84 protein-coding genes, 1 other RNA gene and 2 pseudogenes are annotated in these 101,339 nt (G+C 71.3%); 46 read left to right on the plus strand and 41 right to left on the minus strand.

Translation table 11 applies throughout. The features are described 5' to 3' along the window. Nucleotides 1-68 precede the first annotated feature (68 nt). A pseudogene (locus I6A60_RS10645) lies at nt 69-1,022 on the minus strand (tetratricopeptide repeat protein); the annotation flags it as partial. Nucleotides 1,023-1,178: 156 nt separating this feature from the next. Between I6A60_RS10645 and I6A60_RS10650 the strand changes: the two are divergent. From I6A60_RS10650 to I6A60_RS10670, 5 genes are all read left to right on the plus strand, one after another. Then, a complete protein-coding gene (locus I6A60_RS10650) occupies nt 1,179-1,364 on the plus strand; it encodes an FxLD family lanthipeptide (protein ID WP_203021457.1) in 186 nt (61 codons plus the stop codon). 131 nt (nt 1,365-1,495) lie between these two features. After that, a complete protein-coding gene (locus I6A60_RS10655; RefSeq protein WP_203042250.1) occupies nt 1,496-3,496 on the plus strand; it encodes a lantibiotic dehydratase family protein in 2,001 nt (666 codons plus the stop codon). Beyond that, nucleotides 3,493-4,515: a lanthionine synthetase C family protein gene (locus tag I6A60_RS10660; RefSeq protein WP_203021459.1), complete on the plus strand. Its 1,023-nt coding sequence runs from the start codon at nt 3,493-3,495 to the stop codon at nt 4,513-4,515. Before I6A60_RS10655 ends, I6A60_RS10660 begins: the two co-directional genes overlap by 4 nt. A 69-nt stretch (nt 4,516-4,584) precedes the next feature. Then, on the plus strand, nt 4,585-6,621 hold the full coding sequence (gene fxlM, locus I6A60_RS10665) for a methyltransferase, FxLD system (protein WP_203021460.1): 2,037 nt from the start codon (nt 4,585-4,587) through the stop codon (nt 6,619-6,621). 15 nt (nt 6,622-6,636) lie between these two features. Beyond that, nucleotides 6,637-7,725, plus strand: a complete 1,089-nt coding sequence (locus I6A60_RS10670; RefSeq protein WP_203021461.1) for a hypothetical protein — start codon at nt 6,637-6,639, stop codon at nt 7,723-7,725. Between the two features lie 163 nt (nt 7,726-7,888). On the opposite strand, the gene manA is transcribed toward I6A60_RS10670, so the two are convergent. Both manA and I6A60_RS10680 read right to left on the minus strand, forming a co-directional pair. Further along, nucleotides 7,889-9,235: a mannose-6-phosphate isomerase, class I gene (gene manA / locus I6A60_RS10675; RefSeq protein ID WP_203021462.1), complete on the minus strand. Its 1,347-nt coding sequence runs from the start codon at nt 9,233-9,235 to the stop codon at nt 7,889-7,891. Between the two features lie 73 nt (nt 9,236-9,308). Next, entirely contained in the window at nt 9,309-9,701 is a 393-nt protein-coding gene (locus I6A60_RS10680; protein WP_041259744.1) for a metallopeptidase family protein, read from the minus strand. A 472-nt stretch (nt 9,702-10,173) separates the two neighbouring features. Here I6A60_RS10680 and I6A60_RS10685 point away from each other — a divergent pair, with 472 nt between their 5' ends. The 4 genes from I6A60_RS10685 (at nt 10,174) to I6A60_RS10700 (ending at nt 13,647) form a co-directional block, all read left to right on the plus strand. Further along, entirely contained in the window at nt 10,174-10,593 is a 420-nt protein-coding gene (locus I6A60_RS10685; RefSeq protein ID WP_203021463.1) for a DUF3499 domain-containing protein, read from the plus strand. Between the two features lie 225 nt (nt 10,594-10,818). Further along, the gene (locus I6A60_RS10690; RefSeq protein WP_203021464.1) at nt 10,819-12,177 is read left to right on the plus strand and encodes a phosphomannomutase/phosphoglucomutase; all 1,359 of its coding nucleotides are present in this window, start codon (nt 10,819-10,821) and stop codon (nt 12,175-12,177) included. 8 nt (nt 12,178-12,185) lie between these two features. Continuing rightward, the gene (locus I6A60_RS10695) at nt 12,186-12,389 is read left to right on the plus strand and encodes a Trm112 family protein (protein WP_203021465.1); all 204 of its coding nucleotides are present in this window, start codon (nt 12,186-12,188) and stop codon (nt 12,387-12,389) included. Nucleotides 12,390-12,495: 106 nt separating this feature from the next. Further along, the gene (locus I6A60_RS10700) at nt 12,496-13,647 is read left to right on the plus strand and encodes an SIS domain-containing protein (RefSeq protein WP_203021482.1); all 1,152 of its coding nucleotides are present in this window, start codon (nt 12,496-12,498) and stop codon (nt 13,645-13,647) included. A 155-nt stretch (nt 13,648-13,802) separates the two neighbouring features. Here the strand turns inward: I6A60_RS10700 and I6A60_RS10705 are convergent, their stop codons facing one another. Both I6A60_RS10705 and I6A60_RS10710 read right to left on the minus strand, forming a co-directional pair. Next, nucleotides 13,803-16,145 carry a transglycosylase domain-containing protein gene (locus I6A60_RS10705; protein WP_203021466.1) on the minus strand — a complete coding sequence of 781 codons (2,343 nt, stop codon included), beginning with the start codon at nt 16,143-16,145 and terminating at the stop codon, nt 13,803-13,805. Between the two features lie 453 nt (nt 16,146-16,598). After that, a complete protein-coding gene (locus tag I6A60_RS10710) occupies nt 16,599-17,129 on the minus strand; it encodes a MerR family transcriptional regulator (protein WP_307873628.1) in 531 nt (176 codons plus the stop codon). A gap of 168 nt (nt 17,130-17,297) precedes the next feature. Here I6A60_RS10710 and ahcY point away from each other — a divergent pair, with 168 nt between their 5' ends. Then, a complete protein-coding gene (gene ahcY, locus I6A60_RS10715; RefSeq protein WP_203021467.1) occupies nt 17,298-18,599 on the plus strand; it encodes an adenosylhomocysteinase in 1,302 nt (433 codons plus the stop codon). A gap of 110 nt (nt 18,600-18,709) precedes the next feature. On the opposite strand, the gene I6A60_RS10720 is transcribed toward ahcY, so the two are convergent. The 3 genes from I6A60_RS10720 to I6A60_RS10730 all read right to left on the minus strand — a co-directional run bounded on the left by I6A60_RS10720 (nt 18,710) and on the right by I6A60_RS10730 (nt 23,286). After that, on the minus strand, nt 18,710-19,621 hold the full coding sequence (locus I6A60_RS10720) for an RDD family protein (RefSeq protein ID WP_203021468.1): 912 nt from the start codon (nt 19,619-19,621) through the stop codon (nt 18,710-18,712). Next, complete coding sequence (locus I6A60_RS10725) at nt 19,618-20,640, minus strand: stage II sporulation protein M (RefSeq protein WP_203021469.1); 1,023 nt, start codon at nt 20,638-20,640, stop codon at nt 19,618-19,620. Before I6A60_RS10725 ends, I6A60_RS10720 begins: the two co-directional genes overlap by 4 nt. A 147-nt stretch (nt 20,641-20,787) precedes the next feature. Continuing rightward, entirely contained in the window at nt 20,788-23,286 is a 2,499-nt protein-coding gene (locus I6A60_RS10730) for an alpha-amylase family glycosyl hydrolase (RefSeq protein WP_203021470.1), read from the minus strand. 96 nt (nt 23,287-23,382) lie between these two features. Between I6A60_RS10730 and I6A60_RS10735 the strand changes: the two genes are divergently transcribed. Beyond that, entirely contained in the window at nt 23,383-23,838 is a 456-nt protein-coding gene (locus tag I6A60_RS10735; RefSeq protein ID WP_203021471.1) for an SRPBCC family protein, read from the plus strand. Nucleotides 23,839-23,860: 22 nt separating this feature from the next. On the opposite strand, the gene I6A60_RS10740 is transcribed toward I6A60_RS10735, so the two are convergent. Genes I6A60_RS10740 through I6A60_RS10760 form a run of 5 tightly spaced genes read right to left on the minus strand, consistent with a single transcriptional unit; the run spans nt 23,861 to nt 29,608 of the window. After that, the gene (locus I6A60_RS10740) at nt 23,861-25,189 is read right to left on the minus strand and encodes a DUF58 domain-containing protein (RefSeq protein ID WP_203021472.1); all 1,329 of its coding nucleotides are present in this window, start codon (nt 25,187-25,189) and stop codon (nt 23,861-23,863) included. Between the two features lie 6 nt (nt 25,190-25,195). Then, on the minus strand, nt 25,196-26,434 hold the full coding sequence (locus tag I6A60_RS10745; protein ID WP_203042251.1) for a MoxR family ATPase: 1,239 nt from the start codon (nt 26,432-26,434) through the stop codon (nt 25,196-25,198). Then, nucleotides 26,431-27,816, minus strand: a complete 1,386-nt coding sequence (locus I6A60_RS10750; protein ID WP_203021474.1) for a DUF4350 domain-containing protein — start codon at nt 27,814-27,816, stop codon at nt 26,431-26,433. The genes I6A60_RS10745 and I6A60_RS10750 overlap by 4 nt, the downstream gene beginning before the upstream one ends. Continuing rightward, nucleotides 27,813-28,475 carry a DUF4129 domain-containing protein gene (locus I6A60_RS10755; RefSeq protein ID WP_203021475.1) on the minus strand — a complete coding sequence of 221 codons (663 nt, stop codon included), beginning with the start codon at nt 28,473-28,475 and terminating at the stop codon, nt 27,813-27,815. Before I6A60_RS10755 ends, I6A60_RS10750 begins: the two co-directional genes overlap by 4 nt. Then, complete coding sequence (locus tag I6A60_RS10760; RefSeq protein ID WP_203021476.1) at nt 28,475-29,608, minus strand: hypothetical protein; 1,134 nt, start codon at nt 29,606-29,608, stop codon at nt 28,475-28,477. Before I6A60_RS10760 ends, I6A60_RS10755 begins: the two co-directional genes overlap by 1 nt. Nucleotides 29,609-29,896: 288 nt before the next feature. Here I6A60_RS10760 and I6A60_RS10765 point away from each other — a divergent pair, with 288 nt between their 5' ends. The 3 genes from I6A60_RS10765 (at nt 29,897) to I6A60_RS10775 (ending at nt 33,198) form a co-directional block, all read left to right on the plus strand. Further along, nucleotides 29,897-30,727: a ComF family protein gene (locus tag I6A60_RS10765; RefSeq protein WP_203042252.1), complete on the plus strand. Its 831-nt coding sequence runs from the start codon at nt 29,897-29,899 to the stop codon at nt 30,725-30,727. Between the two features lie 399 nt (nt 30,728-31,126). After that, nucleotides 31,127-31,978: a ribosome hibernation-promoting factor, HPF/YfiA family gene (gene hpf / locus I6A60_RS10770; protein ID WP_203021478.1), complete on the plus strand. Its 852-nt coding sequence runs from the start codon at nt 31,127-31,129 to the stop codon at nt 31,976-31,978. A gap of 506 nt (nt 31,979-32,484) precedes the next feature. After that, nucleotides 32,485-33,198 (plus strand): response regulator transcription factor, encoded by a 714-nt coding sequence (locus I6A60_RS10775; protein WP_203021479.1) that lies wholly within the window; start codon nt 32,485-32,487, stop codon nt 33,196-33,198. 41 nt (nt 33,199-33,239) lie between these two features. Here the strand turns inward: I6A60_RS10775 and I6A60_RS10780 are convergent, their stop codons facing one another. Beyond that, a complete protein-coding gene (locus I6A60_RS10780) occupies nt 33,240-33,806 on the minus strand; it encodes a GNAT family N-acetyltransferase (RefSeq protein ID WP_203021480.1) in 567 nt (188 codons plus the stop codon). 225 nt (nt 33,807-34,031) lie between these two features. Here I6A60_RS10780 and secA point away from each other — a divergent pair, with 225 nt between their 5' ends. Further along, nucleotides 34,032-36,971, plus strand: coding sequence for a preprotein translocase subunit SecA (secA, locus tag I6A60_RS10785; protein WP_203021481.1), 2,940 nt, complete (start codon nt 34,032-34,034; stop codon nt 36,969-36,971). 83 nt (nt 36,972-37,054) lie between these two features. Here the strand turns inward: secA and I6A60_RS10790 are convergent, their stop codons facing one another. Together I6A60_RS10790 and I6A60_RS10795 are read right to left on the minus strand one after the other, a co-directional pair. Continuing rightward, complete coding sequence (locus tag I6A60_RS10790; RefSeq protein ID WP_203023821.1) at nt 37,055-37,855, minus strand: Rv3235 family protein; 801 nt, start codon at nt 37,853-37,855, stop codon at nt 37,055-37,057. 28 nt (nt 37,856-37,883) lie between these two features. Beyond that, nucleotides 37,884-39,593 carry a LysM peptidoglycan-binding domain-containing protein gene (locus I6A60_RS10795; RefSeq protein WP_203023820.1) on the minus strand — a complete coding sequence of 570 codons (1,710 nt, stop codon included), beginning with the start codon at nt 39,591-39,593 and terminating at the stop codon, nt 37,884-37,886. Nucleotides 39,594-40,131: 538 nt separating this feature from the next. Between I6A60_RS10795 and I6A60_RS10800 the strand changes: the two genes are divergently transcribed. Further along, a complete protein-coding gene (locus tag I6A60_RS10800) occupies nt 40,132-40,701 on the plus strand; it encodes a hypothetical protein (protein WP_203023819.1) in 570 nt (189 codons plus the stop codon). A gap of 177 nt (nt 40,702-40,878) precedes the next feature. Here I6A60_RS10800 and I6A60_RS10805 read toward each other — a convergent pair whose 3' ends face one another. Next, complete coding sequence (locus tag I6A60_RS10805; protein ID WP_203023818.1) at nt 40,879-41,115, minus strand: helix-turn-helix domain-containing protein; 237 nt, start codon at nt 41,113-41,115, stop codon at nt 40,879-40,881. Nucleotides 41,116-41,780: 665 nt separating this feature from the next. On the opposite strand from I6A60_RS10805, the gene I6A60_RS10810 reads away from it, so the two are divergent. Both I6A60_RS10810 and I6A60_RS10815 read left to right on the plus strand, forming a co-directional pair. Then, nucleotides 41,781-42,626 (plus strand): SAF domain-containing protein, encoded by an 846-nt coding sequence (locus tag I6A60_RS10810; protein WP_203023817.1) that lies wholly within the window; start codon nt 41,781-41,783, stop codon nt 42,624-42,626. After that, on the plus strand, nt 42,623-43,972 hold the full coding sequence (locus I6A60_RS10815; RefSeq protein ID WP_203023816.1) for a chromosome partitioning protein: 1,350 nt from the start codon (nt 42,623-42,625) through the stop codon (nt 43,970-43,972). Before I6A60_RS10810 ends, I6A60_RS10815 begins: the two co-directional genes overlap by 4 nt. Before the next feature lie 73 nt (nt 43,973-44,045). Here the strand turns inward: I6A60_RS10815 and I6A60_RS10820 are convergent, their stop codons facing one another. Further along, entirely contained in the window at nt 44,046-45,257 is a 1,212-nt protein-coding gene (locus I6A60_RS10820) for a patatin-like phospholipase family protein (RefSeq protein ID WP_203042253.1), read from the minus strand. Nucleotides 45,258-45,429: 172 nt separating this feature from the next. After that, nucleotides 45,430-45,933, minus strand: a complete 504-nt coding sequence (locus I6A60_RS10825; protein ID WP_041259740.1) for a transcriptional regulator — start codon at nt 45,931-45,933, stop codon at nt 45,430-45,432. Between the two features lie 413 nt (nt 45,934-46,346). On the opposite strand from I6A60_RS10825, the gene I6A60_RS10830 reads away from it, so the two are divergent. Together I6A60_RS10830 and I6A60_RS10835 are read left to right on the plus strand one after the other, a co-directional pair. Next, nucleotides 46,347-46,829, plus strand: a complete 483-nt coding sequence (locus I6A60_RS10830; RefSeq protein WP_203017028.1) for a hypothetical protein — start codon at nt 46,347-46,349, stop codon at nt 46,827-46,829. A 456-nt stretch (nt 46,830-47,285) separates the two neighbouring features. After that, a complete protein-coding gene (locus tag I6A60_RS10835; protein WP_203042254.1) occupies nt 47,286-48,947 on the plus strand; it encodes a hypothetical protein in 1,662 nt (553 codons plus the stop codon). Between the two features lie 236 nt (nt 48,948-49,183). Here the strand turns inward: I6A60_RS10835 and I6A60_RS10840 are convergent, their stop codons facing one another. Then, nucleotides 49,184-51,169: a PAS domain-containing protein gene (locus I6A60_RS10840; RefSeq protein WP_203022510.1), complete on the minus strand. Its 1,986-nt coding sequence runs from the start codon at nt 51,167-51,169 to the stop codon at nt 49,184-49,186. An 823-nt stretch (nt 51,170-51,992) separates the two neighbouring features. Between I6A60_RS10840 and I6A60_RS10845 the strand changes: the two genes are divergently transcribed. The 6 genes from I6A60_RS10845 (at nt 51,993) to I6A60_RS10870 (ending at nt 57,237) form a co-directional block, all read left to right on the plus strand. Further along, a complete protein-coding gene (locus I6A60_RS10845) occupies nt 51,993-53,231 on the plus strand; it encodes a CpaF family protein (protein ID WP_203022516.1) in 1,239 nt (412 codons plus the stop codon). Between the two features lie 31 nt (nt 53,232-53,262). Continuing rightward, a complete protein-coding gene (locus I6A60_RS10850) occupies nt 53,263-54,120 on the plus strand; it encodes a type II secretion system F family protein (RefSeq protein ID WP_203022509.1) in 858 nt (285 codons plus the stop codon). 7 nt (nt 54,121-54,127) lie between these two features. Continuing rightward, a complete protein-coding gene (locus I6A60_RS10855; RefSeq protein ID WP_203022508.1) occupies nt 54,128-55,099 on the plus strand; it encodes a type II secretion system F family protein in 972 nt (323 codons plus the stop codon). A gap of 188 nt (nt 55,100-55,287) precedes the next feature. Then, entirely contained in the window at nt 55,288-55,554 is a 267-nt protein-coding gene (locus I6A60_RS10860; protein WP_203022507.1) for a hypothetical protein, read from the plus strand. Between the two features lie 382 nt (nt 55,555-55,936). Beyond that, nucleotides 55,937-56,365, plus strand: coding sequence for a TadE/TadG family type IV pilus assembly protein (locus tag I6A60_RS10865; protein WP_374113353.1), 429 nt, complete (start codon nt 55,937-55,939; stop codon nt 56,363-56,365). 428 nt (nt 56,366-56,793) lie between these two features. Then, complete coding sequence (locus I6A60_RS10870) at nt 56,794-57,237, plus strand: hypothetical protein (RefSeq protein WP_203022506.1); 444 nt, start codon at nt 56,794-56,796, stop codon at nt 57,235-57,237. Between the two features lie 386 nt (nt 57,238-57,623). Here the strand turns inward: I6A60_RS10870 and I6A60_RS10875 are convergent, their stop codons facing one another. Both I6A60_RS10875 and I6A60_RS10880 read right to left on the minus strand, forming a co-directional pair. After that, a complete protein-coding gene (locus tag I6A60_RS10875) occupies nt 57,624-58,730 on the minus strand; it encodes a hypothetical protein (RefSeq protein WP_203022505.1) in 1,107 nt (368 codons plus the stop codon). 130 nt (nt 58,731-58,860) lie between these two features. After that, entirely contained in the window at nt 58,861-59,670 is an 810-nt protein-coding gene (locus I6A60_RS10880; RefSeq protein ID WP_203022504.1) for a hypothetical protein, read from the minus strand. A gap of 415 nt (nt 59,671-60,085) precedes the next feature. On the opposite strand from I6A60_RS10880, the gene I6A60_RS10885 reads away from it, so the two are divergent. Beyond that, nucleotides 60,086-60,634: a pilus assembly protein TadG-related protein gene (locus tag I6A60_RS10885; protein WP_203022514.1), complete on the plus strand. Its 549-nt coding sequence runs from the start codon at nt 60,086-60,088 to the stop codon at nt 60,632-60,634. A gap of 60 nt (nt 60,635-60,694) precedes the next feature. On the opposite strand, the gene I6A60_RS10890 is transcribed toward I6A60_RS10885, so the two are convergent. Beyond that, entirely contained in the window at nt 60,695-61,690 is a 996-nt protein-coding gene (locus I6A60_RS10890) for a hypothetical protein (RefSeq protein ID WP_203022503.1), read from the minus strand. 610 nt (nt 61,691-62,300) lie between these two features. Between I6A60_RS10890 and prfB the strand changes: the two genes are divergently transcribed. Together prfB and cobA are read left to right on the plus strand one after the other, a co-directional pair. Continuing rightward, on the plus strand, nt 62,301-63,404 hold the full coding sequence (gene prfB, locus I6A60_RS10895) for a peptide chain release factor 2 (protein ID WP_203022502.1): 1,104 nt from the start codon (nt 62,301-62,303) through the stop codon (nt 63,402-63,404). A 265-nt stretch (nt 63,405-63,669) separates the two neighbouring features. Continuing rightward, on the plus strand, nt 63,670-64,452 hold the full coding sequence (gene cobA, locus I6A60_RS10900) for a uroporphyrinogen-III C-methyltransferase (protein ID WP_203022501.1): 783 nt from the start codon (nt 63,670-63,672) through the stop codon (nt 64,450-64,452). Nucleotides 64,453-64,507: 55 nt separating this feature from the next. On the opposite strand, the gene I6A60_RS10905 is transcribed toward cobA, so the two are convergent. Together I6A60_RS10905 and I6A60_RS10910 are read right to left on the minus strand one after the other, a co-directional pair. Continuing rightward, a complete protein-coding gene (locus I6A60_RS10905) occupies nt 64,508-64,768 on the minus strand; it encodes a hypothetical protein (protein WP_203022500.1) in 261 nt (86 codons plus the stop codon). A 105-nt stretch (nt 64,769-64,873) separates the two neighbouring features. Further along, nucleotides 64,874-65,083, minus strand: a complete 210-nt coding sequence (locus tag I6A60_RS10910; protein ID WP_307873629.1) for a hypothetical protein — start codon at nt 65,081-65,083, stop codon at nt 64,874-64,876. A 215-nt stretch (nt 65,084-65,298) separates the two neighbouring features. Between I6A60_RS10910 and ftsE the strand changes: the two genes are divergently transcribed. From ftsE to smpB, 3 genes are all read left to right on the plus strand, one after another. Beyond that, a complete protein-coding gene (gene ftsE / locus I6A60_RS10915) occupies nt 65,299-66,033 on the plus strand; it encodes a cell division ATP-binding protein FtsE (protein ID WP_203022499.1) in 735 nt (244 codons plus the stop codon). Then, nucleotides 66,033-66,905, plus strand: a complete 873-nt coding sequence (gene ftsX / locus I6A60_RS10920; RefSeq protein WP_203022498.1) for a permease-like cell division protein FtsX — start codon at nt 66,033-66,035, stop codon at nt 66,903-66,905. The genes ftsE and ftsX overlap by 1 nt, the downstream gene beginning before the upstream one ends. Before the next feature lie 191 nt (nt 66,906-67,096). Continuing rightward, a complete protein-coding gene (smpB, locus tag I6A60_RS10925) occupies nt 67,097-67,576 on the plus strand; it encodes an SsrA-binding protein SmpB (protein ID WP_203022497.1) in 480 nt (159 codons plus the stop codon). 56 nt (nt 67,577-67,632) lie between these two features. Here the strand turns inward: smpB and I6A60_RS43445 are convergent, their stop codons facing one another. Further along, the gene (locus I6A60_RS43445) at nt 67,633-67,956 is read right to left on the minus strand and encodes a hypothetical protein (RefSeq protein ID WP_307873630.1); all 324 of its coding nucleotides are present in this window, start codon (nt 67,954-67,956) and stop codon (nt 67,633-67,635) included. Between the two features lie 9 nt (nt 67,957-67,965). Here I6A60_RS43445 and I6A60_RS10930 point away from each other — a divergent pair, with 9 nt between their 5' ends. From I6A60_RS10930 to I6A60_RS10945, 4 genes are all read left to right on the plus strand, one after another. Further along, the gene (locus tag I6A60_RS10930; RefSeq protein WP_307873631.1) at nt 67,966-68,967 is read left to right on the plus strand and encodes a class I SAM-dependent methyltransferase; all 1,002 of its coding nucleotides are present in this window, start codon (nt 67,966-67,968) and stop codon (nt 68,965-68,967) included. Between the two features lie 1,345 nt (nt 68,968-70,312). Beyond that, nucleotides 70,313-70,780 carry a VOC family protein gene (locus I6A60_RS10935; RefSeq protein WP_203022511.1) on the plus strand — a complete coding sequence of 156 codons (468 nt, stop codon included), beginning with the start codon at nt 70,313-70,315 and terminating at the stop codon, nt 70,778-70,780. A gap of 138 nt (nt 70,781-70,918) precedes the next feature. Continuing rightward, nucleotides 70,919-71,291, plus strand: a transfer-messenger RNA (tmRNA) gene (gene ssrA / locus I6A60_RS10940). A gap of 674 nt (nt 71,292-71,965) precedes the next feature. Then, a complete protein-coding gene (locus tag I6A60_RS10945) occupies nt 71,966-72,577 on the plus strand; it encodes a hypothetical protein (protein ID WP_203022496.1) in 612 nt (203 codons plus the stop codon). A 321-nt stretch (nt 72,578-72,898) separates the two neighbouring features. Here the strand turns inward: I6A60_RS10945 and I6A60_RS10950 are convergent, their stop codons facing one another. The 10 genes from I6A60_RS10950 to I6A60_RS10995 form a co-directional block, all read right to left on the minus strand. Then, nucleotides 72,899-73,768 (minus strand): TetR/AcrR family transcriptional regulator, encoded by an 870-nt coding sequence (locus I6A60_RS10950; RefSeq protein WP_203022495.1) that lies wholly within the window; start codon nt 73,766-73,768, stop codon nt 72,899-72,901. Nucleotides 73,769-74,209: 441 nt separating this feature from the next. Continuing rightward, entirely contained in the window at nt 74,210-75,109 is a 900-nt protein-coding gene (locus tag I6A60_RS10955) for an SDR family NAD(P)-dependent oxidoreductase (RefSeq protein ID WP_203022494.1), read from the minus strand. A 168-nt stretch (nt 75,110-75,277) separates the two neighbouring features. Further along, nucleotides 75,278-76,528 (minus strand): ABC transporter substrate-binding protein, encoded by a 1,251-nt coding sequence (locus I6A60_RS10960; protein ID WP_203022493.1) that lies wholly within the window; start codon nt 76,526-76,528, stop codon nt 75,278-75,280. 125 nt (nt 76,529-76,653) lie between these two features. Continuing rightward, complete coding sequence (locus I6A60_RS10965; protein ID WP_203022492.1) at nt 76,654-77,760, minus strand: epimerase; 1,107 nt, start codon at nt 77,758-77,760, stop codon at nt 76,654-76,656. Nucleotides 77,761-77,853: 93 nt separating this feature from the next. Beyond that, nucleotides 77,854-79,038 carry a cytochrome P450 gene (locus tag I6A60_RS10970; protein WP_203022491.1) on the minus strand — a complete coding sequence of 395 codons (1,185 nt, stop codon included), beginning with the start codon at nt 79,036-79,038 and terminating at the stop codon, nt 77,854-77,856. A 73-nt stretch (nt 79,039-79,111) separates the two neighbouring features. Then, complete coding sequence (locus I6A60_RS10975; RefSeq protein ID WP_203022490.1) at nt 79,112-80,380, minus strand: amidohydrolase family protein; 1,269 nt, start codon at nt 80,378-80,380, stop codon at nt 79,112-79,114. Between the two features lie 70 nt (nt 80,381-80,450). Next, nucleotides 80,451-81,668, minus strand: a complete 1,218-nt coding sequence (locus I6A60_RS10980) for a CaiB/BaiF CoA-transferase family protein (RefSeq protein ID WP_203022489.1) — start codon at nt 81,666-81,668, stop codon at nt 80,451-80,453. A gap of 115 nt (nt 81,669-81,783) precedes the next feature. Next, the gene (locus I6A60_RS10985) at nt 81,784-82,680 is read right to left on the minus strand and encodes an LLM class F420-dependent oxidoreductase (protein WP_203022488.1); all 897 of its coding nucleotides are present in this window, start codon (nt 82,678-82,680) and stop codon (nt 81,784-81,786) included. Nucleotides 82,681-82,765: 85 nt separating this feature from the next. Beyond that, the gene (locus I6A60_RS10990) at nt 82,766-83,959 is read right to left on the minus strand and encodes a cytochrome P450 (protein ID WP_374113354.1); all 1,194 of its coding nucleotides are present in this window, start codon (nt 83,957-83,959) and stop codon (nt 82,766-82,768) included. Nucleotides 83,960-83,982: 23 nt separating this feature from the next. Next, nucleotides 83,983-85,158, minus strand: coding sequence for an amidohydrolase family protein (locus tag I6A60_RS10995; protein WP_203022486.1), 1,176 nt, complete (start codon nt 85,156-85,158; stop codon nt 83,983-83,985). Nucleotides 85,159-85,285: 127 nt separating this feature from the next. Between I6A60_RS10995 and I6A60_RS11000 the strand changes: the two genes are divergently transcribed. The 4 genes from I6A60_RS11000 to I6A60_RS11015 all read left to right on the plus strand — a co-directional run bounded on the left by I6A60_RS11000 (nt 85,286) and on the right by I6A60_RS11015 (nt 89,630). Beyond that, nucleotides 85,286-85,975: a GntR family transcriptional regulator gene (locus tag I6A60_RS11000; RefSeq protein WP_203022485.1), complete on the plus strand. Its 690-nt coding sequence runs from the start codon at nt 85,286-85,288 to the stop codon at nt 85,973-85,975. 346 nt (nt 85,976-86,321) lie between these two features. Continuing rightward, nucleotides 86,322-87,554, plus strand: coding sequence for a cytochrome P450 (locus tag I6A60_RS11005; protein ID WP_203022484.1), 1,233 nt, complete (start codon nt 86,322-86,324; stop codon nt 87,552-87,554). Nucleotides 87,555-87,594: 40 nt separating this feature from the next. Beyond that, on the plus strand, nt 87,595-89,058 hold the full coding sequence (locus tag I6A60_RS11010; protein ID WP_203022483.1) for an aldehyde dehydrogenase: 1,464 nt from the start codon (nt 87,595-87,597) through the stop codon (nt 89,056-89,058). Nucleotides 89,059-89,135: 77 nt separating this feature from the next. Further along, nucleotides 89,136-89,630 carry a MaoC family dehydratase N-terminal domain-containing protein gene (locus tag I6A60_RS11015; protein ID WP_203022482.1) on the plus strand — a complete coding sequence of 165 codons (495 nt, stop codon included), beginning with the start codon at nt 89,136-89,138 and terminating at the stop codon, nt 89,628-89,630. Between the two features lie 94 nt (nt 89,631-89,724). Here the strand turns inward: I6A60_RS11015 and I6A60_RS11020 are convergent, their stop codons facing one another. Next, nucleotides 89,725-90,621 (minus strand): NAD(P)H-binding protein, encoded by an 897-nt coding sequence (locus I6A60_RS11020; protein ID WP_203022481.1) that lies wholly within the window; start codon nt 90,619-90,621, stop codon nt 89,725-89,727. A 312-nt stretch (nt 90,622-90,933) separates the two neighbouring features. On the opposite strand from I6A60_RS11020, the gene lysA reads away from it, so the two are divergent. The 5 genes and pseudogenes from lysA (at nt 90,934) to I6A60_RS11040 (ending at nt 95,532) form a co-directional block, all read left to right on the plus strand. Next, complete coding sequence (gene lysA / locus I6A60_RS11025; RefSeq protein WP_203022480.1) at nt 90,934-92,268, plus strand: diaminopimelate decarboxylase; 1,335 nt, start codon at nt 90,934-90,936, stop codon at nt 92,266-92,268. Nucleotides 92,269-92,348: 80 nt separating this feature from the next. Further along, on the plus strand, nt 92,349-93,332 hold the full coding sequence (locus I6A60_RS11030; RefSeq protein WP_203042255.1) for a magnesium transporter CorA family protein: 984 nt from the start codon (nt 92,349-92,351) through the stop codon (nt 93,330-93,332). Nucleotides 93,333-93,448: 116 nt separating this feature from the next. Then, nucleotides 93,449-93,700, plus strand: a pseudogene (locus I6A60_RS43975) (MBL fold metallo-hydrolase); the annotation flags it as partial. Nucleotides 93,701-93,819: 119 nt separating this feature from the next. Continuing rightward, nucleotides 93,820-94,227 (plus strand): MBL fold metallo-hydrolase, encoded by a 408-nt coding sequence (locus I6A60_RS42770; protein WP_203023688.1) that lies wholly within the window; start codon nt 93,820-93,822, stop codon nt 94,225-94,227. Nucleotides 94,228-94,488: 261 nt separating this feature from the next. After that, on the plus strand, nt 94,489-95,532 hold the full coding sequence (locus I6A60_RS11040; RefSeq protein WP_203023687.1) for a hypothetical protein: 1,044 nt from the start codon (nt 94,489-94,491) through the stop codon (nt 95,530-95,532). A gap of 247 nt (nt 95,533-95,779) precedes the next feature. On the opposite strand, the gene I6A60_RS41495 is transcribed toward I6A60_RS11040, so the two are convergent. The 3 genes from I6A60_RS41495 to I6A60_RS11055 form a co-directional block, all read right to left on the minus strand. Beyond that, nucleotides 95,780-96,526, minus strand: coding sequence for a PKD domain-containing protein (locus I6A60_RS41495; protein WP_203023686.1), 747 nt, complete (start codon nt 96,524-96,526; stop codon nt 95,780-95,782). A gap of 151 nt (nt 96,527-96,677) precedes the next feature. Continuing rightward, nucleotides 96,678-97,742, minus strand: a complete 1,065-nt coding sequence (locus I6A60_RS11050; protein ID WP_238435197.1) for an NAD(P)-dependent alcohol dehydrogenase — start codon at nt 97,740-97,742, stop codon at nt 96,678-96,680. Between the two features lie 155 nt (nt 97,743-97,897). Further along, nucleotides 97,898-98,698 carry an SDR family NAD(P)-dependent oxidoreductase gene (locus I6A60_RS11055; protein ID WP_203023684.1) on the minus strand — a complete coding sequence of 267 codons (801 nt, stop codon included), beginning with the start codon at nt 98,696-98,698 and terminating at the stop codon, nt 97,898-97,900. A gap of 143 nt (nt 98,699-98,841) precedes the next feature. Between I6A60_RS11055 and I6A60_RS43450 the strand changes: the two genes are divergently transcribed. After that, complete coding sequence (locus I6A60_RS43450; protein ID WP_203023683.1) at nt 98,842-99,750, plus strand: AraC family transcriptional regulator; 909 nt, start codon at nt 98,842-98,844, stop codon at nt 99,748-99,750. On the opposite strand, the gene I6A60_RS11065 is transcribed toward I6A60_RS43450, so the two are convergent. Further along, nucleotides 99,737-101,248 (minus strand): DUF2252 domain-containing protein, encoded by a 1,512-nt coding sequence (locus I6A60_RS11065; RefSeq protein ID WP_203023682.1) that lies wholly within the window; start codon nt 101,246-101,248, stop codon nt 99,737-99,739. The genes I6A60_RS43450 and I6A60_RS11065 overlap by 14 nt on opposite strands. Nucleotides 101,249-101,339: the final 91 nt, after the last annotated feature.

The following is a 101,339-nucleotide window of genomic DNA, read 5'->3' on the forward strand; positions in this document are numbered from 1 at the left end:
CCTTCACCTGGACCAAGACCGCCGACCAGATCCTCACGAAAGCCAACCGTCAACACACTTCAGAGACACGCCACTAGAAGCGCCCGCGCGGCGGAGGGCTTGTCGCCGAGGGCGGCGTGGGCTCGGGCGTGGGTGATGTGCAGAAGCGCTTCGGTGGCACCGTCGGCGTGGCCTTGAGCGCGCCTGAGCGCGGCTTGGATGAGGTCGCGGCTGTGCTGGTGTTGGTCCAGGCTGAGGGCTTGGTGGGCAACGGCGCGCATCATCCAGGCGGCGTGCGCGTTCGGGTCGGCTTCGACGGCGAGCTGGAACCCGAGCATGTAGTACTGCTGGGCTGCCCCTTCCTCGCCGAGGTCATGGTGTTTCCAGCCCAGCAGCCACGCCAGTTCGGCCACGGCAGCGTAGGTGTCGCACCGGACGGTGCCGCTGGCGAAGCGTCCGATCAACAGCGGAGCGGCGGTGTCGGCGAAGTAGGTCGCGGCGGTGGACAGGCCGTGCCCACCGCCGAGGACTTCGTCGGCCGCAGCGAATGCCCCTGTGATGTGCCGAATCACCATGATCTCTGCGGCGCCGACCCGTGTATCTCCGGTCCGCGCCCGCAGTAGCCGCGAGACCGGTTCGGCGTCGTAGTTCAGCGGCATCGCCACGTCGGAGGCGGTGTACACGGCGGCGGCCAGGTAGCTGCGGTGCTCGACATCGGCGCGGCCAAGGAGGGTGGCTGTCTCGATGGGCTGTGCTCCGGCCAACCGCGGCTCGCTGCTTTCCGCGAGGCCGAGCTCCGTGAGGGTCACCGGGCGTCCCGTCCGGCGCGACAGAGCCTCGGCCAGGTAGAGGGCCGTGCGCTCGACGGGGGCGACGCCCGCGACCCAGTGGGCGACAGCCGATTTGTTGGTCCGCAGCGCTTCACCGTTCTCGGCCGCGACGCGGACTACGGCGCGCGCCACTCCGTCGTAGCCCAAACCGGACCCGGCGATGGCCTCCCTGAGTCGATGATTCGGGGCGCGCTGGTCAGGTGCCCTTGGCATCCGATTCCCACCTGGATAAACCGACTAAACGCTCTGGGGCACCTACGACCATAGCCGCCTGTGGTCGCGTCGTCGTTCACTGATGCCGGCTCAGAACGCCGCGCCCATTCTGCGGTGCGTCAAACGTCTAGTGGTTTCAGCGAGGGAGTAGTGCATATGAGCACTCCGACGATCGACCAGCCCTCCACGGCGAGCCTAGCCGAGGATCTCTCGGCCGGCTTCGACCCGTTCGACCTCGACATCACCTTCATCGAGGACACCCCCGCCGCCGACACGATCTTGATGTGCAGCACGAACGACACATGCGGGAGTTCCTGCCCGAGTGCCTGCACGACGTCCTAGATCTTCCTGCCGCGGCTGCTAGTTCCTCGAGGGCCGCTGCCAAGCCCCTCCCGTTTGTGGATCGGAATGAGATGACTCGGTCGCGACGCAGGCAGTACCGGCGCTTCGGTCCGCCGATGCTGAGGGCCACGGTGAATCTCACCGCCCCTGAACTCCCTACTTGGCCTGGGTCGGGTGCCTCGGTGGATCAGTGGCGGTGCTGGCTCGGCCCGGTCTGGGCAGACGAGACGTTTCAGCGGACGGTCGCCTCTGCCAGCCCGGACTTGGCCCGCCAGGTTGCGTCGATCCTCTGCGGGCGGCAGGTGGAAGCTCGTCGGGCGCGCCGGGCGGCGCTGGCCGTCGCCCGGTATGCCATCCGCTACGCCTGCCGTTCCACGCCGTTCGGGCTGTTCGCTGGCGTCGCGCTCGCCGACTTTGGAGAGCGGACCGCGGTGCGGGTCGGGCAGGCCCACGAGATCATCGATCGGGCCGATTCGGCGGCGGTGGAGGCGCTGGTCAGGGCAGGGGAGGCGGACGCGGCCGTGATGGCCGGCCGGGAGGTGTGCGTCAACACCCTGACCCGGGTGGCGGACAGCCGGGTGCATATACCGGCCGAGGGGACCGCGGAGTTCTCGATGGCGCTGACCGCGGCGGTGGCGCTGGTTCTCGACGCCGCCAGCGCACCCATCTCCTACACCACGTTGCTGGGGAAGCTCGCCGCCGAATTCCCGGAGAGCATCGAGCCGGGCAGGGTCGGGCTGGTGGCCGAGTTGCTGCGCACCGGTCTGCTGCGGTCGGGCCTGCGGGCCCCGGCAACCGTCGTCGATCCATCCGACGTCCTTCCTGCCGCAACGATGCCGGGTGGTGAGGTTCCGGGAACCGTGGTCCGGAGGGCATCGGACGTGCGGCTGGACGCGCAGGTGCGGCTGCCCGAATCGGTGGCGGTCGAAATGGAGACCGCCGCGACGGCGCTGGCCCGGCTGGCGACGTGCCCACGGGGGACCGGGCCGTGGCACCGCTACTTGGAAATGTTCGCCGACCGGTTCGGCGAGGGCATCGAAGTCGCCTTGCTGCGGTTGACCGACTCGGCGACGGGGCTGGGGATGCCGGACGGGTTCGGCGCGGCGTCGGAGCCGCCGCGCCCGATGTCGCGCCGCGACCGGCTCCTGCTGGACCTGGCCGGGGGCGCCGCGCTGGAAGGCCACCGGGAGGTGGTGCTGTCCGAGGCGATGATCGAAGAGTTGGAGGTGGCCGCAGGCGACCCGCCGACCACCCTGGCTCCGCATTTCGAGGTGTGCGCGCAGGTCGAGGCGGCGTCAATCCAAGCATTGGACCGGGGTGATTTCCGGCTGCGTCTGCACACCGTCTCACGGGCGGCCGGGACGATGACAGGCCGGTTCTGGCACCTGTTGCCCGGAGCCACCGAACTCACCGGCCTGCCCACCGTGGCGGTGGGGGCGAGACTGGCGCAGCTGTCGTTCCACTCCTCCCGGCTCGGGGCCGACCTGCTTACCCGTGCACCGCAGGTGCTGCCGGAGGTGGTGAGCGTGGGCGAGTTCCGGGGGAGCGGCGAGCAGGTGCTGCGGCCGGCTGATCTCGCCGTCGGAATGGAAAACGGTCATCTGTATCTCGTGGTGGCCGCGACGGGCGTCCGGCTGGAGCTCTTGACCCCGACGGCGATCAACTTCGTGTGGAACAACTTCACGCCACCGCTGGTCCGGTTCCTGGCCGAACTCAGCCGTGCCGCGACTCCGCAGGTGACGTGGTTCGACTGGGGAGCCGCGTGGACGTTGCCGTTCACCCCGGCGCTGCGCTATCGGCGCAGCCTCCTGGTCGCCGCCCGCTGGCAGCTGCGCGCCCGAACCATGTCGGGCACGAATGCCCTCCTCGGCCGACAAGCGCCGGTACGTGCGTGGGCGGAGCAGTTGCACGCCTGGCGTGGCCGCGCAGGGGTACCCGAGCGGGTCCTTCTCGCGCTGGACGACCAGCACCTTCGCCTTGACCTCACCCGGGACCTAGACCTCGACCTGCTCCGCACCCATCTGGCCGCGAATCCGGTCGCCGTGCTCTATGAAGCGCCGCCGCCGGATGCCGACGGCTGGATCGGCGGGAGGGCGCACAGCATCGTCCAGGCGGTGGCGGCCCACCCATGAGCGCGACCTTGACGAAGCAACTCAGGACCCAGGCATTGGCCGAACAGGGGCTGGGCGTGGCGCTGCTGCATCTCGAACGCGGTGACCGCGCGGCCACGCGCTCTTTGCTGACCGACGCGGTCGCCGGTGGCGTGAGCACCGGCGCGAACGCGAGCCTGTTCCACGGCGCCCCGGCGTTGGAATTCGTGCTCGGCCGTACGGGCAATGCCGGGCAGGCGGTCACCGCCGCCGTTGATCGGGTCGTGGCGGCTCGTCTGGCCGCTGCCGCCCGGCGGCGGAAGGAGGGGCAGCTGCCGGTGCTGGCAGAGTTCGATCTCGTCCAGGGCCTGGCCGGTCTGGGAGCAGTGTTGCTGTCACGCCCCCACGCGTCCCAGCTCCGAGAAGTGCTGGCCCATCTGATCGGCCTGGCCTCCCCGGCCGCGGCTGATCCGTCGGTGCCGGGATGGTGGTGCGCGGACGGGCTGGGGCATGAGGAGATTCCCGGCGGGCACGGCAACAACGGGATGGCCCACGGCGTCGCCGGGATTCTGTCGCTGTGTGCGCTGGCCGCTTGCCACGGTGTCGACGTGCCCGGCCAGCAGCCGGCGATCGAGACGTTCTCCGACTGGTTGGAACTCCACGGCGGCTACTGGACGACCCGCGACCAGCTCACCACCACGAAACCGACGATGCCGAGGGGAAGGCCGTCGTGGTGCTACGGAGATCTCGGGATCGCCCGTGCCAGGCAGCTGGGCGCGATCGCCCTTGGCGATCGGGCACGCGCCCGATCGGCCGAGAACGCCGCGGTGGCCGCTCTGGACGATCCGGTCCGCATCGCTTTGATCACTGACGCGTCCCTGTGCCATGGCTGGGCGGGGCTGCTGGCCCTCACCCGCGCCATCGCCGCTGACAGCCCGGACCCCGGCCGGCTCTCCGGCCGCGTGAACCAGCTCGCCGATCGTGTCGCTGCCGGGATCAACGACCTCGCCAAACCGGGGTTCCTGGAAGGCCGTGCTGGTGCGCGAACGAGATTCAGGTGATCAGCAGGGCGCGGGTCCAGCCGATGACGTCGGTCCCTTCCTCAGATCTGAGCGGAGCGACCAGACACGATGGACTGGAACGACGAGAACCTCCCGACCTCCGAGACTCCGGAGTGGTGGCACGCCACGATCTCCTTCCCCGGCAGAACCGGAGTGCACGCGAAGGCCGCGACCGCGCTAACGGAGAGGCTGACAGGGCAGCGTTGGCACTTCCTGCGTAAGGAGGGAAAGCTCCGGCTGCGCACCGCACATCCCGCTAACGAGATCCTTGACGACCTCGTCGTCGACCAGCTTGCGTCGCTCTGGATTGGCGGCGTGTACGAGCCCGAGACCGCGGCATTCGGCGGTCCGGCCGGCGTGGTGCTGGCGCACGACGTCTTCTGCGCCGACAGCCCGCTCGCCCTGACGGAGACCGGCGACCCGCGAGCGCGGGAACGGTGCGTCCTGCTGTTGTCCACGATGTACCGAGCCGCCGGCCTAGACCCTTTCGAGATCGGGGACGTGTGGGCGCGCCTGGCGGCGCTCCGCCCCCAGATCGACCCACCCGACCCGGCTGGCCGCACCGTGGCGGTCGCCGGGATGCGGCGGCTGATGCACGCCGACGCCGCACAGCGGGATACCACCGAACCCGGCTGGGCTGAGCGCGTCGCCGCGTTTCACACTGCCGGGCGCGACCTGGCGCGGCTTGCCGCCGACGGCCGCCTGACGCGGGGGCTGCGCGCCGTCCTCACCCACCACGCGATCTTCGCCCTCAATCGCGCCGGGATCTCGCCGCACCAGCAGGCGGTACTCGCCTGGCTCGGCCACCACGCATCCTTCGACATCGACACGACCACCGCCGTTACCGCGCCCGCTGCCCCAAACCTCAACCGCGTGGAGTCCGCCATCATCACGACGACCGATCCCACCGAGCGCCGCGAAGCCCTGATGACCGCGCTCACCGCTTCCGGCCATCTACGCACTCCCGAGATCATCGCGGCTTTCCGCGCCGTCGAGCGGCACACCTTCATCCCTGACGCCAATATCGAGAACGCCTACATCGACGACGCTGTGCCGATCAAGCGCGACGAGCACGACGAGATGGTCTCCTGTATCTCCGCGCCGTCCATCGTGGCCACCCAGCTGGAGCAGCTGGGTGCGCGGCCCGGCGACAAGGTCCTGGAGGCCGGGGCCGCTACCGGCTACAACGCCGCGCTCCTCGGCCGCCTGGTCACGCCGGGCGGGCATGTATGGACCGTGGACGTCGATGACGATCTTGTCGGCCATGCCGCCGCTTGCGTCGCGGCGTCAGGCGCGGACAACGTGTCGGTGCTGATGGCCGACGGGGCGACGGGACTCCCCGCGCACGGCCCCTACGACCGAATCCAGTTCACCGTGGGTGCTGGCGACGTCCCCTTGGGCGTGTTGGAGCAGCTGGCCCCGGGCGGACGATTGGTCATCCCAATGCGGATCCGCGGCAGCATCTCTCGCAGCTTCGCCTTCGAGCGCGCCGACGACGACACCTGGAAGATCGTCTCGTGCGAGATGGCGTCGTTTGTGCCGCTGCGCAAAGGCATGTGCGACGACGTCCACACCCTCATCCGCCACGAGGGAGAAGGCGACGTCAGGCTGGACACCTTCAGCGAGCAGCAGGTCGACCGGGAGGCGATGCGCACGATCCTCGACCAGCCGTCCCACAGGGTCTACACCGGCGTTAAATTCCGGCAGGGATCAGCCTGGCAGTGGGTCTACCTGTGGCTGGCATGTGTCCTACCCAACGGCCTGTCTCGAATGCCCGGTCGACGGCCTGGCTTCACCCCGCACTTCGGCTGGGGTTCCATGGCCGCCCTCGACAGCGACAGTCTGGCCTACCTAACCGTTCGCGAAGGAGACGACGGCATAGGCCGGTACTGGGAGATCGGCGTCATCGGTCACGGCAGCGGCGCCGCCGCCCTCGCCGAACAGGTCTCGACCGCGATCGCCGAGTGGGATCGCGACTACGGCAACGACGCGCCCGAGCCCGGCTACCGGATGGCCACTGCGGCGCACCGCGACCTGCTCAAGGCGACCGACCCGCGATTCATCATCGACAAGCGCCTCAGTCGTCTCGTCGTCGACTGGCAGTAGAAGACGGTGAGCGCGATGAACCCCACGATCGCCGACCGTATCCCGCTGGTCTGCCGGTCCAAACCGCCCGGGACTTCGCTGGAGATCCGCATCGCCGAACTCACCGCGCTGACCGTCGAACTCCCAGGCGCGGACCACCACGACCAGGTGGCCCGCGCCTGCGGGGTCCTCAACTTCGCCGCCCTCATCGCCTCCGACGCCGGCCTGCCCGACCTTGCCGCCGACCTGTGCTGGAAGCAGCACTGCGTCTTTGCCGACGCCGAACACCTGGAACCGGACATCGCCGTGATGGGGCTGATGCCGATCGTGAACATTGCGCGGCTGCTGATCCGCGAGGGCGACGGCAACGCCGGCTACGACATCCTCCACCGGCTGTACCGCGCCGCCCAAACCCGCGGCGCCACCAGCATCCGCGACCGCGACGTCGATCTCGCCCCGTGGATCCTCACCACCGGCCACCACCAGAAGATCTGCACCGAACTGTGGATCACCCTGCTCATCGACGGCGCCAGAGCCCTGGCCCGACAGGGCCGCTGGACCGAAGCAAGCCAAGCTATGGCCGCCCACCGAGGCATCGGCAACCGGCTCCTGGACGGCCGCCAAATCAAAATCATGGCCCTGCAGGAGGAAGGCCGCACCGACGAGGCCATCGCGACGATCGACTGCACCACACCGACCGAACCTTGGGAGAAGACTGTTGCCGCACTTCTACGCCAAGCCATTCAACCGGGCTCGCCGGCCCGGAAGGGACTGGACCGTACGGTGGAGGAGACGCTCGCGCTGATGAGACAACCTGACCCGATGACCGCCCTGTTCCGGGTCCGCCTAGGGCTGACCGCCTTCGACCTGACCGCCGCCACAGGCCACGCCGCGGACCTGCGCGCAGCGCTTATCGACGTGGCCACCTCCGATGCCTATGCCGCTCGTGACGTTCTTGGCCACGCCCATCTACGCGGCCAGATGACCAGCGAAGAGGAAGACAAGCTCGCCGGACAGCTGGCCGCTGCATTCCTCGGCGCGCGGACCCTCCCCACCAGCCACATGGACGCAGTCGACGCAGCCGTCGACACGGCAGAACACCAGCTACGCTCGCTCCTCCGCTAGGACTCACCGGATCGCGCAGCGCAGTAGAAGCCACCTCGGTGCCAAGCAGGTGCGGCTCCAGTCGGCTGGAGATGGAGACGTTGAAGTCGTACGCCGCGCTCACCCTCCCCATGGTGAGGAGCGCATTGGCCAACCAGAGGTGCTCCAGCTGCCGTGAGCGGTGCTAGGCGCGGACGCCTGGGCGGGCGGCGAACACCCGGCCGGCGCCTCGCAGCGTGACCGTGGCCGGGCCGGTGAGCATCGCGGACTGGCCCCGCGTGAGCCGCAGTGACGAGCCGCCGGTAGCCGCGCCTGCCGCCACGTCCTCGCCCTTGCCGGGGTCGCCCTCGGGGGCGTCGGCGGGGCCGCCGGTCGCGCCCACCTCGACGTCGACGGTGCCGTCGACGGCCAGCAGGACGGCCGGGCGGTTCAGGGTGACCTCGCCACCGGCGCAGATCGCCTCGGCGAGCACGAAGTCGTCGACCGGGACCGGCCAGTAGCGGACCAGCCCACCCGTGCCCGCCCGCAGCGTGCTCGCCCGGAGCACCGGAGCGTCCGACGGGGCCGGGTCGACCAGCCGGAGCAGCTCGTCGACGTCGATGTGCTTGGGAGTCAGGCCGCCGCGCAGGACGTTGTCGGACGTCGCCATGATCTCGATGCCGACGCCGTGCACGTAGGCGTGCAGCAGCCGGGCGGGCTGGAACAGCGCCTCGCCGGGGCTGAGCGTGACGTCGTTGAGCAGCAGCGCGGCGGCGATGCCGACGTCGCCGGGATGGGCCGCGGCGAGCCGGCCGACCAGGTCGGCGGCCCGAGCGAGGTCGGCGGCGCCGGCCGAGGTGGCACCGGACGAGGCCTCGGCCCGTTGCGAGACCGTCGCCGCCGCGCGGGTGAGCTCGCCGGCCAGCGCCCGGCCGCGCTCGCGCGGCAGTGTCAGCAGGGTGCGCAGGACCGTGGCGGCGCCGCCGTTCGGGTCCGTCACCAGCGGGCGGAAGGCCGCCGAGAGGTCGGCGACGCCGAACGCCTCGATGATCGCGAGCGTGCGGGCCGGCGCCCGGACGCCGGCCAGCGCCCGGAACGGGGTGAGCGCGACGATCAGCTCGGGCTTGTGGTTCGGGTCGCGGTAGCGGCGCTCGGGCGCGTTGCGCGGCACGCCGGCCCGCTCCTCGGAGTCGAAGCCGGCCCTGGCCTGCGCCCGGTCGGGGTGTACCTGCAGCGACAGCGCCTTCTCGGCCGCCAGCACCTTCAGCAGGAAGGGCAGCTGGCCGACCAGCTCGGCGGCCGGGCGGCGCCGGCCGGCGTCGTCGCAGTCGGACGGGGCGACCGGGTGGGTGCCCAGCCACAGCTCGGCGGCGGGCTCACCGCTCGGCGCCTCGCCCAGCAGGTCGTAGATCGCGTCGGGCGAGCCCCAGGCGTAGTGCTGGACCTGGCCGTACAGCGGCAGCACCCGTGGGCTCGCCGCCTCGGCTGGCGGGGGCACCGCCCCGGCGGGCCGGGGCATGGGGGCACCGGCGATCTGGGTGTCTGCGCTCATCGCGTCGCGCTCATCGTGTCGCTCTCCAGCTGGCCGGGGCTTCGCCGAACGACCACAGAGTACGGGCCGGCCGTTACTCTTCCTCGCCCCAGCCGTGGCCCTCGGGGTCTATGACGGCCGGATCGACGCCGAGCATGTCGGCGACCTCGTGAATGATCGCGTCGAGGACGAGCTCGGCGAGGTCCTCGGTGTCGACCGCGCGGGCCTCCAGCGGGCGCCGGTAGACGACGATGCGCCGGGGCGTCGCGGACCGGCCCCGGCCGGTGGCGGGCTGGTAGAGGGCCAGCGGGACGACGTCGTCGGAGACGCCCACCGGTGGCACGTCCTCCACCGCGAACTCGACGCCGGCCAGCTGGTCCGACCAGCGCAGGTCGAGATGCTCCACGGCGTCGAGGACGAGATCGTCGAAGCGCTCGCCGCGGGTCGAGTACGCGGGGACGTCCGGTGGGAACAGGGTGCCGCGCATCCCGCGGCCGCGCCGGTCCCGGCGGCGGCGGGCTGGGATCGGCCGCCGCGTGGCGACCGGTAGCCGGACGGTCGCCGGGCGCTCGGGCGCGGTGGACTGAGCTGAGGCAGGCGCTGACACCGAAGGCGCGGCCGCCGCCGGCTCGGAGCCAGCCGCCGGTCCGGAGTCAGCCGCGGAGTCGGAGCCAGCCGCAGAGTCTGAGCCAGCGGTTTCGTCCACCACCGAGCTAGCGTAGCCGGCCGCGGCACGGCTCGGCGCCGACCCGCGTGGCGTGATCCAGGCCGGTCGGGCGGGACGACCCGGCGAGCGGAGCGGGCGGCCGCCGCGCGGGGTGTGCGAGAGGGCTGAAATGCGCGCAATTGGAAGCGCAGAGTGATTGGATGAGGCAGTTTACGTCACGAGCGTGGCTTGTCCGGCGCGACACGGCGGCCGGTGGTGGCCGCCGCCCGTTCCGGGGTCTACCGTCCGGAACGTGAAGCCCCGGCGCTGCTCCCGCTCGGCCTGTTCCGCGGTCGCGGTCGCCACGCTCACCTATGCCTACGCGGAGTCCACCGCGGTGCTCGGGCCGCTGTCGCCGTACGTCGAGCCTCACTCGTACGACCTGTGCGGGCCGCACGCCGACCGGCTGACCGTCCCGCGCGGCTGGGCGGTCGTGCGCCTCGACCCGGAGCCTCCGCGCAACCCGGCCACCGACGACCTCGAGGCACTGGCCGACGTCGTCCGGGAGGTCGCGCGCCCCGCGCCGCTGCCCGGTGACGCGCCCGGCTACGGGCCGGCCCAGGGCTACGGTCCGGTCCCGGGTCACGGCCCGGTCGTCGGCGCCGGCCAGGAACCCCCGCGCGACGACCCCGGCGGCCGCCGGGGCCACCTGCGCGCGGTTCCCACGTCCTGAACCCGGGCGAGCGAGCTTCGGCTCCCCGACGGGCCCTCGGAGATCCTCCCGCCCGCGGTGGTGGATAGGGTCACTCCGACGCCGAGACCGCGCGACACGCACTGACCACGTCGCCAGGCGGGCGTCGACCGGATCCGCGTCCGTGGGACTGTTGTTCCGCGTGACTGTGGAGACGAGCCGGGCGGTGACAGCCGCCGCCGAGACGGGTGCGGAAGGTGGAGGGCAATGGGGCTTGACCTCGCCCGGATCTTCAAGGCGTATGACGTGCGCGGGGTCGTGCCGTCCGAGTTCGACGCGGACATCGCCCGCGCCACCGGCGCGGCGTTCGTCCGGCTGTTGGACGCCAAGGAGATCGTGATCGCGCACGACATGCGCGAGTCGTCCGGTCCGCTGTCCGCGGCGTTCGCCGAGGGCGCGACGAGCCAGGGCGCCGACGTCGTGCTCGCCGGGCTCGGGTCGACGGACCTGCTGTACTTCGCCGCCGGCTCGCTGAACCTGCCGGGCGCGATGTTCACCGCGTCGCACAACCCGGCCAAGTACAACGGCATCAAGATGTGCCGCGCCGGCGCCGCGCCCATCGGGCAGGAGACCGGGCTCGCCGAGATCCGCGACATGGTCGCGACCGGGGTTCCCGAGTTCACCGGCACGCCGGGCTCGGTCCGCGAGATCGACCTGCGCGACGCCTATGTCGCCCACCTGCGCGGACTGGTCGATCTGTCCGGCATCCGGCCGCTGAAGGTCGCGGTGGACGCGGGCAACGGCATGGGCGGCTACACCGTGCCGGCGGCCTTCGCCGACCTGCCGCTCGACGTCGTCCCGCTCTACTTCGAGCTGGACGGCAGCTTCCCGAACCACGAGGCGAACCCGATCGAGCCGGAGAACCTGCGCGACCTGCAGAAGGCCGTCCGGGACAGCGGCGCCGACATCGGCCTCGCCTTCGACGGTGACGCCGACCGCTGCTTCGTCGTCGACGAGCGCGGAGAGCTGGTCACCCCGTCCACCATCACCGCGCTGGTCGCGGAACGGGAGCTCGCCCGTGAGCCGGGCGGAACCATCATCCACAACGTGATCGTCAGCAAGGCGGTCCCGGAGCTGGTCCGCAAGCTCGGGGCGGTCCCGGTACGCACCCGCGTCGGGCACTCGTTCATCAAGGGCGAGATGGCCCGGACGGGCGCCATCTTCGGCGGCGAGCACTCGGGCCACTTCTACTTCCGGGACTTCTGGCGGGCCGACTCGGGGATGCTCGCGGCCCTGCACGTCCTGGCCGCGCTCGGCGGCCAGGCCGGCCCGCTCTCGGCACTGCTCGACGGCTACGCTCCGTACGCCGTGTCCGGGGAGATCAACTCGGAGGTCGCCGACGCGGCCGCGTCGATGAAGGCCATCGAGGCCGAGTACGCGCACAAGGCCACCGATATCGACCACCTGGACGGCCTGACCATCTCGCTCGCGGACGGCTCGTGGTTCAACCTGCGGCCGTCCAACACCGAACCGCTGCTGCGCCTCAACGTCGAGGCGGGGGATGATGACACCATGAGCCGGCTGAGGGACGAGGTCCTGGCCAGCATCCGTGGTGGAAGGGACTGAAGCGCACAATGAGCCTCGATCCGCTGCTTTTGGAGATCCTCGCCTGCCCCTGTCCGCAGCACGCTCCGCTGCGTCAGGACACGGTGGCCGGCGCCCCGGTCCTCGTCTGCACCGCCTGCAATCTGGCGTTCCCGGTGCGCGACGACATCCCGGTGATGCTGCTCGACGAAGCGAGCCCGTTCCCGGAGGCCGCCGCCCCGGCGACGTCCTGAGCGATGGGCCGGGGCCGGGCTGGCGGCCCCACGCAGGAGCCGGGCCGATCGTGCCTTCCAGCCGGTTCACCGGTTCGGGCGGGTGTGAGGGCGGTTGACTAGCACGGTGTACGTCGACGAGAGCGTCCTGGACGACCCGGCGCGACTGGCCGTGGCCGATCCCGGGGAACTGCTGCGGGAGCTCGCGACCGGCGGTCGGCAGATCCGGGAGACCTGGCGTCTCGCCGAGGAGGCCGGAGCGGCTCAGCTCGGCGCCGACGGGCGGCCCCGGGCCGTGCTGGTCGTCGGCACCGGGGCGGCAGCGGGCGCGGCCGACGTACTCGTCGCCGCGGCCGGAGCGGTCAGCCCCGTCCCGGTCATCGGCCATCACGATCATGGGCTGCCCGGCTGGGTCGGCGTGGCCGACGTCGTCCTGGCCGTCTCCGGCTCCGGACGTTCGCCGCTGACCCTGACCGCGGTCGAGGACGCGGCTCGCCGCGGCTGCCGCATCCTCGCCGTCGGCCCGGCCGACACCCCGTTGCACTATCTGGCCGACCGGGCCAGGGCGCCCTTCGTCAAGATCGACGGCACCCGGCCGGAGCGGGCCAGCCTGTGGGCGCTGGCCACCCCGCTGCTGGCCGTGGGTACCGCCCTCGGGGTCTGCCGGGACGCCGCCGCCGGCGTCGAGGCGGCCGCGGCCCGGCTGGAGGAGATCGCCGGGCGCAGCCGGCCGTCCAGCGAGTCGTTCGTCAACCCGGCGAAGCTGCTCGCCCTGGAGCTGGCCGGCACCCTTCCGATCATCTGGGGCACCTCGCAGGCGACCTCGGCCGCGGCCAGCCGGGCGGCCACCCAGCTCGCCGTCACGGCGAAGTACCCGGTGCTGCACGGTGGCCTTCCGCACCCGGGGATCTACCAGATCGCCGCCTTCGACGGCGTCTTCGGCGCCCGCGCCGCGGCGGCCGACGCCGGGAACGACGAGCTCGACGAGTTCTTCCGCGACCGGGTCGACGACGAGATGACCACCCGGCTGCGGCTGATCCTGCTGCGCGACCCGGGGCACGAGCATCCGGATGTGACCCGCCGCGCCGAGGCGGTCGTCCGCGTCGCCGCCGAACGCGGCGTCGGCGTCACCGAGCTCTCCGCGACGGGCAGCCACCCGGTGGAGCGGATGGCGTCCCTGGTCGGTCTGCTGGACTACGCGTCGGTCTATCTGGCGATGCTGATCGGCATCGACCCGAGCCTCGAACCGGCCATCCACGACCTCGACCGCGTCCGCTGAGGCGGTGGACGCCTCGCGTCCGCCGCGCGCACCGTCACCCCCGTGCGGTGATCGCCGTTTTGGCCCTCTGGTGGTCGTGAATACTTTCTGATCACGACCAGCGCAGGGCCAAAACGGCGATCAACAGCCGCCAAGTGAGGCCGGACCGGCCGCAGCTAGTGGCCGTTGCCGTTTCCGTCGCCATTTCCGTTGCCCTGGCCCGGGAGGCGTGGGCCCGTGGTGTCGCCTCCCTGGCCGGGAACCACCGGGGTCACGGTGACGGTGCCTGGCTGGCCTGACGGGCCGACGATCGGCTGGCCGGTCAGCGGATCGATCAGCACGCCAGGGGATGGCGGCGGCGCCGCCGCGCCGTCGGTCTGGAAGCCGCCCTTCGTGCCCTGAGCGACCGCCGGGTCAGCCTTGGGCAACGCCTCCACGGGTGTGCCCTGTAGCGCCGGCTTCAGTGTCCGACTGAAGATCAGGGCAGGGAGGCCGCCACCGAAGACCTCAGGCCAGACCTTCCCGTCCGCCTTGAGGCCGGCGAGGTTGTACTTCGAGCCGCGAGGGTCGCCGAGCGCGACCGCGGCGGCCATCTGCGGGGTGAAGCCGACGAACCAGGCGCTGGAGTAGTTGTCGTTGGTCCCGGTCTTGCCAGCGGCGGGGCGCCCGATGTTCGCGTTCGGGGAGCCGGTGCCGTTGGTGATGACCCCGGCCAGCACGCTCGCGACCGTGTCCGCGATGCCCTCGGAGATGGCCTGCTTGCACTCGGGCTTCGGAGCGATGTCGACGTTCTCCTTGGAGGAGTCGGTCGCCGAGGTCACGAACCGCGGTGTGCAGTACTTCCCGCCGGAGGCGAAGACCGCGTAGGCGCTGGCCATGTCGAGTGGCGCGATCTGCGTGTTCTGGCTGAGCGTCAGACCACCGAAGGTCGGGCCGAGCTCCAGCCTCCCGTTGGCGTCCGTCGGTGCGTCGCTCTGCGGGATCCCGAGGCGTCGCGCCATGGCCCAGACGTTCGTCACGCCGACCTTGGCCTCGAGCTGGATGTAGTACGTGTTGACCGACTGCCAGGTGCCGTTCCGCATGTCGAAGGTGCCGGATTCCGAGTCCGCGGAGTTGGAGTAGCCATCCGGGCACTTCTTGTCGTCGGTCGTGATGGGGAAGATGCTCTTGATCTCAGGCCACGTGTCGGCGTTCAGGCAGCTCGGCGAGTAGAAACCCGTCGACAGGCCGTAGCCCTGTTCGAGCGCCGTGGCCATGGTGAACGCCTTGAAGGCCGAGCCAGGCTCGAACCCGCCGGTACTGGGCGCGAGGGACGGAAGGTTGATCTTGGTCTGGTTCTGGCTGGTGTCGGCACCGAAGTTCCGGTTCTCGGCCATCGCCAGGATGTTTCCGGTCCCGGGCTGGACGACCGCTATGGGTGCTACGGCCCGGCTGTCCCGCCCGATCGTCGTGTCGACGGCGTTCTGCGCCGCTTCCTGCGCCTTCATGTCGAGGGTCGTGTGGATCTGCAGGCCACCCTCGTACAGCCGCCGCTGCCGCTCTTCCTTGGTGGAACCGAGCGACGGGTCGCTGGACAGCTCGGTCCGGACGTAGTCGCAGAAGAAGGGCGCGATGGAATTGCTGCAGGAGTCGAGCGTGGTGCCTTCCGTGGTGTTCAGCGTGATCGGCAGCTGCTTGGCCCCGGCCGCCTGGGTCGCCGAGATGTACTTCGACGTCACCATGTGGTCGAGGACCTCGTTGCGCCGCGTGGTGGCCGCCGCCTTGTTGGTGGTCGGGTCGTAGCGCGACGGGCTCTGCACCAGGCCGGCGAGCAGCGCGGCCTGGCCGAGGGTCAGGTCCTTGACGTTGACGTTGAAGTAGTGCTCCGCCGCGGTGCCGACACCGTAGGCGCCGTCACCGAAGTAGGCGATGTTGAGGTAGCGGGTGAGGATCTCGTCCTTCGGGAGGATCTTCTCGAGGGCCGACGCGTAGCGCAGCTCCTGGATCTTGCGCCCGACCGACGGGTCCGTCGCGGCCTTCCGCTCGGCCGGGGTCGTCGCGTTCTGCAGCAGCACGTTCTTCACGTACTGCTGGGTCAGGGTCGAACCGCCCTGCTGGACGTCGCCGGCCTGGCTGTTGCGCAGGGCGGCGCGCAGCACGCCCTTCGGGTCGAAGCCGCCGTGCTCGTAGAACCGGGCGTCCTCGATCGCGACGATCGCCTGGCGCATCACCGTGGGGATCTGGTTCCCCTCCACGACGACCCGGTTCTCGGCGCCGTGCAGCGTGGCGACGACGGTGCCGTTGGCGGCCAGGATCTGCGAGTTCTGCGGCAGTGGCGGGGTCGCCAGTACCGAGGGCAGGTCCAGGTAGTGGTCGGCGGAGGCCTTGGCGAACAGGCCCAGCCCGGAGACGAATGGCAGGGCGAGCAGCGCCACCACCAGCGCGATGGCCAGCGAGATGATCGCGGCCCGGCCGCCGAACGCGCGCACGGGGCTGGTCGGGGGCGGCGTGGAAGCCGGCGCCAGTGGGAGGTCGAGCACCGAGCGTCCGCCACCCTCGTCTCTACCGTGCTGTGCTTGCGCGTTGTCACGGTCCTTGACCGCGGCGCTCCCGCCGCGGCCGAGGCGGCCGGCCTGGCCGCCCGCGTGCCTACCGGCGGGGATCGGGCCGTCGGCGCGACGTGCCGACCGACCGGATCCCGCCACCGGTGTCTGCGTGTCCCGTCCGGCAGCCGTGGCCGTCACCCCCAGCGCGAGAGTCCGTGACGTCGGCCCGGCCAGTCGGGACGGGGACGTGTCCGGTGGACCTGTCAAGCATGCGTGAGCTGCCGGAAGGTCGCCCGGCGGCGTCCGGCAGGTGCGCCCGGACTATGAGCCTGCGCCCACTATGAGCCACCGCCCACCATGAGCCGCCGCCCCGGTTCTGCCCGCGCGCTCGGTCGTCGCGGGCATGGACAACCGTACCGGATGCGCCTATGGCTGGACGGGACGGTGTCAGGGCAGGTCGAGGAGGCGTCGGGCCTTCTGCGCCTCGAAGTCCAGGGCGGCGACCGGTGGGTGCGGGGCGATCCGGCGGGTCAGCTCGCCAAGCCGGCGCACGTCGGCTGCGACGGCCGGTTCGGCGAGCACCCGCACCGCGAAGGCCAGATCGCTCGGACTGATCTGGTAGCGGCGCTCCAGCTCGTCCGCGTACGCGGCCGCGACCAGCTCGCGCTCGCCGTACTCCCGATGCCCGCCAGCCGAGCGGGCCGGCGCCACGAGCCCGAGCGACTCCCGGTAGCGCAGCATTCGCGGCGTCGTCTCCAGGACGGCGGCGGCCCGCGCGATCGGCAGCCGCTGCTCCGGGCGCAGCCGGACCTTCGCCCGCAGCCGCTCCAGCACCTCGCGCACGAACCGTTCCTCCCGCACCTGGGCCTCGGCATACGCGCGCCGCGCGGTCGGCAGCCAGGCGGCCGCCCGGCCGGGGACGTCGTGGCCGGTGGCCTGGTTGCCGGCGGTCGCGGGGCCCGGCCTGCGAGCGATCACGGGGCGAAGCGTAGCCCGGGGTGCCTTGGTTGGCACTTAATCTTACATCTCCCTGTCAGCTTTGTTGACACTCCGCGTTCGTCGGCCGATGGTCGAGACGGTGAGCCTGACCATTTCTCGGGCCGCTTCGCGGGCCGTTGTCCCCGCGCTCGCAGGGAGGATCTGAACGTGACCATCGCCGCGTCAGCCCCGGTGCCCCAGAGCGCCCTGCCAGAGCACGACGTCGCCGACCTGTCGCTGGCCGAGCAGGGCGTGGCCCGGATCGAGTGGGCCGACCGGGCGATGCCGGTGCTGCGCCAGGTGCGGGCCCGGTTCGCCAGGGAGCGGCCGTTCGCCGGCAGCCGGATGGCCGCGTGCATGCACGTCACCACCGAGACGGCGAACCTGATGCGCGCACTGGTGGCCGGCGGCGCCGAGGTGGTGCTCTGCGCGTCGAACCCGCTGTCAACCCAGGACGACACGGCCGCCGCGCTGGTCGCGGAGTACGGGGTCTCGACGTTCGCCCGCAACGGCATCGACCGGGACGGGTACTACGCCCATATCGACGCGGCGCTCGACACGGCGCCGCACTACGTCTTCGACGACGGCTGCGACCTGGTGAACACGCTCCACACGGCCCGCACCGACGTGCTGGACGGCGTGCTCGCCGGCTGCGAGGAGACCACCACCGGGGTGATCCGGCTGCGGCGGATGGCCGCCGAGGACGCGCTGCGCTTCCCGGTCGTCGCCGTGAACGACACCGACACCAAGCACATGTTCGACAACCGGTACGGCACCGGTCAGTCGACCCTTGACGCGATCTTCCGGGCGACGAACACGCTGCTCGCGGGCAAGACCGTCGTCGTCGCCGGCTACGGCTACTGCGGCCGCGGGGTCGCGTCGCGGTCCAAGGGGATGGGGGCCAACGTCGTCGTCACCGAGATCGACCCGACGAAGGCGCTGGACGCGGCGATGGACGGGTTCCGGGTGCTGCCGATGGCGAAGGCCGCCGCCGTGGGGGACGTCTTCATCACCGTGACCGGCAACCGGGACGTGATCCGGCCGGAGCACGTCGAACTGATGCGGGACGGCGCGATCCTCGCGAACTCCGGGCACTTCGACGTGGAGATCGACGTCCTGGGCCTGGCCGCGCTCGCGGTCGAGGGCCCCCGGCGGGTGCGCCCGAGCACCGACGAGTACGTCCTGGCCGACGGTCGGCGGGTGCTGCTGCTCGCCGAGGGCCGGCTGGTCAACCTCGGCGCGGCGGAGGGACACCCGGCGGCGGTGATGGACATGTCGTTCGCCGACCAGGCGCTGACCGCGGAGTGGCTGGTGCACACGGCCCGGTCGCTGGAGCCGGGCGTCCACGACGTGCCCGCGGAGATCGACAAGCAGGTGGCGAGCCTCAAGATCGAGACGATGGGCCTGGAGATCGACACGCTCACCTCGACCCAGCAGAACTACCTGAACTCCTGGCGCCACGGCTCCTGACCTCGATACCTGACATCGCCCTGTTAGGTATCCGCCGGATCGCCCACGTCATCCCGGCTCTTTCTGACATCATGTTGTCAGACTGTGCCCCTGAAGCGCGCGAACGCCGGTCAGCGGGCGGAGCCGGGCGGCATGGTCGGGATCGGGATCGATCCGCCAGGACCGTAGCCGGGAATCGGCGGGGGTGGGCCGGGCCGCTGCGCCAGCAGGTGCGCCGGGTAGTACTTCAGCGGGATACCCGGGATCTCGCCCGGTCCGTAACGCGCCCGGGAGATCGCGCGCAGCCGCTGGTAGGAGCGCCGGGTCCGTTCGGCCAGCACGGCCGACAGGTAGGCCCAGCCTGGCGTTCCTGGCGGAGGCGCCGGGGTGACGACGGCCCGGACCTGGGCGACCAGGTCCGCGCCGATCCGTTCCCTGGCCTCCGGGGACAGCTCGTGCACCCGGCCGAGGAACCCGCGCACGGTGCCGGTCAGATCGTCGTCGAGCCCCGTGAGGTCGAGCCGGGTCACCCAGCCGGCGAGCGGCCCCGCCACCATCGGCACCGCGCCGAGCAGCGCCGGCACCGACTCGTGCACCACGACGGTCCCCGCGAACAGGTCGCCCAGCCGCTTGGCCCGGCTGGAGAACAGCATCGCCAGCACGGCCGGCAGCCCGACGAAGACGCCAGGACGTTCGACGACGGCGCCGATGAGCCCGCGGGTGAACGCGTGACGGAACCGGATGGGACCGCCGTCGTCGCGGACCACCCGCAGCTTCATCACCATCTTCCCGATGGTGCGGCCGCGTAGGAAGGTCTCGCAGACCACCGGATAGCCGAGCATCGTCGTCACGTAGACGAGCAGCACGGTCGCCGCGGTCAGCGCGTCGTCCTGCGGGTTGATCGCGATGAGCGCGGTGACCAGCGTCCCGTACAGCACGAAGATCTGGATGACCAGGTCGAGCAGGCCGGCGACCATCCGGGAGCCCAGCCGGGCCGGCCGCAGGTCGATCGCGACGGCTTCGCCGGTGACGACCCGGCTCACCCGGTCACCGCCTCGGTGACGGGGACCAGATCGCCGGCCAGCTCGGCGTCGAGATCGCCGGTGTCGCCGGTCGCCGCGGCGCGTGAGCCGTAGACCCAGACGTAGCCGACGAACAGCGACCAGGCGATGGCGCCGATCCCGATCCGGACCGCGGTCGGCAGGCCCGACGGGGTGACGAAGGCCTCGATCACGCCGGAGACAGCCAGCGCGACGGCGAGCCCGAGTGCTATCGACAACGCGGCCCGGCCCTCGGCGGCCAGCGACTCGACTCGTCGTCGGCCGCCTGGCGAGATGATCGACCAGCCGAGCTTCAGCCCGACGGCGCCGGCGGCGAAGACGACCGTCAGCTCCAGCAGGCCGTGCGGCAGGATCAGCGAGAAGAACTCGCCGCCGTGACCACAGCTGGACATGTAGCCGCCGTCTACTCCGATGTTGATCGCGTTGTTCAGCAGGACGAACAGGGTGGGCAGGCCCAGCGCCACGCCGGACGCGATCGCCTCGGCCGAGACCCAGGCGTTGTTCGTCCAGACCTGGCCGGCGAACGAGCTAGCCGGGTTCTCGCTGTAGTACGCCTTGAAGTCGTGCTGGCAGAGCGCGGCCACGTCGCTCGGCGGGATCAGGTTCTCCCTGGCGTTCGTGTCGTGTGTGATCCACAGCGCGCAGGCCAGCGCGAGCAGCAGGGATCCGACCGTCGTCCCGATCACCCACCACCGGCGGACGTAGACCGCCGAAGGGAAGGTGGCGACGAAGTACCGGCCGACGGTCCGCCAGCTGGACTCGGTGCCGCCGGTCACGGCGGCCCGAGCCCGGATCACGAGTGACGACAGGTCGTCGACCATGGCCTGGTCGTGGGCTCGGCCACGGACCACCGAAAGCTGGGTGGCGACGCGCTGGTAGAGCTCGACCAGCTCGTCGAGCTCCGAGCGCGACATCTTGCGCGGCCGGTTCGCCTTGTCGACGAGGTGGCTGAGCCGGAACCACTCCGGTCGATGGACGGCTACATACGCGTCCAGATCCATGGCACCGCCCGTGTCTCCAGGGCCATCTGTTCTCCGGACAATCGGTGGCCGTGGCGAAAATACTGTCAGACCGCCCAACCCGGCGGGAGAGGCCGTCGGCCAGGCGACCGACGGGCGGGGCCGCGAGGGTCCGGCCGGTGACCGGTCTCAATCGGGTGCGATCCCCGCCAATCGGGTGAAGACGAGCGTAGTGACGGCGGGAAGCTGCAGGTTCAGGGTGCCGTCGCCGTCCGGGGTGACGACGAAGTTCCCGGTGGATGGGGCGTCCGCGCGCCCGTTGTAGGTCGGATCGTCCGTGCTGAGCCGCAGGCGCCACGGCGCGCCGCTCAGCGCCGGATGCCGCAACAGGTAGCTCGGGAACGGCAGGTTGTTCAGGCTGCAGACGACGAGCATGTCCTCGACGGTGGCCCGGGCCGGGCCACCGCCAGCCTGCGTGCCGCCAGTCTGGTCGTCGCCGGCTGGGTCGGACCAGCGCCGGAACGCGATCACCCGGCCGCTGTCGTTGGTGTGCAGGACCTCCAGGTTGCGGCTCTTCGCGGCGGCAGAGGCGAGGCGCAGGCCGACCAGGTCGCGGTGCGCGGCGAACAGCCCGGCGCCAGGCCCGGCCCGCAGCCCGTAGAGGTCCTCCTTGTTCTCGGTGAAGTGGTTGTACGTGTAGGCCTGCTGCGCGCCGACCTCGTCGCCCATCAGGAACATCGGGGTCCCGGCCGCGAGCAGGCTGAGCGCGGTGACGCAGCGCAGGCGCGCCTCCGCAAACCAGCGGGTCTCGCCGACCAAGGGCGCGTTGTTCACCGCGATCAGGATGTTGCGCTCGGAATGCTCGGCGTTGCCGGCCTCGTCGTGGCTTTCCGGATAGACCACGGTCCGGTTCGCCGAGCCGGCGAGTGCGCCGGCGAACAGCCCCATCGCGAGCGGTCCTTCGAGGTCCCTGCCCGCGGTGTCGAGCAGCCGGGCGTACTCGGGTCCCTCGTCCTTGTCGCCGATCAGGTGGTGGTAGAAGTCGACGTACCAGCGGGCGTCAAAGCCGAGGCCACCGGTCTGCGCGGGCTCGGTCACCTGGTCCCAGCCGGAATGGTCCTCCGCGATCAGGATGACGTCCGGGGCCATCGTCCGCAGGGTCTGGCACAGCTCGCGCAGGAACTTGCGGCCGGCGACGTTCGCCGCGCCCACCGGGCTGCCGTCCGCGTGCAGCGCGTTGTACAGATGGATGGACGTCGTCTGGTCCAACCGGAAACCGTCGACATGGAACTCCTCGATCAGCGCGGCCGCCCCCGCGACGAACAGTGCGCGCACCTGCTCCTCGTGGTAACGCGGTGCCCAGCCGGACGAGAGGTTGTCGACGTAACCGCCGTCCGGAAACGCGGCATGGTCCGCGTCGCTGCCCTCATACCAGTAGTAGGAGTTGTGGCTGGGCGTCGTCGTGTCGTACATCCATTCGGCCCGCTCGGCGTCCTGGGTGAAGTGGTTGAAGACCAGGTCGACGAGGACCGCGATGCCGCGCCGGTGGCAGGCACGGACGAACGTGGCCAGCCCGGCCCGCCCGCCGGCGCTCTTCTCCACGGCGAGGAAATGCGACGTGCCGTACCCCCACGACCGCGATCCCGAGAACTCCAGGATCGGCAGCAGCTCCACCGCGTTCACACCCAGGTCGGCGAGATAGTCGACGAACGCGACCGCGTCGGCGAACGTGCCCGCTTTCGGGTCGCCCGACGGGTCCTCCGTCTCCGCGGCTTCGCCGAATCCGAGCGCGCCGACGTGCAGCTCGTAGATGACCAGGTCCTCGACGCGGCGCGGCAGCGGATGGGCCGGGTCGAGCTCGTCGGCCCAGAAGTCCACCGCACCGGTCCCGAACGCCGCCGCCGGGCTCGCGTCGACGACCACCGAGCAGCTGACCGTCCCGTCCAGGCCCGCGATGTCGCCGTCGTAGTGGGCACCGTCCGGGTTGACGTCCCCGCCGCCGCTCTGCTGGCGCGAGTAGGGGTCCGTACGCCAGGCGACCGAGCCGTCCTCGCGGGTGACCCGGTAGAGGTAGTAGCCGCCCAGGTGGTCGGCGAAGCCGTCGGCGCCGGCCGTCCAGATCCCGTCCGGGCCCGGATTCAGCGGGAGCCGGGCCTGCGCCGTGGCCTCGCCGTAGCCGTCGTCCGCGATGTAGCCACTCGGCCCGCCGAACGCGACCTCGACCGCCCGGGCGTTCGGGGCCCAGACCCGGAACAGGATTCCTCCGGTGCCGTCGGGAACGGCACCGAGGAAATGGTGGCTGGTGAGGCCGAACGTCACGTCGATAGTGGCCGGCCCGGCGGGGTCGAGCGTGAGCAGCCGCACCTGGTCGCTGTCGGTGGGATCCGCGACTTCACCGGGGATTCCCCAGATCCGCGATCCGTCGTCGCCCAGCAGCCATACGCCCCAGCGATAGGTGGAAGGTATGGACGCGTCGAGGGCCACGGTCGCTCGGAAGGCGGGAGTGCCGTCCGGGCCGGCGGTCTCGGTCATCGGTACGGACGTCCACGTGGTGCTCGGGTACCCGCTGGCGTCCCAGCTGCCGGTGAGCAGCGCGCCGGTCGCGATCCGCCGCGTCACCCCGGTCCGGTATTCGAAGACGACCTGGGTCATCCGGCGGCCACGGTCCGCGTCGGATTTGTGGCTCATGGCATTCAATGTAGATAGTCGTGCCCTGCCGGCTCCTGGGGGCCAGTTCGGGGCTGGTAGAGCGGAGCCGGTGGAGAGGAACGTCAGGAGGACGCCGTGTACTACGAGACGTCGGTGCGGATCGCCGCCGCCGCGGACCAGGTATGGGCCGTGCTGCGGGAGGTCGAACGCTGGCCGGAATGGACCCCGACCGTCAGCCGGGTGGACCGGGTGGAATCCGCGCCGGAGTACGTGCCCGGCGCGGACGGACCGGCCGGCGAGCTCACCAAGGGTGATGTCGTCAGCATCAGGCAGCCGAGAATGCCGACGCTGAGCTGGACCGTCCTCGACTGGTCCCCGGGCAGCTTCTTCTCCTGGTCGGCCAGCAGCGGTGGCGTGACGACGGTCGCCGAACACCGCATCGACAGGACGGACGATCTCGGCGTGACGGTGACCCTCAGCGTCCGCCAGTCCGGCCTGCTGGCGCCGGTGATCGGGCTGCTCACCGGTCGGCAGACCCGCCGCTACGTCGACACCGAGGCGCAGGGGCTCAAGCACCGCTGCGAACGGTGATCAGGCGTGCGCGGGAGGCGTTCTAGAGCCGGCCGAGGGCTTTCAGAGTCAGGTAGGCGTCGGTGACGGCGGGGGCGTAGCCGGCCGGGCCGGCGTCGACGACCTCGACGCCGCGCCCGCGCAGCTCCTCGGTGAGCTGGCGCCGGCGCAGCAGGGTCTGCTCGGCCGCCGCCGCCGCGTACACCGCGCGGACATCGCCGCGGCCGGCGGCGAGCTCGGCCAGCCGGGGGTCGCGCAGCGCGGCGACCAGGACGGTGTGCCGGCTGGTCAGCGCCGGCAGCGCCGGCAGCAGCGACTCCTCGACGACCGCCGGCACCAGCTCAGTGAAGATCACTACCAGGGAGCGCCGGCGCGCCGTGCGCAGCACGGTCGAGACGAGGCCGTCGTGGTCGGTCTCGACCAGCGCCGGCTCCAGCGTCGCCATCGCCTCGCTCATCCGGGTCAGCACGTTCGCCTCGGCCGAGTCGGGCAGCACCAGCCGGGCCTCGCTGTCGTGCGCGACCAGGCCGACCCGGTCGCCGGCCCGCAGCGCGACGGCGGCGAGCAGCAGCGCCGCGTCCAGCGCGTGGTCGAGCCGCGGCACGCCGCCCAGGCCGGGCGCGCCGTCCGGCGACAGCGCGCCGACCCGGCCGGCCGAGGTGCGGGCCGTGTCGAGGACGCAGATCACCCGGCGGTCCCGCTCCGGCCGGAAGGTCCGCACGACGACGGCCCCCCGCCGGGCGGTGCCGCGCCAGTCGATCGCCCGGACGTCGTCGCCGATCACGTAGTCACGCAGGCTGTCGAACTCGGAGCCGGCACCGCCGCCCCGGATCGCCACCTGGCCCTCGACCTCGCGCAGCCGCGCCAGCGCCGCCGGCAGGTGCCGCCGGGAGTGGAACGGCGGCAGCACCCGAACGCGCCACGGCGCGTGATGACGGCCCTGCCGTCCGGCCAGCCCCAGCGGGCCGAGTGACCGGATGGTGATCCGGTACGGCTCCCGGTCGCCGCGCCGGCTCGGGTACAGCGTCGACTCCAGGAACCGCCGCTCGCCGGCGGGCACGGTGACCTTGTGGACCGCCGGACGGGCACCGGCCGACGGCGGCCAGCCGTCCCGGATCCGCAGCCGCGCGGTCCGCTCGCCCTTGTTGCCGACCGTCAGCACCAGCGGAACCGGCTGGCCGAGCCGCGCGCCCCGCGGCCCGCTACGGGTCAGCTCCAGCGGCCGGACCGAGCCGGCCAGCGCGACATCCACCGCCACCAGCACGACGACCAGCAGGTTGACCCCCAGCAGGACGAGCCAGGGAGCCGGTGCGAGCGCGACCGCCAGCGCGCCCAGGAACGCGCAGCCGACCGCCCGTCCGGTGATCGCCATCCGACGTCAGCGGGGGACGGGCACGGTCGCGAGTACCTGCTCAAGCACTCGGTCGCCGGTCACGCCGTCGAGCTCAGCCTCGGGGCGCAGGCTGATCCGGTGCCGCAGGGTCGCGCGGGCGAGCGCCTTCACGTCGTCCGGGGTCGCGTAGCTCCGGCCGGACAGCCACGCCCAGGCCTTGGAGGTCGCGAGCAGCGCCGTCGCGCCACGCGGTGAGACCCCGAGCAGCACCGACGGCTGGCTGCGCGTCGCGCGGGCCACGTCGACGATGTAGGCCAGCACCTCCGGTCGGACCTGCACGGCCCTGGCCCCGGCGCGGGCCACCGCGAGCTCGGTCGGTCCCGCGACGGCGCTGACCCCGGCGGCGTCCAGGTCGGACGGGTCGAAGCCGGCCGCGTGGTGGGCGAGCACCTTGATCTCGTCGTCGCGGGGCGGCATCGGCAGCGTCACCTTCACCAGGAACCGGTCGAGCTGGGCCTCGGGCAGCGGGTAGGTGCCCTCGTGCTCCACGGGGTTCTGGGTGGCCAGCACCGCGAACGGGCTGGGCAGCGGGCGGGGTGTGCCGTCGATGCTGACCTGCCGCTCCTCCATGACCTCCAGCAGTGCCGCCTGGGTCTTCGGGGGCGTGCGGTTGATCTCGTCCGCGAGCAGCAGGTTCGTGAAGACCGGGCCAGGGCGGAACCCGAACTCGCCGGTCTTGGTGTCGTAGAACAGCGAGCCGGTGACGTCGCCCGGCATGAGGTCGGGGGTGAACTGCAGCCGCTTCGTTTCCAGGGTGAGCGCCCGAGCCAGGGTGCGTACGAGCAGTGTCTTGGCGACGCCGGGGACGCCTTCGAGCAGGGCGTGGCCGCGGCAGAGCAGCGCCACGACGAGACCGCTGACCGCGGCGTCCTGGCCGATGACGGCCTTGCCGACCTCGGTGCGCAACCGGATCAGCGCGGCCCGCGCCGCCTCCTGCTCGGCCGCGGTGGGCGTCCCCGGTGGCGGGGGCGTCGCCGCCGGGGGTGGCGGGTAGTACGCGGGGGCCTGATACGACGGCGGCGGCGCGGCCAGGGGCGCTGGTGGCGCGACCGGCGGGGTGGGCGTCGGCCCCCACTGCGTGGGGGCGACGGCCTGTGGACCGGTCGGGTGCGACGCGACCGGCGGCGTGACCGGGCCGAACGGCGCGCGCAGCGTCTCCGATCCGGCGTCCTCGTGAGAGGGGAGAGCGCCGGGGACGGGGGCACCGGGGTACGGAGTTGTCACCTTCCACCAACCTGTCGTTCGAGGTCGTCGAGTGCCTCCGCGAGCCGAAGCAGCGCGGCGTCGTCCAGCTCATGCGGTTCGGGGGCCACAGCCAGCGGGCCGCCCGAGACTCTGGGGTCCACAAAGGAGGGGGTGGCTGGGCCGCCCGAACCGTACAGGAGCGCCCAGACAGTCATCGCCGGTCGGCCGGTCCGTTCGGCGACCGAGGCGACGAGCGTCCCCGGGTCCGGTCCGGCGATCTCGGTGACCACGCCGCCGGCCCGCACGGTGCCGACCGCGCCGCGCTCGCCGTGCGGCGCCACACCCATCCGGTCGGCCAGCCGGGCCCGCAGGCCGGCGCGCAGCGCCTCGGCGGCCAGGTCACGGGCACGGGCCGCCGCGTACAGCCGGCCGCGGCCCTCGGTCGTCTCGGCGGCCCGCACCACCACCGGCAGCGGCTCCGGGACCGGCGGTCCCAGCCGCCGCCCGCGCCACAGAGCCAGCAGGACCAGTCCGACCAGCAACTGCAGGCAGGTCAGCCAGAACCCCGGCCCCAGCAGGTGGACCGCGCCCTTGCCGTCGACCGTGTTCGTGGCGACCCGCTGCTGGATCACCCAGTCCAGTTGGGGGTGGCGAACGAGCAGACCGAGCGCGAGCGCCGCGTTGCCGTCGTGGTCGAGATTCCGGTTGGTGAGGAACGCGGAGCCGCCCAGCAGGACGAACCGGCCCTGGCCTCCCGCCGGCCGCGCGACGGCCAGCGCGGCGGCCCGCTCGGTCGGTCGGTAGCAGAAGGTGGCCGTCGCCGCCGTGTCGCCGCTCAGCCGACCGTAGAAGGTCGACGGCGAGATGGTCGCGGTACCGGCGGCGGTCGCCTCGGCCAGCGGGCAGCCGGGGGGCAGCGGCCCGACGACGGCGTTCGCGTCGACGGTCCGAACCGGCAGCCGCAGCGCGTCGAGCACCGCGGTGTCCGGCTCGACCAGGACCACGTCGGCGCCGGCGGAGACCCAGTCGGCCAGCCGGCTGAGCGTCCCGTCGCTGAGCCGGCCCGGGTGGACGATCACGAAGGTCCGGTCGGGGTTCGTCCCGGCCGAGCCGCTCGCCTGGTCCAGAGCCGCCGCGACGTCGTCGCCGGCCCGGACCGTGACGCCTCGATGGCCGAGGATCTGGCCCAGCGCCATCGTCCCGTCCGGCTTCGGCGACCCGATGTCCAGCGACGTGTCCCCGTCGGACGAGCCGCCGACGAGGGCCGCGAGCACGCCGTAGACGACGGCCAGCGCGGCGAACACCGCCAGCACACGGACCAGCCGGCGGCGCGACGCCGGCCGCGGCGCGCCGGACTGGAAGGTCGAGCTCACGGGGGCGGCCAGGCCGGGCTCCGGGGCGACTTCGGCCGGGGCGGTCATGCCGGCACCACCTGGGTCGGATCCGACTGCCGGTCGCCACCGCGCAGCGACGTGAGCGCCTCGTCGGCGCGGACCACGGCCTGGTAGCCGGTGGCGTCGGCCGGCCCGCCGCCGTACCAGACGTCGTTGAACACGGTGACGGCAAGGCGCAGCTCGTCCTGCCCGGTCATGCCGACGGCGGCCACCTCGGTGACGAGCTCACCGGCGGTCCGGCTGGGCCTCGGGTCGAGCACGCCCTTCTCCTCGAGCATCCGCACGATCGCGCGCAACCGGGAGCGCACCGCCTCCGCGTACCGGCCCGCCTGGGCGAGGCGCTCCGCCTCGGCGCGCAACGCCTTGGCCGAGAGCAGGCTCGCGAGGTCGGTGTCCGGTGCCTTCGAGCGGGCCGACCGGCGGATCGGGCCGAGCCAAAGCCGCAATACCACCAGGAGCACGACCAGGACGAGCACACCGGCGAGCAGGCCGAGCCCGGTGTAGTCGCCGGAGCCCTGGGTGTGAATGAAGATCTTGCTGAGCAGGTGGTCGATCCAGTCGACCAACCGGTGCAGCCAGCCAGGCTGGTGCGGGTGCTGGCGTCCGTAGATGCTCCGGGACAGTTCCCGGCGGGCCTCGTCCTGGGCGCCCGGCCGGGTGACCGGGCCGCCGTACGGCGCGGGCATCAGGACCACCGTCCAGGTGGCGGCCCTGGCGCCCAGCCCGTGGTCGGTCCGGGCGGGCCAGTCGGTCCGGCGGGTGGGGCGGGCGGGCGTGGGCCGGGCGACGTGGTGGCGGGCGTCAGGGCGAACGCGGGGGTCGCCAGCAGGGCCGTCACCGGTGCGCCCGCGGGCCCCCCGCCGCCGGTCGCCGCGGCCCTGGCCAGGGTGACGTCCAGGGCTTCGCGGCGGATGCGCCGGTCCAGGTAGAGGATCGCGATCACACCGGACAGCACCGGAGTGACCACCATGGTGATCAGCAGTCCGGCGAAGGCCTGGACCACCAGGCCGCCGGTGTTCGGCACCCCGTCCGCGTTTGTCAGCGAGCCGAACGACGTGAACACGCTGACGGGCACCGTGATGACCAGCACCAGGGTCCCGGCGACCAGCGCGGCGAGACCCAGGACGCCGAGCGTGCGCCACCACGCCCCGCGCATGAGCGACCGCGAGCGGCGCAGCGCCTGCAGGACGGTCCCGCCCTCCAGCGCGTACACCGGCGTGGCCAGGCAGTACACGACCCCGAGCCAGAGGGACAGCGCGCCCAGCGTGACCAGGCCGCCCAGTGTCACGGCGGTCATCACCAAGGTGATCGCGAGGAGCCCGGGGAGCCGGGGCGCGACCTGCCGGGCCGCGGCGCCAACCGTGATCCGCCGTCCCAGGCTGGCCTCGGCGACGACGATCGCGAGAACCCCGGCCAGCAGCACCACCAGCATCAGCCGCAGGCCGCCGAGCACGGCCTGCAACAGTGCGTAGAACCAGAAGGACCGGTCCCGGGCGGCCAGCTCGACGAGCGAGAAGACGAGCTGCAGGACCGCGCTGGTCGCGAACGAGAGACCGAGCGTCGCGCCTGGGTTCGTCCGCAGTGTCACGAACGCGCCGTCGAGGATCTCGCTCACGCTGAGGGGACGCAACGGCACGGCGGCTGTCGGCGGGGCCAGCCAGGTGGACGGTGGCGGGAGGTCCGCGACCCGCGCCGGTGCTTCGTCGGACCCTGGCGCCGCCCAGCTGGCCGGCCCCGAGCCCGCCCAGGGCGGCACCGCCGCGGGCGAGGGTGCGGGCGGCCATGGAGACGGGTCGGTGACCGGCCCTCCAACGGCCATGCGCACTCCTTCGTCCGGAAGATCCGCTACATCCTCGCAGAGCCCACGTCGATCGGCCCGCCGGCCGTCGGATGGCCGACGGCCGGATCGCGGCCTTTGTCCACGGGTCGGCTGTCCACGGGTCCGCTGTCCACAGGTCGACGACTGTCCACAGGCCGCCGTTCCCGCTGGCCTCGCCGTCCGGTTCGGGCTCATCCTGCCCGAGTGACCGGATCCTTCACCGCGCGGGCGTCTCGCGTACCCCGCCAGCACGGGCCAGGCCCACGGCCAGCCCCGCTGGCGGCGCGCGTGCCTCGCCCGCTGCCAGCTGAGGCCCGCCAGGCCCGCCTGCCCACACCGCTGGGCCGGCAGGTGCGAGGCGGGTTGGCGGCGCTGGGCGACCTCGTGCTGCCGCGAGCCTGCGCGGCCTGCGGGCGCGGTGCTGCCGCGGTGTGCCCGCGGTGTGTCGCGGCACTGTCCGGTCCCCCGATCCTCGTCGCCCCGGGCCCCGAGGCCACCCCGGGGCGGCGAGGTCTGCCGCCCTGCGCCGCGGCGGCCCGTTACGCCGCTCCGGCCGGCTCGCTCGTGATCGCCTACAAGGAGCGCGGTCGGCTTGACGTCGCACGCACGCTCGGCAGCGCCCTGGCGAGGGCTGTGCTCGCCGCGCCCCGTGCCGAGGCGGGTGCTCGGGCGCTCCTGCTGGTACCGGTGCCGGCGAGCGCGGCGGCACTACGTCGACGCGGCTTCGACCATGTGAGCCGGCTCGCCACGATCGCGGCCGGTCTGACGCGCGCGGCGGGCACGTTGACCTGGGTCGCGCCGCTGCTGCGGCCGGCCCGCCGGACGGCCGACCAGGCCGGCCTCGGCGCGGTCGAGCGGGCCGCGAACGTCGCCGGCGCGTTCGCGGCCCGGCCGGCGGCCGCCCGCGTCGGCGGCCCGGCCTCCGGTGGCGTCTATGTCGTCGTCGTGGACGACGTGCTGACCACCGGCGCGACGGTCGCGGACGCCGTGCGGGCGCTGCGCCTGGCGCGGGTGCGGGTAGGCGCGGTGGCCACGGTCGCCGCGGTGCTCGGGCCGGTCGGCGCATCTGTGGCACGCCCACGTGTCCGATTGCCCAACGAGGGGGTACCGGAAGGGTGACACTAGATGGCCTACCGGGGTCCGGGGTGGACCAAACGGCCGTCGAGGCGCTCCTGACCGGGCGGTGCGGCGGAAGGGACACATCGCGACATACGGGAGCGAAAGTCGGGGTACGAGGGGCCGAGACCACGCGGGACGACGGGTGAACGCCTTCTCCCGGTTCCGGCGCGGCAGCAGGCTGGACATACGGCCGACCAGGGAGAACGCTCGTTCGAGGTGGGCTACCCACCGCCTCGGACGAGCCACGAAGTGGGGGACTGCCAGTAGGTACAGGTGACCCGGCTCGGACGGGCCCGCCCCGGGCCCGTGCCAACACCGGGCTGCCGGGTGTCGGCCCGGCGTGGGCGAGCGCCCGCGTCGCGCGCCGGTCACCCGGTCGGTGAACGGGAGGTGGATCGCGTGGACATTGTGGTCAAGGGCCGGCACACGGCGGTTCCGGAACGGTTCCGCAGTCACGTCGAGACCAAGCTCGCGAAGCTTGAGCGCTACGACGGCAAGGTCATCCGGGTCGATGTCGAACTGTCCCGGGAGCCCAACAAGCGCATGGCGGACGTCCGGGAGCGCGTCGAGCTCACGGTCTACACGCGGGGGCCGGTGATCCGCGCCGAGGCGGCCGCGGCCGACCCCTACTCGGCGCTGGACGGGGCTGCCGGCAAGCTGGCCGAACGGCTGCGCCGGGCGTCCGAGCGTCGCACCGACCACAAGCACGGCAACAACGGCCACGGTCGCGCCTACGTCGGGCCACCGCCGATCCCGCACGACGATCTCGTCACCGCCACCTCCAACGGGCGGGTCGACTCCGCGGGCGGGCTCCCAGCGCCCGCCCGAACCGTCGAATCCCTGCCGTCCGGCGACGGGAACCGCTCGGCCGGTAACGGCGTACCGAACCATGCCGGCAAGGCACACAGGCAGCCCGGCGTGAAGGAGAACGGCGCGGGCCGCGCGGCCTCGTGGGACGAGGACGACCCCACGCCCGACGGCTTCGAGGACCGCTACGAGCTGCCGGATCGCTCGCCCATGCTGGTGCGGACGAAGACCCACCGGGCCGAGCCGATGACCCTGGACGACGCACTGTCGAACATGGAGCTGGTCGGCCACGACTTCTACCTGTTCCAGGACGCCACCTCTGGGCGCGCCAGCGTCGTCTACCGCCGCCGCGGCTACGACTACGGCGTCATCCACCTGATCGATGCCGACGATCCGGCGCTGGCCTCCGACGAGGACCGTGAGCCGGCGGCCGTCCCGAGCTGACCTCGTCAGGGGTTTCCAAGGGCAGGGGGATTCCAGAGTCGGGGGGTTCCAGGCTTTGGGCGGTCTGATCTGCCGCTCGGGAGCCTGATGTTCGGCGATCTCGGTCTGATCGACCTGGCCGGCCGACGCGGGTGGGGCTTTGGTGAGTCCCGCCCTGGGTCGGCCGGCCAGTGTGTCCGGTGGTCGTCGCGAACCTGCTGGTCCGGCCCATGCCGGGTGTGTCCTGGGTAACCGCGGCGAAGCCGACCGTTGGGCGCGGAGGCGCCGATAGGGTTTTCCGCCGTCTGACGACCGGTTCGCCCGGTGGACGTGGGATCATCTGCGTTGGGTGATGCTGCTGGCGGCATCGGTGGTCCGGCCGGATGGATCCGGCTCTGACCGTCGTGCCGGCGGATGGGCGAACTGCGTCCATGCGCTGGGGATTCCGTGGGGCCCGGATGATTCCGGGGCGGATCCGCCGTCCGTGCCACCGCCCGCCTTGCCGGCCGGGGTCCTAGGGAGGCCAGATGACGGTGGACGAGCAGCGCTCGCCCGAGGCGCCGCGCGCGCCATCGGAGGAGAACCCGATCCGAGTGCTGATCGTCGACGACCACGCGCTGTTCCGCCGAGGGCTCGAGATGGTTCTCGCGCAGGAGCCGGACATCGAGGTCGTCGGGGAGGCCGCGGACGGTTCGGAAGCGGTGACGATGGCCGGTGAGATGGCGCCGGACATCGTCCTGATGGACGTGCGGATGCCGCGGCGCGGGGGAATCGACGCGACGAGCGCCATCAAGCAGGCGGTCCCGAGCGCGAAGATCGTCATGTTGACGATCAGCGACGAGGAGGCCGACCTCTACGACGCCATCAAGGCCGGGGCGATGGGCTACCTGCTCAAGGAGATCTCGATCGACGAGGTCGCCGCCGACATCCGGGCGGTCTACAACGGCCAGAGCCTGATCAGCCCGTCGATGGCGTCCAAGCTGCTCAGCGAGTTCGCCTCGATGATCAAGAACAAGGACGACCGCCCCCAGCTCCCGACGCCGCGCCTGACCGACCGGGAGATGGAGGTGCTCCGGCTCGTCGCGAAGGGGCTGAACAACCGCGACATCGCCAAGCAGCTCTTCATCAGCGAGAACACGGTCAAGAACCACATCCGCAACATCCTGGAGAAGCTCCAGCTGCACTCCCGGATGGAAGCTGTCGTCTACGCGGTCCGCGAGAAGCTGCTCGAAATCACCTGATGCCGGGCGGGCGCGGGGCCTGCGCGGGCTTGCGCGGGCGGTCAGCGCCGCAGGATGCCGGTCCAGAACTCGGCGATCTCACCGGCGCGGGGGTTCAGCAACGGGCGCGGCTCGGCCGCGACGGTGAACCCGGCCCGCTGGGCGACCGTCCGTGACGGCTCGTTGCCAACCAGCGCCAGCCAGCGGATGGTGGTCAGCTTCAGCGCCCCGAATCCCCACCGGCAAAGCGCCCGGACCGCGTTGGTGGTGACACCTCGACCGCGTGCCTCGGCCGCGCACCAGTAGCCGACCTCGGCGGTGCCGCCGGGCGCGACGCCGAGGATCCCGTCGGCATCACGCATGTCCTGCAGGCTGATGGAGGCGAGCAGGCCGCCGGTGGTGGCGTCCACGACGGCCAGCTGCGCGGCTGTGCCGGTGGCCCAGCCGATCGGCGCGACCCGCTCGACGAACGTGACCGCGTCGGCCTGGGTATAGGGCGACGGAACCATCGTCCAGCGCTGGATGTCCGGGTCCTGGCAGGCCGTGAACACGTCGTCGGCGTCCTGGGGCCGCCACGGCCGTAGATGCAGCGAGCCCGCGGTGATCTCGACTGGCTCCAGCGCGGGCATGACGGCTCCGATCTGACGACGCTTACCCGCGATGGTGTCAGGTCGATGCCGTCGTGTGCCGGGGGTGGTCCCGGGTGGTGGTGACAGGCCGAAGACGCCGTCTGGCTCGGCTGTGTCCGTGTGGTCGCATCCGGTCGGCGCGCAGGTCCAAGCTGGACTACTGAGAAGGGCTAGCATCGTGGTGTTGGCCAGTTCGCCGACATGCCAGCCGGAGGAGCCCCGCTCGTGCTACTTGACAAGGTCCTGCGCGCCGGCGAAGGACGGATCCTGCGCAAGCTCGCCGCGATCGCCGACCAGGTGAACCTGATCGAGGACGACTTCACGGGCCTCTCCGACGCCGAGCTGCGTGGCATGACCGACGAGTTCCGCCAGCGTCTCGCCGACGGTGAGGAGACGCTCGACTCGCTGCTGCCCGAGGCGTTCGCCACCGTGCGCGAGGCGGCCCGGCGCACGCTCGGCCAGCGTCACTACGACGTGCAGATCATGGGCGGCGCCGGTCTTCACCTCGGCAACATCGCCGAGATGAAGACCGGTGAAGGAAAGACCCTGGTGTCCACGCTGCCGGCCTATCTCAACGCGCTCGCCGGCAAGGGCGTCCACATCGTCACGGTGAACGACTACCTGGCCCAGCGTGACGCCGAGAACATGGGCCGCGTGCACCGCTTCCTCGGGCTGACGATCGGCGTGATCCACCCGCAGATGCCGCCCGCGGCGCGCCGCCAGCAGTACGCCTGCGACATCACGTACGGCACGAACAACGAGTTCGGCTTCGACTACCTGCGCGACAACATGGCGTGGAGCGGCGAGGAGCTCGTCCAGCGCGGCCATTTCTTCGCCGTGGTCGACGAGGTCGACTCGATCCTCGTCGACGAGGCCAGGACGCCCCTCATCATCTCCGGCCCGTCCGACCAGCCGACCCGGTGGTACACGGAGTTCTCCCGGATCTCGCCGACGCTCAAGCGCGACGTCGACTACGAGGTCGAGGAGGGCAAGCGCACCGTCGCCATCACCGAGTCCGGCGTCGAGAAGGTCGAGGACCAGCTCGGGATCGAGAACCTCTACGAGTCGGTGAACACCCCGCTCGTCGGCTACCTGAACAACGCCCTGAAGGCCAAGGAGCTGTACAAGCGGGACAAGGACTACATCGTCGTCGACGGCGAGGTCCTGATCGTCGACGAGTTCACCGGCCGCGTGCTGCACGGCCGGCGCTACAGCGAGGGCATGCACCAGGCGATCGAGGCGAAGGAAAACGTCGAGATCAAGCAGGAGAACCAGACCCTCGCCACGATCACGCTGCAGAACTACTTCCGGCTCTACGAGAAGCTGTCCGGAATGACCGGTACGGCCATGACCGAGGCCGCCGAGTTCCACCAGATCTACAAGCTTGGCGTCGTGCCGATCCCGACGAACAAGCCGATGATCCGCGAGGACCAGCCGGACGTCGTCTACAAGACCGAGGTCGCCAAGTTCGACGCGGTCGTCGACGACATCGCCGAGCGCAGTGAGAACGGCCAGCCCGTGCTCGTCGGCACCACCAGCGTCGAGAAGTCCGAGTACCTCTCCAAGCAGCTCACCAAGCGCGGCGTGCGCCACGAGGTGCTCAACGCGAAGAACCACGAGCGTGAGGCGCTGATCGTCGCCGAGGCCGGCCGGCGCAGCGCCGTCACGGTCGCGACGAACATGGCCGGCCGCGGTACCGACATCATGCTCGGTGGCAACCCCGAGTTCCTCGCCCAGGGAGAGCTGCGCGGCCGCGGGCTGTCCCCGCTGGAGACGCCCGAGGAATACGAGGCGGCCTGGCCGGAGGCGCTGGAGAAGGCGAAGTCGTCAGTCAAGGCCGAGCACGACGAGGTTCTCGAGGCTGGTGGCCTCTACGTGCTGGGCACCGAGCGCCACGAGTCCCGCCGGATCGACAACCAGCTGCGCGGTCGCGCCGGCCGGCAGGGCGACGTCGGCGAGTCCCGGTTCTACCTGTCTCTCGGCGACGACCTGATGCGGCTGTTCAACGCGTCCGCGGTCGAGGGAATCATGGACCGGCTGCAGATCCCCGAGGACGTGCCGATCGAGTCCAAGATCGTCACCCGGGCGATCCGGTCGGCGCAGACCCAGGTCGAGAGCCAGAACTTCGAGATCCGCAAGAACGTCCTCAAGTACGACGAGGTCATGAACAAGCAGCGCACCGTGATCTACGAGGAGCGCCGCAAGGTCCTGGAGGGCGCTGACCTGCACGAGCAGGTCCGCCACTTCGTCGACGACACCGTCACCGCCTACGTCGAGGGCGCCACCGCGGAGGGCTTCGCGGAGGACTGGGACCTCGAGACCCTCTGGACCGGCCTCGGCCAGCTCTACCCCGTCGGGGTGGAGGCGCCCGCGACCGACGACCGTGACGGCCTGACCTCCGAAATGCTCGCCGAGGACATCCAGACCGACGCGCAGGACGCCTACGACCGCCGCGAGGCCGAGCTCGGCGAGGGGCCGGACGGCGAGGCCGTGATGCGCGAGCTGGAGCGGCGGGTCGTGCTCGCGGTGCTCGACAAGAAGTGGCGCGAGCACCTCTACGAGATGGACTACCTGCAGGAGGGCATCGGCCTGCGGGCGATGGGGCAGCGTGACCCGCTGGTCGAGTACCAGCGCGAGGGCTACACGATGTTCCAGACGATGATGGACGGGATCAAGGAGGAGTCCGTCCGGCTCCTGTTCAACGTCGAGGTCCAGGTCGCCGGCCGGGAGGACGCCGCCGCGGCCGCGGGTCCGTCGCTGCAGGCACCCGCTCCGCTCGCGCCGCTGAACCCGCCGGCCGAGCAGGCCCCGGCCGCCCCGAACGGTGCCAACGGGTCGCGTACTTCGGGCCGGGGCGGCGCCCGCCGTCCGGCCGGCCCGTCGCCGGCCGCCGCCAGGACCGCGCCGCCGTCGCCGCCGGAGGCGCCCGCGCCACCGCCCGTGTTCGTCAAGGGACTCGAGCCGCACCGGGTGAGCGGGGGCCTGCAGTACTCGGCGCCGTCCGTCGACGGAGGCCAGGATTCGGTGACCTCGTACGACCGGTCCGGCGGCGGGACGGGCGGCAGTGCCGAGCGCGGCGGCGGCCCGGCCCGCAACGCGCCGTGCCCCTGCGGTTCCGGCCGCAAGTACAAGCGCTGCCACGGCGACCCCGCCCGGCGGCCCTGACCGCCCGACCAACACCACCACGAGACGGCCTGCGGGACTCCCCGCGGGCCGTCTCGCGTTGACGCGCGGCTCGGCAGGGGTGCTCAGCCGATCTGGAGGGCGGTGACCTGCCAGCGGCCGTCGGTCGCCTCCATGCGCAGGGCGAGAGCCGCGACCCGGTCGGTCCGGCTGATCACCGCGACGACCTCGGCCGCTCCCGCCCTGGGCTCGCTGATCCGGATGCTGCGGACCATGCTCCGCCCGGGGTACTGACCGCCGAACCGCTCCAGCGCGGCCTGCAGCTGCGGAGTCGCCCAGCCAGCCAGATGGGAGACCGGCCGTACGCCGGCGAGTACCTCGACGATCGCCCGGACGACGATCGTCGCCGCCGGCCCGGGGCTCTCGCGGAAACGGCTGTCGCGCGCCTGCTGCGGGATGCGGGTCGGTGCACGCCGGGTCGTCGTCATCGTGCGTCCGGAAGACGCGAGCAACGGAGCATCGTCCGTGGTTCGGGGATGGTCGCGCGTGGAGCCGGTGTCGGGGGCTGCCGTCGGCGTCGGCGGCCGGCTGTCGCCGGGACCCCGACTCTCGGCGGGGCCATGGCTCGGCCCGGTGCCGTGCCGGCCAACGCGGCCGCGCGACGAGTTCGCGGTGCCGGTGCCACGACGGACGCCCGGCACGACCGTGCGCCTTCCGGACTGGCCGGCGGCGCGGGGAGCGTCCTCGATCGAGATCTGGTCTGGGCTCGCTGTCTGGTCGCGGGGCCGCGCGGTGTCGGACAGCTCGTCGTCGTAGGGCGGGTCGGTGGCGAACGCCGGCAGGCCCCGCAGCGCGCGGCGAGGCTCGGTCGACCCGGTTGACCCGGTCGACCTGGCCGGCCAACCGGAGCCGGTGGGCGTCGTCATCGCGTGTGGATCTCCTCGGCTGGCGGGGTCAGGGCCCGGCGGGCGGCCGAAGCCGCTGACCGGGACGGATCAGGTTGGGGTCAGGGCCGATCACGTCTCGGTTTGCCGCCCACCATCGCGGCCATTCGGCGGCGATCTGGGCCTCGGTGGCGGCCGGGCCCAGGCGGCGGGCCGCGATCTCCCACAGCGAGTCGCCGCGCAGGACGACGACCTCGGCCGCGGCCGTGTCGCCGCCGGCCGGGGCGCCGATGCCGCGTGGCGCCGAGGGCACGGTCGGTTCCGCCGCGGGCGTGCCCACCGGCGCCGACAGGTCTGGCCATCCGGCGGCCGGCCCGGACACCGGCTCCGCCGTCGCCGGCGCTGTCGTCGCGGGCGTGCTGGTGGCGGGCGTGCCGTTGGCGGGCGAGGTGGCGGTGGACGAAGTGGGGGCGGCGGACGGCCAGTTGACCGTGGCCGACGTTGTGACGGTGGGTGTCCAGGGCGTCGGGCTCGCAGGGGTGGTCGTCGAGATCGTGGTCGAGTTCGGCAGCGCCGTCGGCGACGGCTGAGCCGTCGAGGACGTTGCGGCTGTCGGCGACGGGGCCTCGGCCGTCGCGGAGCTGGCCGAGGTGGGCGACGGGACGCCGGGGTCAGGGGCGCCCGTCTGGAGGGTGGTCGAGGCGGCCGGGCTCGGCGAGGCCCGGCTGGTGAGGGTGAACACGACGGTGGGGATCTCGTCCTGCCCGTCGGCCGAGGGGTCGCCCGTGCCCGCCGCGTCGCCAGACGGCGTCGGCGTCGCGGTGACCGCTGGCGCGGACGTGACTGGCGCCGCCGCCGTCGGTGCCGTCTGCGTCGTGGGCGCCGTCTGCGCCGGAGGTGCCGCTTGGGTCGGAGGTGCCGCCTGGGTCGGAGACGCCGACGGCGTGGGACTTGCCACCTGGGTAGGCGCTGCCGTCTGGGCCGGAGCCGCGGTCTGGCCCAAAGGCGCCGTCTGGCTCGGAGGTGCCGTCTGGGCCGGAGCCACCGGTACTGAGAGCGGTGCGGTCTGGACGGGGGGCGCTGTCTGGCTGGGAGGTGCGGTCTGGGCGGCCGGGGCTGCCTGGGCTGGGGCCGGCGGCGGTGGCGGGGCGGCGGGCTGTGCGCGGGCGGCCGGCTGTGCGCGGGGCGCCTGGCTGGCGGGTGGCGGTGCGGGGGCCGGCGGTGGCCTGGTGGCGGACGTGCCCGTCGGCACCGAGAGGTCGGGCCACGCGGCGGCTGGGGCGGAGCTGCCTGGCGGCGGTGCCAGGTTCGGCCAGGCCCCACCCGATCCGCTGCCCGGCGCGGACAGGTTGGGCCAGGCGTTCGCGGCGGCGACGGGGCCTCCATCGGGCACGCTGGCGAGGGCGGGAGTGGCCGCGATCAGTCCGCTCGCGCTGCCCGCGACCAGCGTGAGGCCGAGGCTCACCTCCAGCGCACGCCGCAGCGCGCGCGGCAGCATCCAGCGGGCCAGCCGGCCGGCCGTTCGACCGACCGCCCCGGGCAGCGCGGCGAACGAGCCGATCACGACGCCCAGGCACAGCCACAGCAGGCAGCCCCAGGCGGCGGCCGCGACGACCGTGACCAGCGCGTTCTCCGGAGCCGAGAGGAACCAGTCCGGAACGTCGGACGTGCTTGCCGGCAGGTCCGCGAGTCCGGGCCCGGCGAGGAGCAGCACGGCCGCGACGCCGCCGGCCACCGCGATCCCGAGGACGGGCCGCAGCACGCGCTGGATCGATCTCATCTCGCCTCGCTTCCTGCTCAGCAGCTCGACCTGGCCCGGGGGTGCGGCCAGCCGGCGCCGCGGCCACCCGAACACCGCCGTCGGTGCGGGTGACGCCGAGGTGTCCGCCCGCTGCCAGGTCTCGGTGGCCGCAGGGACGGCGGCTGGCCGCGATGGCCGGGCCGTCGCCTCCTTACCGGCGCCCCCCTGCGATCGAATCTTCCCGAGAGCGTGCGTTTGCCTCGGTTTGCTTGTGTAACTCCCCGGCGGCTATGTGTCAATGCTGGTCGTCTGCACTGGTATCGGACCGGTGCTTCCGTTCGGGCCGGGTGGGGTGGCATGGTGGTGCGGCCTCTGGGCCGCTCGGATGGTCGGGCATCCGTGCCCGGCCGCGGTGCCGGTGGCCTCTCGCCGCCGGAACCCTTGGTACGCAACCGGTCGCAGAGTCGGGACGGCCGAGTGGGCCGGGAGGTTGCGCGCCTGGCCCTACCCGGGCGAGGCAGGGTCCGGCGAGTCGGCCGCGAAGCCGCCGCCGCAGTGGACGAAACGGGGAGGCAGCGTGCGCTGGGAGGCGTTGTTCGCGGATCTCGATGCGCAGTGGGAGGCGCTCGAAGCCGCGGAGCTTGCCGTCGAGGTCGCGGACCGTGCCCGGCGGGAGGCCGGGTTCCTCCGGCTGGTCGACCGGCTGCGCCCTACGGTCGGCCACCGGCTGCGGGTCGATGTCGCTGGCCTCCCGTCGGCCGAGCGCGGTGTTCTCGTCGGCCGGCTGGCGGCACTCGGCGTCGACTGGCTACTCGTCGAGGACCAGCAGAGGGCCGAGACGCTGGTCCCGCTGCGGTCCGTGCTGGCGGTTCGCGGGCTGAGCGGGGAGGCGGCGCACCCTGGCCACGAGGGCCGCGTGGGTGCCCGGATGGACCTGCGCTACGTGCTCCGCCAGATAGCGCGGGACCGGTCGGAGTGCCGGATCGCGCTCGCCGACGGCCGGATCGTCAACGGCACCGTGGACCGCGTCGGCGCAGATTTCCTTGACGTCGCCGAACACGCACCCGGCGAGTTCCGCCGGCCACGGGACGTCGAGGCCTGCGTGATCCCGCTCGCCGCGGTCGCCTTCCTGCGCCGCATCGCCTGAGGCCACCCAGCTCGACGGGCAGCCCCGGCGACCGGCCGAGCGGGCCACCGCACCGGTCATGATCGCCGTTTGGGTCCTGGGGTGGTCGCAGAAACGCCTGCGTCACGACCATCCCAGGGCCAAAACCGCGATCAAGGCCAAAGCCGCGATCAAGGCCACGCGAGCTCCGGCCCAGCGCTAGTCCTCGGGGATGGCCTCGTGGCGACTGAGCGGATTGGCCAGGACGAACGCCCGCGTCTGCTCGTAGGCGCGCTGGATGTAGGCCTCCAGCTCGGTCCGTTCGACCCGCCACTGGCCGCGTCCGCCGATCTTGATGGCCGGCAGCTCGCCGCTGCGGACCAGCGCGTACGTCTGCGACGCCGAGATGTTCAGAACCTCCGCCACGTCGCTGAGCTGCAGAAATCGGTCGTTCATCTGGCTGCCCCCTGGCGCCGGTCGGCCTCCGGGACGCCCGGTCGCGGCCCAGCTCGGGTTGTCCCCGCGACCGGCTGGGCTGCTCCTCGGAGTCCGGAGGTGGGCGGATGGCCTAGGACCTGTGTACCAGGTTCTCGACCGAGGACGCGTTCGGATGCTTGCGGTTGTGGATAACTGACCCCGGTCGCTGTCGATCGTGCTGTGAAGGCGCCGCCTTGGCCGCAGAACGTCTATCGGCTTGGCCCGTCCGTCACCACCTGGGTTGACGGCTTAGAAGTCTCTGGGCCGGGCGAGCCAACGTCCAGGCCGCTTCAAGCGTCCAACCAGCCATCCGGCGCGGGATCCGACGGATCGCCTCTGGCATCGATTGACACGGTGGCACGATGTGGTCTCGGGTCACGTACGTCGTGCGACGGTGTGTTCGTGTCTGTGTCGTTTGCTGGGTGCACAGCGTGAACATCGCAGCGTGAACATCACAGCGTGAACCCCGAAACGTGAACATCGCAGCCCAAACATCACAGCGTGAACATCAGCAACGCACACGGCCCGTCGTCCGGACGCGCGACGGTCCTGACCGCCTCGCCGGGAGCCCGCCACCGCGTCCCCGGAGCCACCGCCCGGGAGCCACCGCCCCGGACCGATCGAGCAGGATGAGGAGATCACCGGTGACCGACCTGGCGCCCGCGCTTGGCCCAGGGTCCCTGCCGGGTGGGCGCGGTCCATCCGGAAGGTCAGCGGACCCGATCGTCCCGCCGTCCCCGCCGGCACGCCGGCTCGGCCGCCGCGGCTGGCGGGACGGTCGGCTGATCTTCGGCGTTCTGATCGTGCTGGTCTCGGTGGTGCTGGGAGCCCGGCTGTTCGCGACGGCGGACCGGACGTCCGCCTGGGTGGCGGCGAAGGCCGACCTGCCCGCCGGGCACGTGGTCAGTGCCGGAGATCTGGTCACCGTGCGTGCCCAGCTGTCCGACGCGACCGCGGGGCGCTACTACCCGGGCCGGCGGCTGAAGGAGGTCGTCGGCGGCACGCTCGCGCGCCCGGTCGGCGCCGGCGACCTGATCAGCGGTTCTGATTTCGCGGGGCCCAACACCGTGGCCACCCGGCTCGTCCCGATCGTCGTCCAGGCCGGCCGCCTGCCTGACCTGGCTCCGGGCGACCACGTCGACGTCTACGTCTTCCAGGCCTCCGGGGCTGTCGGTGCCGGCGACGCGAGCAGCGGCACCGGCAGCTCTGGTGGCACGGGCAACGCGACAGGCCAGTCGAACGGCGTGGGTACTCCGGCGGTCGGCGGTGCCGGCGCCGAGGTGCTGGTTCTCCACGACGTCGAGTTCCTCGGCCAGCAGCGGATCGCCAGTGGCGATCGGTCGCTGACGCTGCGGGTGCCGGTCGACGCTGCGATCCGCGCGGTCGCCGCGTCGCAGAGCGGCCGGGTCGACGTCGTCAAGCTGGTCCGGGACGGGCAGGGCCAGGTAGGTGCCACCGGACCGACGGCCGCGCCGGGGTACGGCCGGTGAGCCTGCCGATCCTGACCGCCGTCACCGATGCCGTCGTCGAGGCCGGGCTGGTCTCGGCGTTCGACCGGACCGATCTCGGCGTCACCGTCGTGCGCCGCTGCGTCGACCTGCCGGACCTGCTCGCGGCCGCGACGACCGGCGCGGCCCGGGCGGCTCTGCTGTCCGCCGACCTGCGCCGGCTCGACCGAGAGGCGCTGGCCCGGCTCGCGTTGGCGAACGTCGCGGTCGTCGGGCTGATCGCGCCGGGCGACGAGGAGGGCGACCGCCGGCTGCGCCAGCTCGGGGTCGTCGCGGTGATCACGACGGACGCCACCGCCGACGAGGTCGCCGGCGCGGTCGTCGAGGCGGCGAAGGCGCTGACCGGCCGGCCGGCGGTCGGCCCGGTCTCGATCAGCCGCGGGTTCAGCGATCCGATCGCCGGCTACGGCACCAGGCTGCCGCCGCTGCTCGGCGACCCCGCGCTCGGCGACGCGCAGGCCCACCTCGACGAGACCGACCCGGCGCCGTTCGAGGCGGGCCGGGTCATCGCGGTCTGGGGACCGACCGGCGCGCCCGGGCGCACGACCCTCGCGCTGGGTCTGGCCGCCGAGCTCGCGGACCTCGGCGCAGCCACCCTGCTCGTCGACGCCGACTCCTATGGCGGCTCGATCGGCCAGCTCGTCGGCTTGCTGGAGGAGGCGCCGGGACTCGCCGCCGCCACCCGGGCCGCCAACCAGGGGATGCTCGACGTGCCGCGGCTGGCCGTGCTGTGCCGGGACCTGGGCGGCGGGCTGCGGGTGCTGCCGGGGATCGCCCGGCCGTCGCGCTGGCCCGAGCTGCGGCCGAGCGCGCTGGAGAACGTGCTGGATCTCGCCAGGCGGCTGGCCCAGTTCGTCATCGTCGACTGCGGCTTCTGCCTGGAGGCCGACGAGGAGCTGAGCTACGACAGCTCGGCGCCCCGGCGCAACGGCGCGACCCACGCCGTGCTGGCCGCGGCCGACACCGTGATCGCCGTCAGCTCTGCCGAGCCGGTCGCGCTCGTGCGCTTCGTACGCGGGCTCGCCGACCTGCGCGAGCTGGTGCCGGGGGTCGAGCCGCTGGTCGTCGTCAACCGGCTGCGCGCCTCGGTCGCGGGCGGCGATCCGCGCCGCGAGATCAGCCGGGCGCTGAACCGGCACACTGGCACCGAGCCGATCGCGCTGGTGCCCTACGACCTGGCCGCCTTCGACGCCGCCCAGGCCGCCGGCCAGCTGCTGCGCGACATCGCCCCCACGTCGCCGGCGCGGGCGGCGATCCGTGACCTGGCGTCGCGGCTCGCCGGCCGCGTCCCGCGCGGCCAGCGCCGACGCCTCAACGCTCGCCGCTGAGACGCGACGTACCGCCGCTGGCTGGGCGGGTGACTGCGAGGCTGATCCGGCTGGCCGGCGAGTCGGCGCCTGGCTAGCCGGCGAGGTCTGGCTCCTCCCGGACGGCCGGGCCGCGAGCCGGCGATACTCCGCTCGGCCGGGTGATCGGTCTGGTCGGCCTGGTAGGGATCGTCGTGGACGACGGAACGGGCCGTGTCCCGGTCTGCGGCGTCGCGCCGCTGGTGCCCGAAACCGGCCGGGCCGTGCGCGGCAGCGTCGGAGCCGGCGTCCGGGTCGCCGACGGGACGGCCGTCCTGGCCTGCGGCCTCGGCCGGCCGGGCAGGTCGGCGAGAGCCGCCGCCGAGGTAGTTAGCGACGTCTCGAAGACGGTGGTCCGCCGGGCCAGGTCCATCACGTTGCCGCCCATCGCGACCAGGTCGGCTGGCCCGGGGCACAGCACGCGGACCCGGGCGCCGGTCGCCTCCGCCAGCGTGATCTCCGCGGCCAGCCGGCGGGTCGCAGCCCGGCGCAGCTGCCGTTCGAGCACGGCGACCGGGCGGTGCGGGTGGTCGTAGTCGAAGGCGCAGGCCGGCGCCAGCACGAGGATCTCGTCGAGCCCGGCGTCAACGCACAGGTCGAGCGACGTCGGCGAGCGGGTGCCGCCGTCGACGAACCGGCGCCCGTCCACCAGGACGGGCGCGTACCAGCCCGGGATCGCGCAGGAGGCCATCACCGCCTGGGCGAGCGGCGCCGTCGGCGCGTCGTCCGCGCCGAAGAGCACGCGGTGGCCGGAGTCGAAGTCCATCGCGACGATCCGCAGCAGGGCCGGCCAGCGGTCCGGGTCGACCGGCCGCGCGGCCGCGGCCTGGCCGACGAGGTCGCCGACGGCAGCGAGCGTGCCGCGGCCCTGTGGCAGCAGGGCGGCGAGCGCCACCATCGGCGTCAGTCGATGTGGATGCAGTACACCGGTGGTCAACAGCCGCGGCGAGCCCATCCGCATCCGGGGCGGCGGCGGCAGCGACGGCCCCAGCTCGCGGTAGTCCAGCACAGGCGCGCCCGGGGCGTACTGGCCCCGTTCCGAGTCGGCCATGGTGTCGATCTCGACGCCCACGCTGAGCAGCGCCGAGACCACCGAGCCCGCCGACGTGCCGACGATCAGGTCGAACGACCGGACGTCGTCGCCGGTCCGCTCCTGATACGTCCGCAACGCGCCGATCATCCAGGCTGAGCCGAGAATCCCGCCGGCGCCGAGGACCAGGCCCCGGCGCGGCGTCCGTCGGCGGGCCAGGGTTTGTTTGCGTGTCATCGTCGCCACCACCTCCCAGCGCGGCCGACCGCGCCTTCCTGGGCGCGGTGGCCACGCGGGTCCGCTCACGGTCCGCACTGACCGCCGTCGAGCCGTCGGCGGCCGGGCCCGCTCGACGCGACTGGCGTCGAGCGCACCCGGCGGCCTGGGATTCCGCGTCGCCCGGGCGGAGCTAGTCCAGGTCCTCGGGCTCCTCGGGCTCCGGCAGGCTGGTCTCCAGCACGCCCCAGGCCCGCAGCCGGTCGGCGAACTCCTGCGGTGTCGTGTCGTGAAGCAGGGCGAGCGCGCGCAGGTCACCGTCTCGGATCGAGAGCACATGGCCGGCGTAGTCGTCGCGCTGCCGCTGGATCTGCGCCACCCACCGGCGAACCAGCGCCGAGGTGTCGGGTGGCGCCTGAGCGAGCTTCTCCAGGTTCAACACCGTGCGCGGGCGGCGCTCGCGCGGCGGCATCTGGTCCTCGTTCGGCAGCAGTGCCGAGACGGGGACACCGTAGAAGCCGGCCAACTCAGAGAGCTGATGAACGCTGATCATACGGTCGCCGCGCTCGTACGAGCCAACCGCGGCGGTCTTCCACCGACCGCGGGACTTCTGCTCGACACCCTGCAGCGAAAGTCCTTGCTGAATCCGGATCGCCCGTAGGCGAGACCCCACGGCCTTCGCGTACTCCCGGCTCACCCGACTCACCCCCAGCCTCGAACGAGCTCCCGAACGACAGGTCTCGACGTCCGGGCCCGCGGTGGCGCCCCGCCGTGACGGGGTGGGGACCCGGCTTTGGATCGCCACCCGTGACAACGGATTAACACCGTAGAAAGAGTCCGTTTACCGAACTATGTGCGGTGACGTGTGCCCGACACCGAAGGTTCGCCCGACGCCGGGCCTGCTGTCCAAGGAGAGGCGTCGTTCGCTACGTACTGTCATCGCGCTGACCCCCCTCCGCGATGTGCGATCGGGCTGGCGACCAGACCTGCCGCCGTCACTGGTGGTGTCGATGCCCGCGAATCGCTCCGCGTAACCAAGTCCGTCACAGTGAGCTATCAATCGAGGGGGTGCCGCGCGGCGGCGGCCGGTGTCAGGGGCACACTGACTACGTGCGCGTCTACCTTCCGTCAACGTTGACGGCCGCGCGGACGGTGCTCGCCGACCGCGTGGTACCCGCCGGGCTCGCGTTCGGGGTCACCCCGGCGGTCCGGGAGTGGTACGCCCAGTCGGACACCGAGGAGATGGAGTACGCCGCGCTGCTCGCCGCCGCGCGCGCCTGCCTCCGGCTGCTGGACGCCGATGCCACCGCGCCCAGGCGCCGGGTCGTCTACGCCGCCGACGTCGACGACGCGGCCATCCGGGTCCGTGACGACCTCGACCGTGGCGTCGTCGAGGTGACGGCGCCGGTGCCGCTGACCGCGGTACAGGCGATCCACGTCGACGACACCGCCGCCGAGGCCGCGGTGGCCGCCGCCGCGGACGCCGTGATCGAGTCGGACCTCGGTGGTGAGGACGCGTCCTTCGTCGTCGACGGCGCCGAGGGCTACGAGCTGCTCTGGTTCGCGACCCAGGAACTGCCCGACCTCGTCTGACCCGGGTGCCTCGCGCCGTGGGTGATCCGTAGTTTTGGCCTTATCGGCCGTGATTCCGGGGTGGGCTGCGCCCGCGCCCGAAGGTGGCCTTGACCTGCCCGGACAGGCGCTCGCCGACCCGTCGGGCGCGCCGTTCGAGGTCGGGGCGGAACAGCGGTGTCCGGTGTGTGTCGTTCGGCGAGTCGCTGTCCGCTGTGTCTGGCGCGGCGCGCTATTGTCCCGTGTCAGATGGGCATCTAGCCGGACAACGCGGACCAACAACACGGACCCGCGTCGTCGCGGCTGGCGCGCGTCGCCAACCTCCAATCACCAGCAGGTCGCTACGGCACTCCAACCGTGGCGCCTGGCGGTGTGCTGCCGTTCCCCACTGCTCGACCGTCTTGTGCTCCATCTGACTGCTGTCCGCGTTCGACCGCCCACGCCCGGATCCCGGCGCGGGAGGGAGGCTGGTATCCCGTGCTGTACCTCTTCGGGCAGGTCCTGGTGTTCGTGCTGGTCGCGCTTGTACTGGGCGCCGCACTCGCCTGGATCTTCCTGATCGGCCCGATGCGCCGGCAGCGCACCTCGTCCGCAGCCGCCACCGCGGGCGTCGAAGACCGACCTGGCCCGGGCGCGGCTGGCCCCGAAGGTGATCAGGCCGACCGGACGAGCCCGAGCGGGCTCGCGGAGCTGGACGAGGACCGCCTCGCCGCGCTGACGGACTGGCTGCGCCGGCAGGAGGAGCGCAGCACGGTGGAGAACGCGGAGCTGGTGACCCGGCTCGCCGCGGCCGAGCAGCAGGTCGGGGAGTCGGAGAGCCGGGTGAGCGCGGCTGAGCGCCAGGTCGCGACTGCGGTCGAGCAGGTCGGTGCGGCGCAGGCAAGGATGGCCCAGATCGAGGCCGAGCTGCGCGGCGTGGCCGCCGACGAGCAGAGCCGGGAGACCCGCCGGCTGCAGACCGCGCTGGCGGAGGCGGAGGCGCGTGCCGCCAGGTTCTCGGCCCGGCTGGCGATCGTGCGTACCGAGGTGGAGGAGGCCTCGCTCCAGGCCGCGGCCGTCACGGAACGGCTGGATCGTCGGCAGGCGGAATGGGCCGCCGAGCGTGCCGGCCTGCTGGTCCGGATCGCCGAGGCCGAGTCGATCGCCGGAGCGTGGGCCGCGAACCGTGAGCGCGGTGGCCTCGACGCCGCTTCCGTCGATACCCCAGCCGATTCCGCTCCGGCCGGCGAGCTCGAGGGCAGGACGGTCGACTGGCCTGACGGCCGAACTGACGTGTCCGACGTGGCGGCTGTGGACGGCGTCGATCTGGCGGACCGTGCCGACCTGGTGGACGGTGCTGATCTGTTCGCCCCGACCACCGGCCGGGTGGTGGCGCTCGGTGGCACGCGGCCCCAGAGCCGCCCGGTGGGCGCGGCGCGCACGGTGCCAGCCCGGCAGCGCACCGCGCACGCCGCGCTGGTACCGGCCGGCAGCGCCGCTGGCCCGGCGGACGGCGGCCCGAACGGGACCGAGCCGCCCGCCGTCGACACCGCGGCGCTGGACGCGGTCGTCCAGGAGATCCTGGACGCCGACGCCCGCGCCGTCCCCGGGCCTGACCGGGAGGTGCTCGCGCCTACCCCTGCCGCCGAGTCGGTGCTCGTGCCCGAGCCCGCCCCCGCCGAGGTGGTCGCGTCCGAGCCCGACGAGCTCGGCCCCGATGCCGTCTTGACTGAGCCCGTCGTGTCAGAGCCGGTCGTGTCGGAGCCGGTCGCGTTCGACGCTGCCCTGTCCGAGCCCGCCGTGTCCGAGCCTGTCGTGCCCGAGCCCGTCGTGTCCGAGCCCGTCGGGTCTCAGCCTGCCGTGTCCGAGCCTGCCGCGTTTGACGCCGACGAGCCGGTCCTGCCGTCCTGGGGTGGTCCCGCCGAGCCGGTGCCGTCCACCGACAACCTCAAGGAGATCGTCGGCATCGGCCCGGTGATCGAGGCGCGGCTGCGCACACTCGGCATCACCTCGTTCCGCCAGTTGGCGGCGATGGGAGACACCGACGTCGACCGGCTCTCGGCCAGGCTTGACGGGTTCGGCAGCCGCATCCTCTCCGACGACTGGGTCGGCCAGGCCCGCGAGCTACAGACCCGCGGCGTTGAAGACCTGACCTACTGACGCGACGTCTGGTGGATCGTCGGTCAACCAGACGAAGGTCGACCTGGCTCCGATCTCCGTCAAGATCGGCGTCCGCCGAACCACTGCCCGCCGGACGTTGATCGCTGTTTGGGCCCTGGCGCGGTCGTGGTGGAGACGTTTCCACGACCACCCCAGGGCCCAAACGGCGATCATGGCGGGTGGGGTGGCTCGCGCCCGAACGACGATCATCGACGCGACGGTGGCGGCGCGCGGGGTCAGAGCTCCGAGATCAGGCCTTCGATCTCGGCGTCGAGGATCCGCCGGTCGGTGACGTCGATGTAGAGCCAGAGGTGGCCGCGGTAACCGTCGGGGCTGACCAGCGGCAGATGGCTGCGCTCGAAGACGCGGCCGTCGGCGAACATCACGGCCTCCCGGCGCAGTGTCCGCCGGCGGCGCAGCAGGGTGTCGAGACGGTCGGCGAAGCCGGCCGGGTCGTCCACCAGCCCGGCCCGCGGCCGCAGCAACAGGCGGCAGTCGGTGCCGACCAGGTCGACGGGAGCCTCGGCCAGGTCGAACAGGTCGCAGTACGCCTGGTTGACGCCGACCACCTGGCTGTGCGCGTCGGCGAGCAGCACAGCGGCCGGCAGCTCGGCAAGCAGGCTGGTGAGCCAGCGCTCCCGGTCGCGGCACGCGGCCTCGGCCCGGGCCAGCTCGCCGTAGAGGCAGCCGCACTCTGCGGGCGGCATCCGGTCGAACCGGTGGCCGCCGTCGCCGGAACCGTGCCCGCCCGCCTGCCCCTCACCACCGGCGCCCCGTCCGGCACCGCCACCGGTGCCGCCCGCGCCGCCCGCGCCGTGGCCGGCGCCCTGGCCCCCGCCGTGGGCCCACCTCGCGTGATCCGCGTGCCGGCTTTCCTGGCTACCGCCGAGGTGCCCCCGGCGGGGGTCCGGACCGCCCGCGCGGTGGCCGTCGACGGCGCGGCCGTGCAGCGCGATCGCCGACCGCCATTCGCCACCCAGCGTCGGCGGTGTCTGCGGGTCGGCCCGGCCGGGCCAGCTGTCGCCGCCGTCGGGCGCGGTCGCCCGTCGGCGGTCACCGTCCCAGGTGAGGTGGTCACGTCTCGGCCGTTCCCGGGGCCGGTCACGCTCGCTCAGCCCGGGTGGGAAGCCCGCCGGGCCCAGGTCACCGGTGTCACCCGGGTCGTGCGGGTCATCGGCGTGTGAACCGGCGGGAAGTTCGTCGTCGCTGGGAATCCCGCCGGCTCGGCGCTCGTCGGACGGCCCGTCGGGAGCGGTGGCGTCGTCCCACCAGGCCGGGCCGCCGTCGTCCCGATCGTCGCTGTGACGCGGGTCGGCGGAGTCGGCCTGATCCCGGCCGTGCGGGCCGGGCCAGGCTCGTACGGCGTCCCAGGCCGGCCCCGCGCCCCAACCGTGGGTGTCGTCCGGGTCGGCCCCGCCGAGGCGGTCGGCCGGGGGCAGCGACGGCTCCTGGCCGGTGCGCGGTCGCGGCAACGTCACGGGGACCGTCGGTCCCTGCTCGTCGGACGGCTCCCTCGACTGGTGCTGGAGGGCGGACCGCTCCGGGCCCGGGTGTCGGGTCGGCAGGTCCGTCCACTCGGCCCCCCAGGTCGGGGCGCCGGGGCTGCTGGGCTCGACGCCGAGGCGGCTCGCGCGGACCGACGGGCCCAGCGGTGGCCAGGCCGGCACGGGTGGCAGCGGCGTCAGGGTTCCGATGAACCGGGCACCTCCGGCGCCCGCGGCGGCCGCCACGGCCTGCAGGATGGCGGCGCGGTGCAGCCCGTCGGGTCGCAGCAGCCGCAGGCGGACCCACACCCCGTCGCCACCGGCTCGGGCACGTCCCCACTGGTTGGTGACGGTCAGCAGGTCGTGCGGGTGGATCGCGCGCTCCCAGCCCCAGCCGAGCGCCTCGTCCGGATCGACGCCGGTCAGCTCGCTCCAGCGTGGATTGACGAAGACGTGCCGGCCGACGGCGTCCGTCGCGAAGACCGGCACCGGGCAGCTCATCGCCACTCGGCGAAAGATCTCCCAGCCCGCCGCCGCGGCGTCGGCGACGGCCGACTGGGCGACGTCGGCCGATCGGTCGCCGTCGGCCCAGCCAGGACCGTCGGTTTCTTCGGCCTCGTCGGCGGCTGATGCCGCGCCGAGGACCGCCTCGCCGAGAGTGGCCTCGCGGGCCGGCTCGGTGCCGCGGGCGCGGTCGCCGCCGTCGTCGCCGGGATGGCCGTCCGGCGCGGCGTTCACGCGGATACCGCCATGAGGCCGTGGACAGCCGTCGAAGCCGGGTTCGCCGGCGCGCGGTCGGCAGCCGACCGCGGATGGACATGGGAAGACACTCGAGACCCCCGGGAGGCACGCCACGGCGGCCCGGACAGGGCGGGGACGTGGGGGGAAGGTCCGTCGCCGAACCGGTTCGTGACTGACCGAACGTGGAAGGTTGCGAAGCGTTAGCAGATTAGCGCGGACCGAGTGGCGGACTCGTGAGGCGCGTGGATGTGGCGCACGCGCGCCGGCCCGCGCCCGGTGTATCTGCGCTGGTATGGCGGCGTCGGCCCCTTTCGTGGACCCGGCCACCCTGCCCGGCTGTGGGGTGCGATGTGCCGCCCGGCGGCAAAGGCGCGCAAGGCCCGGCAATCGCCCAGTGCGGGCCGGTGGACCTGGACGTTTGGGCCTGCCGCTCCGGGTGGTCAGACCTGCGGCTTGATCACCGTGTCCGCTTTATGCCACGGGAAGCCATCGTCATGGTTGCTGGAGCGATGCGCAGATTACGCTGAGTATCCAGGTAACCGTACCCCGCCACCATGCCCCCAGGGGGGTTGTGCGAACGTTGTTCGGTGCATCCCCTTCCTTCGGGGTTGCCGGAATGTGGCGTGCTTTCTACCCTTCGTCTCGATACCGGGTTGGCAGGTTCCGGCCACGGTCGTGCGGGGGTGGCTGCGTGCGCCTGGATGAGGAGCGGCGGACTCTCGTGGCGGCGGTACGGGGTGGCCCTTACACGGCCGGGCTGGGCGCCGGTCCGGGCCTGGGTGCCGGCGCGCCGGCCGGCTGGCCGGACGCGGCGTCCCTGGTGGAGAACGAGGTCCGGGAGCTGGTCCGGCGCCGGGCGCTCGACCCGGCCCGGGAGCCGGTCGTCGTGCGCCGGCTGGTCGACGACGTGCTCGGCGACTACGAGGAGCGCGTGCTCACCAGCGACCTGCCGCCCATCGTGGATCGGGAGCTGGTCGCCCGGCTCGTCTACGACGCGGTCGCCGGCTTCGGGCCGCTGCAGCGCCACCTCGACGACCCGGCCGTCGAGGAGATCTGGATCAACGAACCGGGCCGGGTGTTCATCGCCCGCCATGGCCGCAGCGAGCTCACCACCACGATCCTCACCGGCGATCAGGTCCAGGACCTGGTCGAGCGGATGCTGAAGACCTCCGGGCGCCGGGTGGACCTCTCGACCCCGTTCGTGGACGCGATGCTCCCGGACGGCTCGCGGCTGCACGTCGTCATCCCGGACGTGACCCGCCTGCACTGGTCGGTCAATATCCGCAAGTTCATCCTCTCGGCGTCCAGCCTTGACGAGCTGGTGGCCAAGGGAACTCTCCCGCCGGCGGCCGCGGCCTTCCTGGAGGCGTCGGTCATCGCCGGTCTGAACATCATCATCGCCGGCGGTACCCAGGCCGGGAAGACCACGATGCTCAACTGCCTCGGCTCGGCGATCCCCGCCCGCGAGCGGGTGATCAGCTGCGAGGAGGTCTTCGAGCTGCGGCTGCGGTCCCCCGACTGGGTGGCCATGCAGACCAGACAGGCGAACCTCGAGGGCACCGGCGAGATCCGGCTACGCCGCCTGATCAAGGAGGCGCTGCGGATGCGCCCGGACCGGCTGCTCGTCGGCGAGGTCCGCCAGGAGGAGGCCCTGGACCTGCTGATCGCGCTGAACTCGGGCCTGCCGGGGATGTGCAGCCTGCACGCCAACTCGGCGCGGGAGGCCGTCACCAAGCTGTGCACGCTGCCCCTGCTCGCCGGCGAGAACGTCAGCCACAACTTCGTCGTCCCGACCGTCGCCGCGAGCGTGGACCTCGTCGTTCACCTGATCAAGGACGCGCACGGCCGCCGGCGGGTGACGGAGATCGTCGCGCTGCCCGGCCGGGCCGAGGGCGACGTCGTCGAGGTCGCCCAGATCTTCCGGTCCTACGGCGACACGCTGGTCCGCGCCGAGGGCTATCCGCCGCACCCGGACCGGTTCGCCCGGGCCGGCTACGACCTCGCCGCGCTGCTCGCCCCGGCGGACCGGGGCTGGCCGGAGATCGCGGTGGAGCGATGACGCGCGCCGTCCCGGCCGTGGGGGAGGCCTGATGGGGATCTTCGTGGGGCTGCTGTTCGGGCTCGGGATGTTTCTGATCGTCGGGCCGAAGGCGCCGCGGCGACGGAGCGCCGCTGAGCCCGGCTGGCGGCGGTCCACCACCGAGCTGCTCGCGCAGGCGGGGGTGCGGGGCCTGGGCCCGGGCCAGTTCGTCGCGGTGAGCGTCGTCATCGGCGTCGTCGTCGGGTTCGTCATCTTCGCCGTCACGGCGACGTGGTCGCTCGGGTTCGCGTTCTTCGTGTTCGCCGCGTTCCTGCCGCGGACCCTGGTCGCCCGCCGCCGCCGGGCCCGGATGGCGGACCTGCGCGGGATGTGGCCCGACGTCGTCGACAACCTGGCGAGTGCCGTGCGTGCGGGCATGTCGCTGCCGGAAGGCCTCGCCGCCGTCGGCCAGCGCGGTCCGGCGCCGCTGCGTGGGGCGTTCACCCGGTTCGGCGAGGAGTACCGGGCCAGCGGCTCGTTCAGCTCCTGCCTGGACAAGCTCGCGGACGAGCTGGCCGATCCGGTGGCCGACCGGATCATCGAGTCGCTGCGGCTGGCCAGGGAGGTCGGTGGCACCGACCTCGGCCGGCTGCTGCGCACCCTGTCGACGTTCCTGCGCGAGGACGCCCGCACCCGGGCCGAGCTGGAGACCAGGCAGGGCTGGACCGTCAACGCCGCCCGCCTCGCCCTCGCCGCGCCCTGGGTGGTGCTGCTCCTGCTGGCTACCCGCGGCCAGAACGTGTCCGCTTACGACAGCCCTACCGGGGTCGCGGTGCTCGTCGGAGGTGGCGCGGTCTCGGTGTTCGCCTACGTCGTGATGAAGCGCATTGGCCGACTTCCTGAAGAAGGGCGGGTGCTGCGCCCATGAGACATTCATGAGCCTCGCCGCTACCGGGGCGCTGCTCGGACTGGTGGCCGGCATCGGGCTGGTGATCGTCGCGATCCGGTCGCCACGTGCCCGCCGGATTCGGTACGCGGACCGGATCGAGCCGTACCTGCGGGACACTCCGGCGCCGTCCCGGCTGCTCGACGAGAGCGCGGCCCACGCGGCTCGCCGCTCGGCCCGGGTCGCGCCGACACCGCTGGCGGCCGTCGAGGCGCTCGCCCGGCCGTTTCTGGAGGACGCGGCCCGCCGCCTCGACCGGTTCCTGGGGGGGCGCGCCGGCCTGGTCCGGCGGCTGACCCAGGCCGGCGGGCGCACGTCGGTCGAGGAGTTCCGTACCCAGCAGGTGATCCTCGCCGTCGCCGGCGGGCTGGTCGGGGCGGTGTTGCTGGTGCCGCGAGCGGTCATCGGGGTCGGTCCGCCGCCGGTCGTCGGCGTCGCGCTGATCGTCGCGGGTGTCGCCGGTGGCGTGGTCGGCCGGGAATGGTGGCTGACCAGGGCGATCCGGGCCCGCGAGGACCGGATGCTGATGGAGTTCCCGACGATCGCCGAGCTGCTCGCGCTCGCGGTCACGGCCGGGGAATCGCCGGTCGGCGCGCTGGAGCGGGTGGCCCGGCTGACCCACGGCGAGCTCGGGTACGAACTGCGGCTCGCGCTGGCCGACGCCCGCGCCGGCGCCACGCTGGTGCAGGCCCTGGAGGGGATCGCGACGCGGACCACGCTCGGCTCGCTGGCCCGGTTCGTCGACGGGATGGCCGTCGCGATCGAGCGCGGCACGCCGCTGGCCGACGTGTTGCGCGCGCAGGCCGTCGACGTCCGGGAGGCCGGCCGGCGCCAGCTCCTGGAGTCCGGCGGCCGCAAGGAGATCGCGATGATGGTGCCCGTCGTCTTCCTGGTACTGCCGACGACGGTGATCTTCGCCTTCTACCCGGCGCTGGTGAGCTTCACGTTCTTCGCGCAGTAAAGGCTCCCTGACCGCGCCGGTGCGCGGCGCGGTCGGGGTGAGCGGTGCCGAGGGGGCGCCGCCGCGGGTGGGGACCCGCGTGTTCGAGGGGGTCGAGGGGGCCAGGGGGTTCGGGATCGGCTGGCGGCCCTCGGTCGCGGGCGGCGCCGCCGTCCACGACCGGAGGTTCGCCGAACTGGGAGGACGAGATGGCACGCATCACGACGGCACTGGTCGTCGGGTACCTCGCATGGTGGGACCGGCGGCAATCGTGGGACCGGCGGCATTCGTCCGGCCCGGGCTCGGCGCGTGGTCGCGGCGACCGCGGCGACGTGCCCGGCTGGGTGATGGTGACGGTGATGACCGCCGCGCTGGTGGTCGCGATCGCCACGATCGCCACCCCGGCGCTGCAGAACATGTTCACGACCGCGATCAACAAGGTCACCGGCATCGGCGGCAGTGGTGGTGGCGGCTGACCCGTCGGGGCGCGGCCGGTCATCGGTGCCGCACCTGGCACGGGCTACTCCGGCTCCGGCCTGTCGCGTCCATGATCGCGGTTTCGGCCCTCGGGTGGCTGTGACAGCGGCCGTCCAACGACCACGTGAGGGCGAAAGCGGCGATCAGGCGAACGGTCTCGTCTCGGCGAACCCGGGAACGGGTTGCGCGGACGTTCGAGCTCGCCGCCGGTCCGGGCCCGCGTTGGCGGGTCGGCCTGCCGTGCCGGGTCGGCGCCCGGTGGTGCGTCGGCCTGTGGTGCCGGGCCAGTCTGTGGTGGCCTTCGGACCCGCGGTGCCGGGTCGGCGTGTGGCGGCGGGTCGGCGCGCGGTGCCGGGACGGTCTGTGGTTCCGGGACGGTCTGTGGTGCCGGGACAGTATGTGGCGGCGTCCCGGCCTGAGGTGCCCGGTCGGCGGGTGGACGCGGGGTCGGCGATCGTCGAGTTCGTGCTGGTCAGCACCCTGCTGCTGTTCCTGTTTCTCGGGATCATCCAGCTCGGCCTCGTCCTGCACGTCCGCAACACCCTCGTCGCGAACGCGGCCGAGGGCGCCCGGCACGGCGCGAACCTGAACGTCGACCCGGCCGACGGCGGGCCGTACGCGCAGCGGCTGATCGCCGAGTCGATCCCCGGCCGCGCCGATGCCACCTGCGTGGGCAGCCAGGTCGGCGGCCCGGATGACATCCCGCTGGTCCAGGTGACCTGCGAGGTCCGCGTCCCGCTCAGCCTGCTCCCGTTCGGCGGCGGCGTGACGATCCACGTGACCGGCCACGCCGTCAAGGAGACCCCGTGACGACGCGATCCGAGGTGCCGGCACAGGCAAAGCAGCCGCGAGGCCCGCGGACGAGGGAGGTTCGCGAACGCGGCCGGCTGGAACGACTCCGGCCGGAACGAGACCAGCGGTTCGGAGGCGTGCGCGAACCAGCGCCTGGTCCGGCGAGGTCGGCCCGCTGGCTTGATCGCCGTTTTGGCCCTCACGTGGTCACAGATCCGCGTCGGTCACAGCCACGCGAGGGCCAAAACAGCGATCTTGGTGGTCTCGGGACGAGGCCAAACTTGCCCGATGCGGCTCGCCGGCCACGGTCCCGCCGGTCCAGTTCGTGCACACCCCCCGACCGCCGGCCACCTTCCCGCCAGCCTCGGGACTCTGGTCGGCGGGACTCTGGTCGGCGGGACCGTGGCCGGAGGGACGCTGGCCGGCGGCCGGACGGGGGCTCGGCGATGATCGAGTTCATCGGGCTGTCGGTGGTGCTGCTGATCCCGTTCGTCTATTTCTTTCTGGCGCTGTTCGACGTGCAGCGCTCGGCGTTCGCGGTGACGCAGGCGGCGCGTGAGGCCGGCCGCGCCTACGCGACGGCGGATGACGAGGAGGACGGCCTGACCCGGGCCCAGCTGGCCGCCCAGCTCGCTTTCCAGGACCAGGGCCTCCCGGGCGCTCCGCAGCTGCGGTTCGCGCCGCAGGGCACCAACTGCGGCGCGGGTGACCCCGGCGATGGCGCCGAGACCCTGGAACCCGGCGCCCAGTTCGTCGTCTGCGTCCGCACGACCATTCCGCTGCCCGGCGCCGGTATTCTTGGCAGCCATTTGGCGAATGTGACGGTGAATGGCCAGTTCGTCGTCGTCATCGATCAGTACCGAGCCGACCGGGCGGCTCCCGCAGCCTGATTGGAATCAGCGCGGCCAGGATTCTCGAAACGATGGCCGTTCCCGCGGATCTGCCGCGGATTTTTCCTGGTCGCCGTTTCTGTTCTGGTGGGCCCTGTCGGTTTATTGCGAGCCTCGAGTCTGCGCGAGTCCCACGTAATGGTGGCGAATCTCGCCCGTGCTCAAATGCCAGGTATGACCGGTGCCCGATCCAGCGGGCGCCAGCGATCAGCTGGCGTCTACAGGCCTCCTGAAACCGGGCCAGCCGGCCCCGAACCGTAACTGCCGGTGATTGGCCAGCGGGATCCCGGTAGCGGTTGGGGCCTGGACCGTAAATGCCAGATGGTCAAGACGGCAAATAAAGGCCTGAAGGTGGTGGCGCGGCGGCCGGGCGACCGTGGGAAGCGCTAGGACCGGCCGAAAGGTGGGCGTCGTCTGACGTCGGGCAGCGACGGAAGGTAGGCGGCCACGCCCTTCGCGGTCGACTTGACCGAGTTCGCGGCGGCCGTGGCCCGGGCGGCGACGGATGGCCCGGCACTCGGCTCGGCCGGGGCGAGGCCCAACTCGGCGTAGGCGGCCGCGGCGATGTCGGACAGGGCATGGCGCTCGCCGAGGGTCGCACCGACGATGCCGACCGCGGGGAGGCTGCTGAGCGCGCGGTGCCAGAGACGGCCCTCGGCGCGCTGCCCGGCCAGGCGGTGGATCGTCCACAGCTCGCGGGCCGCGCGCAGGATCGTCACCGGAATGCGCTGTGCGACCAGCTTCCAGGTCTCGGTCTCCTCGGGCGAGTCGGCCAGGTCGGGCTCGCTTCCCTGGCCGGGCACCGCGTCCGCGAGGCCGAGGTCGGCTGGGCTCGCGAGGCCGATGTCGGCTGGGCTGGCTTCGGCCGCGCGAGCGTCGACCGCGCTGGCGACCGTCGGGCCCGCGTCGGCTGGCCCAGGGAGGCCCTGGCCGCCTTCGGCGTCGGCGGCCGACACGACCGGAGCGGCCGTCGTCATCGGAGTCGCCGTCGTCACCGGAGTCGCCGACGTCACGGGGGTGGCCGACGCGACGGGGGTGGCGAAGATATCGCGCTTGGCGGCCGGGTTCCGCTTGGCGAACGGGTCCGGCCACGCCTCGCCGGGCGGTGTCCCGGCCACCCCGGACGGTGCCGCCCCGGACGGTGCCCACCTGGACGGTGACCACCCGGGCGGCGGGTCGTCGCGCAGCACGAGGCGGGCGACCAGGCGGACCTGTTCCTCCTCGTCGGTCACCCCGCACACCTGCGCGAGTGACAGCACCAGCAGGCCCTGCACGGTCCCGGCGAGCACCTCGCGGATCGGCTGCGCGAACCGGCCACCGACCCCGGGAAGCGCGGCCAGCGGGACCAGCTCGTTGCGCCAGTGCCGCACGAGGCGGTCGGCCTGGTCCCGCTGGTCGCCGTCCGGTCCCTCGGTGACGGTGACAGCCGTGGCCGCGACCGGCCGGGCCACCCGGACGAACCGCAGCAGCGTGTCGGCCTCCCGCTGGCGCACCGGCTCTCCCCTCAGTTGCCCCCGGCCAGGAGCCTGAGCTCCGGCAATGGCGTCAAGGGAACGATAACCGGCTTTACGTAGCTTTCAGTGCGAGCTTGCACCCATCCGGTAGCGAGACGGCAATGTCGTGTCACCGCACGCCGTCAGGCCGCGGCGTGGGTCGCGGCACCGACCTGGCCAGCTGGTGGCCGCGCGGAACGGGCACGAGCGGCCGGGCATCGGCGAGAAGCGGCGGGAGGTACGTGGCGACTCCCCGGCCGGCGGTGCGGGCGGCGGTCGCGGCCCTGGCCGCGGTGGGCGTGGTCGTGTCCAGGCCGAACTCGGCGTAGGTGGCCGTGGCGACGCCGGCGAGCGCGCGGTACTCGCGCAGGAGGGTGAGGCCGAGGCCGACCGCGGGCAACTCGCCGAGGGCACGCGGCAGGGGCCGGCCCCCGGTCCGCTGGCCGCCGACCCGGTCGGTGGACCACAGCTCGCGCGCGGGGCTCAGCACCGAGGCCGGGACGCGCCCGGCGACCATGCTCCAGGCCTTGACCTCGCCGGGCGACGCGGCGGCGTCCAGCAGGTCCGGCCCGGCGTCGTCGTCCGTGTCCTGCGTCCGGGCCGCGTGCCAGCCGGCCGGCAGGTCGCGCCGCACCACCAGGCGAGCGACCAGCCGAACCAGCTCGGTCTCGTCTGTCACGTCGCGCAGGTCGGCCAGGGACAGCACCAACAGGCCCTGCAGGGCGCCGCCGAGCGCCGCGCGGACCGGCCGGGCCGACCGGCCGCCGAGAGTGGGACTCGCGGCGAGCGCGACCAGCTCGTTGCGCCAGTGCCGCACCACGTGGTCGGCCTGGTCAGCCCGGTTGCCGCCGGCCGTCTCGGCGGCGGCGACAACCGTGGCGGCCACCGCCTGGCCCGCCTGGACGAAGCGCAGCAGCATTGCGGCTTCGCGCGGGAGCACGGTGCCCCTTTCCGTACGCCGCCCCGAGAGCTGGGTCCGGCGCGGTTGTCGGGGCGGCGGCCGAGTACACGTTCTCCGGAGTGTTCAGGCCCGGAATGTCCAGCTGGCTGCTGCCCGGTTGCTGGCGATCCTCCGCTGAGGTGCCACTAACGTGTCGATCAAACCATGTGCTGCGGGATACCCACGCTTACGTAACGGAAGATTTACCTCGGTCACAGGCTTGCCGCCGGGATGTCGGTCGTGGCGTCTCGAATGGCCTGCGGCCAGGCCGTCAGGGTGCGTGATCACGCCGTAAGGTTTCCGCTCCTTGCGCCTTTGGCGGCGTTCCGGCTGGGCTTCGGCTGGCATGGGTCGCTTGCCGGCGGCTGTGGAGGTTGAGCGTCAGAAACAATGTTCGGACCGTGGTCGCCGGCAGATATGGCGCACGTGGTGGGCGGCCCGTGCGGGTTCGAGCGCGGTGCGCGACAATAGGCCGGTGATCCCGGTTTGGCGCGTTGTGCGCTCGGTGGTTCGGGGGCGCCGCGATGTCCCCGGGCCGCGGCCGGCGCGCGACGGCGGCACGATCCTGATGCTGACGCTCGGCTTCCTGCTGGTCACGGCGATGCTCGCCGTCGTGGTGACCGACGTCTCCGCGGTCTTCCTGGCCCGCCGTTCGGTCGCCGCCGCGGCCGACGGCGCGGCGCTCGCGGCCGCGCAGCGGGTCGACGAGGAAGCCGTCTACACCGCGACCGGCCCGCTTGACGAGCTGCCGCTCGCCGACGTCATGACCACCGTCGCGGACTACCAGGACAGCGCCGACCCGAGTGGCTCGACGCAGCTGTCCGCGACGCTGGTCGACGCGGACACGGTCGAGGTACAGGGCAGCCGGGTCGTCGACCTGCCGCTCATCGGCTTCCTGGGGGTCGGCCCGGTCACCGTCCACGCCACGGCGGACGCCCGGACGGTCGTGCGCGGCCAGCCCTGAGGCCGGCGCCCGAGGCGGGCCCGGCCACGCGGCCGGCTACCGGTCGGCCCGGCTACCGGATCAGACCCAGCTGGCGGTGGCCGCGACCAGGTCGTCGAGGGCGTGGCCGGTCCGCTCCTCGGCCAGGTTCGAGACGTCCCGGACCAGCCGGGCCACCCACTCGGCCGGCCGGTCGGCGGCGAGCGCGACCGCGGCCGCCGCGTGCTCGGCCGCCTCGTAGTGGTCCGGCCGCTCACCGCTGATGGCGGCTCTTGCCTGCGCCATCCGCACTGAGACGATCATTCCGGTCTGCCCGCTGTCCTTGATCAGGCTGTAGGCCTTCACCAGGTACGGCCGGGCCTCCTCCGGTGCGCCGACGGTGGTCAGCGCCTCGGCCGAGGCGAGCGCGAGGTCGGCGGGGGAGTAGGTCTCGATCGCGAAGCCGGGCCGGCCGTGGGCGTCCGCGTCCAGCGCCTCCATCGTGCGCCAGGCGCGGGCCACCGCGTCGCGCACACCGGCGGTGTCACCCGTCGCCGCGTAGGCGCCGGCGACGACCTTGCCGGCGATCATCGCGCGCGACGGGCTGTGACCGGCGATCCGAGCGGCCGCGCCGGCGATCTGCAGGGAGACGGCCGGGCTGTACTGGCGGACCATCCGGGCGCGCAGCGCCAGCGCCCGGGCCGCGAGCGGGCCGTCGCCGGCCGCGCGGGCGAGGCTCGCGGCCCGGTCCGAGCGGGTCGCGGCGTCGGTGTGCAGACCGCGGTCGTAGTCGGTGCCCGCGGAGACGACCGTGACGGCGGCGTGCAGGCGCATCCAGTCGATCGCGTCCCGGCCGCGCAGCCGGCGCTGGCGCGGGATCGTGCGAGTGGTGTTCTCCAGCGGCCGCATCGAGCTCGCCGTGCTGGTCAGGTCGGAGGTCTCGTAACCGCTGATCGCCGCGGCCAGCGCCGCCGAGCAGGCCTGATGCAGATCCGTCGTGCTGCGCAGGTTCTCGAGATTGGGGTGTTCGAGGCTCACCGCGACCGCCGAGGCCCCGAAGGTACGAAGCAGGAAACGCCTGTCGACGGCATCCGACACGGCGGTGGCCTCCGTGTTCCGCTTTCGGCCGCGCCAGCCGACGGCCTGCTGGCCACGCGGGACGTCGCCGTTGCCGCGCCACCACTGGACGGGTCGGTACCGCTGCCGCCAGCCGACGGATCGAAGGCAGGGAACCCGGGTGCCAGGGCGGTCGAAGCGGTCGACGGACCGCGATGTGATCGCATCTAGAACTACCTCACGGCGTAGCGGGAACCTTCATTTGAAGATAGCGTTCAACACCGCCGGCTGACGCCCGGGCTGCCGGGAATCCGTGTGGGCTGCGTCTCCGGGTGCGACTTTTCGCTGGTCGACGTCGTGGGACCTCGCTGCGGGGCCCCGTTCAGACTTTGTCGTCCGGTGGGGTAGTTCGTATTGTGTTACCTGTCGACCGGCGGTGCGCCGTTAATGTTTCCGAAATGTATCGCGATGCAATTGCATGTTAACAATGGGCGTCCTGGCCACTCCGGACACACAGGCATGGGTGCGCGCCGGGCCGCGCGACGTCGAGCCGGGCCTGGCGACCGGCGGGCGGGCCTCGCGGGCGGCAGCGGGGCCGGCTCGCGATCACGGTCGCGGCCAGGGAGCGCGCGATCTCGGTAAGGTGGACGCTATGGCCGCCGACATCGCCGAGGAGCTCAAGAACCTCGACTCGACCCTGACCGGTATCGAGACCGTGTTGGACGTCGAGGGGCTGCGCCGGCGAGCCGCTGACCTCGAGCAGGAGGCCTCCGACCCGGACCTGTGGAGCGACCAGGACCGGGCGCAGGTGGTGACCCGCAAGCTGTCCTCGGTGCGTGGCGACATCAGCCGCGTCGAGGGCCTGCGCGACCGGCTCGACAACGTCATGACCGCGTTCGAGCTCGAGGACGACGATCTGATCTCGGAGGCGACCGGGCAGCTGCCCGCGTTGGCCAAGGACATCTCGACGCTCGAGGTTCGGACCCTGCTGTCCGGCGAGTACGACGAGCGGGACGCGATCGTCCAGCTGTCCGCCGGCGCCGGCGGCGTCGACGCGGCCGACTGGACCGCGATGCTGCTGCGGATGTACCTGCGCTGGGCCGAGCGGCACGGCTACGGCACCGAGGTCTACGACTCCTCGGAGGCCGAGGAGGCCGGGCTCAAGTCGGCCACCTTCCTCATCAAGGCGCCATACGCGTACGGAACGTTGCGCAGCGAGCACGGTGTCCACCGGTTGGTGCGCATCAGCCCGTTCGACAACCAGAACCGCCGGCAGACGTCGTTCGCCGGTGTCGAGATCACCCCGGTCGTGGAGCTGTCCGACCATGTCGACATCGACGACAAGGACCTGCGGGTCGACATTTTCCGGTCGTCCGGCCCGGGCGGCCAGGGAGTGAACACGACCGACTCGGCCGTGCGCATCACGCACCTCTCGACCGGCATCGTCGTGACCTGCCAGAACGAGCGCAGCCAGCTGCAGAACAAGGCCGCGGCGATGGTCGTGCTACAGGCCAAGCTGCTGGAACGCCGGCGCGCCGAGGAAGCGGCCGAGAAACAGCGGCTGACGGGTGGCCCGCAGGACGTCTCGTTCGGCTCCCAGATCCGCAACTACGTCCTGCACCCGTACCAGATGGTGAAGGACCTGCGGACCGAGGTCGAGACGTCCAATACCGGCGGTGTGCTGGACGGGGAGATAGACGACTTCATCGACGCCGAGGTGCGTTGGCGGCGGTCGGCCGAGTCGGGCTCGCACTAGCAGCCGCGGAACCGACAGCCACGATGCGCACCCGCCCGCCCGGCTCGCCCGGACATCGTCGTCCGCCCTCCGGGCGCTGGCATGGGTCGTGGACGTGGACCTGGCCGGCGACGCGCCGCTCGACCGGCCGGCGGATCGTTGATCTCAAGGAAGCCCAGGTGCGCCTGTTGGACGAGCTTTTCGCGGTCGGCGAGCCGCCGGATGCCCCTGCGGCGGACGGGCCGGCTGACGTAACCGACCTTGACGAGATCACGGAGCTGGCCGAGTGACGGGTCTCGACGTGGCCCGGCCGGGTGGCGTCGGCTGGGTGGCGCTGGTTGGCGGTGGACCGGGCGCGGCGGACCTGATCACCGTGCGGGGCCGCGACCTGCTGCGCCGGGCGGACGTCGTCGTGGTCGACCGGCTCGCGCCCCGCGAGCTGCTCGCCGACCTCGGGCCAGAGGTCGAGATCGTCGACGCGGCCAAGGGGCCGCACGGCCACAACCTCTCGCAGGACGAGATCAACAGCCTGCTGGTCGAGCGCGCGCTGCGCGGCCTGCGGGTGGTGCGGCTCAAGGGCGGAGATCCGTTCCTGTTCGGCCGCGGAGGCGAGGAGGCACTCGCCTGCGCCGCCGTCGGGGTGCCCTGCGAGGTCGTCCCCGGCGTCACCAGCGCGGTCGCCGTTCCGGCGCTGGCCGGCATCCCGGTGACCCATCGCGGCATCACGCAGGACCTGGCTGTCGTCTCCGGCCATGTCGATCCGTCGCATCCGGGATCGACGTCGAACTGGGACGCGCTGGCGGCCGGCCCCGGAACCGTCGTCGTCCTGATGGGCGTCGCCGCCCTGCCCGAGATCAGTCGCGAGCTGGTCAAGCGAGGACGTGCGGCGACGACCCCGGTGGCGGTCATCCAGGACGGCGCCACCTCCCAGCAGCGCGTCGTGACCGGCACCCTCGCCGACATCGCGGCGGCGGCGGAGGCGGCCGGCGTCACCTCGCCCGCCGTCATCGTGATCGGTGAGGTCGTCTCTCTGCGCGACGAGCTGGAGACCTACCGGATTCCCGACTGAGCCGCTCCACACCGGCGCCCGGCCGCGGTCGTCGGGCGGAGGCAGAAGCAGGGAATCAGCGCAGGGAGATGACGCGGTCGTCGTCCGGCCCGGGCTTGCCCCGGCTGTCGGTGTTGCTCGTGGTGACCCACAGCGTGCCGTCGGGGGCGACGGCCAGGGTGCGCAACCGGCCGTAGGCGGTGGCCCGCAGCGCCTGCGGCGTGCCGACCTGCAGGGCGGCGACGGGAGAGCCGCTACCGGAGGACGCGGTGCTGAGCGCCGGGGCTGGGCCGCAGGTCGACCGACCAGATCCCGATTCCGGCCGCCCGCCGCACACCCGAGGTGGTCGCTCGCCCTGGCTGGCAACTCCGCGTCATGAAGCCATGATTCGCCCGCGACCGTCCGAGGTGCCCCGAACGCCGCGAAACCTTTACGGGACCCTTTACGGAACCTGGTGGGCGGCGAGGAGCGCCACGACCGTCAGCACCAGCAGGACCAGCGCGACCATCTGCGGGGTAAGCGTGAAGCCACCGGACTCGTGATGGAACTCGGCGCGGGCGGCACGACACGTCGCGCAACGGCCCTCGGCCACCGGCCGGGCGCAGTGTGCGCAGACCAGGTCCTCACAGCACATGCTGTCGTCCCCTCTCACACGCTCACCAGGACGCCGGGCCCCTGCTGATCATGTACCGGCCCGGATCTCGGGCGGGGCCACACCGTTGGACGCCGTCTGTTCACCGTACGCCCGCTTACCGGCTACGACCATCCCGTCACCTACAGTTGTGTAAGTGGCTCGGACAGTGACGAACGGGGTAGCTGAGGCGACGGCGTGCGGCCGCCCGCCTGGCTGGGCGGAGGGAGCTCGGCATGATCCGGCTCGACGCGGTGACGATGACATACCCGGCCGGGAGCAGACCGGCACTGAGCGACGTCACCCTGCGCATCGACGACGGGGAGTTCGTCTTCCTCGTCGGACCGTCCGGCTCGGGCAAGTCGACCCTGCTGCGCCTGTTGCTGCGGGAGGAACGCGCGACCAGCGGCCTGGTCGCCCTCGACGGGGTGGACCTCGCGGTGATCCCCGACCGGCGGGTGCCGCTGCTGCGCCGCAGCATCGGCTGCGTCTTCCAGGACTTTCGGCTGCTGCCGGACCGGACCGTCGCCGGGAACGTCGCCTTCGCGCTCGACGTCGTCGGCCGCCCGCGCCACGTGGTGCGCACGGTCGTTCCCGAGGTACTCGGGCTCGTGGGCCTCGCGGGTAAGGAGAACCGCTACCCCGACGAGCTGTCCGGCGGCGAGCAGCAACGGGTCGCGGTGGCCAGGGCGATGGTCGGGCGGCCCCGGGTACTGCTCGCCGACGAGCCGACCGGCAACCTCGACCCGGCGACCAGCGAGGGAATCATGCGGCTGCTCGACGCGGTCAACCGGACCGGGACGACCGTCGTGATGGCCACCCACAACGCCGCGCTCGTCGACGCCCGTCGCCGGCGGGTCGTGGAACTGGCCGACGGGGTCTGCGTCCGGGACGAGCAGCGCGGCGCCTACGACGGCGAGGACACCGGCGAGGTGCCAGTGCCGGCGAGTGAGACGGCTGGGGTGCGCTAGTGCGGATCGGGCCGCTGCTCGCGATTCTCGGCGCGGGGCTGCGGCGCAACCTGGCGGTGACCTCGGCGGTGGTCATCACGGCGTCGGTCTGCCTGGCGATGCTCGGCGCCGGCCTGCTGTTGCGCGCCGAGGTCCACACCATCGACGGCTACCTGCTCGACCAGCTTGAGGTCGTCATCGACCTCTCCGACGGCATCACCCCTGCCCAGCGCACCGCCCTGATCTCCGACCTGAAGGCCGACCCCACCGTGGTCGACGTCCGGTACGAGAACAAGCAGCAGGTATACGACCGGTTCGAGCGTGACTTCCGGGCGTCGCCGGACGTCGTGTCTGGGGTGACGGCGGCCGACCTGCCCGCCGCGCTGCGGCTGCGGCTGGTCGATCCCCGGGACGGCGACCAGATCGTGCTGGGGTACACCGGTCGCGACGGGGTCGAGGCGGTTCGCGACCAGCACGCGCTGCTCAGCCCGCTGTACCGGATGCTGGACGGGTTCAGCGTCGCCGCGTTCGTGCTCGCCGCCCTGCAGGCGGCCGCGTCTGGCCTGCTGATCTACACGATGATCCGCGTCTCCGCGCACTCCCGGCGCCGGGAGACCGCGATCATGCGTCTGGTCGGGGCGACGAACGCGACGGTCAGGGCGCCGTTCGTGCTGGAATGCGCGCTGTCGGGGCTGATCGGCGGTGCTGTCGCGGCCGGCGCGCTCGTCGCGGCCAAGGCGTTCCTGGTCGACGGGCGGTTCGCCCATCAGACGATGTTTCCTCTCTTCGGCTGGGATGCGGTCTGGGTCGCGGTGGGCGCGGTCATGGCGGTCGGTGCCGTCGCCGCGGCCGCGATGGGCAGCCTTGCCCTGCGCCGTCACCTGCACGCCTGACCCGGGCGCGGGTGTGTCCTCTGCCCGCCTCGGGCAGTCGGGCCGGGCAATCACCCGCGCTCGAGGCCAGTCGCCGCGGCCCGCGCCGGGGTGTCCCAGGGGCGTAATCTCGTGACCTTGAGGTGTTTCCGGCGCGTGGCCGGCCGAGGGGCGGCGCGTGCGCGGGGCGCTAGGTGGGAGAGGGAAAGACGGTGGCGAAGGAGACCGGGCGCAAGAACATCGCGCAGAACCGGCGGGCGCGGCATGAGTACGACATCCTCGACACCTACGAGGCCGGGGTCGTGCTCACGGGCACCGAGGTCAAGTCGCTGCGGATGGGCCGGGCTTCCCTGGTCGACGGGTTCGCGCAGGTCGAGAACGGCGAGGTCTGGCTGCACGCCGTCCACATCCCGGAGTACACCGAGGGAACCTGGACGAACCACGCCCCGCGGCGCAAGCGCAAGCTGCTGTTGCACCGCGACGAGATCGAGAAGCTGGTCGGCAAGACGAAGGAAGGCGGCCTGACGCTCGTGCCGCTCGCCCTCTACTGGAAGGACGGCCGGGCCAAGATCGAGATCGCGCTGGCCCGTGGCCGCAAGTCCTACGACAAGCGGCACGCCCTGGCCGAGAAGGACGCGAAGCGCGAGATGTCCCGGATCATGGGCGGTCAGGCGAAGGGCCGCTTCAGCTGAGCCAGCGACCGTCGGCCCGTGCGGCCGGTCCAGCCGGTGCGGCCGGTTCAGCTGGCCTAGCCGGTGCGGCCGGTGCCTGGTCGGCCAGCGGTGGACGGACGCACGGTGACCAGTCCGGCGGCGACCGCGCGGCAGGGCGCCCGGACGGCCGTGACACGGGGGCGGGTGGCAGTGGCCTGTCGGAGCTGCCCCGGCAGCTCGACGCGCTGGGTACCCCCGAGGGTCTGCGGCTTCTCGCCGACGCGGACGCGGCGCTCGCGGCGGGCGACGAGCTCGGCGCCGGCAGCCGGCTGCGCGCGGCCGGGCACCTCGCCGACCTGGTCGCCGCCGCGTTCGGCCAGGCGGAGCTGCGCCGCCGCGCGGCCGGGGCCTTCACCCACGCGCCGGAGATGCTGTTCACCCGTGCCGGATTGGAACAGTCGACCTCCGAAGCGCTCGCTCGCCATCGCGCCAAGCGGTTCGCGGGCCTCGGCCGGGTCGCCGACCTCTGCACCGGGATCGGCGGGGATCTTCTGGCGCTGGCGGCCACCGGGCAGCCGCTCGTCGCTGTCGACCGCGATCCGGGCCACCTGCGGATAGCCGTTCACAACGCGCACGTGTACGCGCCGACTGCCGCGATCGACGCCCGGTGCGAGGACGTCCGGGCCGCCGATCTGACCGGCGTGCGGGCGGTGTTCGTCGACCCGGCGCGCCGGTCCGGCGCCCGCCGGTTCAGCCCCGGTGCGAGCGAACCGCCGTTGGACTGGTGTCTCGCGCTCGCCGAACGGGTTCCGGCGGTGGCGGTGAAGGCCGCTCCCGGGCTGCCCACCGAACTGGTACCCCCCGGCTGGGAGATCGAGTTCGTCGCCGACGGCCGCGACCTCAAGGAGGCCGCGCTGTACTCACCGGCGCTGACCTCGGGCGCCTCCCGCCGCGCCACCGTCCTGCTCGCCAGCGGCGCCGCACCGGCCGCGACCTTGGCAGGTGAGCCCGACCCGCCTGACCCCGGGGCCCGCACGGTCAGTGACCCCGGTGCGTTTCTCTACGACCCCAGTCCGGCCGTCACCCGCGCCGGGCTGGTGGGCACCCTGGGCCGCCAGCTTGAGGCCTGGCAGATCGACCCGATGATCGCCTTTCTGACCTCCGACCAACCGGTCGACACGCCGTTCGCCCGGTTGCTGCGCATCGAGACGAGCCTGCCCTTCGACGTCCGCCGGCTAGCCGCGCTGCTGCGCACCATGGGGATCAGCGCGCTGGACCTGCGCCGCCGCGGCCTGGCGGGCGACGTCGACACCCTGCGTCGCCGGCTGCTCCCGGACCGCCGCGAACTCGTACCCGGCGGCCCGGCCGTCACGGTCGTCATGACACGCCATCACGACCAGCCCTGGGCCTTCGTCTGCACCAGCCGATAGAGCCGGGCCGCTCGGTGGGGTCGGGGACGCTGAAATGGTGGCCGACAGCCTGGTGGGGACGCCGTGGCGGCTCGGGGTGTTCGCGAGATCGGTGACCGGCTGTCGATTCCGGGGTACGGGTGCGGGCGGTGCTTCTCACGGACCGGTTCCACGTCGGATTCGCCTACCAGACTGGCGATCATGGACGGTCTGCGGCGTGTTCACGTGCGTTGATCGCCAACCTGGTAGCGACTTCGTCGCCTCACGCCCGATATGCGGCATTCATCCATACCAGGTTGGCGATCTTGGCGCTTGAAGTGACGAGGCGCGGCCGAAGATCCGCGATCGGGTATGGAAATCGTCGCTTCACCGCCGACCTCAAGATCCACTGGAGGTGGGATGGCGCGTCTTCGGCCGACCTGCCGGGGGCGCGCCGAGGCCCGCACCAATATTCACCCGATCCTGGCGATCCTCATGATCGCCGCTTCGACGGTCTGGGTGACCCGGCCAGCCAGTGTGGCCCCTGACGGGGTCGACCCGATCCCGAGACCAGCAAGATCGCCGATTTGGCCCTCGGGTGGCTGTAACCGCGGTGGTTTTGCCCCCCTTGACGCTGCTGGCTGATTTGGGCCTGGAGTCTGGGTGAGGCCTACGTGATGGTGGTGGATCTCGTCCGTGGTCGACCACGAGGTATGACCGGAGCCTGATCCAGGCCTCTCGGTGATCGGGACGTCGACGCTCGGCGTCCGGTCCCTTGGATCGAGGACCACCGCACCGGTCATGATCGGCGTTTTGGCCCTCCGGTGGTCGTAAGAATGCGCCCGTCACGACCATTCCAGGGCCAAAGCCGCGATCAAGACCGCGCGCAGCCAGGCTCTGCCTCCGAATTTGGCCAGCAGGGTCCCTTTTAGGGCCAGAACGGCGATCAAGCCGGCGGGCTGACCTCGCCAGACCCGGCGTCGGTCACCCGCGGCTACGGTGTGGGCGAACTGGCCGGCCATCGGGAGGCCTGGACGGGCCGCTTGATCGCTGACGTCACCGGGCCGAGGCCCGGTCATACCGGACGGTCGACGACAGGCGAGATACGCGACCAGGACGCATGACCGAGCACCGACTGACCGGGCACCGACTTGGGCCCGATTAGGCCGGCAGGGGCCGGTCGGTTGTGGCCGTCGCTGGTCTGCGACGCGACGAGGGGCCAGATGCTCGATCGTGGGCGCGAGAGAGGGCCGGCGGCGGTGCTGTCGCCCGCGGCGAGACTTTGGAAACAGATCGGGCCCGCGCGTCGTTGCACAGGCAACAATAGTGGTGGGATGTGGCGGCGATGGTGACGATGCCAGCGCCGACGAGCCGGGAGGCCTCGGACATGGAGATCAAGGAACTCGGGCACTTGGTGCTCTATGTACGCAACGTCGAGAGGTCAGCGGCGTTCTACCGGGACGTCCTCGGGTTCCGACAGATCATGCCGGACCCGAGCGGTGACAACCCGTTGCGGTTCCCGGCGGCGGCCTTCTCGTCGGGGCGCACTCATCACGAGCTGCTGCTCATCGAGGTCGGCGAGGACGCGGCCAGCCTGCCACCGGGCCGGCGGCTCGGTCTGTACCACTTCGGGCTGAAGGTCGGCGACACCGACGACGAGCTGCGCGCCGTGCTCGACCACATCGTCGGCGCCGGCGTCCAGATCGCGGGTGCCTCCGACCACACGGTCACGCACAGCCTGTACATCTACGACCCGGACGGCAACGAGATCGAGCTGTACGTCGACGTGCCCGAGGTGGACTGGCGCAACGACCCGTCGCTGTTCGCCGCGCCCATCCGGCCGCTGCGCCTGTAGTCCGGCCGCTCGGGGATCGTTCTGGGCGGTGGTGAACCAACTTGCCGGGCGCAGGTCCGGGGAGTATCTTGGGAGACTGGCCCTCGGGGGTCATCGCACCTGAGCTAATTTCATATCTTGCACGAAAATGTTTCACCTGGGGGTGACCGGTTTCGACTTCGGACGCCACGTCAGGGGAAGCGGGCCGAGGATGAACGGTTATCTCGTAAACGATCCGTTCAAAAAAATAACTGCCAACTCTGAGCAGTCTGCTACTTCCGCTTACGCCCTCGCGGCCTGACGGATACAAGTAGCTGTCAGCCTGGGAGAGCCTCCGGCCCAGGGTCTGGCATCGCTAGGAGGATCACCTCGCCACCCGGTCACGGGGTAGCGCGGAACATCAAACAGTGACTGGGCCCACACCGGCCTGCCTGCGGGACCGGTGGGGCCGAGAAATCAAGAGCAGGCTGCGCCCGGAGAAGCCCTGATGCGCCGCCGGAGGACGCGGGTTCGATTCCCGCCACCTCCACCAGAGTTGCCAAGTTCGAACTCTGATCTTGGTTAGTGGTGGCATTGACCGGCGCCGTGCCGCTCAGGTAGAGCCTGAGTGGTGCGGCGCCGTCGTCGTTGTGGGGCCTGGTGCGGCCGTAAGCGGGTGTGGTCTCCAGATGTTCCGCGCCGCCGAACGAATCACTCCCGAACTGGTACGCACACTCCCACTCGTCCGCGAAACCGTTACCGCCATGCTCCAACGCGCCCGAAACACCGCCGGAGGACGCGACCTCGCCTACCGCATGGGAATCGCCTAGCCCAACCCCCGACCATGATCTCCGTTTAGACCCTCCCGTGGTCGTGAACAGGCCACGGATACAACCACCAGAGGGCGCAAACAGCGATCATCACGGGTGGCCGAACGTCGAGAGGCCCACCGGAGCATGGACTCTCTTGGGAAACGGCCGTTCGGTTGATTGCCGGGCGGCTTTTTGCTGCCCCTGTTGACCCTGCTGGCTTGTTCGGCGGAGCCTGGCGCCGGGTGGTCTTGATCGTGGTTTTGGCCCTGGGATGGTCGTGGCGCTGGGTGTTTCTGCGACCATCCCAGGGCCGAAACGGCGATCATGGCTGGTGTGGTGGCCCGCGAGGCGGGGACTGGCGCCGCGCGTCGACTTCCCGATCACCGAGAGGCCTGGATCAGGCCCCAGTCATACCTTGCGGTCGATCAAAGACGAGATCCACCACCATCACGTAGGACTCTGCACTGCCAAGTGCGGCCAGGGGCTGGAAGGCATTGGCCGGGTCGGCGAGACTGCTGAGGTGAGTAATCGCCCACGGCCGGGCCAGCTCAGCTTCATAGACCAGGTTGCCCGGGATTTCTCGTTCCTGGTGCGCGACTGGGGGTTCACCGGGCCGTTCGTCCGCCCGGACAAGACTGTGATCTTCGATCGTGCTGATCTTCGCATTGGCGTGTGGTCCTGGACTTGGCGGAACGACTTCGGCTTCGAGACGGATATCGCCGAGGTGCAGGCCAACGCCGATGGCGAGCATCGCTACGGCGAGCTGGAACGCCTCTACGTCGGGGCGAAACTGGGTCCCGCGCGAGACGTCACCGGTGGCGGCAGCCGCAGCATCATCAAGCGGTGCGCGCTACACGCGGTGGCGCTCCAGAAGCTGATGCCAATGCTGGCCGGGCCTGAATGGGACGATCTGGTGACGCGGTTCGGTTCCACCAACCCGGCGCTGACCCTGTTCGACCCGACCGAGGTCCATCAACGGTCGCCTGGCGGCCCCGACGTGGAACCCGGAACCGCACCGAAGATTTAAGCGCTTGGACGTTAGTGGCCGGCCTGACCCCGCGGCGCCCGAGTTCGCCAGGGCGGTCGGGCAGTTCCTTGCCGGCCAGCCCGGGGGTCACTGACGCGACCACGGTCAGGGGGCGCTGACCTCGTCCTCGCCGGGAGATGCTCAGATGAGGCCGGCGTGGTCGTTGCTGTCGGTGGCGAGCAGGGCGCGCGTGTGCCCCCTCATGGTCACGAACAGGTCACGGGTACAACCATCAGCGGGCAAAGACGGCGATCGCGCCAGGTGGCCGAACGTCGAGCGGCCCACCGGAACGGCGTCCGGCGGGCCGCTCGAAGGTATGGGTCATCGGCTCAGGGCGAGTCCGTCGAGCAGCGCGGTGAGGCCGCGTTCGAACTGATCGGTGAAGGCTTTCGTGAGGCCGCGGTCGGCAGGCGCGTCGGGATCCGGCGTTGACTGCTGGTGATAGAGCGCGGCCAGGCGAGGGAACTGGCCAGTAGCGAACTGTTGACGGCCGAAGGCGACCGCATCGGCCACGAGCTGAGGATCCTGCTGGGCCAGCGCGGCGCGGGTGCGCAGCTCGATGGTGTGCAGGGCGCTGCCGAACACGTAGTCGTCCACGATCGCCCACAGCGACAGCTTTGCCCCGGGGTCCAGATCGAGCTCGTCGAGCGCGGCGAGGGACTGCTCGATGTGGCGCATGGCGTTGGGGCCGAACTGGGCGTCGTTGAGCGAGGCGATGGACCACGGGTGGGCGACCAGGACGTCTCGAGTGCGTCGGGCGATCACGGTGACGGCCTCGCGCCACGCGGAGGGTAGTTCGTCATCGGGGATGAGCAGGTCGGCGAGGATCGCGTCCTGCATCAGGGCTACCAGCTCGGCCTTGGTCGATACGTAGTAATAGAGCGTCATCGTGCCCGCGCCCAGCTCGGTGGCGACGCGCTTCATGGTCACCGCCTCGAAGCCCTCGGCATCCGCGACCCGCAGGGCGGCAGCGGTGATCTGCTCGCGGCGAAGTCGCGGGCGGCGCCCGCTGGGCTCCGGCCGCAGCCAGATGAGACCGCTGGTCTTGGGCTCTGTCATCTTCGTATCACGTACGACTATACTTTTCGTACGTGATACGAAGAAGCCGCCGGCCAGTCCCCGGAGAGGAAACCCCATGCCTGCACCGATCGCCGAACGTCTGCACGACCACCTGCACAGGCTGCCGGGCATGCCCCCGCACCCCGAGGCGGACCGGCTGAACCAGAACCCGCCCTCGCGGACACCTGGCCACGGCGGGCATCACCCGGCCCTCCGCAACGCGAACGGACACCACGCGAAGCCGCCGCGCCTCCTGGTGGGCTGGCAGAACTGGATCGGAGGTCTTCTCTCCCGACGGACGGGCCGCTGACGAAGCCGGCGCGCCGAAACCGGGTCGTGCCCGGCCGGCATGGATCTCGGGCCGTGCTCGCGACCGGGCCTTTCACCGCGGGGCCCGTTGGCTTGATCGCCGGTTTGGCCCTCGCGTGGTCACGAAACCGCCGCGGTCACAGCCACGCGAGGGCGAAAACAGCGATCTTGCTGGTCCTGGCCTCCGCCTGAGGCAGTCCTGACCGGCCGGCACCGGTGCGCGGACCGCACCGGTGCCAGCCGCGTCACCTGCCCGTGACCTGGCTACGCTCCGTCGCCCGACTGGTCGCCCTGGAGGGTCCAGCCGGCGCCGGAGCGTAGCCAGCCGGCGGAGGCGGCGGTCCCGCCGTCCACGTTCAGGGTGGTGCCGGTGATGTAGGCGGCCTGGTCGGAGCACAGGAAGACCGCGGCGTCCGCGACCTCGGCCGCGACACCCTCCCGGCCCAGCGGGACGTAACGGTCGAGTCCGGGGACGAGCCCGGGAGCGGGCGCGGGCAGCGCGTCGGGGTCGACCGGTCCGTGCATGATGCCGCGCAGGCCGGCGGTCGCGGTCACGTCGGGCGCGAGCGCGTTGATGCGGATGCCGGACTCGGCGAGCTCCAGTGCCATCGTGCGGGTGAAGTTGATCATTCCTGCCTTGCAGGCCGCGTAGACGGCGAACATCGGGGCGGCGCGGGTGCCCTCGATGCTGGTGATGTTGACGATCGAGCCGCCGCTGCGGCGAGCGGAGTTGACCGGGCCGTTCGCGGCGACTGTCCGCGCGATCAACGGGGCCGCCGTCGAGGTCGCGGCTAGCATGCTCACGAGGTTGATGTCGATGTGCCGGCGCCAGCTCCGCTCGCTCTGGTCGAGAAACCGGGTCCCCTTCACGCCGCCGGCATTGTTCACCAGGATGTCCAGACGGCCGAACTCGGCGTGGGCCGAGGTGATGGCCGCGCCGAGCGCCGCGGTGTCCATGACGTCCGCCTGCAGGGGGAGAGCCGTGCCGCCCTCCTTCGCGATCAGCTCGGCGGACGCCGCTGCCCGGCTCGGATCGATCTCGATCAGCCCGACGCGCACCCCGGCCGCGGCCAGCCCGCGCGCGATTGCCTGCCCGATGCCGGCACCCGCTCCCGTGACCACCGCGGCCTTGCCCTCGAGGCCGAGATCAAAAGTCGACGCCACGGCATGTACTCCTCAGAATTGGTCGTGCTCCTGGATTACTCAGGGGTCGAGATTCGGTCTGGCCGATTGCGGGCGAGACCCGCGGGCAACACCCGCGGGCGACACGGAAGCCGCGCCCGTCCGAATGTTTCGAACGGGCGCGGCTCGCGTCGCTCAGAGCCGGTCCGATCAGGTCGCGGGCTTGACCGTCTTGCCCGGGATGACCGCGCCGCAGATCGGTTCGCCCCCGTCGACGAGCTTGAAGGCGCTGCCGTCGAGCCGGACGAGCCAGGAGCAGTTGTCAGCCCCCTGCACGATGTTCTCCCGGTCGTTGATGTCCAGGGAGTGGGTTCCGAAGAGGCCCATCGCGGTGAACTTGTGAATGCCGGACAGGGCGGTGAGCAGCGAGGCGGAGGTCGCGTTCTTGCCGGCGCCATCGAGGGCCTGGACGAGCAGCCCGATGGACGTGTACCCGATGTAGCTGGCGAATGTGGGCTCGCTCTTGATCCCGGCGCTGGTCAGGTCGCTCACGAACTGCTTGGTCGCGGCGGTCTGCATCTCGACCGGCTCGAAGGCGAGGGTGAAATAGACGCCCTGGGCTTCCTGCAGTGCGCCCGGGCCCGCCTGGAACAGGTCGCCGCCGTAGCCGGTGGGAAGCAGCGCCGCCTTCAGGTCGACGCCCTGGGTGCGCAGTCCCTGGATAAGCGCGAAGGCCGTGTTGGGGTCGACCGTGGCCGTGAACCCGTCGATCCCGGCCTTCTTCATCGCCAGGACTTCCGTGGTCACGTCGGTGCTACCGAAGGGGAACTTCGCGTTCAGGTAGCCGACCTTGATGCCCGCGGTCTCGGCCGAGACCGCGTTGGAGCTGGCGGCCTCGGAGGAGCTGGGGGAGACCGAGTAGCCGAGCGTCGCGAAGTTGGTCACGCCCAGCAGCTTGAGCTGTTTGCCCGTCGTCTCGGCGACCTTGGTGTTCTGCAGCGCCCCGATGACGGAGAACATGTTCTTCGAGGTGGCCCACTCGGGACCGTCCTCGCTGATCCCGATCACCGGGACGTTGTGCGCGGTGAGGTAGGGGGCGGCGGCGAAGAACAGCGCCGACTGGCCGATGACCGCGAAGACGTGGTCCTGGGTGACGAGCTTCTGCGCCGCCGCCAGGGCGGTGGTGGGGTTGGTCGCGGTGTCCGCGACAACGTACTTGATCGTGTAGCTGCTGCGGGACGCGTAGACGGTCCCGGCCTTGACGCCGTCGACGACGGTCTTGTTGCCCGATGCCGCGGCGCCGGTGAGGTCGGCGAGCACTCCGACCGTGATGGTCTGCTTCGCGCTCTGGCTGCCGCTGTCAGGGGTGCCTCCCGACTTCGAGGAACCACACCCCGCGGCTAAGAGCATTACTGCGGCGGTGGCCGCGGCCCCTAGCACGATTCTGCGCTGGCGAATCACAATATCTCCATTCATGGTGGGGAACTGCGTCGGGCGGTCCGTGCGTGCTCGGCACGAGGACCGGAGAAAAGGAATGCCCGGGGTCGAATGCGCCGCGCGCTGTTTTCGCGGTGGTCGACCGGAATTCAGCGACCGCGGTGGTCGACTTCGCCGGGTTTTTGGGGATGCGGCATGCTGTGAATGGGTGGAGTGGCGTGTTGCTCCACTACCTCGGCCAGTCGTCGCGTGGCTGCTCGGTAATGTTCGAGCAGGGCGTCCTCGGTCGTGTAGTCGAACCGGTCGGTGAAGGACGGGCTGGCGGCCGGGTCGAAATCGGGGTGGTCGTCGTACCAGACGATGAGTTCGGCCATCGCGTCGAGTGGGTCGACGGCGGGGGTGTAGTTCAGCTCGCGGCGTGCCTTTTCGGTGCTGACGACGACGTGCGTCGCGGTGGTACCGGCCAGGGGGAGCAGCGAGGTGGTGGCCTCGATGGCGATCGCCCGGGGGATGGAGACCAGCTCCAGGTCGTGCCCGAGGAGCCGGGTGATCGTCGTGGTCCAGTCCCTGAACGACCAGCTTGTCGCCTCGCCCGCGTTGTAGACCTGGCCGGCTGCCGCTTCGGGGGTGTCGAGCACGGCGAGCACGAACGCGGCCGCGTTCGCGGCGGCGCAGCGGGTGTGGATCTGATGGCCGCCGTCGGGGAGGATCATGAAAGGCCGCCGGTCCCGCACCCGCTTGATCACCGACCACTCGGCCGGCCGTGCGTTGTTCGGCCCGAACAGTGTCGGAAAACGCAGCACGGTCGCCCGCGGGTGATGCGCGAAGACGGCCGCCTCGGCGTCGGCGAGGCGTCTGGAGAAGGCCAGCTCTGCGCCGTCCGTGCCGTCGACGACGACCGGGTGCTCCTCGGTGACCGGAACGGGTAGTGGGCTCTGGCCCGGGTCCGGGAAGAATCCCTGGTAAACGGGCACTCCGCCGATGGCGACGAACTGGCCACAGCTGGCGGCCAACGCTGGCGCCAGGTGCTTGAGACGCCCGTACATGGCGACGACGACGTCGAATGTCCGCGCGCCGATCGCCTCGTCGATCGACGCGCGGAAGTGGGGATCGCCGTGGATGTGCTCGACGTCGGGCAGTCCCGCTGGTTCGTGGCTGCCCCGATGGAAGATCGTGACCTCGTCGCCGCGCCCCAGAAGACCGTCGAGCACATGCGGTCCGGTAGGCCCGGTGCCTCCTACCACCAGCACTTTCATCGCTTCTCCGCCCTGACTCGGTCGCCCGTCGGATAGCCGGCTGCCTGGTCAACACGCCGCCGGCGTCGATGCGCAGGAGGCGGGTGAGGCGGGTCAGAGCAGGATCGGCAGCTTCTCGTAGCCCCGAACCGTGCTGGTGTGCAGCCGCACGGCCCTGTCGTGGTCGACGTCCCAGGTCGGGAAGCGGCGGAGTGTCTCCTCGAGCGCGACCCGCCCCTCCAGCCGGGCGAGCGAGGCGCCGAGGCAGAAGTGCACGCCGTGGCCGAACGAGACATGACTGTCGAAGCGCCGATGAATGTCGTAGCTGTCGGGGTCGTCGTACTTGCGTTCATCCCGCCCGGCGGACGCGGTGAGCAGCAGGATGCGCGAGCCCGCGGGCACCTTTGTCCCGTAGAGCTCGACATCGGCCATGACCGTGCGTCCCTGCACGGGGGACGGCGCCTCGAACCGCAGCGTCTCCTCGACCGCGCTGGCCAGCAGCTTCGGATCGGCGACCAGAGCGGCGCGCTGGTCGGGATGGGCCGCGAGCAGCAGGCAGGCCCAGCCGAGCAGCCGGGCGACGGTCTCGGTACCGGCGCTGACCATCTCGTTCGTCAGCGTCGCGGCCTCGGCCTTGGTCAGCCGGCGGGTGGTGTCACCGTCCTTGACCTCGGCCTCGACGAGCGCCGTCATCATGTCGTCACGGGGTCTCGCGCGCCGCTCCTGGATCTGGTCGGCGAAGTACGCGCGCAGTCGGGCCGAGGCGTTCAGGGCCGTCTCGTTGAGCGTTCCCGCGCCTTCCTCGATGTGGAAGCAGAGGTCGATCATTCGTCGGACCTCCTCGCGGTCGGCAGGGTCGACCCCGATGAGCGCGGAGATGACCAGCGAGGGAAGCTGCGCGGCGAAGTCCTGGACGTAGTCGAAACCGCCGCCGCCGATCTGCCGGTCCAGCAACTCCGCGGCCAGCTCGCGGACCTGGCCTTCCAGTCCGCCGACGCGCCGCGGGGTGTAGGCCCGCGACACCAATGTCCGCAACATGTTGTGGACCGGTGGGTCGGAGAAGATCAGGAAGCCCGGCGGGATCGGGTCCTTGCCCATGATCTCCAGCAGGGTTCCGTACTTCGAGCTGTAGGTCTTCGTGTCGCGGTGCAGATCGTCGACGTCCGCGTGCCGGGAGACCGCGAAGAAGTCGTACTCGTCATTGCGGTACAGCGGCTGCTCGTCGCGCATACGGCGCCACACCGGGTAAGGGTCGACGTCGACAACCGGGTCGAAAGGGTCCCACTTTAAGTCCGTCATTTCTCGGACCTTCCTGTTTCGGGCGAGCCTCGATCGGGCTCAGAAGTCGATCGGGCTCAGAAGTCGATGGGGCTCAGAAGATGCCGATGCCGGCGGCCTCGTTGCGCTGGCGCCACTGCTCGCGCGGCATCCTCGTGGTGTCGACACCCGCGGCCAGGGCGCGGAGCGCTCCCACCGTCGAGTCCTCCCGCGACCGGTGCGCGAACGGGTCCCAGCCGAAGAACCTGCAGGCGTTCTGCCAGGTGATCTTGTTGATCTCGTCGTCGCGGCAGTCGGCCTGCTGGAACTCGTTCCAGGCGAACTCGGGGGAGTCGGGCCAGGTGGTGTCCGTGTGCGGGTAGTCGCACTCCCAGGCGATCATGTCGACGCCGATCGTGTCGCGCATCTTCAGGCCCGAGGGGTCGGTGATGTAGCACGCGAGGAAGTGCTCGCGGAACACGTCCGAGGGCAGCTTGCCGTCGCCGAAGCTGTTGCCGATCCACGGCTGGTTCTGGAAATGGCGGTCGACCCGGTCCAGGTAGAACGGAATCCAGCCGATCCCGCCCTCGGACAGCGCGACCCGCAGGTCCGGGAACCGGCGCAGGGTCGGGCCGAACAGCAGGTCCTGCGCGGTGAGCATCGTCAGCTGGGACGGCACCACGATCATGTGATCGACCGGCGCCTCGGGAGCCAGCTTGACGATGTCCCAGGCGCCACCGATGTGCAGCGAGAGCACCATGTTCTCGTCGACGAGCGCCTGGAGCATCGGGTCCCAGTGGCCCGACAGGAAGCTCGGCCAGCCCTGCGAGTGCGGCGCCTCCAGGAAGCTGATCGAACGGCAGCCCTTCCGGGCGATCCGCCTGATCTCGGCGACCGCCAGGTCGACGTCCCACATCGGCACGATGCCCAGTGGGATGAAACGGCCTGGATAGGCCGCGCACCACTCGTCGATGTGCCAGTCGTTGTAGGCCCGGAGCATGACGAGGGACAGGTCCTTGTCGATCGCCTCGGAGAAGGTGCGGGCGTTGAAACCGGCCATCGTCGGGAAGCACATCGACGCGAGAATGCCGTTTGCGTTCATGTCGTCGACCCGACCGTGCACGTCGAAGCAGCCCGGCCGCAGCTCCGAGAACGCGCCGGGGTTGAACCCCCATTCCTCACGCGGCCAGCCGACCGTCGCCGCCATGCCGAACGGCGTGGACGTGCTCTGGCCCTGGAAGACCCACTCGTCGACGCCCTCGGCGTTCCGGACGACCTTCGGAACGTCGTCGAGCCATTTTGCCGGGACGTGGTTCTTGTACATGTCCGGCGGCTCGATGACGTGGTCATCGATGCTGACCAGAATCATGTCTTCCTTGCGCATGGGGCGGTGTCCTCTCGCTGCGAGCTGGCAAGATGAGGGCGAGAACAGGCCGGGAATGACGGGGGCGGCGTCACGCGATGATTCCTCGCACCTTCAGGTCGAGGATCTTCTTCCAGTCGAGTCCGAGGTCGGTGAGGATCGTGTCGCCGTGTTCGTTGAACTCGGGCGCGCGGCCCGCGGCGGCGGGTTTCTCGTCGAACTGCACCGGCGAGGCGACCATCTCGAAGGGCACCCCCGCCGCGGTCTCGCACGGCTGCATATAGCCGTTGGCGATCGACTGCGGATCGCGCGCGGCCTCCAAGGTGTCCTGGACGACGGTCCACTGGCCGATGAAGTCCTCGAGCGCGTCGCGCCATTCGTCGACGGTCCGCTGCGCGATCACCTCCTGGACGGCGCGGGCCGCTTCGTCGCTGTGGGCCATCAGCGAAGGGTGGTCGGCGAACCTGGGGTCGGCGGCGAGGTCGTCACGTCCGACGCTCTCGCAGAACGGCCGCCAGTAGCGGGCGGCCTGCAGGCAGCTGAACGACAGCCACCTGCCGTCCTTAGTGCGGTACGTGCCGACCAGCGGGTTGCCGCGTGGGGCGTCGACGGGCGGGGGCGCCCAACCTCGGCCGAGGTTGACCGACAGCCCGATCGCCTGGGCCATCGCCCACATCGCGGACGACAGCAGCGAGACGTCGACGACGTTTGCCTCGCCGGTGCGTTCCCGGTGGTAGAGCGCCATCGCGATGCCGCCGGCGATGGCCATCGCGCCGATCGAGTCACCGAATCCCGGTCCCGGCGGGTAGGGCACGTGGCCGTACTCGGGTTGCATGATTCCCATGGCGACGCCGGCGCGGGCCCAGAACGCGAGGCCGTCGTAGGAGCCCTTGTCGGCGTCGGGGCCGCGTTCGCCCTGGCCTGTTCCGCGCACGTAGATGATGTTCGGGTTGTGCGCGCGGATGTCGTCGACCTCGATGTGCAGCTTCGCGCGGACCTGCGGGAGCTTGTTGGTCAGGAACACGTCCGAGGTGGCCGCGAGCCGATAGAGAATCTCCGCGCCCTCGGGTGTGGCGATGTCGAGTGCGAGGCTGCGCTTCCCCCGGTTGGAGTGTTCGAGCAGGACGTGCACGTCGTTCGGGACGAACGCCGTTCCGGTCGAGGCCAGGCCGCGCATGGCGTCGCCACGCTCGACATGTTCGATCTTGATGACGTCCGCGCCGAGATCGGAGAGGAGCGCCGAGGCCGCCGGCACGAATGTGTGTTCGGCGACCTCCAGGACGCGGACGCCTTCCATGACTGACGCCATGCCTCTCCTTCTCGACGACGGGCCGCCCGCGTGATGCGGGCAGTGGGAAACTGTGGTGCTGCGCGGACCTAGAGGAGCTCCGCCTTGCGCTGACCGAGCGCTTTCACCCGGGACTTCACGAGATGTGGACGGCGCCGAAGCTCTCGATGAAGTCGAGCGTGGCGGCGGTCTCCCGGGTAAAGCAGGTGATCATCAGGCGGTTGACGCCGGCCTTCTCGATTTCGGCGATCGCCTCTCGGTGCCGTTCTGGCTCGCGGGCCGGGTCCTCGATCTCGCTGTAGGAGTAGAGGAAGTCGAGCGGCTCGGTGCGACCGTGTTCCTCCGCTGCCGCGCGCACCTCCTGGATCATCTTGCCGAGCTGTTCCACCGAGCTGATCGCGACGGTTCGGGCGGTGGTGGACAGCTGCGGGGGCCCGGACATCGGCATCCAGCCCTGGGCCCGCTCGGCGACGCGCCGCCGGCTCAGCTTTGAGTTGCCGCCGATCCAGATCGGGATCGGGTTCTGCACCGGCCGCGGCCGCGCGATCACGTTCCGGGCGTCGAAGTGCCGGCCCCGGTAGGTGAACGCCTCTCCGCTCCAGTGCAGCGGTAGGACGTCGAGCGCCTCGTCGAACAGGAGGTTGCGCTCTTCCATGTCCACGCCGAGGGCGAAGAACTCCGACTTCTGGTAGCCCACGCCGAGCCCGAGGATGAACCGTCCGCCGGAGAGCTTGTCGACCGTCGCCGCGGCCTTGGCGAGCACGAACGGGTTGCGATACGGCGCCACCGAGAGGTGGGTGAGCAGCCTCAGCCGCTCGGTCGCGGCCGCGGCGAACGCGAGGCCGACGAACGGGTCGAGGCTCTGGTGGCCGCCCGAGGTCAGCCAGTTGGCGCCCGGGATGGGGTGATCGGTGAGCGCGAAGCCCTCGAAGCCCGCTCGTTCGGCCGCGGCCGCGACCTCGTCGACTGGGCCCGGCTCGAACATGTCACCGTCGACTCCGCTGGTCTCCGGGTAGTGAAAGAAATACCGCATTGTCACCTCGTCCGTAATCCCGACGACGCCTTGTTGGACGTGTCGGTGTTCTTCGCGCGGCTCTGGCACTGCTTTCCGTGGACGCCTATCCGATGACGAGTGGCAGGGTCTCCCACCCGCGCACGGTGGAGGTCTGCGCGAGCTTCGCGGCCTCCCAGTCGACCTCCCAGTCGGGGAAGCGGGTGAGGATCTCCTCGAGCGCCACCCGGCCTTCGAGCCGGGCCAGCGCCGCGCCGAGGCAGTAGTGGGCGCCGAATCCGAAGGTGAGCTGCTGGCTGATCCGCCGGTGAATGTCGAGCCGGTCAGGATCGCCGAAGCGTTCCTCGTCCCGGTTCGCCGACGCGAGGACGAAGACGACGGCGGCGCCGGCGGGGACCGTCGTGTCGTGGAACACGACGTCCTCGGTGACGTAGCGGGCGACGAACGGGGCGGGCGGCTCGAGACGCAGGATCTCCTCGATGCCGTTCGGGATCAGCGACCGGTCGGCCACCAGCTCCCGCCGGGCCTCTGGATGGCGGGCCAGAGTCGAGCCGATCCAGCCGATGAGCCGGCCGGTCGTCTCGTTGCCGGCGCTCGCCACGATGGTGACGTAGGAGAGGACCTCGTCGCGGGTAAGCGTCCGCGTCACCCCCTGCTCGTCGGTGAACTCGGTGGTGAGCAGGTCGGTCATCAGGTCGTCGGACGGGTGCTCTTTCCGCCAGTCGATGTAGGGGCCGAAGATCTCGCCTGACAGGATGGCGCCCTCGGAGAGGTCCATCTGGCCGCCGTTCTCGGTGCGCAGCTTGCTGTCGAACATGTCCCGAAGCTCGGCCTGGTCGCCCTCGGGGATGCCCATCAGCATGCCGATCACCCGCATCGGCATCTCCGCGCCGACGGCCTGGATCAGGTCGAACCGCTTCTCGCCGACCAGCGGGTCGAGCACCTGCCGGCAGTACTCCCGCACCTTCGGCTCGAGGGCGCTGATCCGGCGCGGCGTGAACACCCGCACGAGGAGGCGCCGGTGGATGTCGTGTGAGGGCGGGTCCTCGAAGATGAGCGTGCCCGGGGGAATATCCAGACCGGACCTGATCAGCTCCAGGATCCCGCCGCGGGCCGAGCTGAACGTCTTCGCATCCGGCAGCCCCCGCTCGCAGTCGGCGAAACGGGTGAGCGCGTAGAAATCATGTTTCTCGTTGTAGTAGAGCGGTGCCTCCGCCCGTAGCCGACCGAAGGTCGGGTAGGGGTCAGCCGCTAATGCCGGGTCGTATGGATCCCAGTAGACCGAATCGACGGTCGTCATCATCATCCACGATTCCTGTGTCGTCAGACCCGGTAGAGCTGGGCCGCGTTGCCGCCCATGACCTTCAGCTGGGTCTGGGGGCGCAGGGTGGCGATCGTGTCGCTCACCTGCTCGATCGGGCTCGGGTGCAGGCAGGTCGGGTGCGGGAAGTCGGTCTCGAACATGATCCGGTCCTCGCCGACCTGGTCGATGAGGTGCTGCAGGTCCCCGCGGCCGGTCTCGAACCAGAACGTGGCGTACCAGTTGCTCTGGAAGTACTCCGACGGCTTCTTCTGGAGCTTCTTCGCCCAGGCGGGGGCGTTCTCCAGCAACTCGTAGTCCATTGCCTCGAGCATGAAAGGCACCCAGCCGATGCCGGACTCGACGGACACCATCTGCAGGGTGGGGTGCCGGTCGAAGATTCCGGAGTAGGCGCTGTTGAGCAGCACGCGCGAGTTGTTCTGGAACAGCGAGGCGCCGCCGATCGCGGGCTTGACATAGTCGTCCTGGCTCGGCCAGAAGGTCGTGCCGAAGTAGGCGAGCGCCGTCTGGCTGGCGCCGATGTGGAAGTGCACCGGCAGGTCGAGCCCCGCGCACACCTCCCAGAACGGGTCCCACGCGTGGTCACCGAGGTCCGGCGACCCGGAGTCCTGGGGGTCGGCGGTCATGTTGACACCCCGGGCACCCTGCGCGGCGCAGCGCCGGGCCTCCCGAACGCAGTCGTCGATGCTCCAGGCCGGCATGATCGGCATCGGCAGCAGCCGGTCGCCCGACTGCTCCTGCACCTCGGCCATCGCGTCGTTGTAGAGCTCGACGCAGAGCCGCAGCAGGACCTCGTCCTGCACCGAGTTGCGCAGGTTCTGACCGCCGATGCCGATCTGGTTCGGGTAGAGGACCTGCGCGTTGATGCCCAGCTCGTCCATGAGGCGCAGGCGCTGCGTCGCGTCCCACGCGGCGGGGTGTACGTCGTCGATGGTCCACGACCCGCCCTGGGACGCGCGGAACGCGTGCTTCTTCCCGTCGTGGTCGACAGTGCCGCCCGAGCCCGCCTTACCGAACGTCTTGCCCTCGATCACCCACATGGGCATCCCGTCGACCTGCTCGACGTGGGGCACCCGATCCTCGTAGCCCTTCGGGGCCCGTTCGGTGAAAAGATCGTGACGCTCGGTCATGTGCGAGTCGGCGTCGATCACTCGCAGACCGTCGGCCAGCTTGGCCATTGGAGCCTCCTTGCGTCCGCCCGGTCGCGCCTGCCTGGCGCGTCGGTGAGCGTACGCTCACTTCTGAGGTCTCGCAATATTCTATTTTCTATTGACCGGCAGCGCTACTAGCAGCCAGGATGGCGAAGTGGTGATCAAATCCGGGTCGCAGCGGACGAAGACGAGCGCTCTGGTCGTCGAGCACGTGCAGCGGGAGATCTTCGACGGGCGCCTGCGGTGCGGCGACCGGATCTACGTCGAGCGGCTCAGCGCCGTCCTCGACGTCAGCCCCACCCCGGTCCGCGAGGCCTTCGTCCTGCTCGAACGGGACGGCCTGGTGAAGGCGCAGGTGCATCGCGCGACGTTGGTACAGCACTTCGACGCCCGCACCCTGCGCGCCGACTTCCACATCCTCGGCTACCTCGGTGGCGTGGCCGCCGCTCGCGTCGCCGAGGATCGTGACCCGGAGGTGCTCGACCAGCTCAGGAGCCTTCTCGATGAGCTGGCGAGCAGCGGCGACGTGGCCGGTCGTCGCAGGGACCTGGCCACCGAGATCCTCCGGGTGCAGCACCGGGCCGGGGCGACCCCTCGGCTACTGGAGGAGCTCCGTGGTCAGGGCAGGTTCCTCGGGTGGGCTGCAGGTGAGAGCGAGCGGCGAAGCCACGAGGACATCGTCGAGGCTCACCGACTGGTCATCGAGGCGATCGTCGCCGGTGACCCCTGGCGGGCGTCGCAGGCGCGCGTGGCCGAGGCCACGGAGGCCGGCGAACAGGTCATCCACGAGCTGACCCGGCGCGGTGTGCTGCGGGCCGACGGCACCAACGCCGCCGTCGAGTAGTGGTCCGGCGTGCCCGGCGGGCGGCGCGAGGCCGTGAGCTCGTCGAAAAGGCGTGGGTCATCTGGGCCTTTCCCGCCCTGGGTCGGGTGTACGTAGCTCGCGTCCCCTTTGACCGGACCTCTAGCCAGGAGAGCAAGCGTTCACTACAGTCGTAAATGCTGGGCGGTCGCCCAGCAGGAGAGTGACCCCCGGGCGTCGCGACGGGTGGCGGACGCGCGTGACGCCTCGACTCGGGGACCTCGGTACGCCGACCTGGCGGGGGCCCCTCCTCCGTGGGAGACCTTGGCCCGTTGGCTGCCGAAGGAGTGCCGTCCGCACCCTTTGCCGACTCCTAGAAGTGTGAAGAATGATTGAGAAGTCAGCCGGAGCTCAGGGCCTGATCGACGACGAGTGGGTCGAGAGGCACTTCGATCCCGTCGCGCCCGAACTCGCCCGCGACTTACATCCGACTCTTGCCCGGGCTCGCTCGCGGTGTCCCGTGACCCACAGCGACCAGCACGGCGGCTTCTGGGTGGTCACGCGCAAGGAGGACGTCCTGCGCGTCGCCCAGGACTGGCAGACCTTCACCTCGGAGGAGGGAATCACCGTTCCGGCGCCGCCGGGGCCGTCGATGAAGATCCTGCCGGTCACGGTCGACCCGCCGCTGCAGCGTGCGTTCCGGCAGCTGACCAATCCCTACTTCAGGCCGGCCGTGGTCAGTGAGTGGGAGGCGCCGACTCGCCAGCTCGTGAACCGGCTCATCGACGGTTTCATTGAGGAGGGCACCTGCGAGTTCATGGACGCGTTCGCGCGGCCGCTCCCAGGGCTGGCGTTCTTCGACCTCGCGCTGCACGCTCCCGCGGAGGACCTGGAAGAGGTGAACGGATACGCCACGATGGCGGGACAGATTCACCGCCCCGAGGCGATGGACTGCCTGATGAAGCTGGCCGGCTGGATCAGCGAGTTCATCGAGAAGCGGCGGCAGGACGGGCCGCGCGGGGACGTGGTCGACGCCGTGATGGGGGCCGAGATCGAGGGGCGCCCGATCACCCCCGAGGAGGTGATCGGCACGATTCACCTGTTGATCCTCGGTGGCCTCGAGACGACCGCCGGCGTGCTGGGGATGGCCATGCAGCGCATGTGCGAGCACCCCGAGATCCTCGTGTCGCTGCGGGAGCGCCCAGAGCTCATCCCGAACGCCGTCGAGGAGTTCCTCCGGATGGACGGCTCCTTCGTGGGCATCGCCCGCTGCGCTCGCCACGACACCGAGGTGGGCGGGCAGACGATCAGGCAGGGCGAGCAGGTCCTGATGTACTGGGCGTCCGCCAACCGCGACGAGGCCGAGTTCGAGAACCCCGACGTGTTCGACCTTGATCGCTCCAAGAACCCGCACCTCGCGTTCGGCGCGGGTCCACATCGGTGCGCGGGCTCCAACCTGGCAAGGATGAACCTGCGCGTCGCGCTCGACGCGATCGTTCAGCGGCTGCATGACGTCCGCCTGCAGCCGGGCGCCGACATCGAGTTCATCTCGACCTTCAGCCGGGCGCCGGTGTCCGTTCCGATCACGTTCACGCCAGGCCCGAGAAGTGAGAGTTCATGAATTCGCGGGCAATTTCAATGACCTCTTGGAAGGTAGCGTGATGGCGGAGTCGGGGTACGACAGGACGCGGCCACAGGTACATCTGGGGATCGGCTCCGAGCGGCTGGGCGTCGGTTCCGCGGGGACCTTCGAGCATATCGACCCGTGCACCGGAGAAGTTGACGCCATCGTCCCGCTCGCCGGTCCCAGCGAGATCGACCAGGCCGTTCGGCTCGCGCAGGAGGCCTTCCTCGGCTGGCGGGATGTGCGCCCGGCGGAACGGCGCCGGCTGCTGTTCCGGTTGGCCGACCTCATCGAGGCCAATGCCGACGAGTTCACCCGCAGAGCCATCCTCGACAACGGAATGGCCGCGAGGTCGGCGTCTGGCCTGGTCGGGGGTGCCGCAGAATGGACACGTTACTACGCCGGTTTCGCAGACAAGATCTCCGGTCGGGTCAACTCGTCGTTCGGGCCAGATGGCGAGTTCAGCTACACGCTCGCCCAGCCCTACGGCGTCATCGGCACCATCATCACCTGGAACGGCCCACTGACCTCGTTGACGATGAAGGTCCCGCCGGCCCTCGCCGCGGGTAACACCGTGGTCGTCAAGCCGTCGGAGATGACACCGTTCGCCGCCGAGCTGTTCGCCGACCTCGTGGACGAGGCGGGTTTCCCGTCGGGTGTGGTGAGCGTGCTGCCGGGTTCCGTGGAGGCGGGCGCGGCCCTCGTGGATCACCCACTCGTTCAGAAGATCACGTTCACCGGTGGCCCGGCGACCGCCACGGCCATCCTGCACGCCTGCGCGAAGCAGATGAAGCCAGCGGTGCTCGAACTCGGCGGCAAGTCGGCGAACCTCGTCTTCGATGACGCCGATCTGGACACCGCGATCCCGTGGGGCACCCTGCGGGTGCTCGCGACGGTGAGCGGGCAGGGCTGCGCGTTTCCGACTCGCATGCTCGTCCAGGAATCGATCTACGACGAGACGCTCGATAGGGTCGCCGCCCTGGTCAAGGGGATCCGGGTCGGTGACCCCTGGGACACCGACACCGACATCGGCCCGGTGGTCAACGAAGCCGCGGCCGTCCGCATCCTCGGCATGATCGAGCGGGCCAAGCAGGACGGGGCCAGGCTCATCGCCGGCGGTGGACGCGCGCAGGGTCTCCACCCGGGCGGCAGCTTCCTCGAACCGACCGTCTTCGCCGACGTCGATCCGCACTCCGAACTTGGTCAGAACGAGGTGTTCGGCCCCGTGCTGTCGATCATGCCGTTCGCTACCGAGGAGCAGGCGATCGAGATAGCCAACAGCACGCGGTATGGATTGTCGTCCTACATCCAGACCAAGGATGTGCGGCGCGCGCACCGGGTCGCCGAGCGCCTCGACGCCGGCGCGACGATGGTCAACGGCGCTCCGAATCTCATGGTCAATCGCCCGTTCGGCGGCCAGGGATACAGCGGTTATGGCAAGGAAGGCGGACCCGACGGTCTCGCCGAGTTCCAGCGGATCAAGACCATCGCGATGGTCTGAGAACCCGAGGCCACAGGTTCCCGACAGACACCTCTGTCGACGGCGGCGTTGACGCTCCGCGAGATCGAAGGAAGACGATGGCGCAGATCGAAACCCTCGTGACCCCCGAGTTTGAGGCGCAAAATGGGGTGTGGACGGATGAGGATGTCTCCTACCCTGTCGCGGCGTCCGACATTCGCAAGTGGGCCATCGCGGTGTACTGGGGCGAGACGCCGCCGAGAATCTACTGGGACGAGGTCTACGCCAAGTCGACTCGCTGGGGCGGGATCATTGCCCCGGACGACTTCAATCCCTTCGCCTGGGCCGTCCCGATGGTGAGACCGACACCGGCGGGCGCGGTGCCAGGTCAAGAGACGAAGAAAGGCGGAAACGCCCTCAACGGCGGCATGACCGACAAGTTCGGCGTGAAGATGCGGCCGGGGGACGTCATCGCCACCCGATCCCGTCTGACGCGCTGGGAGGAACGTCAGGGCCGTAACGGTCTGACTCTCTACACATACGTCGCGACCGAGTGGACCAACCAGAACGGCGAGATGGTCAAGACGCGGGTCAAGACCACCATTCGCTACTGAAGCCAAGGTCCGCCCGTCGCCTTGGTCGCTGTTTTCACCCTCTGGTGGCTATGAAACAGGCCCGGTTACGACCACCGGAGGGCCGAAACAGCGATCATGGAGACGTCGTTGTGTAGCGCTCGACGATTTCCGACGTCTGGGTGGGACGAATGTCGTCGGCGTGGTCGAGGGCCCATCGTTCGAAGGAGCGGGCCGGCCGTCCGGTGATCTCCTCCACCGTCCGGGTCACCGGTTCGGGAGTGTCGACCAGGCTGGCCCAGTAGGTCAGCGCGGAGTCGACCATGGCTGCGTCGGCCCAGGTAAGCATCTCCTCGCGGGCCTCGTCGCGAGTGATCTCGACAAACCGCGGCGGCCGGCCGGCGATCGCGCTGAGAACGCCTACCTGGTCGGTCTGGGTGAGGGCGGCGGGGCCGGTGAGCAGGTAGGTGGCGCCGGCGTGGCCGTCCTCGGTCAGCACGCGGGCCGCGACCTCGGCGACATCCCGTTCGTGGATCAGTGACCGGGCCGCCCGTGGATAGGGGATGCGGACGGGCTGGCTGGCGCCGATCGGCGCGGTCCACGCGAGGGTGTTCGTGGCCAGGCCGCTGACCCGCAGGAACGTCCAGTCGAGGTCGGTTCCACGGATGGCGTCCTCGATCTGCCCCCAGACCCCGTTCTCTGCCGGCGGGCGGTCATCGCGCACGCTGGTCGCCGAGACGTAGACCACGCGGCGGCAGTGGCGGGCGATGGCGTCGATCACGTCCGGCGCGCCGTCCGCGGCGAGAAACGGCCAGAGTAGGAACACTGTGTCCACATCGCCAAGGGCGTGCTCGACGGAGTCGGGGGAAGTCAGGTCACCGACGACGGTCCCGACGCCTGCCGGCACCCGGCCACCGCCGGCAGAGTGGGTCATCGCCGTCACGTTGGCGCCGCGGGCCTGAAGTTCGGCCACGACGTGGTGACCGATGGAGCCGGTGGCACCGGTGACGAGGATCTTGCTGAGGTTTGCCATGCACTCAGGGTCAAACTTGAAGTGAGCTTTATGTCAAGCGGCGCTGGCCCGGGGATCTGACGGGTGGCCTTGATCGGGGTTTTAGCCCTGTGATGGTCGTGGCGGGGGCGTTTCTACGACCGTTCCAGGGCCCAATCGGCGATTATGACCGGCGCGGACGGGCTATCGCGGGTTCGGAAGCTCCGTGGGCTGTGGAAATTCGCCGTGAGGCCGTCAACGCCGTGTCAAAGCCCCTTCCTGCGCGCTCCCTGTGGGCATGAGGTGGTGCTGACGGCGCTGCCGACTGGCAGCGCCTCGGCGAAGGAGCGAACGGTGACACTGGGTGAGCTCATCCCGAGCCTGCGGCCTGCGCTGCGATCGAAGCTCGCCGCCCAGATCTGGCCGGAGGGCACCACGCTGGACAGCGACGGCGAGCTACACGTCGCCGGCACCGCGATGACGACCGTGGCCGCGAGGTTCGGCACCCCGGCCTACGTGCTCGACGAGGCGGCGTTCCGAAGCCGCGCCCGGCAGTACCGCGCGACCCTGCCCGGCATCGAGGTGTGCTACGCGGGCAAGGCACTGCTCACCCGCGCCGTCGCCCGTTGGGCCGCCCAGGAGGGCCTGTCCCTGGACGTCTGCTCGGCCGGCGAGCTCGCCGTCGCGAGATCCGCCCACTTCCCCGCCGACCGGCTCATCCTGCACGGCAACGCCAAGACCCCCGAGGACCTCAAAGCAGCCCTCGACTACCACGTCGGACGAATAGTGATCGACTCGGCCGACGAGATCACCCAGCTCGGCCCGCTGGCCCACGACCAGCAGGTACTGCTGCGGGTGACACCCGACCTCGACGGCCACACCCACCACGCCATCAGCACCGGGATCCCCGACCAGAAGTTCGGCATCCCCCGCAGCGCCGCCACCGACGCCGCCCGCCAGGTACTGGACCAGCCAGGCCTTCGGCTGGTCGGGCTGCACTGCCACATCGGCTCCCAACTCACCCGCATCGGCGCGATCGAGGAGGCGACCAGGCGCCTGATCGGCCTGCTCGCCACCATCCGAGACCAACACGGCGCCGTACTCCCGCAGCTCAACATCGGCGGCGGCCACGCCGTCCGCTACACCCCCGGCGACGACGGCTTCGACCTCGCGGGCCTCGCCCACCGCCTGACCGGCGCCCTCGCCTACGAATGCGAACGACACCGCCTGCCCGCCCCACGCCTCACCGTCGAACCCGGCCGCGCCCTGATCGCCCAGGCCGGCATCACCCTCTACCGGGTCATCACCGTCAAACACATCCCCGGCGTACGAACCTTCGTCGCCGTCGACGGCGGCATGAGCGACAACCCCCGGCCCGCGCTCTACGGCGCCCGCTACACCATCCAACACATCGGCCGACGCTCCCTCGCCCCGTCCCGCCCCGCCACCGTCGTCGGCCGGCACTGCGAAGCCGGCGACATCCTCGCCCACGACGTGCCGCTGCCCGCCGACATCCAAGCCGGCGACCTACTCGCGGTCGCCACCACCGGCGCCTACCACCACAGCCTCGCCTCCACCTACAACACGATCGGCCGGCCCCCACTCATCGCCGTCCACAACGGCGAGGCCCGCCTACTCATCCGCCGCGAGACAGAAGAAGACCTCCTCACCCGCGACGTCGGCGTGTGACAACCCGCGTGCGCGTGCCCCAGCTGGTATCCAGAGGCCAGGCTCGCCGCCCGCGGCCACCCGCCCGGGGAAGGACGTTGATGGACGTTCGGCTCATCACCAGCTCGGGCGTCCGGCGCCATCCGGTCGAGGCGCTCGCCGGGCTGCTCGCGATCGGCGAGGGTCTGCTCTGGGTAGACGTGCCGGAGTGTGACCCGGACGCGGCACGGGTGCTGTCGGAGGTGTTCAGTTTCCCTCCGGGCAGCGTCCACGACTGCGTCGAACGCAACCGAGTACCGAAGGTGCACGCCTACCCGGACCACCTGTTCGTCGTCCTGCACGCACCCGAACGAGGCGCCGGTGGCCACGTCCACTACGTCGAACTCGACCAGTTCGTCGGGACGCGGTACCTCGTGACCGTGCACGGACCGGTCAACCCGGCGGTCGACGCGCGGGTCGCGCTACGGGACACCCAGGCGGTGCTCGACCGGCTGGAGTCGGGAAAACTACGCCCGTCGACCCCGTTCGAGCTGTCCCACGCCATCGTGTCGACGCTGACCCACCGGCTCGAGGACTTCGTCGAGATGCTCACCGGTGACGTGTGGAAGCTCGAACAGCGCGTCACCGGCGGAAACCTCGATGATCCCGAGCAACTGCTCGACGAGCTGTTCCGTGCCCGCCACGGCCTGCTGGCGGCCCGCACGATGGGCGCGTCGAGCCGGGAGATCTACCACCGGATAACCACTCTCGCCGATACCGTCCCGGTCGCCGCCGGACCAATGGTCGCCGATCTCGTCGACCAGTTCGACCGAGTCCGCACTCTCGCCGACAACCAACGCGAATACCTGCAGGGAGTGATCGAGTTCTACCGCACCCGAACCGAGACAAAGATGACCATCGCCGCCGAGCGGTTCGCCGTCATCGCCGCCGTGACCCTGCCGATCACAGCGCTCTCCTCGGTTCTCGGGATGAACGTCATCGTCAACGAGCACACCCAGGTCTGGCCACTCGTCGCGACCCTCGCCGTGATGGTGGCCATGTCCGCCGCGCTGCTGCGCTGGGCCCGCCGGCGGGGATGGTGGTAGCCAGGGCCCGAGCCGGGCGGGAATGGCGCTCTGCTGGTGGCAGATCCCCGTAGGGCGCAACAGCCTGGCGGCTCGGTGCTGGCGCTTCTAACGTCCCGCGCATGGGCGCGATGGAGATGGTGCGGTTGCTGCCGAGGCTGTATTTCCTGCGGTTCGCGGCAGGGCACGCGTACCTCTGGCTCGACGACGACGGGCTGACGCTCATCGACTGCGGCGTCGCCGGATCCGGCAACCAGATCGCGGCGGCCATCCGCCGGCTCGGCCGGGACCCCGCGGACGTCCGTCAGCTTGTCCTCACCCACTTCCACCACGACCACGTGGGGGCGGCGAACGAGGTAGCCGCCTGGGGCGACGTCGTCATCAGCGCCCACCGGGACGACGCCGCCGTGATCCGCGGTGAGGCGACCGGAACGCCGCCGGTGCTGCTCGACTGGGAGCGCCCGATCTTCCAACAGGTCACCGGGGCACGATCACAACGGCGGCGCCCGTGCGGGTCGACCGCGAACTCGACGACGGCGACGTGCTCGACTTCGGCGGCCGCGCGCAGGCCGTGGCGGTGCCAGGCCACACCCCAGGCAGCGTCGCCGTCCACCTGCCCGACCATGGCGTCCTGTTCACCGGCGACGCCGTCGCGCGCACCCAGGACGGACGGGTCATCGTCGGGGTGTTCAACATCGACCGAGACGCCGCCGTCGCGTCCCTGCGCCGGCAGGCGGACCTGGACCCCGTGCTCGCCTGCTTCGGCCACGGAGAACCGGTCACGGCCGACGCCGGTCTGGCGCTACGGGGCCGCGCTCGACCGACTGCGCGGCTGAGCTTCCCGCCCGGCTCCGTCCATACGGTCCGACACGGTTCGCGGCTTTTCAACAATGACAGGGACCTGGCGTGGAATTAGGGGAATTCGCCCCGTTCTGTATGTCGCTCGCGGGATAGCCTGCTTCAGTGATCGCGTGTCCCGCGCCTGCTGATCGGTGTTCATGCTACTTTGCCGGGGCGGTCGCGCGAGATTTCGGTTCATCTTGTTTCCGGGTCAGATGGAAGCCGCCTGCCCGGGTTTGGTCGACCTTTGTCGAGAAGATCTATCTGGTCGACCGATCCGATCTCTCCGATGAACTGCATGAATATCTTTCATGCTTCGAGCGGAAGGTTGTGACTCATGGCGGGAGAAATCAGGGTCGACAAAGTCCCGGCCGTCGCCGTACCGGCGCCCGCTGCCCCGTCGGACCCGGCGCCGAGTACAGCGGGTTATCTCCCCTGGGGGAGCGGCGTCGGCGGCAATCCGGCGCTCGTCCAGACTCGGTACGGTACGCAGGGAAACTTCGCGCTGGCCATTCCATACGCGACCTCGGGCATCCACCTCCTGTGGCGTGACAACGATGATCCGGCGCTGCCCTGGAGCGAACGGCTCCCGATCGGCCAGAATCTGGGCCGGGTCGACGCGCTGACCTTCATCCAGAGCAACTTCGGCCCGGAGGGGAATCTGGAGATTATTTCCCGGGTCGGTGACACGTTGCAGTTCTTGTGGCGGGATTCGGCGGCCAACTTCGAGTGGCGCGGGCCGTACCAGATCGCCGGTGACGCGGCCGGGAATCCGGCGCTCATCCAGTCCCGGTTCGGTCACCAGGGGAATTTCGAGCTGGTTTTTCCGTCGAACTCCGGTGGCATCAACTTCATGTGGCGGAACAATGATGACCCGAGGCTTCCGTGGAGTGCGCCGTTCCGGTTCGGTCAGGAGCTGGGTCGGGTCGATGCGCTGACCCTGATCCAGAGCAATTTCGGTTCGCCGGGGAATCTGGAGCTCATCGCCCGCGTCGGCGACACGCTGCAGTTCTTCTGGCGGGACTCGGGGCCCAACTTCGAGTGGCGCGGGCCGTACCAGATCGCCGGTGACGCGGCCGGGAATCCGGCGCTCATCCAGTCCCGGTTCGGTCACCAGGGGAATTTCGAGCTGGTTTTTCCGTCGAACTCCGGTGGCATCAACTTCATGTGGCGGAACAATGATGACCCGAGGCTTCCGTGGAGTGCGCCGTTCCGGTTCGGTCAGGAGCTGGGTCGGGTCGATGCGCTGACCCTGATCCAGAGTAATTTCGGTTCGCCGGGGAATCTGGAGCTCATCGCCCGTGTCGGGGACACGCTGCAGTTCCTCTGGCGGGACTCGGGGCCCAACTTTAACTGGAACGGCCCGTGGCGCCTCATCTGATCGGGGCTGTTTGTTCTTGAGAGGCGCTGGTGTGTTGGGGCGCTGACCCCGCCACACCAGCGACGCTGGCTCATGAGCGGTAACGAAAGACGGCCGAGCTAGTGCACCTCCGGCAAGGTTCGCCCGTTTCTGGCGCCCCCATGATCGGCGTTTCGGCCCTCCGGTGGCTGTGACCGGGCCTGTTTCATAGCCACCAGAGGGTGAAAACGGCGATCAAGGTGACGGGCAGACCTTGGCGGTCACGGCACTAGGCGGTCACGGTTATCGTGACGAGGTTGGAGTCCGAATACGGATTGATCTCCGACCAGTGGGCTCGGTAGTGCAGCGTGCCTGGAGCGCTGAAGGTGGTCGTGTAAGGATTGGTCACCGAGAAGTTGTGGGCGCTGGGCTCACCGACGTAGTCCCCCGCATAGGCGCCCGAATTCAGGTCGATGCGAGCACCTGAGCAGATGCCGGTGGCGGTGAACGTCACGGACTGCCCGACCGTTACCGACGTCGGGCTCGCGGCGAGGTTGAGCAAGGTGACGGTGGCGGTCGCCGTGGCCGTGGCGCCGGACGCGTCGCGCACTGTCACGGTCGCGGTGAACGGTCCGTTGGTGCCGTACAGGTGGTTCGTGGCCGTGGTCGAGGCGGCGGCGGCGGCGGTCGCTCCGTCGCCGAAGGTGAACGCATAGGTCAGCGGACCGGCCCCACCGGTCGATCCCGAGGCGTCCAGCTTGGCGGTCCCGCCGGAGTCGTCGCAGCCGATTTTCGCCACCGACAGGGCGGCATGCAGCGGTCTGGCCGACGGCGACGGGTGTGTCGTGACGATGCCGCCGGGAGGTGCGCACCCCGTGATCGCCACGGCGGCGGTGACGCCCGCGGCGGCCAGGCCGAGCCCGGCAAGGCGTAGGCGTCTCGACGTGACGCGGGCGAGCCGCTCGACTCTGCCCACGGCCTGGACACGCTGCTCGGCGAACCACCTGGCGGTTCGCGCGGTGGGGAACTGTTCCACGACCACGTCCTCCTCGACGATGCTGCAAATTTAGATATGCAAATTGCAGTCTCGCAGAGGATGGCTTCTCGTGGGACCGGATCCCCCCAAATCCGCCCCCATCGAACCGGCGGACGACCGCCGGACCGATGAACCCTGCCGGGCGGCGGCGCTAGTCGAAGACGATTGCCTGGCGACCCACGACGTCGCCGCGGGCGAGTGCCTGGAGGTTGTCGTTGATGTCCTCGAACTTCACCGCGGTGACGCTGTGCCGGATGCGCCCCGCGGCGGCGAGCGCGAGGACCTCGGTGAGGTCGTTGTAGTTGCCCCAGAACGAGCCGAAATACGAGAGCTCAGTTCCTACGATCACGTTCAGCGGCACCTCGACCTTGGTGCCCATGAGGCCCACCGACACGACCACGCCCTCGGCCGCGAGAATCTCGAAGTCGAGCGCGATCGACGCGGGGGCGCCCGCGCAGTCCAGGATCGCGTCGACCGTGCGGCGGCCGGTGAGTGTCTCCAACTCGTCCTGTACCTGGCCGGACTTCAGATCGCGGGTGTTGACGGTGTGATCGGCACCGTTGCGCCGGGCGAGCGCCAGCTTCTCGTCGGTGCGGGAGAACGCGACCACGGTCGCTCCGCCGCCGAGCAGCTTCGCGTACTGCACCGCATAGCTGCCGAGGCCGCCGATGCCGGCCACCGCCACGGTCTGCCCCGGTCCGAGCTTGCCGGCTGCCCGCAGCCTTTTGACCCCGCGGTAGGGAGTCAGCCCGGCGTCGGTCAACGGCGCGAGATGCTCCGCCTTCTGGTCGTCGCCCGGCACCCGGATCAGGTGGCGCCGTGGGACCGCCACGTATTCCGCGAAACCGCCGGGCGGCCCGAATCCGATCCACCCGCCGGTGCCGGTGCAGAGCTGCTCATTGCCCTCGTGACACTGGCGGCACGTTCCATCGCCCCACCCGGGGTTGACCACGACCTGGTCGCCTTCGGACAGGCCAGCCGAACGCGGTACGGCGGAGCCGGTGGCGGCCACCCGGCCGGCGACCTCGTGGCCGGGAACGGCCGGGAACTCCATCGGAGCGGCCTGCTGGAAGTAGCCCTCGATCAGCTGGTAGTCGCTGCGGCACACCCCGGCCGCCGCGACCTTGACCAGGACCTCGTCCGCCTCCGGAGCGGGGACCGGGATCTCCTCCAGCCGCAACGGTTCGTGGTAGCCGTACATTCGGGCCGCTCTCATCAGCACAGCGATCTCCTTCGCTCCACCGAGCCCGCGGTGCCCGGACGCACTGGTCCAAGAGACTCCCCGACGGTGTGCCCGAGCGCGGCCGGCGTAGTCGCGTCCCCGCGGCGCTGGCCGGCGGCCGGGGCCCGGGCGCCGCGCCTGGTCCCCGGTCAGTTGACGGTCGGGGTGAAGCCACCGTCGATCCGGAGGTTGGCCCCGTTGATGGAGGCGCCCAGCGGGCTGGCGACGAGGGCGACCAGGGCGGCGATCTCCGCCGGCTCGACCAGCCGGGCGGACGGGCAGGCCAGCGGACCGTCGAGCAGGATACGGACGGCCGTTTCGGCATCCCGCAGACCGTGGCTTTCGGCGAACGACTGGGTGAGCTCCCGGAACCCATCGGTCAGCGTCGGGCCAGGGCTGATCGTGTTCGCGGTGGTCCCGGTGCCGGTCAGCTCCTTGGCCAGACTGACCGTGAGGTTGGCCATCGCCGCCTTGGCGGCGCTGTAGGCGGCCCGCTCGGGCAGCGGGTTCGGGCTGGCCGCGCTGCCGATCTGGATGACGCGGCCCCATCCGCCGTCCCGCATCCGTGGCGTCAACGCCCCGATCATTCGTACGGCGGAGGCGACGTTGCTGTCGTACAGGCTGAGCCAGTCGGGGGCGGTCGCCCCGGCCCAGCCGGTGTCCTCGGCCGTTCCGGCGTTGTTGACCAGGATGTCGATGCCGCCGAAGGCCGCGGTGGCAGCGGCGGCGGCCTGGGCCGCGGCCGTGTCCTCGGCCAGGTCACCCAGCACCACCACCGCCTGGCCGCCAGCCTTGACGATGGCGTCCGCGGTGGCCTGCGCCCTGCCGGCGTCTCGGCCATGCACGACGACGTCGACGCCCTCCTCCGCGAGGCCGAGCGCGATGGCTCGGCCGATGCCTCTGGAACTGCCGGTGACCAGCGCCCGTTTGCCGCGCAACTGCAAGTCCATGATTTTCAACTCTCTCGCCGGAATGGTGATCTCTGTTCGTCACTTCGACTGTATGAATCAGCCTCTGCGACGGACAATGTCCGGGAAGGTTAGAAACATGTCCGATCGGCTCATCGGTGAGTCCGTCTGGATATGATCAATGAGTGGATGTGCTCACCGACGTGCTCGCGGCTCTGGAGACCGGGCCGACTCTGTGCGCGCGCACCCGGGCCCATGCGCCCTGGGGGCTGCGGTTCGGGGGGAACCAGGGATTCGGGTTCCACGTCATCCTGCAGGGCACCTGCTGGCTGACTACCGGCGATGAGCCGCCGCGGGCGCTGCAGGCAGGCGACGTGGTGCTGCTCGCCGCCGGGGCGGAGCACACCCTGGCCGACGCCCCGGCCAGCCCGGCCGTCACCTTCCGGCTGGACCGCGAACGGCATTCCACCCGGCTTGGCCACGAGCATGTCGCCGGGGTGGCGGGCGGCGCGCCGACGGTCCTGCTGTCGGGCGCCTACCGGCTGGAGAAGCACCGGCCGCATCCGCTGCTGGCCACGCTTCCCGACGTCGTGCACCTGCCGAACCGGCGGCGAAACGGGCTGCACGCGGCGGTGGACCTGCTCGGCGCCGAGGTCGAGGAGCAGGAGCCGGGCGCCGAGGCGATCGTCTCCTCGCTGGTGGACGCGCTCCTGGTCTACATCCTGCGGGCCTGGCAGGAAGACCATCCGTCCGGTTGGAGCCGGGCGCTCGCCGACCCGGCCATAGGCCCGAGCCTCCATCGGATGCACCGGGATCCGGCGCGGCCGTGGACGGTGGAGCAGCTGGGCGCCGCCGCCGGGCTGTCCCGTGCCACCTTCACCCGCCGGTTCACCGCGCTGGTCGGTGAACCGCCGTTGACCTACCTCATTAGGTGGCGGCTGACCACCGCGGCCCGGATCCTGCGTCAACAGGACGTACCGCTGTCCGTCGTCGCCCACCGCGTCGGCTACACCTCCGAGTTCGCTTTCGCCAAGGCGTTCAAACGGGAGTACGGACTCGCCCCGGGGACCTACCGCCGCGTCACCGAGCGCTGACACGGCCGGATCGGACTGCTTCGACCAGCGCGGCATGGTCGGCCTCGTTCTGGTCCGCGTATGCCTCCGCGAAGGCGGCGACCGCCTGGTCGAATGCCGTGCCACCGCCCAGGTAGGCCGCGATCGCGATGCTGTCGCCCGAACGCGCGTGCGCCCGCGCGAGGGTGGCGGCGCACAGGCGGCCGAACAGCGCCAGGCCGTCGACGTCCATGCGCTCCGGCTCCGCGATGCCCTTCCAGTCCTGCAACTGCCGGACGTAGAAGTCGCGCTTGTGCCCGTCGAGGCCGTCCACCCGCTGCCAGCCGAGGAAGATGTCGCTGGCGGCCTGCATGAGGCGTTGCCCGGCGACCACTCGTTCACCCTGGTTGCCGTAGGCGCTCCCGGGCAGGTGATCGGCCAGCGCCGAGGTCCCGGCCTCCTTGATCTGCAGCAGGAGCGGGTCGCCGTCGTCACGGCCGAGCAGCAGCGCGACCCAGCAACGAGTGCCCACGCTGCCGACGCCGACGACCTTGCGGGCGAAGTCGACGAGGCGATACCGGGCGAGCAGGGAGCGCCGGTCGGTCGACAGCGTCGCGGAGTACTGCTCGACGATCGAGCTGAGCCATCGCATCAGCCGGTCCCGGTCCCGCCCGGTGTGCAGCTCGCTGATCGGGACGAGCAGCGGAGGATCGGCGGTGAAGCGTCGTTCACCGTCGACCACCTCGGTGAGCTTGGCGAAGGCCCGTAGCCGGTCGCGCGACCGGGCCCGCGAGGTCGCCCGTGACACGCGTTTGGAAGCCTGCTTGCTCAAGACGCCCGGGAGCCGCGGGGCCAGCTCGTCGACATCGATGTGGGCGTACCAGACGTCGAGGTTGGTCATCGCCGCGAACCGGTGCATCCAGCCGCGGTAGGCCCCGACCGCCGCGGTGATGATCTCCCGCCGCTCGGGCGAGCCGAAGCCGTTGGCGCGCGCGGCGATGACCAGGCTGGTGGCGAAACGCTTCACGTCCCACTCCCACGGGCCCGGAAGGGTCTCGTCGAAGTCGTTGATGTCGAACACGAGCCGTCGCTCGGGCGAGGCGAGCAGCCGGAAGTTCAGCAGGTGTGCGTCGCCGCAGAGCTGGACGGTGAGGCCCGAGGTCGGCGTCGTGGCGAGATCCGCGGCCATGATCGCCGCGGCGCCTCGGTAGAACCTGAACGGCGACTCGGTCATCCGCTGGTAGCGCAGGGGGACCAGCTCGGTCAGTCGGCTCCGCGACTGCCGGTCGATCAGGTCGATCGGGTCGGCCCGATCCGGCGCCGACACGTACTCGGCGTGGGCTCGGCGCGGGGCCGAGGCCCGGGCGGCTCGTCCCCGGGCCGCGCGTCCAGCACCGTCCGGCCCAGCACCGTCCAACCAGGCACGGTCCGGTCCAGTGCCGTGCGATCCAGTGTCGTGCGATCCAGTGCGGTCCGAGCCGCCGGCGGTGGGGCGCCGCCGCGACCGACGCGCCGTGGGAGCTGTGGCAGCGGTGGTCATTCTCGGCCTCCCTTAGTGCCTGTCCTGAATCTTGGTGGTGTGTACCGGTTGTGGTCCGTTCCTGATCTTGCCGGCGTGGTGGCGTGATCTA

Source organism: Frankia sp. AgB1.9, assembly GCF_016786355.1.
GTDB lineage: Bacteria > Actinomycetota > Actinomycetes > Frankiales > Frankiaceae > Pseudofrankia.

Coding starts and splice junctions, on each gene's coding strand:
- I6A60_RS10650 (WP_203021457.1), top strand. CDS start 1,179: ATGAGCACTCCGACGATCGACCAGCCCTCCACGGCGAGCCTAGCCGAG.
- I6A60_RS10660 (WP_203021459.1), top strand. CDS start 3,493: ATGAGCGCGACCTTGACGAAGCAACTCAGGACCCAGGCATTGGCCGAA.
- fxlM (WP_203021460.1), top strand. CDS start 4,585: ATGGACTGGAACGACGAGAACCTCCCGACCTCCGAGACTCCGGAGTGG.
- I6A60_RS10670 (WP_203021461.1), top strand. CDS start 6,637: ATGAACCCCACGATCGCCGACCGTATCCCGCTGGTCTGCCGGTCCAAA.
- manA (WP_203021462.1), bottom strand. CDS start 9,235: ATGAGCGCAGACACCCAGATCGCCGGTGCCCCCATGCCCCGGCCCGCC.
- I6A60_RS10680 (WP_041259744.1), bottom strand. CDS start 9,701: ATGCGCGGCACCCTGTTCCCACCGGACGTCCCCGCGTACTCGACCCGC.
- I6A60_RS10690 (WP_203021464.1), top strand. CDS start 10,819: ATGGGGCTTGACCTCGCCCGGATCTTCAAGGCGTATGACGTGCGCGGG.
- I6A60_RS10695 (WP_203021465.1), top strand. CDS start 12,186: ATGAGCCTCGATCCGCTGCTTTTGGAGATCCTCGCCTGCCCCTGTCCG.
- I6A60_RS10725 (WP_203021469.1), bottom strand. CDS start 20,640: ATGGATCTGGACGCGTATGTAGCCGTCCATCGACCGGAGTGGTTCCGG.
- I6A60_RS10730 (WP_203021470.1), bottom strand. CDS start 23,286: ATGAGCCACAAATCCGACGCGGACCGTGGCCGCCGGATGACCCAGGTC.
- I6A60_RS10740 (WP_203021472.1), bottom strand. CDS start 25,189: ATGGCGATCACCGGACGGGCGGTCGGCTGCGCGTTCCTGGGCGCGCTG.
- I6A60_RS10750 (WP_203021474.1), bottom strand. CDS start 27,816: ATGACCGCCCCGGCCGAAGTCGCCCCGGAGCCCGGCCTGGCCGCCCCC.
- I6A60_RS10755 (WP_203021475.1), bottom strand. CDS start 28,475: ATGCCCGCGCCGTACGGCGGCCCGGTCACCCGGCCGGGCGCCCAGGAC.
- I6A60_RS10760 (WP_203021476.1), bottom strand. CDS start 29,608: ATGGCCGTTGGAGGGCCGGTCACCGACCCGTCTCCATGGCCGCCCGCA.
- I6A60_RS10775 (WP_203021479.1), top strand. CDS start 32,485: ATGACGGTGGACGAGCAGCGCTCGCCCGAGGCGCCGCGCGCGCCATCG.
- I6A60_RS10780 (WP_203021480.1), bottom strand. CDS start 33,806: ATGCCCGCGCTGGAGCCAGTCGAGATCACCGCGGGCTCGCTGCATCTA.
- I6A60_RS10790 (WP_203023821.1), bottom strand. CDS start 37,855: ATGACGACGCCCACCGGCTCCGGTTGGCCGGCCAGGTCGACCGGGTCA.
- I6A60_RS10795 (WP_203023820.1), bottom strand. CDS start 39,593: ATGAGATCGATCCAGCGCGTGCTGCGGCCCGTCCTCGGGATCGCGGTG.
- I6A60_RS10805 (WP_203023818.1), bottom strand. CDS start 41,115: ATGAACGACCGATTTCTGCAGCTCAGCGACGTGGCGGAGGTTCTGAAC.
- I6A60_RS10820 (WP_203042253.1), bottom strand. CDS start 45,257: ATGACACGCAAACAAACCCTGGCCCGCCGACGGACGCCGCGCCGGGGC.
- I6A60_RS10850 (WP_203022509.1), top strand. CDS start 53,263: ATGGGGATCTTCGTGGGGCTGCTGTTCGGGCTCGGGATGTTTCTGATC.
- I6A60_RS10855 (WP_203022508.1), top strand. CDS start 54,128: ATGAGCCTCGCCGCTACCGGGGCGCTGCTCGGACTGGTGGCCGGCATC.
- I6A60_RS10860 (WP_203022507.1), top strand. CDS start 55,288: ATGGCACGCATCACGACGGCACTGGTCGTCGGGTACCTCGCATGGTGG.
- I6A60_RS10870 (WP_203022506.1), top strand. CDS start 56,794: ATGATCGAGTTCATCGGGCTGTCGGTGGTGCTGCTGATCCCGTTCGTC.
- prfB (WP_203022502.1), top strand. CDS start 62,301: ATGGCCGCCGACATCGCCGAGGAGCTCAAGAACCTCGACTCGACCCTG.
- ftsE (WP_203022499.1), top strand. CDS start 65,299: ATGATCCGGCTCGACGCGGTGACGATGACATACCCGGCCGGGAGCAGA.
- I6A60_RS10930 (WP_307873631.1), top strand. CDS start 67,966: ATGCTGTTCACCCGTGCCGGATTGGAACAGTCGACCTCCGAAGCGCTC.
- I6A60_RS10935 (WP_203022511.1), top strand. CDS start 70,313: ATGGAGATCAAGGAACTCGGGCACTTGGTGCTCTATGTACGCAACGTC.
- I6A60_RS10950 (WP_203022495.1), bottom strand. CDS start 73,768: ATGCCCGGCAGCCTGTGCAGGTGGTCGTGCAGACGTTCGGCGATCGGT.
- I6A60_RS10965 (WP_203022492.1), bottom strand. CDS start 77,760: ATGAAAGTGCTGGTGGTAGGAGGCACCGGGCCTACCGGACCGCATGTG.
- I6A60_RS10970 (WP_203022491.1), bottom strand. CDS start 79,038: ATGACGGACTTAAAGTGGGACCCTTTCGACCCGGTTGTCGACGTCGAC.
- I6A60_RS10975 (WP_203022490.1), bottom strand. CDS start 80,380: ATGCGCAAGGAAGACATGATTCTGGTCAGCATCGATGACCACGTCATC.
- I6A60_RS10980 (WP_203022489.1), bottom strand. CDS start 81,668: ATGGCGTCAGTCATGGAAGGCGTCCGCGTCCTGGAGGTCGCCGAACAC.
- I6A60_RS10985 (WP_203022488.1), bottom strand. CDS start 82,680: ATGCGGTATTTCTTTCACTACCCGGAGACCAGCGGAGTCGACGGTGAC.
- I6A60_RS10990 (WP_374113354.1), bottom strand. CDS start 83,959: ATGACGACCGTCGATTCGGTCTACTGGGATCCATACGACCCGGCATTA.
- I6A60_RS10995 (WP_203022486.1), bottom strand. CDS start 85,158: ATGGCCAAGCTGGCCGACGGTCTGCGAGTGATCGACGCCGACTCGCAC.
- I6A60_RS11005 (WP_203022484.1), top strand. CDS start 86,322: ATGATTGAGAAGTCAGCCGGAGCTCAGGGCCTGATCGACGACGAGTGG.
- I6A60_RS11010 (WP_203022483.1), top strand. CDS start 87,595: ATGGCGGAGTCGGGGTACGACAGGACGCGGCCACAGGTACATCTGGGG.
- I6A60_RS11015 (WP_203022482.1), top strand. CDS start 89,136: ATGGCGCAGATCGAAACCCTCGTGACCCCCGAGTTTGAGGCGCAAAAT.
- I6A60_RS11020 (WP_203022481.1), bottom strand. CDS start 90,621: ATGGCAAACCTCAGCAAGATCCTCGTCACCGGTGCCACCGGCTCCATC.
- I6A60_RS11030 (WP_203042255.1), top strand. CDS start 92,349: ATGGACGTTCGGCTCATCACCAGCTCGGGCGTCCGGCGCCATCCGGTC.
- I6A60_RS11040 (WP_203023687.1), top strand. CDS start 94,489: ATGGCGGGAGAAATCAGGGTCGACAAAGTCCCGGCCGTCGCCGTACCG.
- I6A60_RS11050 (WP_238435197.1), bottom strand. CDS start 97,742: ATGAGAGCGGCCCGAATGTACGGCTACCACGAACCGTTGCGGCTGGAG.
- I6A60_RS11055 (WP_203023684.1), bottom strand. CDS start 98,698: ATGGACTTGCAGTTGCGCGGCAAACGGGCGCTGGTCACCGGCAGTTCC.
- I6A60_RS11065 (WP_203023682.1), bottom strand. CDS start 101,248: ATGACCACCGCTGCCACAGCTCCCACGGCGCGTCGGTCGCGGCGGCGC.